General features: G+C 40.3%; 111 protein-coding genes, 3 pseudogenes and 1 riboswitch (1 of these 115 running past the window's edge). Of the genes and pseudogenes, 77 read left to right on the top strand and 37 right to left on the bottom strand.

What is annotated here, in order from left to right; all coding sequences use genetic code 11:
- On the bottom strand, positions 1 to 90 hold the 5' portion of the coding sequence (locus tag AB7942_RS03720) for a YitT family protein (RefSeq protein ID WP_369445840.1). 735 nt of this gene lie to the left of the window's left edge; the window shows 90 of its 825 coding nt (coding positions 1–90); its start codon is at positions 88 to 90; its stop codon lies beyond the left edge, outside the window.
- A 125-nt stretch (positions 91 to 215) separates the two neighbouring features.
- Complete coding sequence (gene trhA, locus AB7942_RS03715; protein ID WP_088085698.1) at positions 216 to 863, bottom strand: PAQR family membrane homeostasis protein TrhA; 648 nt, start codon at positions 861 to 863, stop codon at positions 216 to 218.
- Between the two features lie 130 nt (positions 864 to 993).
- Here trhA and AB7942_RS03710 point away from each other — a divergent pair, with 130 nt between their 5' ends.
- Complete coding sequence (locus tag AB7942_RS03710) at positions 994 to 1584, top strand: DUF1836 domain-containing protein (RefSeq protein WP_369445839.1); 591 nt, start codon at positions 994 to 996, stop codon at positions 1582 to 1584.
- Here AB7942_RS03710 and AB7942_RS03705 read toward each other — a convergent pair.
- Positions 1575 to 3143 carry a glycosyl hydrolase family 28-related protein gene (locus AB7942_RS03705; RefSeq protein ID WP_369445838.1) on the bottom strand — a complete coding sequence of 523 codons (1569 nt, stop codon included), beginning with the start codon at positions 3141 to 3143 and terminating at the stop codon, positions 1575 to 1577. The genes AB7942_RS03710 and AB7942_RS03705 overlap by 10 nt on opposite strands.
- Before the next feature lie 128 nt (positions 3144 to 3271).
- Here AB7942_RS03705 and AB7942_RS03700 point away from each other — a divergent pair, with 128 nt between their 5' ends.
- The 3 genes from AB7942_RS03700 (at position 3272) to AB7942_RS03690 (ending at position 4988) form a co-directional block, all read left to right on the top strand.
- Positions 3272 to 3919, top strand: a complete 648-nt coding sequence (locus AB7942_RS03700) for a glycosyltransferase (protein WP_483310838.1) — start codon at positions 3272 to 3274, stop codon at positions 3917 to 3919.
- 167 nt (positions 3920 to 4086) lie between these two features.
- Positions 4087 to 4401, top strand: coding sequence for a DUF3892 domain-containing protein (locus tag AB7942_RS03695; RefSeq protein ID WP_369445836.1), 315 nt, complete (start codon positions 4087 to 4089; stop codon positions 4399 to 4401).
- 11 nt (positions 4402 to 4412) lie between these two features.
- Positions 4413 to 4988, top strand: a complete 576-nt coding sequence (locus AB7942_RS03690; RefSeq protein WP_369445835.1) for a GNAT family N-acetyltransferase — start codon at positions 4413 to 4415, stop codon at positions 4986 to 4988.
- Between the two features lie 63 nt (positions 4989 to 5051).
- On the opposite strand, the gene leuD is transcribed toward AB7942_RS03690, so the two are convergent.
- The 17 genes from leuD to AB7942_RS03605 form a co-directional block, all read right to left on the bottom strand.
- The gene (gene leuD, locus AB7942_RS03685; protein WP_168242127.1) at positions 5052 to 5633 is read right to left on the bottom strand and encodes a 3-isopropylmalate dehydratase small subunit; all 582 of its coding nucleotides are present in this window, start codon (positions 5631 to 5633) and stop codon (positions 5052 to 5054) included.
- A 3-nt stretch (positions 5634 to 5636) separates the two neighbouring features.
- Positions 5637 to 7058: a 3-isopropylmalate dehydratase large subunit gene (gene leuC, locus AB7942_RS03680; protein WP_369445834.1), complete on the bottom strand. Its 1422-nt coding sequence runs from the start codon at positions 7056 to 7058 to the stop codon at positions 5637 to 5639.
- Positions 7059 to 7167: 109 nt separating this feature from the next.
- Positions 7168 to 8274: a 3-isopropylmalate dehydrogenase gene (leuB, locus tag AB7942_RS03675; protein WP_098930192.1), complete on the bottom strand. Its 1107-nt coding sequence runs from the start codon at positions 8272 to 8274 to the stop codon at positions 7168 to 7170.
- A gap of 32 nt (positions 8275 to 8306) precedes the next feature.
- The gene (locus AB7942_RS03670; RefSeq protein ID WP_369445833.1) at positions 8307 to 9851 is read right to left on the bottom strand and encodes a 2-isopropylmalate synthase; all 1545 of its coding nucleotides are present in this window, start codon (positions 9849 to 9851) and stop codon (positions 8307 to 8309) included.
- On the bottom strand, positions 9838 to 10872 hold the full coding sequence (ilvC, locus tag AB7942_RS03665; protein ID WP_088085708.1) for a ketol-acid reductoisomerase: 1035 nt from the start codon (positions 10870 to 10872) through the stop codon (positions 9838 to 9840). Before ilvC ends, AB7942_RS03670 begins: the two co-directional genes overlap by 14 nt.
- A gap of 27 nt (positions 10873 to 10899) precedes the next feature.
- The gene (gene ilvN, locus AB7942_RS03660) at positions 10900 to 11421 is read right to left on the bottom strand and encodes an acetolactate synthase small subunit (protein WP_369445832.1); all 522 of its coding nucleotides are present in this window, start codon (positions 11419 to 11421) and stop codon (positions 10900 to 10902) included.
- The gene (gene ilvB / locus AB7942_RS03655; RefSeq protein WP_369445831.1) at positions 11418 to 13145 is read right to left on the bottom strand and encodes a biosynthetic-type acetolactate synthase large subunit; all 1728 of its coding nucleotides are present in this window, start codon (positions 13143 to 13145) and stop codon (positions 11418 to 11420) included. The genes ilvN and ilvB overlap by 4 nt, the downstream gene beginning before the upstream one ends.
- 580 nt (positions 13146 to 13725) lie before the next feature.
- Positions 13726 to 15396 (bottom strand): dihydroxy-acid dehydratase, encoded by a 1671-nt coding sequence (gene ilvD, locus AB7942_RS03650; RefSeq protein WP_369445830.1) that lies wholly within the window; start codon positions 15394 to 15396, stop codon positions 13726 to 13728.
- Positions 15397 to 15409: 13 nt separating this feature from the next.
- Positions 15410 to 16318: a branched-chain-amino-acid transaminase gene (ilvE, locus tag AB7942_RS03645; RefSeq protein WP_369445829.1), complete on the bottom strand. Its 909-nt coding sequence runs from the start codon at positions 16316 to 16318 to the stop codon at positions 15410 to 15412.
- A 408-nt stretch (positions 16319 to 16726) separates the two neighbouring features.
- On the bottom strand, positions 16727 to 17458 hold the full coding sequence (locus tag AB7942_RS03640) for an exonuclease domain-containing protein (protein ID WP_369445828.1): 732 nt from the start codon (positions 17456 to 17458) through the stop codon (positions 16727 to 16729).
- A gap of 1 nt (position 17459) precedes the next feature.
- Entirely contained in the window at positions 17460 to 18416 is a 957-nt protein-coding gene (locus tag AB7942_RS03635) for a DUF294 nucleotidyltransferase-like domain-containing protein (protein WP_369445827.1), read from the bottom strand.
- 76 nt (positions 18417 to 18492) lie between these two features.
- Positions 18493 to 19752 (bottom strand): ammonium transporter, encoded by a 1260-nt coding sequence (locus tag AB7942_RS03630; RefSeq protein WP_369445826.1) that lies wholly within the window; start codon positions 19750 to 19752, stop codon positions 18493 to 18495.
- A 214-nt stretch (positions 19753 to 19966) separates the two neighbouring features.
- Positions 19967 to 20293: a MerR family transcriptional regulator gene (locus AB7942_RS03625; protein ID WP_098930184.1), complete on the bottom strand. Its 327-nt coding sequence runs from the start codon at positions 20291 to 20293 to the stop codon at positions 19967 to 19969.
- A gap of 145 nt (positions 20294 to 20438) precedes the next feature.
- A complete protein-coding gene (locus AB7942_RS03620; RefSeq protein WP_369446129.1) occupies positions 20439 to 20591 on the bottom strand; it encodes a Fur-regulated basic protein FbpA in 153 nt (50 codons plus the stop codon).
- Positions 20592 to 20628: 37 nt separating this feature from the next.
- Positions 20629 to 20766: a hypothetical protein gene (locus AB7942_RS03615; RefSeq protein ID WP_179195724.1), complete on the bottom strand. Its 138-nt coding sequence runs from the start codon at positions 20764 to 20766 to the stop codon at positions 20629 to 20631.
- Between the two features lie 185 nt (positions 20767 to 20951).
- Complete coding sequence (locus tag AB7942_RS03610) at positions 20952 to 21335, bottom strand: hypothetical protein (protein ID WP_369445825.1); 384 nt, start codon at positions 21333 to 21335, stop codon at positions 20952 to 20954.
- Positions 21336 to 21490: 155 nt separating this feature from the next.
- Positions 21491 to 22483: an NADPH:quinone oxidoreductase family protein gene (locus AB7942_RS03605; protein ID WP_369445824.1), complete on the bottom strand. Its 993-nt coding sequence runs from the start codon at positions 22481 to 22483 to the stop codon at positions 21491 to 21493.
- Between the two features lie 299 nt (positions 22484 to 22782).
- Here AB7942_RS03605 and AB7942_RS03600 point away from each other — a divergent pair, with 299 nt between their 5' ends.
- From AB7942_RS03600 to AB7942_RS03590, 3 genes are all read left to right on the top strand, one after another.
- Positions 22783 to 23604, top strand: coding sequence for a basic amino acid ABC transporter substrate-binding protein (locus tag AB7942_RS03600; RefSeq protein ID WP_369445823.1), 822 nt, complete (start codon positions 22783 to 22785; stop codon positions 23602 to 23604).
- Positions 23605 to 23704: 100 nt separating this feature from the next.
- Positions 23705 to 24361 (top strand): amino acid ABC transporter permease, encoded by a 657-nt coding sequence (locus AB7942_RS03595; RefSeq protein ID WP_369445822.1) that lies wholly within the window; start codon positions 23705 to 23707, stop codon positions 24359 to 24361.
- Complete coding sequence (locus AB7942_RS03590) at positions 24358 to 25080, top strand: amino acid ABC transporter ATP-binding protein (protein WP_369445821.1); 723 nt, start codon at positions 24358 to 24360, stop codon at positions 25078 to 25080. The genes AB7942_RS03595 and AB7942_RS03590 overlap by 4 nt, the downstream gene beginning before the upstream one ends.
- Before the next feature lie 223 nt (positions 25081 to 25303).
- On the opposite strand, the gene AB7942_RS03585 is transcribed toward AB7942_RS03590, so the two are convergent.
- Positions 25304 to 25570, bottom strand: a complete 267-nt coding sequence (locus AB7942_RS03585) for a zinc ribbon domain-containing protein (RefSeq protein ID WP_369445820.1) — start codon at positions 25568 to 25570, stop codon at positions 25304 to 25306.
- A gap of 17 nt (positions 25571 to 25587) precedes the next feature.
- Complete coding sequence (locus tag AB7942_RS03580) at positions 25588 to 26094, bottom strand: hypothetical protein (RefSeq protein WP_369445819.1); 507 nt, start codon at positions 26092 to 26094, stop codon at positions 25588 to 25590.
- A gap of 337 nt (positions 26095 to 26431) precedes the next feature.
- Between AB7942_RS03580 and AB7942_RS03575 the strand changes: the two genes are divergently transcribed.
- The 3 genes from AB7942_RS03575 to AB7942_RS03565 all read left to right on the top strand — a co-directional run bounded on the left by AB7942_RS03575 (position 26432) and on the right by AB7942_RS03565 (position 32564).
- Positions 26432 to 28111, top strand: coding sequence for an acyl-CoA dehydrogenase family protein (locus tag AB7942_RS03575; protein WP_369445818.1), 1680 nt, complete (start codon positions 26432 to 26434; stop codon positions 28109 to 28111).
- 360 nt (positions 28112 to 28471) lie between these two features.
- Complete coding sequence (locus tag AB7942_RS03570; RefSeq protein WP_369445817.1) at positions 28472 to 31225, top strand: dynamin family protein; 2754 nt, start codon at positions 28472 to 28474, stop codon at positions 31223 to 31225.
- 112 nt (positions 31226 to 31337) lie between these two features.
- Positions 31338 to 32564 (top strand): RtcB family protein, encoded by a 1227-nt coding sequence (locus AB7942_RS03565; protein WP_369445816.1) that lies wholly within the window; start codon positions 31338 to 31340, stop codon positions 32562 to 32564.
- A 268-nt stretch (positions 32565 to 32832) separates the two neighbouring features.
- Here the strand turns inward: AB7942_RS03565 and AB7942_RS03560 are convergent, their stop codons facing one another.
- Both AB7942_RS03560 and AB7942_RS03555 read right to left on the bottom strand, forming a co-directional pair.
- On the bottom strand, positions 32833 to 33243 hold the full coding sequence (locus AB7942_RS03560; protein ID WP_369445815.1) for a DUF1761 domain-containing protein: 411 nt from the start codon (positions 33241 to 33243) through the stop codon (positions 32833 to 32835).
- A gap of 124 nt (positions 33244 to 33367) precedes the next feature.
- Complete coding sequence (locus AB7942_RS03555; protein ID WP_369445814.1) at positions 33368 to 34324, bottom strand: D-2-hydroxyacid dehydrogenase; 957 nt, start codon at positions 34322 to 34324, stop codon at positions 33368 to 33370.
- A 250-nt stretch (positions 34325 to 34574) separates the two neighbouring features.
- Between AB7942_RS03555 and AB7942_RS03550 the strand changes: the two genes are divergently transcribed.
- From AB7942_RS03550 to AB7942_RS03510, 9 genes are all read left to right on the top strand, one after another.
- The gene (locus AB7942_RS03550) at positions 34575 to 35786 is read left to right on the top strand and encodes an MFS transporter (protein ID WP_369445813.1); all 1212 of its coding nucleotides are present in this window, start codon (positions 34575 to 34577) and stop codon (positions 35784 to 35786) included.
- A gap of 221 nt (positions 35787 to 36007) precedes the next feature.
- A complete protein-coding gene (locus AB7942_RS03545) occupies positions 36008 to 36775 on the top strand; it encodes a 3-hydroxyacyl-CoA dehydrogenase (RefSeq protein WP_369445812.1) in 768 nt (255 codons plus the stop codon).
- Between the two features lie 129 nt (positions 36776 to 36904).
- A complete protein-coding gene (locus AB7942_RS03540) occupies positions 36905 to 38650 on the top strand; it encodes a sigma 54-interacting transcriptional regulator (RefSeq protein WP_369445811.1) in 1746 nt (581 codons plus the stop codon).
- Positions 38651 to 38828: 178 nt separating this feature from the next.
- A complete protein-coding gene (locus tag AB7942_RS03535) occupies positions 38829 to 40364 on the top strand; it encodes a long-chain-fatty-acid--CoA ligase (RefSeq protein ID WP_369445810.1) in 1536 nt (511 codons plus the stop codon).
- A gap of 188 nt (positions 40365 to 40552) precedes the next feature.
- Positions 40553 to 41698 carry an acyl-CoA dehydrogenase family protein gene (locus AB7942_RS03530; RefSeq protein ID WP_369445809.1) on the top strand — a complete coding sequence of 382 codons (1146 nt, stop codon included), beginning with the start codon at positions 40553 to 40555 and terminating at the stop codon, positions 41696 to 41698.
- A 14-nt stretch (positions 41699 to 41712) separates the two neighbouring features.
- The gene (locus AB7942_RS03525) at positions 41713 to 42870 is read left to right on the top strand and encodes a thiolase family protein (protein WP_369445808.1); all 1158 of its coding nucleotides are present in this window, start codon (positions 41713 to 41715) and stop codon (positions 42868 to 42870) included.
- A gap of 17 nt (positions 42871 to 42887) precedes the next feature.
- Entirely contained in the window at positions 42888 to 44462 is a 1575-nt protein-coding gene (locus AB7942_RS03520; RefSeq protein WP_369445807.1) for a fatty acid--CoA ligase, read from the top strand.
- A gap of 15 nt (positions 44463 to 44477) precedes the next feature.
- A complete protein-coding gene (locus AB7942_RS03515) occupies positions 44478 to 45572 on the top strand; it encodes a CaiB/BaiF CoA transferase family protein (RefSeq protein ID WP_369445806.1) in 1095 nt (364 codons plus the stop codon).
- Positions 45573 to 45704: 132 nt separating this feature from the next.
- A complete protein-coding gene (locus tag AB7942_RS03510; RefSeq protein WP_257208669.1) occupies positions 45705 to 45902 on the top strand; it encodes a DUF4083 family protein in 198 nt (65 codons plus the stop codon).
- Positions 45903 to 45990: 88 nt separating this feature from the next.
- On the opposite strand, the gene AB7942_RS03505 is transcribed toward AB7942_RS03510, so the two are convergent.
- Positions 45991 to 46635, bottom strand: a complete 645-nt coding sequence (locus AB7942_RS03505) for an HAD family hydrolase (RefSeq protein WP_369445805.1) — start codon at positions 46633 to 46635, stop codon at positions 45991 to 45993.
- A 225-nt stretch (positions 46636 to 46860) separates the two neighbouring features.
- Between AB7942_RS03505 and recQ the strand changes: the two genes are divergently transcribed.
- Positions 46861 to 48993 (top strand): DNA helicase RecQ, encoded by a 2133-nt coding sequence (gene recQ / locus AB7942_RS03500; RefSeq protein ID WP_369445804.1) that lies wholly within the window; start codon positions 46861 to 46863, stop codon positions 48991 to 48993.
- A gap of 153 nt (positions 48994 to 49146) precedes the next feature.
- Here recQ and AB7942_RS03495 read toward each other — a convergent pair whose 3' ends face one another.
- Positions 49147 to 49947, bottom strand: a complete 801-nt coding sequence (locus AB7942_RS03495) for a formate/nitrite transporter family protein (protein ID WP_335401900.1) — start codon at positions 49945 to 49947, stop codon at positions 49147 to 49149.
- Between the two features lie 216 nt (positions 49948 to 50163).
- Here AB7942_RS03495 and yfkAB point away from each other — a divergent pair, with 216 nt between their 5' ends.
- Complete coding sequence (gene yfkAB, locus AB7942_RS03490) at positions 50164 to 51279, top strand: radical SAM/CxCxxxxC motif protein YfkAB (RefSeq protein WP_369445803.1); 1116 nt, start codon at positions 50164 to 50166, stop codon at positions 51277 to 51279.
- 367 nt (positions 51280 to 51646) lie between these two features.
- On the top strand, positions 51647 to 52291 hold the full coding sequence (locus tag AB7942_RS03485; RefSeq protein ID WP_369445802.1) for a GntR family transcriptional regulator: 645 nt from the start codon (positions 51647 to 51649) through the stop codon (positions 52289 to 52291).
- 114 nt (positions 52292 to 52405) lie between these two features.
- On the opposite strand, the gene AB7942_RS03480 is transcribed toward AB7942_RS03485, so the two are convergent.
- The 3 genes from AB7942_RS03480 to ttdA form a co-directional block, all read right to left on the bottom strand.
- Positions 52406 to 53203: a fumarylacetoacetate hydrolase family protein gene (locus tag AB7942_RS03480; protein WP_369446128.1), complete on the bottom strand. Its 798-nt coding sequence runs from the start codon at positions 53201 to 53203 to the stop codon at positions 52406 to 52408.
- A gap of 78 nt (positions 53204 to 53281) precedes the next feature.
- On the bottom strand, positions 53282 to 53893 hold the full coding sequence (ttdB, locus tag AB7942_RS03475) for a L(+)-tartrate dehydratase subunit beta (protein ID WP_369445801.1): 612 nt from the start codon (positions 53891 to 53893) through the stop codon (positions 53282 to 53284).
- Positions 53890 to 54801, bottom strand: coding sequence for a L(+)-tartrate dehydratase subunit alpha (ttdA, locus tag AB7942_RS03470; RefSeq protein WP_369445800.1), 912 nt, complete (start codon positions 54799 to 54801; stop codon positions 53890 to 53892). Before ttdA ends, ttdB begins: the two co-directional genes overlap by 4 nt.
- A gap of 441 nt (positions 54802 to 55242) precedes the next feature.
- Here ttdA and AB7942_RS03465 point away from each other — a divergent pair, with 441 nt between their 5' ends.
- The 11 genes from AB7942_RS03465 (at position 55243) to AB7942_RS03415 (ending at position 66646) form a co-directional block, all read left to right on the top strand.
- Positions 55243 to 56559: an MFS transporter gene (locus tag AB7942_RS03465; protein WP_369445799.1), complete on the top strand. Its 1317-nt coding sequence runs from the start codon at positions 55243 to 55245 to the stop codon at positions 56557 to 56559.
- 256 nt (positions 56560 to 56815) lie between these two features.
- A riboswitch (SAM riboswitch) is annotated at positions 56816 to 56923 on the top strand.
- Between the two features lie 129 nt (positions 56924 to 57052).
- On the top strand, positions 57053 to 58168 hold the full coding sequence (locus AB7942_RS03460; protein ID WP_369445798.1) for a sugar ABC transporter substrate-binding protein: 1116 nt from the start codon (positions 57053 to 57055) through the stop codon (positions 58166 to 58168).
- A 69-nt stretch (positions 58169 to 58237) separates the two neighbouring features.
- Complete coding sequence (locus AB7942_RS03455) at positions 58238 to 59740, top strand: sugar ABC transporter ATP-binding protein (RefSeq protein WP_483310833.1); 1503 nt, start codon at positions 58238 to 58240, stop codon at positions 59738 to 59740.
- Between the two features lies 1 nt (position 59741).
- Positions 59742 to 60746, top strand: coding sequence for an ABC transporter permease (locus AB7942_RS03450; protein ID WP_369445796.1), 1005 nt, complete (start codon positions 59742 to 59744; stop codon positions 60744 to 60746).
- Between the two features lie 205 nt (positions 60747 to 60951).
- Positions 60952 to 61182, top strand: a complete 231-nt coding sequence (locus AB7942_RS03445; protein ID WP_369445795.1) for a hypothetical protein — start codon at positions 60952 to 60954, stop codon at positions 61180 to 61182.
- Positions 61183 to 61245: 63 nt separating this feature from the next.
- Positions 61246 to 61419, top strand: coding sequence for a YrdB family protein (locus AB7942_RS03440; RefSeq protein WP_369445794.1), 174 nt, complete (start codon positions 61246 to 61248; stop codon positions 61417 to 61419).
- A gap of 203 nt (positions 61420 to 61622) precedes the next feature.
- The gene (locus tag AB7942_RS03435) at positions 61623 to 62612 is read left to right on the top strand and encodes an SIS domain-containing protein (RefSeq protein WP_369445793.1); all 990 of its coding nucleotides are present in this window, start codon (positions 61623 to 61625) and stop codon (positions 62610 to 62612) included.
- A 62-nt stretch (positions 62613 to 62674) separates the two neighbouring features.
- A complete protein-coding gene (locus tag AB7942_RS03430; RefSeq protein ID WP_369445792.1) occupies positions 62675 to 63967 on the top strand; it encodes an ABC transporter substrate-binding protein in 1293 nt (430 codons plus the stop codon).
- Positions 63968 to 64040: 73 nt separating this feature from the next.
- Positions 64041 to 64922: a carbohydrate ABC transporter permease gene (locus AB7942_RS03425; protein WP_098930128.1), complete on the top strand. Its 882-nt coding sequence runs from the start codon at positions 64041 to 64043 to the stop codon at positions 64920 to 64922.
- On the top strand, positions 64915 to 65808 hold the full coding sequence (locus tag AB7942_RS03420; protein WP_373408485.1) for a carbohydrate ABC transporter permease: 894 nt from the start codon (positions 64915 to 64917) through the stop codon (positions 65806 to 65808). The genes AB7942_RS03425 and AB7942_RS03420 overlap by 8 nt, the downstream gene beginning before the upstream one ends.
- A gap of 16 nt (positions 65809 to 65824) precedes the next feature.
- Positions 65825 to 66646 (top strand): PfkB family carbohydrate kinase, encoded by an 822-nt coding sequence (locus AB7942_RS03415; protein WP_369445791.1) that lies wholly within the window; start codon positions 65825 to 65827, stop codon positions 66644 to 66646.
- A gap of 43 nt (positions 66647 to 66689) precedes the next feature.
- On the opposite strand, the gene AB7942_RS03410 is transcribed toward AB7942_RS03415, so the two are convergent.
- Entirely contained in the window at positions 66690 to 67418 is a 729-nt protein-coding gene (locus AB7942_RS03410; protein WP_369445790.1) for a GntR family transcriptional regulator, read from the bottom strand.
- 221 nt (positions 67419 to 67639) lie between these two features.
- Between AB7942_RS03410 and AB7942_RS03405 the strand changes: the two genes are divergently transcribed.
- The 4 genes from AB7942_RS03405 to AB7942_RS03390 all read left to right on the top strand — a co-directional run bounded on the left by AB7942_RS03405 (position 67640) and on the right by AB7942_RS03390 (position 71384).
- Positions 67640 to 68401, top strand: a complete 762-nt coding sequence (locus AB7942_RS03405) for a threonine/serine exporter family protein (RefSeq protein WP_098930124.1) — start codon at positions 67640 to 67642, stop codon at positions 68399 to 68401.
- Positions 68402 to 68418: 17 nt separating this feature from the next.
- Entirely contained in the window at positions 68419 to 68865 is a 447-nt protein-coding gene (locus AB7942_RS03400; RefSeq protein ID WP_369445789.1) for a threonine/serine exporter family protein, read from the top strand.
- 181 nt (positions 68866 to 69046) lie between these two features.
- Positions 69047 to 69796 carry a C39 family peptidase gene (locus AB7942_RS03395; RefSeq protein ID WP_369445788.1) on the top strand — a complete coding sequence of 250 codons (750 nt, stop codon included), beginning with the start codon at positions 69047 to 69049 and terminating at the stop codon, positions 69794 to 69796.
- A 559-nt stretch (positions 69797 to 70355) separates the two neighbouring features.
- Positions 70356 to 71384 (top strand): potassium channel family protein, encoded by a 1029-nt coding sequence (locus AB7942_RS03390; protein WP_369445787.1) that lies wholly within the window; start codon positions 70356 to 70358, stop codon positions 71382 to 71384.
- A gap of 150 nt (positions 71385 to 71534) precedes the next feature.
- Here AB7942_RS03390 and AB7942_RS03385 read toward each other — a convergent pair whose 3' ends face one another.
- The 3 genes from AB7942_RS03385 to AB7942_RS03375 are packed head-to-tail and all read right to left on the bottom strand — an operon-like array spanning position 71535 to position 73467.
- A complete protein-coding gene (locus AB7942_RS03385; protein WP_335399531.1) occupies positions 71535 to 71921 on the bottom strand; it encodes a DUF350 domain-containing protein in 387 nt (128 codons plus the stop codon).
- A gap of 2 nt (positions 71922 to 71923) precedes the next feature.
- Complete coding sequence (locus AB7942_RS03380; RefSeq protein ID WP_369445786.1) at positions 71924 to 73153, bottom strand: glutathionylspermidine synthase family protein; 1230 nt, start codon at positions 73151 to 73153, stop codon at positions 71924 to 71926.
- Between the two features lie 2 nt (positions 73154 to 73155).
- Positions 73156 to 73467 carry a hypothetical protein gene (locus AB7942_RS03375; RefSeq protein WP_088085754.1) on the bottom strand — a complete coding sequence of 104 codons (312 nt, stop codon included), beginning with the start codon at positions 73465 to 73467 and terminating at the stop codon, positions 73156 to 73158.
- Between the two features lie 97 nt (positions 73468 to 73564).
- On the opposite strand from AB7942_RS03375, the gene AB7942_RS03370 reads away from it, so the two are divergent.
- The 21 genes and pseudogenes from AB7942_RS03370 (at position 73565) to AB7942_RS03270 (ending at position 94189) form a co-directional block, all read left to right on the top strand.
- Positions 73565 to 74017, top strand: a complete 453-nt coding sequence (locus tag AB7942_RS03370) for a hypothetical protein (RefSeq protein WP_369445785.1) — start codon at positions 73565 to 73567, stop codon at positions 74015 to 74017.
- Positions 74018 to 74170: 153 nt separating this feature from the next.
- Positions 74171 to 75442: an ATP-binding protein gene (locus AB7942_RS03365; RefSeq protein ID WP_369445784.1), complete on the top strand. Its 1272-nt coding sequence runs from the start codon at positions 74171 to 74173 to the stop codon at positions 75440 to 75442.
- 86 nt (positions 75443 to 75528) lie between these two features.
- The gene (locus AB7942_RS03360; protein WP_369445783.1) at positions 75529 to 77307 is read left to right on the top strand and encodes a LytS/YhcK type 5TM receptor domain-containing protein; all 1779 of its coding nucleotides are present in this window, start codon (positions 75529 to 75531) and stop codon (positions 77305 to 77307) included.
- A complete protein-coding gene (locus AB7942_RS03355) occupies positions 77282 to 78028 on the top strand; it encodes a LytR/AlgR family response regulator transcription factor (protein ID WP_369446127.1) in 747 nt (248 codons plus the stop codon). Before AB7942_RS03360 ends, AB7942_RS03355 begins: the two co-directional genes overlap by 26 nt.
- A gap of 141 nt (positions 78029 to 78169) precedes the next feature.
- Positions 78170 to 79963, top strand: a complete 1794-nt coding sequence (cstA, locus tag AB7942_RS03350) for a carbon starvation protein CstA (RefSeq protein WP_335437264.1) — start codon at positions 78170 to 78172, stop codon at positions 79961 to 79963.
- 322 nt (positions 79964 to 80285) lie between these two features.
- Positions 80286 to 81701, top strand: coding sequence for a branched-chain amino acid transporter BcaP (bcaP, locus tag AB7942_RS03345; RefSeq protein ID WP_369445782.1), 1416 nt, complete (start codon positions 80286 to 80288; stop codon positions 81699 to 81701).
- A 180-nt stretch (positions 81702 to 81881) separates the two neighbouring features.
- The gene (locus tag AB7942_RS03340; protein ID WP_369445781.1) at positions 81882 to 83129 is read left to right on the top strand and encodes an ATP-binding protein; all 1248 of its coding nucleotides are present in this window, start codon (positions 81882 to 81884) and stop codon (positions 83127 to 83129) included.
- A gap of 195 nt (positions 83130 to 83324) precedes the next feature.
- Complete coding sequence (locus AB7942_RS03335) at positions 83325 to 84488, top strand: HD-GYP domain-containing protein (RefSeq protein ID WP_335399515.1); 1164 nt, start codon at positions 83325 to 83327, stop codon at positions 84486 to 84488.
- Between the two features lie 332 nt (positions 84489 to 84820).
- Positions 84821 to 86002, top strand: coding sequence for a hypothetical protein (locus AB7942_RS03330; protein ID WP_369445780.1), 1182 nt, complete (start codon positions 84821 to 84823; stop codon positions 86000 to 86002).
- 101 nt (positions 86003 to 86103) lie between these two features.
- Positions 86104 to 86160 (top strand): annotated as a pseudogene (locus AB7942_RS03325) (hypothetical protein); the annotation flags it as partial.
- Positions 86161 to 86163: 3 nt separating this feature from the next.
- A complete protein-coding gene (locus AB7942_RS03320) occupies positions 86164 to 87246 on the top strand; it encodes a hypothetical protein (protein WP_335399510.1) in 1083 nt (360 codons plus the stop codon).
- On the top strand, positions 87233 to 89422 hold the full coding sequence (locus AB7942_RS03315) for a molybdopterin oxidoreductase family protein (protein ID WP_369445779.1): 2190 nt from the start codon (positions 87233 to 87235) through the stop codon (positions 89420 to 89422). The genes AB7942_RS03320 and AB7942_RS03315 overlap by 14 nt, the downstream gene beginning before the upstream one ends.
- Complete coding sequence (locus tag AB7942_RS03310; RefSeq protein ID WP_007086371.1) at positions 89423 to 89983, top strand: 4Fe-4S dicluster domain-containing protein; 561 nt, start codon at positions 89423 to 89425, stop codon at positions 89981 to 89983.
- A gap of 11 nt (positions 89984 to 89994) precedes the next feature.
- Positions 89995 to 90519 carry a QcrA and Rieske domain-containing protein gene (locus AB7942_RS03305; RefSeq protein WP_369445778.1) on the top strand — a complete coding sequence of 175 codons (525 nt, stop codon included), beginning with the start codon at positions 89995 to 89997 and terminating at the stop codon, positions 90517 to 90519.
- Complete coding sequence (locus tag AB7942_RS03300; protein WP_214715297.1) at positions 90509 to 90700, top strand: hypothetical protein; 192 nt, start codon at positions 90509 to 90511, stop codon at positions 90698 to 90700. Before AB7942_RS03305 ends, AB7942_RS03300 begins: the two co-directional genes overlap by 11 nt.
- Entirely contained in the window at positions 90693 to 91004 is a 312-nt protein-coding gene (locus AB7942_RS03295) for a hypothetical protein (RefSeq protein ID WP_369445777.1), read from the top strand. The genes AB7942_RS03300 and AB7942_RS03295 overlap by 8 nt, the downstream gene beginning before the upstream one ends.
- Positions 90991 to 91272: a hypothetical protein gene (locus AB7942_RS03290; protein WP_369445776.1), complete on the top strand. Its 282-nt coding sequence runs from the start codon at positions 90991 to 90993 to the stop codon at positions 91270 to 91272. Before AB7942_RS03295 ends, AB7942_RS03290 begins: the two co-directional genes overlap by 14 nt.
- A 38-nt stretch (positions 91273 to 91310) precedes the next feature.
- Positions 91311 to 91976 (top strand): sensor histidine kinase, encoded by a 666-nt coding sequence (locus tag AB7942_RS03285; protein ID WP_369445775.1) that lies wholly within the window; start codon positions 91311 to 91313, stop codon positions 91974 to 91976.
- A 13-nt stretch (positions 91977 to 91989) separates the two neighbouring features.
- Positions 91990 to 92643, top strand: coding sequence for a response regulator (locus tag AB7942_RS03280; RefSeq protein WP_369445774.1), 654 nt, complete (start codon positions 91990 to 91992; stop codon positions 92641 to 92643).
- A gap of 15 nt (positions 92644 to 92658) precedes the next feature.
- On the top strand, positions 92659 to 93108 hold the full coding sequence (locus AB7942_RS03275) for a GAF domain-containing protein (RefSeq protein ID WP_369445773.1): 450 nt from the start codon (positions 92659 to 92661) through the stop codon (positions 93106 to 93108).
- Between the two features lie 19 nt (positions 93109 to 93127).
- Entirely contained in the window at positions 93128 to 94189 is a 1062-nt protein-coding gene (locus AB7942_RS03270; RefSeq protein WP_369445772.1) for a PAS domain-containing sensor histidine kinase, read from the top strand.
- A 40-nt stretch (positions 94190 to 94229) separates the two neighbouring features.
- Here the strand turns inward: AB7942_RS03270 and AB7942_RS03265 are convergent, their stop codons facing one another.
- Complete coding sequence (locus AB7942_RS03265; RefSeq protein WP_369445771.1) at positions 94230 to 95885, bottom strand: glutamine--tRNA ligase/YqeY domain fusion protein; 1656 nt, start codon at positions 95883 to 95885, stop codon at positions 94230 to 94232.
- A 204-nt stretch (positions 95886 to 96089) separates the two neighbouring features.
- Between AB7942_RS03265 and AB7942_RS03260 the strand changes: the two genes are divergently transcribed.
- The 4 genes from AB7942_RS03260 to kynB all read left to right on the top strand — a co-directional run bounded on the left by AB7942_RS03260 (position 96090) and on the right by kynB (position 101070).
- Complete coding sequence (locus tag AB7942_RS03260) at positions 96090 to 97073, top strand: Gfo/Idh/MocA family protein (RefSeq protein WP_369446126.1); 984 nt, start codon at positions 96090 to 96092, stop codon at positions 97071 to 97073.
- Positions 97074 to 97268: 195 nt separating this feature from the next.
- Positions 97269 to 98282 (top strand): 4Fe-4S binding protein, encoded by a 1014-nt coding sequence (locus AB7942_RS03255; RefSeq protein WP_369445770.1) that lies wholly within the window; start codon positions 97269 to 97271, stop codon positions 98280 to 98282.
- A gap of 82 nt (positions 98283 to 98364) precedes the next feature.
- Positions 98365 to 100347 carry a WG repeat-containing protein gene (locus AB7942_RS03250; protein WP_369445769.1) on the top strand — a complete coding sequence of 661 codons (1983 nt, stop codon included), beginning with the start codon at positions 98365 to 98367 and terminating at the stop codon, positions 100345 to 100347.
- Between the two features lie 102 nt (positions 100348 to 100449).
- Positions 100450 to 101070, top strand: coding sequence for an arylformamidase (gene kynB / locus AB7942_RS03245; protein ID WP_369445768.1), 621 nt, complete (start codon positions 100450 to 100452; stop codon positions 101068 to 101070).
- A gap of 149 nt (positions 101071 to 101219) precedes the next feature.
- Here the strand turns inward: kynB and AB7942_RS03240 are convergent, their stop codons facing one another.
- Both AB7942_RS03240 and AB7942_RS03235 read right to left on the bottom strand, forming a co-directional pair.
- The gene (locus tag AB7942_RS03240; RefSeq protein WP_369445767.1) at positions 101220 to 101555 is read right to left on the bottom strand and encodes a hypothetical protein; all 336 of its coding nucleotides are present in this window, start codon (positions 101553 to 101555) and stop codon (positions 101220 to 101222) included.
- A gap of 110 nt (positions 101556 to 101665) precedes the next feature.
- Positions 101666 to 101887, bottom strand: a complete 222-nt coding sequence (locus AB7942_RS03235; protein ID WP_369446148.1) for a hypothetical protein — start codon at positions 101885 to 101887, stop codon at positions 101666 to 101668.
- A 294-nt stretch (positions 101888 to 102181) separates the two neighbouring features.
- On the opposite strand from AB7942_RS03235, the gene AB7942_RS03230 reads away from it, so the two are divergent.
- The 10 genes and pseudogenes from AB7942_RS03230 to AB7942_RS03185 all read left to right on the top strand — a co-directional run bounded on the left by AB7942_RS03230 (position 102182) and on the right by AB7942_RS03185 (position 112045).
- A complete protein-coding gene (locus tag AB7942_RS03230) occupies positions 102182 to 103021 on the top strand; it encodes an MBL fold metallo-hydrolase (protein WP_369445766.1) in 840 nt (279 codons plus the stop codon).
- A gap of 477 nt (positions 103022 to 103498) precedes the next feature.
- A complete protein-coding gene (locus AB7942_RS03225) occupies positions 103499 to 104215 on the top strand; it encodes a flavin reductase family protein (RefSeq protein WP_168244586.1) in 717 nt (238 codons plus the stop codon).
- A 455-nt stretch (positions 104216 to 104670) separates the two neighbouring features.
- Positions 104671 to 105453, top strand: coding sequence for an alpha/beta fold hydrolase (locus AB7942_RS03220; protein ID WP_168244585.1), 783 nt, complete (start codon positions 104671 to 104673; stop codon positions 105451 to 105453).
- Positions 105454 to 105458: 5 nt separating this feature from the next.
- The gene (locus tag AB7942_RS03215; protein ID WP_168244584.1) at positions 105459 to 105917 is read left to right on the top strand and encodes a nuclear transport factor 2-like protein; all 459 of its coding nucleotides are present in this window, start codon (positions 105459 to 105461) and stop codon (positions 105915 to 105917) included.
- Positions 105901 to 106320 carry a nuclear transport factor 2-like protein gene (locus tag AB7942_RS03210; protein ID WP_210427057.1) on the top strand — a complete coding sequence of 140 codons (420 nt, stop codon included), beginning with the start codon at positions 105901 to 105903 and terminating at the stop codon, positions 106318 to 106320. Before AB7942_RS03215 ends, AB7942_RS03210 begins: the two co-directional genes overlap by 17 nt.
- Positions 106321 to 106324: 4 nt before the next feature.
- Positions 106325 to 107113 carry an enoyl-CoA hydratase/isomerase family protein gene (locus AB7942_RS03205; RefSeq protein ID WP_168244583.1) on the top strand — a complete coding sequence of 263 codons (789 nt, stop codon included), beginning with the start codon at positions 106325 to 106327 and terminating at the stop codon, positions 107111 to 107113.
- Positions 107114 to 107325: 212 nt separating this feature from the next.
- Positions 107326 to 108240, top strand: a complete 915-nt coding sequence (locus AB7942_RS03200; protein ID WP_168244582.1) for an alpha/beta hydrolase — start codon at positions 107326 to 107328, stop codon at positions 108238 to 108240.
- Between the two features lie 86 nt (positions 108241 to 108326).
- Positions 108327 to 109505, top strand: a complete 1179-nt coding sequence (gene ystJ, locus AB7942_RS03195) for an NADP-dependent malic enzyme (RefSeq protein WP_168244581.1) — start codon at positions 108327 to 108329, stop codon at positions 109503 to 109505.
- Between the two features lie 473 nt (positions 109506 to 109978).
- Entirely contained in the window at positions 109979 to 110698 is a 720-nt protein-coding gene (locus AB7942_RS03190; RefSeq protein ID WP_168244580.1) for a hypothetical protein, read from the top strand.
- 306 nt (positions 110699 to 111004) lie between these two features.
- Positions 111005 to 112045 (top strand): annotated as a pseudogene (locus AB7942_RS03185) (GerAB/ArcD/ProY family transporter).
- Positions 112046 to 112143: 98 nt separating this feature from the next.
- Here the strand turns inward: AB7942_RS03185 and AB7942_RS03180 are convergent.
- Positions 112144 to 112329, bottom strand: a complete 186-nt coding sequence (locus tag AB7942_RS03180; RefSeq protein ID WP_168244577.1) for a spore germination protein — start codon at positions 112327 to 112329, stop codon at positions 112144 to 112146.
- Positions 112330 to 112729: 400 nt separating this feature from the next.
- On the opposite strand from AB7942_RS03180, the gene AB7942_RS03175 reads away from it, so the two are divergent.
- The 5 genes and pseudogenes from AB7942_RS03175 to AB7942_RS03155 form a co-directional block, all read left to right on the top strand.
- On the top strand, positions 112730 to 113164 hold the full coding sequence (locus AB7942_RS03175) for a MarR family winged helix-turn-helix transcriptional regulator (protein WP_369445765.1): 435 nt from the start codon (positions 112730 to 112732) through the stop codon (positions 113162 to 113164).
- A 264-nt stretch (positions 113165 to 113428) separates the two neighbouring features.
- The gene (locus AB7942_RS03170; protein WP_168244575.1) at positions 113429 to 113749 is read left to right on the top strand and encodes a transposase zinc-binding domain-containing protein; all 321 of its coding nucleotides are present in this window, start codon (positions 113429 to 113431) and stop codon (positions 113747 to 113749) included.
- Positions 113686 to 113844, top strand: a complete 159-nt coding sequence (locus AB7942_RS03165) for a hypothetical protein (protein WP_369446147.1) — start codon at positions 113686 to 113688, stop codon at positions 113842 to 113844. The genes AB7942_RS03170 and AB7942_RS03165 overlap by 64 nt, the downstream gene beginning before the upstream one ends.
- An 11-nt stretch (positions 113845 to 113855) precedes the next feature.
- Positions 113856 to 114773, top strand: coding sequence for an IS3 family transposase (locus AB7942_RS03160; protein WP_369446125.1), 918 nt, complete (start codon positions 113856 to 113858; stop codon positions 114771 to 114773).
- Positions 114774 to 114976: 203 nt separating this feature from the next.
- Positions 114977 to 115138: pseudogene (locus AB7942_RS03155) on the top strand (deoxyribose-phosphate aldolase); the annotation flags it as partial.
- Positions 115139 to 115343: the final 205 nt, after the last annotated feature.

Below are 115343 nucleotides of genomic sequence, written 5' to 3'. Positions count from 1 at the left end.
ATGTGGAATAAGAAACGTATTAAAGGCAAATCCAAATAACATCGAACAAAGCCCAATCACAATCAGTTGAGAAATCAATCGAAACAACATGAACACCTCTATCTTTTTGTGGTGCTTTATTAATAGTCCTAGTATTATTTTGCGCTATTTTTAAAAAGTTTATTGCAAAAAACAAAAAACGCCATCAAAAGAAGGCGTTTCAAATGCACCAAAAATTAAATGACATATAGGAACACGGTTAAAAAATGCGCCAGACTTCCTAGCAAAATGAAAATATGGAAAATCTCATGGAAGCCCATGTATTTTGACTGCAAGAACTTAGGTTTGGCACCGTAGATCACCCCGCCGATCGTATAAAAAATACCCCCGAGGATAAGCAAAAATAAACCAATCGGGTTTAAGCTTCCAGTTAGCGGCGAGAATACAAACACAATCATCCAACCCATCGCTAGATACAAGGAGGTAGAAATCCAGCGAGGGCAATTAAACCAGACCATTTTAAAAACAACCCCGCTAATTGCAATTCCTGCAATAATTGAAAATAGAATCGCACCTATTTTTCCGTTCAAACTGATAAAGCAAAAAGGAGTATACGTACCTGCGATTAAAATGAAGATCATTGAATGATCCAGCCGTCGTAAAAAGGCAATGACTTTATCGCGAGCAATTACCATATGATAGGTGGCCGATGCCGAGTAAAGCAGAATCATACTAACGCCGAAAATAATGACCGCGGTAATTGCAGACGGTGAACTTGTCGTCGCAGCCGCTTTGATAACCATCGCAAGGAGCCCGACGAAGGCTAAAACTGCTCCAGCTAAATGGGTTAGTCCGTTGATAGGTTCGCGAATGTAATTATTCATTTTATATGCCTCCCAGCACATCATGTAGTTTTGATAACTACTTATTATAATAACGATATATCAACATCTAGTCAATGCATATATCTTTAGGTATAATAAAAAAATAAAGACCATGATCGGAGATAAATGAATGGAAAATATCAATCAAATTATTGAGCAACTCGGCTTAGAAGCCAGCTTAGCTTTAGATGAGATACCACAGATCGATTTATATATGGACCAGGTGATTCAATTATTTGAAAATAAATTCACGGATACCAAACGGAATGATGAAGACAAAGTCCTCACCAAAACCATGATCAATAACTATGCAAAAGGAAAGCTCATTTTTCCAATCCATAATAAAAAATATTCAAAAGAACACCTGATCCTCATGAGCTTAATTTACCAGCTAAAAGGGGCCTTATCCATTAATGATATTAAAGTTACCCTTCAAGGGATCAATCAAAAAATTATCAAAGAGGAGATGGAGTTAGATTCTTTTTATACGAGTTATCTGAATTTAACACGCCAAAATGTTGAGGATTTCAAAGTAGACATTGAGAAAAGAGTAAAGGATGTTAGAGAAGAAATCACCGAGGATGAAAAAGGAAACTCGCCGTATCTTGAGCAGGTATTAATGATTTCTTCTCTCGTTCATATGAGTAATTTATATCGGAAAGTGGCCGAAAAACTAGTCGATGACATAACAGTAGAAAAAGAAGAAAAGCGTCACAAATAATTGTCGACGCTTTCTGCATTTTCAATGGTTATATCTTTGACCCCTGATCCGACCTCGATCGCTTTAGGCGCGGAATTTTGACTCATCACATCATCAATTTGAATAGAATCCGCTCGATTTTCGCCACCGAATACTTTAATATCGCTCCCCGCTTTTTTAAAATCTTTAACAGATATATATTTTAATATCACATTTCTTGCCCGATACTGAACGGCAATTACCGGGTGGCCTTTGTAGTCATAATCGGGGTCACCAACCAAAGTAAAATGGTTAATGACTACATTTTTATAAGCTGAGACAACCATTCCGCGCGGCGTTGAGCCTTTATATAACTCAGTAAAAATCGGCGCGATGGATACAAGATTAGTAGCTCTAATATTGTAGGCAGTTTGAGATTCAGTCTCCGTGCTTTTGTGATGTCCAATATGCCGGAAATTAAACGAGCGGTTATCGTGGACCGAAATATGTCCGATAATTTGTACGTTTGAAGCGGCTGAAGAATTTTCGTGCGCTTTTATTTCCACCCCGCCAAAGCATCGGGCAGAAGAATTATTTACAAGCAACACATTCCTCGAACCATCATCGATCTCAATCCCGTTAGAGTTAGAAAAGCCTTTCTTGTGGGCACGACCGCTTGGGTCACACAGATGGCAGCGGGAGATGAAGACATAATCACTGTGATGGGTGGTGATACCATCATCACCGAATCCATAGCCATTCAAGTTATCGAGCCAGACATACTTACTGCCATTGCGGGCACGAAAGCCGTCACCCGCATAATTGTACAGAGTTGATGTAACATCAAAGCAATGCAGTCCTGGGTTAATCCCTTCAACATCCCTTATCCAGCCATAAGTGACATTTGCATACGTTAAGCAACTTGAGTGATTGCCCCAAGTACTTGTTTTCGCCACGTTGCCAAGCCTTTCGACATTCCAGTCCAAACTTAGGGAGCCGACGTAAAGATGATGATTCCCTTTCCAGTGATTCTTGTTAGTAATGAGCCGAGTACCTTTATCGGCAACATCATGAAGTTTAATCGTCGTCACGCCTTTTCCTGCACCAACCAACATGGTCCATGAGGGCAGTTGGATTCCCTTTGTTATAAATACCCCAGCTGGTACAATCACTTTCACTTTGCCGTTGCCAATCGCTTTTTTAAATGCAAGGGTGTTATCCGTCTTCCCATCGCCAATTGCTCCAAAATCTTCAACATGGACCTCTTTCACCATATTCTTATGTAGATTCAAGTATTCTTCATCCAACATGCCATTCCATTCCGGAATCACATTTCCTTCAGGATCTAGTTTAACCTTTACTTGATCATCAGAAGTTGCGGTCGTCGATAAGAGGCGAAACAAAGCTGCTGTCATTTTTTGAGGAAGTGATCCGGTTAGATGTCGAATTTCCTTCTGACGAGGAGAGGCTTCATTCCCTCGAGTTCGATTGAAAAGCTGCTCGGTTTCTTGAATGGCCTTTTTTAGGTCCAATTGGTTTGTAAATTGGGCTAGAATTGCAGCATTCTTTCTTGGATCATGGTTTTTCTCTAAATAAAGCAATCGTTTCTCACTCCAAAGGACATTCTAATTAAAATTATTATGTCATTATTCGGCGATAAATAAAATTTTCATTTTTGAGGAAAAATCTTTTTTAATTAACATTACTAGAAGGAGATTATCATTTGAAAATATTAACTAAAAAATTTACCGTATTGCTATTGTCTATCGCCCTAATTCTACCCGCCATTAGCGTGAAGGCAACCCCGCCCCCACCACCAGTTAGCCAGAAGCAGACCATGAGCGAGTCTGCTCACCAACTAAAGTTTAACTTCAGAAGACTTTGGATCGAGCATGGTATTTGGACGAGCCGTTATATTGTTAGCGCAGAAGCAAACCTTAAAGACCAACAAATGGTTTTGGCTAGACTTTTGAAAAACCAAGATGAAATCGGAAATGCAATCAAACCTTTTTACGGTGAAGCAGCAGGCACCAAGCTTGCCCAATTGTTACGAGAACACATTCTGCTTGCCGGAAAGGTCCTCGAAGCTGCCAAAACCAAAAACCAAGCTGATTTGAAAAAATATAATACTGCATGGTACAAAAATGCGGATGATATTGCAGCATTCCTCAGCAGTGCAAATCCAAATTGGAAAAAGAATACATTGAAGCAGTTGTTACATGCGCACTTAAGGATGGTTACAAATAGTGTACTTGCAAGATTGAAAAAGGATTGGAACGGAGACATTCGTGCGTTTGATGAAGGGGAAATTCACCTAATAAAAATTGCTGACGTCTTATCAGATGGAATCATCAAACAGTTCCCACAGAAGTTTTAACAAAAGGAACGATTAGCTTGTGGACAGAATTTGACTTGTCTACAAGCTTTTTTTTGCTCGTTGTCATTTATCTCATGTTTTTAATTATGAAAAACGTAAATGAGGTGTCTGGCGGGGATAATTAACAAAAAAAGAAAAATACTAACAAATGTTCGGAGGTGGAATCCATGGAAAAAAAAGATTTTGAACAAATTTATGAAGAATACAAGCAGGAGAGTCAGCAGCAAGCCCAAATTGAAGCAGGTGATAGTAATCCAGATGGCAAAGAAGTATTCGTGTCCGTCAGGAAGAACGATGATGGAGATATTATCGCTTTTAAAACAAGCGCTGGACGCGAGTTGGATTATATCACGGCTTTGAATGAGGCGAAAGCTGGCAAGATCGCTCATGTGGATGTCTATCACAAATATGGTCGTGACATCATCCGCAGTGAGCCAGACGGAATTAAAGAAAATAATCTGGATCAATTACCTGGTTTTTAAGGAGTGTGTCCATGCATTGGTATGAAAAGTTGAATCAGTATTTTCCTGTTGAAGAAATGAAATCAAGAGCACATATGGAAACCTTACTGAAAGAGCGATCAAACATCTATCATAAGGATGAGGGACCGAATCATGTTTTAATGTATGCAGAACTAGATAAGTTTGTATTTATTGATTATTTATTTGTTTCAAAAAATGCCCGTGGTGAGGGACTAGGCCATAAACTATTGGAAAAGTTAAAACAAAAAAGAAAGCCAATTATCCTTGAAGTGGAGCCAGTGAATTATGAGGATAGCGATACTGAAAAACGTCTCCATTTTTATAAACGAGAAAAATTCGAGCACGCCGTGTCCATTGGATATGAGAGGAAATCATTGGCGACTAATGAGGTAAATAGGATGGAAATTCTCTATTGGGCACCAAATAATGAATCCGAAGAAATGATTTTTGAAGCAATTAAACAAACATATGATACAATTCACACCTATAAAGATCACCACTTTTATGGTAAATCCTACGAGCCGGTGGATGAGGCTTTAACCTTTAACGAAGAATCTGAGAATAAAAATATATTAAACGAGTTGTAACACCCATGCTTTTTCTAAATAAATAATAAAAAAATGAGCCTGGGTATCCAAGCTCATTTTTTATTATTTACTTAGTTCGTATTGTGAAATTTTATCCTCATATGTCAAGGTAACACCAATTTCATCCCAGCCATTCAGCAGCATGACTTTAGGATACGGGGCAATTTCGAATGTAACCTTAAAGCCTTCGTTATCATAAACCACTTGATTCTCAAGGTCTACGGTTAATTGGTATTCCTCGGATTCAGCTTTTTTAATAATGTACTGAACTTGTTCGTCACTAACCTGGATAGGGAGAATCCCATTTTTTACACAATTGTTTTTAAAAATATCTGCATAACTTGGGGCAATGACAATTTTAAAGCCAAAATCTTGAACAGCCCATGGAGCGTGCTCACGTGAGGAGCCGCAGCCAAAGTTTTCACCGGCAACCAAAATTGATGCACCATTATATTTTGGATCATTCAAAGAAAAATCAGGTCGAAGATTTCCATTGTCATCAAAACGCCAATGATAAAACAGGAATTGTCCAAAGCCGCTGCGTTCAATCCGCTTTAAAAACTGCTTAGGGATAATTTGGTCAGTATCAACGTTTGACCGGTTTAATGGATAAACAAGGCCTTGATGTATTTTTAACGGTTCCATATATTATCTAACCTCCTGTGCTGCAGAGAATTGTCGGACATCAACGAAGTGGCCTGCAACAGCGGCAGCGGCTGCCATTTCAGGACTGACAAGGTGGGTTCTGGCCCCGTTACCTTGACGCCCTTCAAAATTTCGGTTAGAAGTAGAGGCGCAGCGTTCCCCAGGTGGAACAATATCATCATTCATCGCCAAGCACATACTGCAGCCTGCTTCGCGCCATTCAAAGCCTGCATCTGTAAAGACTTTATCAAGTCCTTCTTTTTCTGCCGCAAGCTTAACACTAAATGAACCTGGAACGACGATGGCGGTAACAGATGGGCTGACCTTTAAGCCCCGTATAACCTCAGCTGCACTTCGTAAGTCGCTTATGCGCGAATTAGTGCAAGAACCGATGAAAACATGGTCAATTTTTACACTTGAAATAGGCTGACCTGCTTCAAGGCCCATGTATTCAAGCGCACGGTTAATCTCGTCCTTTTCGCTTGTCTTCTCAGTTTCATCAGGGTTTGGCACATTGGCAGTAATTGGAATACACATTCCCGGATTTGTTCCCCACGTTACCTGTGGTTCAACTTCGGCTGCTTCAATTTCAACAACCTGATCATAAGCAGCACCTTCATCCGTAGCAAGAGCCTTCCATTGTGCAACTGCTTCTTCAAACGCTTCCCCTTGAGGGACATGCCGTCTTCCTCTTAAGTATTCAAAAGTGGTTTCATCAGGAGTAATAAGCCCGGCTCTAGCACCCGCTTCAATGGACATATTACAAACGGTCATGCGCTCTTCCATGGAGAGAGAGCGGATAGCTTCCCCTGTGTATTCCATCACATAACCCGTTCCAAATTGGACACCGAATTTACCGATGATGGCAAGAATTAAGTCTTTAGCAGTTACGCCAGTACCCAGCTTACCGTTTACTTTTACATTTAACGTTTTAGGCGGTGCTTGCCAAAGTGTTTGTGTTGCAAGAACATGCTCGACCTCACTTGTACCAATTCCAAAAGCAAGTGCACCAAATGCACCATGTGTAGAGGTATGACTATCACCGCAAACGATCGTTTTACCAGGCTGTGTAAGACCAAGTTCAGGACCAATTACATGGACAATCCCATTATCCGGATGATGAATATCAGCGAGAGTTATCCCGAATTCCTGACAATTCTCTTGCAGTGTATCGATTTGTTTTTTTGAAATAGGGTCATTGATTACAAGACGTTGGCGAGTTGGAACATTATGATCCATCGTTGCGAAAGTAAGGTCCGGTCGTCGCACCTTGCGCCCGTTCATTCGCAAGCCCTCAAATGCCTGAGGAGAGGTTACTTCGTGAACAAGGTGTAAATCAATATATAATAAATCCGGCTTTCCTTCTTCTTGATGTACAACATGCTTTTCCCAAATTTTTTGGATTATATTTTTTGGTGTTTGCATAGCGTCCTTCCTCACATTAATGAATTTTATTGTGTGACTAACTAACAAATATTTTGGATAAATTTAGGGGTAAATCGCAACAAAGACGATTTACCCACCCAATCAATCATTAAAAATAACAGCTGGCGATACATTTCGAAGCGTTTTGCGATTTAATATAATCTGCAATAAGCTTTGTCATTTCCGCTGTCCCAACAAGGCGTCCATTGGCAACTTGAAGATCACCAGTGTGGAAGCCAGCATCTAAAACCGATTGGACAGCATCTTCAATCACTTTTGCTTCGTCATTCAATTGGAATGAATAGCGAAGCATCAGTGCAGCAGACAAAATCATTGCGACTGGATTGGCAATACCCTTACCAGCGATGTCTGGGGCAGAGCCATGAACAGGCTCATAAAGACCAACCCCATTTTCATTTAAACTAGCAGAAGGAAGCATACCAAGTGATCCTGTGATAACAGAGGCTTCATCGCTTAAAATGTCCCCAAATAGATTCTCCGTTACAATTACGTCGAACTGAGTTGGGTTAGTGATTAATTTCATAGCAGCAGCATCTACTAAAACATGTTCAACGGCTACATCTGGATACTGAGCTTTTTTCTCTTCGACAATTTCACGCCATAGCTTACTAGATTCAAGTACATTTGCTTTATCAACCGAAGTAAGATGACCGCTGCGCTGCTGAGCTGCTTGAAAGCCCTTATCGACAATTCTTTCAATCTCTTGACGAGAATAAACAAGCGTGTCTACAACTGAGTTTCCGTTGTCGCGGCGTTCACTTGGTGTTCCGAAATAAAGGCCGCCAGTTAATTCACGAACGATAAGGAGGTCGCTCCCAGAGACTACTTCTTCCTTTAAGGGTGATGCATGAAGAAGGTTTTTAAATCCTTTGATCGGCCTTAAATTCGCATATAAATCAAGTGCCTTTCGGATTCCAAGCAAGCCTCGTTCAGGACGTAAATGGGAGGGATTGGTATCCCATTTTGGCCCCCCAACAGCACCCAGCAAGACCGCATCAGCCTGTTTACAAGCATTAACGGTTGTTTCAGGAAGCGGTGTGCCGTAAAGGTCAATGGCTGCTCCTCCGATTTCATGGCTTTCAAAGCTAAAAGTATGATTGTATTCTTCAGCAATTGCATTTAACACGTCTTTTGCAGAGTTAATAACTTCCTTACCAATGCCATCACCGGGAAGTAAGACAATTCGTTTTTTCATTAGAAGCAACCTCCTCATTTTTTGTTTGTTTTTTATAGATTAGCGGTTTCTTTAACTGCGCTACTTTGGTTGAAAAATACACGATTAACTGCGTTCAAGAATGATTTTGCTGAAGCTTCCAGTACATCCTGTGCTGAACCGCGTCCGGTTACAGGTGATCCGTTCACCGTCATTTTGACATGAACCTCAGCAAGTGCATCCCGTCCTTGACCGATCGAGCTTAATCTAAAATCAGTAAGATGGATTTCTTCTTTAATCAGTGCTTCTAAAGTATTCATTAAAGCTTCGACACTGCCTGAGCCTGTGCGCGCCGTTTCCACGCGAATACCTTCGGGAGTGGTTAGAGCCACAGTTGCGGTTGGCAAGTTTGCCGAACCGTAATGGACTTGGAAGGCAACCAGTTCATATTTTTTAATATCAACAGCTGTTGTTTGGATATCGGTTAAAATTGCAAATAAATCTTCGTCTGTAACTTCTTTCTTACGATCGGTTAATAGTTTAAAAGCAGTAAACGCTTCGACTAGTTTTTCGTCCGAGAGTTCAAAGCCCATTTGCTCAATTTTATCTTTGAATGCATGGCGGCCGGAATGTTTGCCAAGAACTAAATCATTAGATTTAACCCCTACTAATTCAGGTGTAATAATCTCATAGGTTAGCGTATTTTTTAAGACGCCATCCTGGTGGATTCCTGATTCATGTGCAAAAGCATTTTTTCCAACAACTGCTTTATTCGGAGGAACAATCATCCCTGTAAAGCGGCTGACAAGGTCACTCGTCCGTTTTATTTCTTTTAACACGAGATTCGTAGTATAAGGATACTTATCTTTACGAATATTTAAGGCAACTCCAATTTCCTCAAGAGCTGCATTACCTGCACGTTCTCCAATTCCATTAATCGTACCCTCGACTTGCGTAACCCCGTTTTCGATGGCAGCTAGGGAATTGGCAACGGCCATCCCTAAGTCATCATGACAATGGCAAGATAATGCTGCTTTATGAATATTTGGAACGTTGTCGCGGATGTAGCGGAACATGCGTCCATATTCTTCTGGTGTGGTATATCCGACTGTATCCGGAAGATTGATGACTGTAGCTCCAGCATCGATGACCTTGGTAATAATTTGAACAAGAAAATCAAGGTCAGAGCGAGAAGCATCTTCAGCAGACCACTCAATATGCGGGAAGTTCCGTTTCGCATATGAAACCATGTCTACCGCTATTTGGGTAACTTCCTCTGGTGTTTTCATTAGTTTATATTGCATATGGATAGGGGAGGTGGCAAGGAAAACATGCAACCTTGGTTCTGCAGCATCTTTTAACGCATCCCACGCAATGTCAATGTCCGATTTCGTCGCTCTTGCCAGGCCTGTGACCGATACATTTTTAATATTCCGGGCGATTGCTCTTACTGCTTCAAAATCGCCTTGGGAGGAAGCCGGGAAGCCGGCCTCCATAATGTCAACACCAAACCGTTCAAGTTGTCTTGCGATTTCCAATTTTTCAAGCTGGTTTAAATTTACACCAGGGGACTGTTCGCCATCGCGTAATGTCGTATCGAAGATGTTAACGTGAACCATTTACCACCACTTCCTTCTTTGCATTTACTGGTTTGTTTTTAATAAACGGCATTAATGCACGAAGCTCACGGCCAACTTGTTCAATTTGATGATTGTTTTCAGCGCGATTAATTGCGTTGAATTGTGGACGGTTTGCTTGGTTTTCAAGGATCCAGCCCTTTGCAAACACTCCAGTTTGGATATCTGTTAATACGTCCTTCATCCGTGCTTTTGTATCTGCATTTACGACACGTGGTCCAGAAACGAAATCTCCCCATTGTGCAGTATCGGAGATTGAATAACGCATATTTTCAAAGCCACCTTCATATAAAAGGTCAACGATTAATTTTAATTCATGTAAGCACTCAAAGTAGGCAACTTCAGGCTGATAACCAGCTTCAACAAGAGTTTCAAATCCAGCTTTGATCAGGGCAGTAGTTCCGCCGCAAAGAACAGCTTGTTCTCCGAAAAGATCTGTTTCTGTTTCTTCTTGGAATGTAGTTTCTAAAACACCTGCACGGGCTGAGCCAATACCTTTTGCATAGGCAAGGGCAAGGTCACGTGCTTGACCAGTGTAGTCTTGATAAACTGCGTAAAGTGCTGGTACACCAGCGCCTTCAGTATAAGTACGACGTACTAAATGACCTGGGCCTTTTGGAGCTACTAAGAATACGTCTACATCTGCAGGAGGAACGATTTGGCTAAAGTGAACATTGAAACCATGGGCAAAAACAAGAGCTTTACCCGCTTCAAGGTGTGGTTCGATGCTTTCTTTGTAAACCTTTGGCTGCATTTCATCAGGAAGAAGAACCATAATAACGTCAGCTGCTGCAGCTGCCTCTGCAACTGAAGTAACTTCAACGCCATCTTCTACTGCTTTATCCCATGATTTTCCGCCTCTTAATCCAACTACTACATCAAAACCGCTCTCTTTTAAATTTAGTGCATGTGCATGACCTTGTGAACCATATCCAATTACTGCGATTTTCTTTCCTTGTAAAACCTCTTCTTGAATATCTCCGTTATATAGTACTTTTGCCATGATCTATCATCCTTTCAAGGTAAATTATTATTTTAGTAGAGTGTGGTGAGTTAGTTCGTTTACTTGCGGTTGATGCCCGCGTAATAGGGCGGTCAACCCTGTTCTGGCAATCTCTTTAATTCCATAAGGGCGAAGCAATTCTAGTAATGCATCGATTTTTTCAGGTTTGCCGGTGATTTGAATGGCTAAGCTATCCTTACTTACGTCAATAACAATCGCACGAAACGGATCAATAATTCCGTTAATCTCACTGCGGAGCTGGCTGCTGCTGGCTACTTTAATCAAGGCCAATTCGCGGACAACGACTGCTTTATCAGTAATATCAGAAACTTTTAAAACATCAATCTGTTTATTGAGTTGCTTTGTCACTTGTTCGAGACGCTGTTCATCTTCAATCTCGACAACCAGGGTCATTCTTGAAACACCTTCCGTTTCTGTTGGACCAACGGAAATACTTTCAATATTGAATTGCCGTCTTTGCAAAAGTCCAGTAACGCGGTTGAGTACACCGGCTCGATCCTGAACGGTTGCGGTAATGATTCGTTTCATGGTTTCACCCCAATCATTTCATGGATTCCTTTGCCAGGGGCAATCATTGGGAATACTTTCTCTTGTTGAAGTACACGGCAATCAACTAATACCGGACCATTATGAGCAAATACTTCCGGTAAAACAGTGATCAGTTCTTCTTGATTATTAACCCGATAACCCTTAATCGAATAGCTGTCTGCAAGTTTGACAAAATCAGGCTGTGTATGAAGGATCGATTCTGAAATACGGTTTCCGTGTAATAATTCCTGCCATTGGCGAACCATTCCAAGTGCGCCGTTGTTGACAATAATGATTTTTACAGGAAGGTTTCTTTCATAAATAATCGATAATTCCTGAAGTGTCATTTGAAAACCGCCATCTCCAACAATTGCAACAACGGTACTATCCGGTGCGGCAATTTGTGCGCCAATCGCAGCAGGGAAGCCAAAGCCCATTGTCCCAAGTCCGCCAGAGGTAATCCAGCGGTGCGGCTCTTTAAAGGTGTAATACTGTGCTGCCCACATTTGGTGCTGCCCTACATCGGTTGCGACGATGGCGTCACCGTTCGTTACTTTATGGACTGCTTCAATGACCCATTGAGGACACATTCCGTTTGGATCATGCTTATACCAAAGCGGATATTCCTGCTTGTTTTGGCTCAGTTTTTCCAGCCATTCAGCAGAATTTGGTGATTCAATCGCTTGATCAAGTAGTTCAGTAAGTGCCTCTTTCGTATCAGAAACGATTGGGAGATTTGTTGGAACATTTTTACCAATTTCGGCTGGATCGATGTCAATATGGGCAACCTTCGCAAAAGGTGCGAAGTGTTTAAGATTACCTGTTAGTCTGTCATCGAAGCGGGCTCCAAAATTGATAAGCAGATCACATTCGTAAATGGCCATGTTAGCTGCATATGTTCCGTGCATTCCACCCATTCCTAACGAGAGGGGATGATCTGCCGGAAAAGTACCAAGTCCAAGTAAAGTTGTGACCACCGGGATCTGGTGTTTTTCCGCCAAAGCCGTTAGTTCAGCAGCTGCTTTCCCATGGAGAACACCCGCGCCTGAAAGAATTACAGGCTTGATAGCCTTGGAAATCGAATCGGCAAGCTTTTTAATTTGTAATGGATTTGGCTTTGTTGTTGGCTGGTATCCAGGTAAATTAATGCTCGCTTCTTCAGGTTCATTCGTTAATACTCCGGCGGAAATATCTTTAGGGACGTCGACTAAGACTGGCCCAGGCCGTCCGGTAGAAGCAATATGAAAAGCTTCCTTGACGATGCGTGGTAAGTCCTCGATCGATTGAACCTGAAAGTTATGTTTGGTAATTGGTGTTGTAATCGCCATAACATCAGCCTCTTGGAAGGCGTCAGTTCCAATGACACTTCGTGCAACCTGGCCGGTGAAAATAACAAGTGGCAGGGAATCCATTATCGCATCGGTTATCCCAGTCACAAGATTGGTCGCCCCAGGTCCTGATGTGGCAAGAACGACTCCAGGTTTCCCTGTAACTCGGGCATACCCTTCAGCTGCATGGATCATTCCTTGTTCATGTCGGAAGAGAATATGCTTGATTGTACCCTGGGCGCGGTAAATGGCATCATAGATTGGAAGGACGGCACCCCCGGGATATCCAAACAGCGTTTCCACACCTTCTTTTTTCAGTAAGTCGATGAGAAGGTCTGCACCGGTTCTCGGTTCAGTGGTAGTTTGGACCTCAAGCTTCTTTGCTTCTACTTTCACGTCGTAATCCCTCCTTAAGGGTAAAAATCGAATGTAGATGTCGAAAAATAGTGATTTGTCATTTTTGTATTATAATATAGAAATTTGTAAATAAACAGAAAATTCTGTTGGGAAATCGTCGAAATTCGACAATAAATCTTTATGCATAGTCAAAAAGGCCCGTTCTCCACGAATTAACTGCAAAAACGAAAACATAAGCAGAATAATCGGGGAGAAAAGGCCTTTCATTTTCTCGGTACCACCCGGTTTTACAGTATCCTTACGAATACTGCCTTATGAAGCGACCCACTAAAACATAGAACGCTTCTTTTTGTAACAGGTGCTCAAAGATATGCACCCGATTGAGCCTACTAAAGTCAGGACCGTTCGGCTCAACACTCAGGGATGATGTCGGAATAAGTTGTATTACTGGGCTTCCAGCAACCCCAGCTCTCTGAAAATACTAAATCTTATTCCTTTATTCCCGTCATCGATTTATTCGCTATTTGATTTTGTCAAAGGATCATTATTTAACGCATTTAGTACCTTAACTTCCTTAGGAAGGGGAGGGGTACTACGAATTCCCATTGGTATAAACATTTTAGAACTTCATAATCCCACCTGTATTGGCAGATGTAACGAGTTTTGCATATTTTGCAAGGTAACCTGTTTTGATTTTTGGCTCTGGTTTTACCCATGCCTTACGTCTTTCTTCTAAAACTTCATCATCTACAAGAAGTTCAATCGATCGTGCTTCAAGATCGATTAAGATTTTGTCGCCATTTTCAACAAGGGCGATTGGTCCGCCTTCGGCTGCTTCAGGAGAGATATGACCGATGGAGATACCACGGCTGGCTCCTGAGAAGCGTCCATCTGTAATTAGGGCAACTTCTTTGCCTAATCCACGACCCATAATTGCGGAAGTAGGTGCAAGCATTTCAGGCATTCCTGGACCGCCTTTTGGACCTTCATAGCGGATAACCACCACGTGACCAGCTTGAACGGTACCATTATTAATATTTTCTTGTGCATCATCCTGGGATTCAAAAACGATTGCTTCACCCAAGAAGGTTTTTATCGAAGGATCAACTGCACCAACCTTGATTACACCACCATCTGGAGCAATGTTTCCATATAGGATGGATAGTCCACCAACAGGGCTATATGGATTGTCTTTTGTCCGGATGACGTTTTCATTCGTAATTGTTGCTTCTTTCACATTTTCTGAAAGAGTTTTTCCGGTAATAGTTAAACAATTATCATGTAAGGCGCCTTCAACTTTATAAAGTTCATTAATAATGGCACTAACACCGCCTGCATGATGAATGTCTTCCATTGAATAATCGGATGCTGGCATAATTTTAGCTAGATATGGAACTCTCTCAGCAATTTTGTTTATCTCACGTAAATCGTATTCAATCCCTGCTTCATGGGCAATTGCCAATGTATGAAGGACTGTATTTGTTGAACCACCCATGGCCATATCTAGGGCAAAGGCATTATCGATTGCCTCTCTAGTAATAATGTCACGTGGTCGAATATCATTTTTTACTAATTCGATTAGATGTCTTGCAGCTTGACGAATTAATTCATGCCTCTCATCAGAAGTTGCAATGATTGTTCCGTTCCCAGGAACCGTCATTCCTAATACTTCCATTAGACAGTTCATTGAGTTGGCTGTAAACATCCCTGAACATGACCCGCAAGTAGGGCAGGCATTGTTTTCGATGTCAAGTAGTTCCTGTTGGCTGATTGTACCGTTATGGTAAGCTCCAACACCTTCAAATACAGAAGTAAGAGAAAGGTTCTTTCCAGTCGAAGGTGAAACACCTGCTTCCATCGGTCCACCTGATACAAATACAGAAGGGACGTTTGTTCTTGCTGCTGCCATTAACATGCCAGGTGTAATCTTGTCACAGTTTGGAATGTAAAAAACACCATCGAACCAATGAGCATTAATTACTGTTTCGGCACTATCAGCGATAAGTTCGCGACTTGGAAGGGAGTATCGCATTCCAATATGTCCCATCGCAATGCCATCATCCACACCAATCGTATTGAATTCGAATGGAATACCGCCAGCCTCACGGATGGCTTCTTTTACAATCTCACCGAAATGATTAAGATGTTTGTGTCCTGGGATAATTTCAATAAACGAGTTACAGACGCCGATAAACGGCTTTTCGAGATCACTCGTTTTTACCCCTGTTGCATATAAAAGGCTCCGGTGGGGTGCCCGATCAATTCCCTTTTTAATCATATCGCTACGCATATTAATTTAGCTCCTAACTGACGATTGCATGGTTTGAACCTGTTGGGTAACAAGCCACTCCGTCTGTTGTTACAATTTTCCTGAATTCTTCTAAAAGAACTTTCGTAACTTCACCAGGTTTTCCATCACTAATTTTACGGCCATCCACATCAATTACTGCAATTACTTCTACAGCTGTGCCGGTTAAGAACACCTCATCAGCTACATAGACATCATGTCTAGTAAATGGTGATTCACGGACTTCAAAGCCCTTGGTTCTTGCAATATCTAGGATAGCGTTACGGGTAATTCCTTCTAATGCCCCTAAATAAACAGGCGGGGTATAGATGGCACCATTTTTTACAATAAAGATATTGTCAGCTGAGCCTTCAGTAACATAACCCTGATCATTAAGCATTAATGCTTCCTCAACGCCAGCTTGATTAGCCTCTAATTTTACTAGAATATTATTTAAATAGTTAAGTGATTTAATCTGTGGGCTTAGGACATCTGGGCGATTCCTTCGACTCGCAACAGATGCAATTTTAATTCCACGTTCGTAGTACTCTTTAGGATACATGCTAAGTTCTTCAGCAATAATAATGACGCTTGGTTTCGAGCAGGAAGAAGGGTCTAGGCCGAGATTCCCTTTTCCACGGGAAACAACGACACGAATATAGGCGCTTTCTAGCTGATTTTTTCTAATTGTCTCGACGATTAATTGAGTCATTTCCTCCTGTGTGTATGGAATATTCAGCATAATGGATTGTGCTGATTCATACAGTCTTTTCAGGTGAGCATCGAGTCTAAAGACGTTTCCGCTATAAACGCGTATGCCTTCAAACACACCATCACCATATAAAAAACCATGATCGAAAACTGAAACTACAGCATCTTCTTTCTTGACGAACTCGCCGCCAAGGAAAATCCATTGACTCCCCAACCTAACCACTCCTCTTTTGTGATAGAACGCTTTAAATGACTAAACAAATTTTTTAAAAGAATTGCCATACCCATCTCCAAATGGTGAGGAGCTATGACAGTTATTGAATAGATGATTATTTTCGATAATCATACAACCAATCGAAAACATGGTCAATATAAAAATCTGACAATTCAAATAAATCAAAAAAGTTGATAGCGTTTACATTATTGTTGTGATAAGGAAAACAGCGAAAAAAATTTTTTTGAAATTTTTTTATTTTTAGGTTATTTTGTCCTCGAAATGGATTGAAACGAGGGAATATTCAGAGGTAAGTAAGAGGGTGGTGTTGCAAAGTGGATTATATTTCAAACTTGAAATTTTTAATTCTAGACAAAAAAACACTAGTTTAAAATAGTGTTCATATGCTCAAAGCTTTGCAAGATGTTCATATACTTCTCGTAAATTACTATATCCGTTTTTTTGAGCTATTTTTAAATAGCTGGACCAAATTTGCGCTGTCATGATTGCATCGCCAAGTGCATGGTGGCGATCTTTTATAACAATCCCACATTTATGGCATACTTCTTCTAGTGGTAATGATTTCATAGATGAATCTGATAGTCGAATTAAGAAGGAGGTATCGATGATTCGATGTTCAAATCGAGTCTTTAACAGATCCCATGTCATTTTTTGCATAAAGGACTTTTCATGTTTAGAGTGATGTGCGACAAGGATATGACTTTGTGTATACTTGAAAAATTGAACTAAGACATCCCTGGCATCTGGTGCATCCCGCAATTGATCTTCATGAATATTTGTTAAAGTTGAAATTTCTGCGGAAAGAGGAAGGTCTGATTTTACAAGTGAATAAAAAGTATGATTATCCTCGATATGCGGACCGATCATTTTTACTGCTCCGATCGAGAGGACACGATCTCCCTTTTCTGGATAAAAACCAGTGGTCTCCAAATCAAAGACAACGACTTCTAATTCGTTAAGCGGGGTATCTAGGTTGTTTTTTACTTTCATTTCTTTCTGGAGCTGCCGGATGAACGAGAGCTGTTGAGGATTACTTTGTCCCTGAATCCCAGCATAAATATTAGAACTAAGCTTGCCGGATATTAGCCTAAAGTATTGTGCTAAATCATTCATTCTCATGTTACCCCTCCTTTTCTATTAATTTTCTTACAGTTTGATGAAGAGTTACCCCATTTTTAATGATGTCTTTCATTTCATTCTTTTGCTCTTTTGTTAGGTTGTCGACTGGTAAATAGTGACCAGAATCATAGTCTGTGTGACTGGCAAAAAGAAGACGATAGTTTAACAGTTTTAAAAACATATTTGTATATAAATCCTTGTCATGTATCTGAAGTTTGTCTAGCCTTAATAGGGTAGACGTCTCTTGTAGATTTTCTTTAACTGCCAATAGACGAGCTGCATTCACATATGGAAAGAGGGCAGTCTCCTTTATATTTAGAGATCCAGTATGTACCCCATGGGTCTCCACTAAAAGCTGACCTAATACACCAATGCCCTTTTTGAAATGTAGTGTATTGTTTGACATTCTTGACAGAAGATGTTCCGTTTGAACGGTTTGATAAACAAAGGTTTTTAGTTGTTCCAAGAGTTGATGCTTTCCATAAAAAGAACGTCCATCAATAAAAATGAGTAGATACCGTAACGATTCCCAAGATGCCTCTAGGGCCCAGTTCTTTATTTGTTTCTCCCATTCGGAATGGGACTTACACCAAAACGGATTGCCTGACATGACACCGCCATCGCAATAAGGATAGCCTACTTGATAAAGACCTTTTGAAATTTCCTTTCCTAATGACAAAAAATAAGCTTTTGCTTCTGTAGTTGGATCGAGATAAACAATGCCATGGTCCTGGTCACTCCATACAGATTGTTCGAAACGTCCAGCACTCCCCATCACAAAGAAAGAAAAGGGAGACGGCGGTGGGCCATATCGAGCAAGAACTTCTTTCAGTGAGATCTCCAATACTTGTTTAAACATGTTGTCATGAAGTTCGTTTAATTTAAAGTGATCCTGAGCAACGGGCTTCATGTGAAATCTTCTATATTCTGCAATGGCTGAGTAGGTATTATCATTCATGTTTATCACCTCCACTTAAAAAATCTAGAAAGTGTGCAAGCCCTAAATAGGAGTTGCACACTTAATGTATAAAAATTTAAAGAGCCTTGTTTTGTTCCTCTTTAAACAATTCGGGATATCCATAGCTTCCGTGCTCGCTCATATCTAAGCCCATAATCTCTTCTTCCTCAGTGACACGCAAGCCATTCATTGCTTTTTTAATAATGGCGAGCAAGATAAAGGATGCGACCAAGGCGAAGGCACCAGAGGCGATAACGCCTAATGCTTGAACCCCGAGCTGATGGAAGCCGCCGCCATAAAATAATCCAGGTTTTCCGACAGTGGCTAATTCTTTTGTTGCAAAGAAACCAGTCGATAACGTTCCCCAGACACCAGCAGTACCATGTACAGATAGTGCTGCGATTGGATCATCAATTCCTTTTTTCTCAAAGAAGCGAATACTATAAAATACAAGAATACCAGAGATAAAACCAATCAGGACAGCGGCCCAAGTATCAACAAATGCACAAGAAGCAGTAATCGCTACGAGGCCTGCTAATGCACCATTTAACATCATTGGAACATCTGCCTTACCCAATACGATCCAGGAGATAATCATTGCGGCAACAGTACCAGCAGCAGCACCAAGGTTTGTGTTTAATGCGACGAAGCCAAAGAAACCTTTGTCCACGGAAAGAGTACTGCCTGCGTTAAAACCGAACCATCCAACCCATAAGAGTAAAACACTTAGTGCTGTAAATACTTGGTTATGACCAGCTAGATTATTGGCGGAACCATCTTTATTAAATTTTCCGATACGTGGTTTTAATAGAATTGTAGCTGCCAGTGCAGCCATAGCACCAGTTAAGTGAACAACGGTGGAACCGGCGAAGTCTTGTTGACCAATCTCTGCTAACCAGCCGCCGCCCCATATCCAGTGAGCAATTGGTGGATAAACAATAACAGAAAATAATACTGCGAATACGAGATAGACGCCTAATTTTGCTCGTTCAGCAAACCCGCCAAATGCAATCGTTAAGGAAATACCTGCAAATGCTAATTGGAATAAAAAGAAAACAGAACCAGAAAGTGATAAACTATCGATATCATAGCCTGAATATAAGAAGTCAGAAAGGCCTATAAGTGCATTTCCTTTTCCGAAAATTAATCCAAATCCAACTGCCCAAAATACAATCGAGCTAATACTAAATGTGAGAATGGTTTTACCAGCAATATGTCCAGCATTTTTCATTCGGGTGGAACCTGTTTCTAACAGGATGAACCCTCCGATCATTAAAATGACAAGTATCGCTCCTAGCATTACCCAAAGACTGTTCATTAAGAATAAAGTATCCATTTATTCTCCCCCTTTTAAATGATGTTAATTTTCTTAACATTCGGTATGTTAGTATTTTTACATGATTCCGAATTAGTTTCTATAAATTTGGAAGATAATCTAACATGGTTTTTAACAATGGGGAATAACTCCCGGTTGTTGGCAGAACGGAGGGAGAAAAGTGCGATAAAAAATCCCATTCTCTATAGAAGGAATGGGATTGAAGGTTAGCTCCTTACTTTTTCCGTATACCAAATTGGGCGTTTAATTGCCCTTGAATCATCTTTCTGCGTACATCTTCTTGGTTGTGTTTCTTTTGTTCACGAAGCATTTCTTTCCTAATATCATGTGTTTGAATTCCGTCTTCAATTTTATTGGCAATATCCATCAATAGTTCAACATCTGAAAATGAAAATTTGCGGCTTCCACCAGCAGACCTTTCAGGAAAAATAAGCTTTCGTTCTTCATAATACCGTATTTGTCGTTCGGAGAGACCGGTGAGGTCCCGAACAATCCCGATTGTAATCACTTTTTTATCTTTATATGATATGTCTTTTCCCATTTTTGCCTCTCACCACACCCTATTGTTTGCATAATTAATCAATTTGTTAATTTAATATTATAATATGTTAGATTTTCTTACATTGGACTGGGTATTCAAACCATTTTACTTGTTTTTCAGAAGAAATTTCTATGGAGTGCATTCGTCATGATTTTGTTGGGGGAAATATTTTTTTGTATAGGCTTTCCAGTTCATTGAAGGTAAGAGAGTAAAGCTCGTGGTCAGAAGAATTAGACATGCCTGAGTCTAACAACTTCTTAATATAAAACTGCCTAAGGCGTTCGAGTCCTTTACGCAAATGAGTGGCCAACTTTCATCACCCCTTCAAACTGAATTTAATAATTTTGTAGTCTTCTTAAAAGCTCATTTGCTTGAGATCCCATTGCTTTCATAAGTTCTTCATATAACTCATCTCTTAACTTATCTAATTGAAGGATTCTTTCAGCTAGCTTAATATCATTTCTTCGATACATTTCAAATCCTCCTTTCTTTCCTTGTTTATAATGAAAAGTTAACTGAATTTTCACTCCTTGTCAGTGGTTTTGTTAGATAAGCTGACAGGAATTTTAAATCTTCATCCAAGATTGGGTAAAAGAATCTGACTATGTATGCTTGGGGAATAAAAAGAACCGGGCATGCCCGGTCCTTAAAGTTTCTCTTAGTATTCACCATCAAATGGTGTGAATGGGAAATTAAATCTTCTTTCAACTGCACGGAGGCGTTGATTCACGCGCTGGAGTCTTCGGTCGAGTTGGGCCACTTGACGTTGTAGTTGATTGATCTCCCTTTCTTGACGTTCATTCGCTCTCTCCAGTTGATTCAGTCTGCGCTCAACCTGCTGTGGCTGCCTTGCTGGGTCATATTGTTCAGGTTGAAGATAGGGATTAAATGGTTCTTCCTGAACATAGGGATTCATTTGCTCTTGTAGATCATAGGAAATAAATTGTTCTGGTTGACCATAGTAATTCACTTGTTCTGGTTGTACATAGGCATTATAATCAACCGGCATTTGTGGCATTTGATAATAACCATACGGATTCATTGGGCATCTCTCCTTATGTGGTAAATACCCTATAGATTATGTGGGTGTATGGGAGCTGTAACGGCTAATGCCCATAGACATTCTCTGACTTTGTGGATATTTCAACCTATGAAACTAAAAATGAGATGACCAAAGTCATCTCAGGGGAAAAGAATTTACAGCTTTACAATTGTTCTTCCGCGTGCCTCACCTTTGAGGATCGAGGATAAATCATTTGGTAATTCTTCGAGTGATACTTCTTTATTCATCACGTTTAATAAATTATCTGGTTTAAAGTCAGTAGCCATTCGCTTCCACAAGGCGATTCTGGTTTCCATTGGACAATAAACTGAATCAATCCCAAGCAAATTGACTCCTCTTAGTATGAAAGGGAATACCGTAGTAGGTACATCGCCGCCGCCAGTAAGACCGCTGACTGCTACAGAACCGTTGTAAGTAATTTTACTAAGGATAGAGGCAAGCGTTTTGCCGCCGACAGGATCCACAGCGGCCGCCCAAAGTTGTTTATCTAACGCTCTGATTTTTTCGCCTGTTACGTCCTCACGCGAAAGAATCTCACTCGCTCCAATTTCAATGAGGAAGTCATGTTCTGATTGTTTACCTGTACTGGCAACGACATGATAGCCTCGTTTAGCAAGAATGGCTACAGCGATACTGCCAACCCCGCCTGTAGCACCTGTAACTAGGACACTTCCCTTTTCAGGTGTTAAGCCGTTTTCCTCTAAGCGTTGGACAGATAATGCGGCCGTGAACCCCGCCGTGCCATATACCATTGCTTCTTTTAAGGACAAGCCTTCGGGCAATGGTACAACCCATTCGGCAGGAATCTGAGCATATTCACTATAGCCGCCATAATGAGCGACTCCAATCTCATAACTAGTAGCAATCACTTCATCGCCTGCTTTAAAGCGTGAATCATTAGAACTGACCACCACACCAGCTAAGTCGATTCCTGGAATAAAAGGGTAGGATCTTACAATTTTCCCATCAGGGGTACTTGCCAATCCATCCTTGTAGTTCACACTTGAATAGCTGACCTTGATTAGGACGTCACCTGCTTGAAGGTCTTGAATGGTTACTTTTTTTACGTTTACAGTAAAGTCATTTTCCGTCTTGTCGACAACTAATGCCTTAAATAGTTCGTTCATTTTTTAACCCCCTATGCATCTTAATTAGTTAAATATAAATAAACATTCCCAACTAATCAATGACAGGAAGGTGACAGGAAATCTCATAAGTAAAAACAGAATGTTAAAGAGTAGTGCAGAGGAAGGTTATAAGTCATTATTCTACGATGCTACACACTTCAGGTTATTATAGTATTAATATAGTAAAATATTAAAAATATTGAATATAAAGTCAAAACAGGTTATAATCATGTATATTCAAAATATTATCAATTCTCATAATAATTACTTTTATAAAAAAACATTGGAGGTCTGAACAAATGAAAAAATTTAAACTATTTTCAACTGTATTAATGGTAGCACTACTCTTAGTTCTTTCAGCTTGTGGAACGAGTAAGAGTACAAGCACAACAACTGGGGGAGACGGGGAAAAGAAGACATTGCGTGTGGTAACAGATGCCGCCTATGCACCTTTTGAATACCAGGATAAAGGGGAAGTCGTCGGTTTTGATATCGATTTTATCAATGCAGTAGCAAAAGAAGCTGGTTATAAAATTAAGGTGGAGCATGTTGGCTGGGATCCGATTTTCGTTGAATTAGATAAGAAAATCGCTGACATTGGACTTTCTGCCATCACCATCAACGATGAAAGAAAACAAACCTATGATTTTTCAGTACCTTACTTTTTATCAACCAATAAAATCTTAGTTCCAAAAGATAGTGATATTAAGAGTGCAGCAGATTTAAAGAATAATAAAACGGTAGCTGTTCAAAATGCAACAACTGGACAAGAAGCAGTTGAAGGTCTTTTGGGCAAAAATAGCGATAAAATCAAAAAGTTTGAAAATAATAACCTAGCAATCTTAGAACTAAAAAGCGGCGGAGCAGATGCTGTAGTTGCTGATAACACAGTTATCGAGCAATATGCAAAAAACAACCCGAAAGATAATTTTGTTGTCATTGAAGATTCAGCTGCTTTTGCTAAGGAATTTTACGGACTAATGTTTCCAAAGGGAAGCAAGATTAAAGCAGACTTTGATAAAGCTTTAAAAGCGGTTATTGATAACGGAACGTATGCAGATGTATACAAGAAGTGGTTTAAAGTAGAACCAGATACCCAGATCTTAAAGGATCAGCAGTAATATTGCTTATTAAATTGCGTAACTCTTAACTTAGCAGTTACGCAATTTTTGCTAGTTAGATTCGATAATTAGCTTGTTGTTTAATAGGGGGATTTAAAATATGGATTTTCGTTGGGATATTTTAGTTGAATATGCTCCTTTTTTTCTTAAAGGGACATTACTAACCATTGGGCTTTCAATCGCAAGTATTTTGATTGGTACCATTCTTGGCTTATTCATCGGATTAGGGAAAATAATGAAAAATAAGCTCCTCGCCTGGCCTTTTACCATTTACATTACCTTCTTTCGAGGTACACCATTACTCGTTCAAATATTATTAATCCATTTTGCCGTCGTACCTCTTTTTCTTGGAAAAACAAGTCCTATTTTAGCTGCAATTCTTACTCTATCATTAAACGCTGCGGCATATATCGCTGAAATCTTCCGCGCGGGTATTCAATCAATTGATCGGGGGCAGATGGAGGCAGCTCGTTCACTAGGGATGAATCATGTACAGGCTATGCAGGAAATCATCCTTCCGCAAGCCTTTAAACGAATGATTCCACCGCTTGGAAATGAATTTATCGTCTTAATAAAAGAGTCATCGCTTGCGGCTTTAATTGCAGCCCCTGAGCTTATGTATTGGGGACGAGCCATGCAAGGACAATATTTCCGAGTCTGGGAACCGTATCTTGCGGCCGCAGTTATTTATCTTGTGTTAACACTTTCCCTAAGCTTTCTGTTAAATCTTCTTGAAAGGAGGTTGGCAACCGAATGATTCAGGTGAAGAATTTAAAAAAATTCTTTGGCAAAAACGAAGTCCTCAAGGACATCAATGTTACAGTCAAGAATCAAGAAGTAGTCGTTGTAATTGGACCTTCGGGTTCCGGAAAATCAACATTTCTTCGCTGCATAAATATGCTAGAAACGATTACCGGTGGTCATGTCTTAATTGAAGGAATCGATTTGACGGACAAAAAAACAGATATCAATAAAGTACGTACAGAAGTGGGAATGGTTTTTCAGCAATTCAATCTTTTTCCGCATAAAAAAGTGATTGAAAATATAATGCTTGCACCAATGAAAGTAAGAAATATTCCAAAGGAAAAAGCGAGAGCTAAGGGTTTGGAACTTTTACGGAAAGTTGGATTAGAGGATAAGGCAGATGCCTATCCCGATTCTTTATCAGGCGGGCAAAAGCAGCGGGTTGCGATTGCAAGGGCGCTAGCAATGGAGCCGAAAATCATGCTTTTTGATGAGCCAACGTCTGCACTCGACCCTGAAATGGTTGGCGAGGTACTTGAGGTTATGAAGGACCTAGCTAAAGAAGGAATGACGATGGTGGTTGTGACACATGAAATGGGCTTTGCTAAAGAAGTGGGCGATCGGGTTATATTTATGGATGGTGGATTGATTGTCGAAGAAAATGTTCCGAACGAATTATTTGATCATCCGAAGGAAGAACGGACAAAGGCGTTTTTAAGTAAGGTTTTATAATAGAAAAGGAGGCTGCTGCCTCCTTTTTCTATGTCAAAGGAAGTAATACATTTGAACTTTGATAACTGTCTGGTTCCAAAAGAGTAAGCTTGCGTAAGCAATTCTGCGCACCAAAGAAAAGGTTTAACTTTTCTTTGGTGGGTCCAGAGAGCCCGTCGGGGTTAAAAAATGTAGAGCACGGTCACTGTGAAGACTCCAAAGAGCCTGGCTTTTTCCTATTTTTTTATTTACCCGAGTTCCATCTTTCCAATTTAGTAATATTTCTTGTAAACATCCCCGCAATAAACCTCGGCATCCCAAATTCAACAATCTTTTCTTTTACTCTTTCTTTCATTTCGTCAACTGTAATATGAGGTAAAGTGAATTCTCCGTTCATATAGCAGTGGCTGCAGTACTTGGTGCTTTTCGTTCCGTCCTTTTCTGTCCCGCCCCCAAGCTCATCTTTTGCTAACGGCATTCCACAGCTTTGACAGTTTTTATAGGTGGTCATTTCTATTACTCCATTCTTTATTCAAAGTCAAAAACATCAACAATCCGGTCTGCTTTTAGCCGGTTTTGACACAGTTTAAATAATTGTCCCAAAAATACTTCAACCTCAAGTAATGTAGAAGGCAGTTTGATTTGAACGGTTGTTGAACCAAACATTTGTTTAAAATAGGCTTTTCTTTGGTCATTTTTTCCATCCCGTTTAAAAGGTTTGTATCCCCAAACAATATGAGGGACCCCATCAATTTCTTGGATTTGTCGTATCTCTGCGCAAGTTGTGGACCGATCATGTGCATAAATGACTAAATAATAGTTGTCATTACGATGCCAATCAATGAATAAAAAGTAATAGCCCGTATCGCTATCTGGCCTGGTTACCTCATATGCTGCTAACGTTGGTTTCCCATTTGTCCATTGATGAAATTTTTGGAGGCTGCCACCCGTTATTTCAAGTTTTTTAATCTCATAGATCGATGAATTAGAGGATTCGATACAGGTAGCTAAAAATATGGCTTGTTCCTTTTCCAACTTAGATTTCCCCTTTATGTATTTGAACCAAGATCAGAAAGTATAAGTATTTGAACTTAGATAACTGTCTAGCGCAAGCGGCTAGTGTACTTCGCCCTTTTCCCTACGATAAGTCAAGCACGAATGCGCTAGCGCTCTCTGAGTTTCCTTTATCTCAGTCAAAGGGCTCCAGTCCATACGCCGCTAAACGGGCGCTTCCGCTTTTCTTACAATTATACTTTGAAAGTGGATTAAAAGGAAAGAATGTCCAAAATTAACCTAAATTTATTTTTAACAGGATAGGAAAGTGATATACTTAATATATTGATTATTCTGAAAAAAGAGGAGGTTTTCCAATTTGAATTTTTACAAAGATGATTTGCAGTTTCAATCCTTGCTTAAAGAGTTACTCGATCAACCCTTTTTTGAATATGCAGACAAGGAGCTAACTGTCTTTGGGGAGAAATGTGCATCTGATATCGATGATCGGGCAAGGTTTACGGACCGGGAAGGACAGCCGCGCTTAAACAAATATGATGCCTATGGTGAAGATATTTCTGAAGTATGGGTGAACGCAGGCTACAGAAGAACCGTTGAAGAAACTTACAATACCGGAATAGTTGGTTATGTTCATAAAGAAATTCCAGCGCTCGGGGAAAAAGGAAATTACATTTATTCTTATGCACAAGGGTATTTGCTCTCGCAAACAGAGCCTGGATTTTACTGTCCAGTCACATTGTCGATGGCTACAGCTTATTTACTAAACCAATATGCTTCTAAAGAAATGAAGGAGCGATTTTTGCCGCATGTCCTCTCAACAGGTGAAGTTCCACACTATGAGGGTGCGACATTTTTAACAGAGCGTCAAGGAGGCTCCGATGTCGGTGCGAATGAGACGAAGGCTGTTGAAGAAGGGGATCATTTCAAACTCTATGGAGAAAAGTACTTTGCCTCCAATGCCGGTATGTGCGGGGTCGCTATGGTTTTAGCGCGGAAAGAAGGTGCACCATCAGGAACGAAGGGACTGACTCTATTTGCAGTGCCATGGCGAAACCAGGACGAAACATTTAATGGTATTCGTATTCGCCGTTTAAAAGATAAACTCGGTGTCAGGGCAGTCCCTTCTGCTGAGGTGGAATTTGATGGCGCAGATGCATTTGTTGTGGGCGATCCAGCGAAAGGTTTTTACTATATGATGGAAGCTCTAAATCTATCAAGAGTCTGCAATGCCGTTGCCTCATTAGGAATTATGAGAAGAGCCTATCATGAAGCAAAGGAATATGCTTTAAAAAGGGATGCGTTCGGAAGTAAGCTCGCAAACTATCCCATGGTCAAGGACACGCTGACACGGCTTGCGGTTAAGCTGGAAATTGAAACCCGCACCGTTTTTACTTATATTCCTTTATTTGAGCGGGTCATGAATAATCAAGCAAGTCAAAAGGAGGCCATTCTCAATCGTCTCTACATCGCCCTCTTGAAAAAAGAAACGGCAGAACAAGCGATTCATTATGCACATGAAGCGATAGAAATGCACGGTGGAAATGGTTATATCGAAGACTTCGTCACCCCTAGACTGTTACGGGATGCCCAGGTACTGACTGTTTGGGAAGGAACGGCCAATATTCTCGGATTAGAGGTTCTGCGTTTAATCGAGAAATATAAGGCAGAAGAGCTGTTTTTAGAAGAGATGAGTCAACGCTTACGGGGAGTTGCCCATTTGCCATCCGAATGGACTTATTTGGTTGAAAATAAATTAATTCAATTGCAGAACCTATCGAAATCATTACGTACGGCATCTGCAGACCATAAAACCTTTCACTCGAAAAAGGCGGCTGAACTTATGGTAAAAATTTTTGAGAGTATTGTCGCGCTTGAACAGGCAGCAAGCGGTGACCGCCGTGCCATCATGGTAATGGAGGTATTTTTAGAGGAAACATGGAAGTCTTCTTACTTGTTCAATGAAGAAATGAGGACAGTCGAATACTTTTCGGAAATTGTTTTGAATTCGAAGAGTGAAAAACCTTTATCAGTCAGATAAGTGAACTCTATGAAGCTTGCCATTTCATGGTGGGCTTATTTTTATAGTTTGATTTGATCAATATATATCCATTAATATCCAGCAAATGTCGTGAGTTTCGTAAAACATGTAATAAGAGTCTGAAAATATGAAGTAAGTTTCGTAAAATATGTAATAAGTACTGTAAAATATGTAGTAAGTGTCATTAATTATGTTCCTTTGTCTCCAAAATGAAATACAAATGACATCCTTTTAAAAAATTGCTCTGGTAGAATCGTATAATTAGGACTTATAATCAGAAAATCCGTCGAATAGTATATAGAATAATTAGGCCTCTTTTCCATATGAATGACAGAGAGTGGTGTAATTGGAGGGAAAGATATGACATTAGAGACGCAATTAAAACAGAAAACGTATTATGAAATGTTCATTAATGAACATGAAAATATTCATCCGATCCAGGTGCTTGGTGAACTGTTTCAGGAGGAAGCGCTAAAGGACCTGCCTGATTTATCATCTATTCGCTTTGCACAGGGGGAAGTGTACTTCCATCATAAAGATTATGAGGCTGCCATTTTTAAATGGGAGAATATTATCAATGAACTTGAACCCTGGGCAAAGAAAAATACTGCGGATGCATATTATGAGTTAGGTTTATTATCGACTGCTGAAGACCTTTATTGTGCAATTCAAACCAATAATCTCACCCTAAATACGGAAGTGGCCTTACAGTTATTTTCGTTGTATATAGAGCGAGGAAAGCTCGACTTGGCCTTGTCGGTGATTAAAAAAACAATTGCTGCAAACCCGGATTATCCAAACGTAACGGAAATCGCCCGTTCTTTTTTTGAAGAGCAGCAGGATTGGAATCATGCGATTGAACTAGCAGTAAACGAGGCAAAACGGACGGAATCATTAGACTGGTACGATATGATCATTACCTATGTGGAAAATGGTGTGGCTAGAAGTCATGCGCCGAGTTATTTTTCACAAGCTTTACTTGAAGTGTTTAGCCTGAATAAACAAAAATTCGAGAAGCTTATTTCCGCTCTTTGGAACAGCTATAAGAATGTGGAATCGTATTTTACTTGGATCAGAGAAATGAACCATTTGTTATTAAACCTTGATATCAGTCGGGATAAAAACTTATCTGTACTTTCAAGCCTCCATAAGGAAGCGTTTTTCAACTTAATTGATGGAAGGTATTTCATTAAAAGTCTGCAGGATTTTATTCCAGACTTACTGACAAATTGGTTACGACTTGCCGATCGTAAAGATACCGTGCTTGCAGCAGCTGCCGTGCTCTCATGGAATGAGCTTTTTCCAGCAAGCATAAGTATGTCTATCGTTAGTGAGGCTGAAAAACTGATCAGCATTACGGAAACTGATATGGACGAATTAGAGGAGTGCCTGACACTATTTGATGCTATTACGAATTGGGCACAATCAAATGAGATGGGCGAGAATAATCGAGTAAAATGGATTGTCGAGCAATTAGTCGATTTTGACTCACAGCATCTTCTAATTACCGGGTTGAGCGGAAGTGGTAAATCAACCTTTGTTAATTTGGTTCTAGGAGAAGATTTACAGGACAGCCCAACCTCTTCGGTGGTCATGTTTAAGGATTCCAAGGAAGAAGAAATCATAGAAATTACTGATCGAGAGATGACTCGTTTATCTGGTTTTTCTGATTTTCAAGAACGAATGGACCGACGCCGTAATGCGTTAGAATCTATGATTGAATTTAGGCGTCCGAACGCCTTTTTACAGGAAAATAAGGTCGCTTTAATTGATACCCCTGGCCTAAAAGGAAACTATAATGATTCCTATGAAGTATTGAAGAATCTGCAATTAGCAGATACCGTCCTCTTTGTGCTCGATGCAAATGCACCGTTTACGGATAAAGAAAGAGCAGTGCTTGCAAAGATTCAAGAGTTAGCTCCTGATATTCCAGTTCATTTTCTATTGAGTAAGACCGATACGCTTGTAAATGAGCAGGAAGCGATAAGAGTTTTCGATGAAACTAGGGCGAGGATTCAATCCTATTTACCGGATGCTTTCGTGTTTGCTTTTTCATCGCAATATGAAAGCAGTCAGCAGCTTAAGGACTTAAAAGAGTTTATCCAATCCATTAAAAACATGAGAAACATTGAAGATAAGCGGTTGGCAAAGCTGTTGTTCTATATTCGGACCACGATTGCCAGCCTTATGCAAAAACGGATCGATGTTGAAAATCAATTAGTAGAATCCGTACGTTGGAATGAAGAAATGCTGCAGAAGTTAACTGGGGCCGTAAATCAACTGAAGGATACGGAGACTCAAAAAACAAAAGCAGTGGTGCAGTCCTACCGTGCCATCAAAGATTCTATTGAAAAGGATATATCAGAGTCTGTTCCAAAGATGCTTCAAGAGTGTTCCTCTTTCATTAAAGAAGACAGTAATTTTAGCAAGATTCACTTAGAACTTAATGATGAGATGAACAAGAGACTGGAAGAGTACCTAGATCAGACGGTCATGCCAAAATATTACCGCTTGCTCCAGGAATGGATCGAGGGAAGCAAAGAGGAGTTCGTGCAAGGTCAGGAATTCTTGAATGAAATAGGTGAAGGCTTTAATCACATGTATGGGGAAGAACGCCTCAGCCTTGATTGCGATTTTAAAGTGCTCGATGATTGGCACCGTGATACTGATCGGATGACAAGTCGCTTTCAGCTGGAAACTGTCAATATTCTGCTGCGCAGAACCCCGTCTCAATTTTTATTAAAAAGCGCTGGTAAGCTGTTTGGTGCCATGACACAAAATAAAGCACTGCTTTTTAACAAATACAAATCATTTGTAGAAAATGAGGAGTATATCGAAGCGATTTCTGCCGTCAAGCAACAGTTTTTTCAGCAATTTGAGCTGTTTGAAAAATCACTGGAGCGAGATGTTACCCTATTTTTCAAGAGTCCATTGAATCTGTTAAATCGTTCAGTGGAGGAAGCAAGATTAGGAATTCAGTCAAACCAAGAAATGCTTACGAATATGAATACCAATCCAGAAATGTTCCGCGATCCGTTAACATTGTTTGAAGTTAGATTGCGTCAGTTTGAGTGGATGACGGTGGCAGGAAAAGGTATGCAAACCGTCTATTAATATTTGAAAAAGGAAGGTGTCCGAGGCATCTTCCTTTTTTATGAATTTGCGTTGCCCAAATGTCAAAAAAATGGTAGCCTATGGGTAATCTGTTTTGAAGGAGGGAAAACGAGTGATTAAAGTAACGGGTGCACAAACAGAGGCTTGTGTTTTTTCGAACTATCCTCAGGAAACAGCCCTAGAGCAAATCCAAGAGCTATGCAATCAAGCTTTTTTAAAGGATACAAAGATTAGTATTATGCCAGACTATCACGCCGGTAAAGGTTGTGTGATTGGAACAACCATTCAGCTAAAGGATAAGGTCGTCCCCAATCTAGTGGGTGTAGATGTCGGCTGCGGCGTGTTAACCGTCAAACTTCAGGATCAAAAAATTGATTTTAATAAACTTGATCAAGTGATCCGTACGTATGTCCCGAGTGGGCAGGAGCTTCATACAGAGGAGACAGTCGGGTTTATTACTACGAGTTTTCCCACCATTCAAGAATTTAAAGCAGAACACATATTGAGTGAAAATAGAAGCCTTTATAGCTTAGGTACATTAGGCGGAGGGAACCATTTTATTGAGGTCTCTGTGGATACCGATGGCTATCACTATTTAACCATACACACTGGCAGCCGCTATGTTGGGGCGAAGATTGCCACCTACTATCAAAAGGTAGCAATCTCAAAACTTCGTCAGCAGGATTTAACTGATATCATTGACCAATTAAAGGCAGAAGGACGTCAAAAAGAAATCGAAGCAATGATTAAAAGCTATAAAGAAAAGAATCCCGTTATTCCGAATGATTTAGCATATTTGGAAGGCGAGGATTTTCATAACTATATGCATGATATGAAGTTGGCTCAAGCATTTGCAAAAGCTAACCGCGAAGAAATTGCAAGAGCGATCACGGAAAATATAGGACTAGAGGAGCAGGACCGCTTCGATACGGTACACAATTATATCGACACGGAGAACCTGATTTTACGAAAAGGGGCCGTGTCCGCGCAAAACGGCGAACGTCTTATTATTCCGATTAATATGAGAGACGGGTCGATTCTAGCAGTCGGTAAAGGGAACGATGAATGGAATTATTCTGCTCCGCATGGTGCGGGTCGCGTATTGAGCCGGACGAAAGCAATGAAAACTCTCAATATGAACGATTTTCATAAAACAATGGAGGGCGTGTGGACGACGTCTGTTTCGGAAGAAACCTTAGATGAAGCGCCAATGGCCTATAAGTCAATGAATGAAATTTTAGAAAAGGTAGAAGAAACTGTTGAGATTGCAGGTTTCATTAAACCGGTTTATAACTTTAAAGCTAGTGAAAAGTACACACCTGGAAGGTTTAAAAAGTGATAGATTGGCAGAGGGAGACTGTAAAGGTCTCTCTTTTTTATGTGAATCTTGGAGGAATGGTCTTTTTTATAGGAAGATTGCGGGGCTTTTCTTGGGAAATATGGAAAATAATCATAATGAATTGAACGGGTGGGGATTGAAAAAATGGACGGACAAATCCTCCTTACCAGCAAGCCATACGAAAAAACAATTTTTACAGTTAAACTAACAAGAAATACCTTTTAAATAAAAAAGGGTGCCTCAAAACTTGAGGCACCCTATACAAATTCTAAGAGGCAAACGCTGCAATAATGATGCCCATGATCGTAAGGGAGAAGATGTGATATCCCGCACTTATGAAAAACAATGTGTACTTTCTTGATTCAAAAAAAGTCGGCGATAACTCGCGAAAGGCTGCAACTAGACCAACAAGAAACCCAATGAATGCACCCTCAAGAATCGTGACATTATCTAATAAATGTATAAATAAAGAGAGAATTATAGCTGTGATGATGCCACCAAGAGTAGTTAATGCATACCCGACGTTGGCCCCTTTTGGATCGATATCCTCCATTTTCTTCCCAAGAGCCTTCACCCATATGTTTGAAAAAAGAAGCGGTGAGTACCAAAGTGCTCCGATTACCATGTTTGCCACAACTGCTAAAATAGTAGCTATGATACTTATATCTGTAAAATTCATCCCATATGCCCCTTTTATTTTCTATGTGTTTGGTGAATTATACCATATCAGACCAAGCTATAAAAAGGACAACTCCATTTTGGGGTATTTCTATTGTGATATGCTGCTTGAAAGTACTCCTTTATTAATATCCTTTTGAAAAATTAACAAGATTAATCGATGGGATATGACCAGAAAGATATTCTTTTAAGTTAGGGATCAAGATGTTTTCAATGACCCGCTGATTATAGTGATCGGTTGACCCAGATGTGTGTGGGGTGACGATTACATTTTCCATCTCCCATAACGGACTTTCCGGACTCAACGGTTCTGTTTCAAACACATCGAGTCCTGCTCCAGCGATTGTTCCTTCCTTTAATGCCTGGATAAGGTCAGCTTCCACGACAATCTCCCCTCGACCGATATTCATAAAGAATGCGGATGTCTTCATTTGCTTAAATTGTTCTGCGCCAAACATTTGATTCGTTTCCTTGGTGAGCGGTAATGTAACCACAACATAATCACATTGTGGGAGCAGCTGATCTAATTGGTCTGGAGTATACATTTCATCCACATAGTCCTCTGGCTTTCCAGAGTGCCTGACACCAAGGACGTGCATGCCAAATGCTTTAGCGATTTTCGCTGTTTCTTTCCCAATGGTACCGACGCCGATAATGCCAATGGTTTTTTCATGTATTTCTAGTCCCATATGGGCATGATGCCAAGTTTTCTTCTGTTGGTTTTTAACATAGGTATGGATTTTCCGTGTTAAGCCAAGCATTAATGCAAAAATTGTCTCAGAAATTGGATAGGCATGGACGCCATTAGCACTAGTCAAGTAAATGTTTCTAGAATTCATCTCTTCAAGCGGCAGGTAATCAACACCGGCACTCCATGATTGGAGCCACTTCAGCTTGGAATGTGGAGCGAGGCAGTATTCTTCTATCCCATTATGCCAGCCAGCGATGATTTCAGCGTCCTTTAGATGCTCTTGCCAAATATTTTTATCCTTGCCTACAATCAATTCCCAATCAGGAATCATCGCATTGATTTGTGTTATGTAATCTTGATCAATATTACGGGTGATAACCATTTTTTTCATAAGTAGGGATTCCTCCAATTTAACAATGTTTACTATATTTAATGATAACGGAAATCAAAAAAATTGATAAGGTTTTTGTTTACTAGTCGGACACTAATCCGAAGAAACCAGCCAATTTTATAAAACTATCTGGTATCCAAATATTCTTTTTCCATCTTCTGTGCTATTATTTAGAAATACGAAGTAAATATAAGTAAGCGGATCTTCAGTGTGAAGATTCTTTTTTATTGGAGTGAAGGGAGCGGATTGTTTGAAAGAGCGTTTGTGGACGAAGTCGTTTATTATGCTCATGGTGGGAAATCTGTTTGTGTTTATGTCTTTTCAAATGCTTATTCCCACACTACCGCCATATATAAAATCCATTGGGGCTTCGGGGCTGGAGATTGGCCTAGTGACGGCATTGTTTTCGATTGGCGCTGTCATTAGCCGGCCGTTTATCGGCTTTATGCTTGAGTATAGGCCTAGAAAGGCACTAGTTTTAATAGGAGCAATTATGCTTTTACTGGTCACGATTCTTTATCCAGTTTCACAGGTTGTGGTGATTTTTCTATTATTCCGTTTTGTCCATGGTCTTGCCTGGGGCTGGTCAACAACTGTAAATGGCACAGCGGCGGTTGATGTGATTCCAAATTCACGGCTCGGTGAAGGGATGGGCTATTTCGGACTTTCGATGACAATTGCATACATTATTGCCCCTAGTGTAGGAATATTTGTTTACAATATTACTTCTTTCACGAATCTAATTTATTTTTCAGCGATATTAGGGGTTATCTCGATCATTTTACTTACTGCTGTAAAGTATCAAACTCCTAAAGCAGTGATAAATACTAGAAAAGAAGAATTGAAATTTTCCTATCTAGGTTCACTGGTTGAAAAATCAAGTTGGTTTCCAGCATTTATCACGATTATCATCAATTTAGGTTACGGATCGGTGGTCACATTTATTGTCATTTTTGGTGAAGATCGTGGCATTGAGCAGATCTTTTTATTTTATATTTTTAATGCGGTGATGGCCACATTGGGCAGACCATTTGCAGGGAGATGGTTTGATGAAAAGGGCCCAATAGGACTTGTATTGTTCTGTACATTCGCTACATTTGTTGGCATATGGGTACTCTCTTTTGCACATTCCAGCTTATTTATTGCCATTTCAGGTGCATTATTCGGTATCGGATTCGGTTGCTTGATACCAACGCTGCAATCTTGGGCCTTACTCATGACACCTGCACATCGACGAGGTGTGGCCAACGGGATGATCTTTTCGTCGATTGATTTGGGGATTGGGCTAAGCGGTCTTATTTTTGGGTTGCTCGCCCAGTTTGTTGGGACGGCATCCATCTTTCGAATCGCTAGTCTTTTTCTCATAGCAGCTATTGTTTTAGTTGTAATAATGGAAAGAAGAAGACGAGCGTCATTACAAGAAGACGTGGTAGCAAAGGAAAAGGTCAGGACATCATATTAATGAGGTCCTGACCTTTTTATGTCTTAATCCAGCCTAGGAGCCATTTCATCTACAACTTTATATAACTGTTCAGTAATTGATCACTTTTCGGGCATAGATGTCCATACCTAAAACACATTCATTAAAGGTAAACAGTAAATGACCATTATTCTAGAGTTTTTCTCTTTGGCATAATACTTGCAAAAGAGAATCATAGGAAATCCTAATAGGAGGTATAAACAATGCAAATTCAAACTTGTCGTGCGATTGTTACCGGCGGTGCCTCAGGGCTTGGAGAGGCAACCATCCGTACCATTGTTCAAAACGGAGGAAAAGCGGTTATTTTTGACCAATCGGAAGAAAATGGTTTACGTCTCCAAAACGAACTTGGTGAAGCCGTTTTATTTTTAAAAGCAGATGTCACTATAGATGAAGACATTCAGGAAGCAGTTAGTAAAGCTGCTGCGTTTATGGGTGGAGTGAATACCGTAGTGAACTGTGCAGGGATTGGGATTGCAGAGAAAGTGCTCGGCAGGAATGGCGTGCATAATCTTTCACTTTTTTCAAAAGTCATTCAGGTGAATTTAATCGGTACTTTCAATGTAATTCGGATTGCTGCTGAGAAGATGACTAGTAATAAAGTGAATGAACAGGGTGAAAGAGGTGTGATTATTAATACTGCTTCTGTTGCGGCCTATGATGGACAAATTGGCCAGGCTGCCTATAGTGCCTCAAAAGGTGGAATTGTCGGAATGACCCTGCCGATTGCAAGAGAGCTTGCTCGCTACGGAATTCGTGTGATGACCATTGCTCCTGGACTTTTCCATACACCGATGTTTGATACCCTTCCACAAGAGGCGAAAGATTCGCTAGGAAATATGGTCCCGTTCCCTTCAAGGCTGGGATTCCCAAGTGAATACGCACAACTCGTTCAAAGTATCATCGAAAATCCAATGTTAAATGGAGAAACAATTAGGCTTGATGGGGCAATAAGAATGCAGCCGAAATAAAGGTTAAGTTGGGGAAGGCACAAGCCTTCTCTTTTTGTTCGTATGGAATGATCAGAAGTATTGTTAAAATATTCAAAAATATCCCTCTTTTTTGTTACAATAAAGATATGAATAAAAGGGGGTAACGAAATGCTCCAAATTAAAGAGCGTATTACGCCAGTCGATTGTATAGTTACTGAAAATACGACACTAGTTGAAGCCATCGATCTGATGAACAAAAAGAAGTGGAACCTGCTTCCTGTATCGGATGTTGGTAGAAAACTAGTTGGCGTTTTTACCCGAAGCAGTTTGTTTCAAATGGTTTTGGATGAGAATCCCCTAACCACTCCTATCAAAAAATACATAAAAGCTCAGGTTGAAACACTGCCCATTAACACCCCATATGAAAAAATTGAATTGATTGTCAAAAACAGTCAGGTTGGCACCGGTGTGGTCATTGATGACCAGGAACATGTCGTTGGAATCCTTACGAAAACGGATATGGTCATGTCACTGCTGCAAACCTCACAAGAGTTAAAAACAGTAAAAACCTTAAAAAGGACATTAGAAACAGCTTTAGACCATGCCTATGACGGGATTGTCATGACGGATGAAAAGAAAAACATCCAGATGGTCAGTCCTCCTCTACTCGAATTATTTAATCTTCAACTGGAAGCAGTTCTATATCATCCCGTTGCGAAAGTATTACCGGAACTACAATTAGACAATGTTTATCAATCAGAAACGGCTGAGGTTAGCGAATTTCTAGAAATCAATGGTATTAAATATATCGTCCACCGAATTCCTATTCAAGAGAATGGAAGAATCATTGGAGCCATTGGCAAGGTCGTGTTCAGACAATTAAATGAGGTCAGCGAGTTATTCAAAAAGTTACAGAAAGCGGAAAATAAAGCGAGTTTTTATCATCAGCAATTTCAGAAGTCAGAGTCAGCCAGGTTTACCTGGGATCACCTATTAACAGTTGATCCATATATGGATAAGTTGAAAAAAAGTGCGGCCAAAGCAGCAAAAGGAAGGTCAACTATTCTTATCCGTGGTGAAAGTGGTACAGGTAAAGAATTGTTTGCTCAAGCGATTCATAATAGCAGTGCAAGAAATATAGGGAAGTTTATTGTGGTGAATTGTGCAGCGATACCAGAGGATTTGCTAGAATCAGAGTTTTTTGGCTATGACGAAGGGGCCTTTACGGGGGCCAGGCAAAAAGGCAAACTTGGAAAGTTTGATTTAGCTAATGGCGGAACGCTCTTCCTTGATGAGGTAGGGGACATGTCACTCTCATTGCAAGCCAAGCTGCTGCGCGTGCTTCAGGAAAGAGAGTTCTACCGGGTTGGCGGTACGGTAAGAATACAAGTTGATGTCAGAATCATTGCTGCCACCAATCGAAATCTTGAAGAAATGGTCCAAGAGGGTCTTTTTAGAGAGGATTTATATTATCGTCTCAATGTTATTTCATTAAATGTCCCGCCACTCCGCAATCGACTTTATGAGACAGATCATTTGATTGGGCGGTTCATGATTGAATTGAATCAAATTTTAGGCACTAGCATTACTGGTATCGAAGATAGGGCAAGAGGAGCGATGTTAGATTACGACTGGCCTGGAAATGTCCGTGAACTGCGAAATGTCATGGAACGGGCCATGACATTTGCGGAAAATGGGAAAATTAGATTGGAGGATCTTCCCGATTATTTAGTGAAGCAGGTTTCCGTTGTAGAGCCTTCTTTAAATGTATCACTTGTCGAAAACGCAGAACTTGTAGCGATTAAAAAGGCATTAGTTCAAGTGCAAGGGAATAAAGTAAAAGCGGCTAGATTACTAGGAATCAGCCGATCCGGTTTATATGAAAAAATCAAAAAATACAAACTGCCGACCTAGGGTGAAGAGTGTCCAAAAAATGGACACCTTTTTGTGTTTTGTGTTTGCTTGAAAAACATATCGTCATTTAAGGCTGCTGCTTTTCGGGCTGATAGCCTATGTATTGTTTTTTTTTTTGAATACTGGCACAAAAATTGCATGAATATTGAGGGAAGTCTTTTTGAAGGAGGATCCTTATATGAATATCGGAAGCCTTTTAGCGCAAAATTCCCGCAAGTTTCCCGAATTATTAGCCATCGAATGTGAAGGCAGGAGCTATACGTATCGCCAATTTAATGAAGAAGTAAATAGGCTTGCAAACGGCTTATTGGTCCAGGGGGTAAATAAGGGTGACAAGCTGGCATTGATGATGAAGAATTCCGATCACTTTGTCTTTACGTTTTTTGCCGCTGCCAAAATTGGGGCGGTTGCCGTACCTGTTAACTTTCGTCTAACTGCATCAGAGGTTCACTACATTTTAGACCAGTCCGATACGTCTTTAGTTGTGTGTGACAAGGAGTTTGAACAAATAATCGCAACGGCCAAACAAGGCACGGAAACTCGGTTGGTCATTACCGTTGGTGACCCAGAAACAACTGGATACCATTCGTATGAAAGGATTTTATCCAATAATCTAAATGAGCCGGATGTTGAGGTTTCCGAGCAGGATAATTTAGAAATTCTCTACACATCGGGTACAACCGGCCGACCGAAGGGAGCTCTGTTTGATCATAGTCAAATTTTTAAAGTAGGGATTGCTGTTGTTATTAATATGGGGATTAGACAGCATGAACGAATTCTTCACCTCGCACCACTGTTCCACTCAGCCCAATTAAACTTATTCCTTATTTCTGGGGTGGCACTTGGTGCTACTCATATTATTCATCGTGACTTTCATCCAGTTAAAACACTCCAAGCGATTCAAGAACATAAAATTACCCATCTTTTTGCGGTTCCAGCTATGTATAACTTTCTACTCCAAGTTCCCAATGCAGCAGATTATGATTTATCTTCTATTAAAAGAGTCGGATACGGGGCAGCCCCAATGGCACCGGAACATGTCAAAAAAACCATTCAACTCTTTAAAACCGATCAGGTTTACAATCTTTGCGGTCTGACTGAAGCAGGGCCTGGAGGAATTCTCCTCGATCCAGAAGGACATAAACACCACCTTGGCAAGGGGGGGAAACCTATTTTCTTGACGGAAACAAGGGTTGTCAATGAAGAAGGTAATGATGTATTACCTGGAGTGATCGGTGAATTTATTGTTCGCAGTGACATGGTGATGAAGGAATATTATAAAAAGCCGGAAGAAACGAAGAGCACCTTGAAAAATGGCTGGCTCTATACCGGAGACTTAGCGACGATTGATGAAGATGGTTATACCACGTTAGTTGATCGTAAAAAAGACATGATTATATCAGGCGGAGAAAATGTTTACTCCGTTGAGGTTGAAGGTATTCTTTTTGAACATCCGGACGTCCTCGATGCGGCTATTATTGGTTTGCCCGATGAGGTTTGGGGAGAGGCAGTCTGTGCGATTATTGTGCCAAAGGAAGGTGCAGTGATAGATGAGATGGAATTGAAGAACTTCTGTCGTCAAAAACTAGCAGGCTATAAAGTTCCAAGGCGAATTTTTATAGAAGAGCAGCTGCCGAGGAACGCTTCTGGAAAAGTATTGAAGTACCAGCTTCGTCAGAAAATGAGAGAGGTGGTAAGCGGTAAATTGGACTAAGAAAATCAAAATTGGTAATCGATTTCCAGTAAATGTCGTAAAAATCGTGAAATAGGTAGTAAGTGCCCAATAATATGTAGTGAGTATCCGAAAATATGTCATAAGAGCCCAATAATATGTAGTAAGAAGAAGAATTATAAAAAAAACCAAATAGAAAGCGCTTCCACTTGAAAGTGAGGTAATTTAACATGAAACATCCATACTTAAATGAGGATCATGAAATTTTTCGCAAGTCATTGAGAAAGTTTTTGGACAAAGAAGCATATCCCTTTTATGAGCAGTGGGAGGAGGACCGGATGATTCCGCGTTCCTTCTGGAAGAAGATGGGGGAGCAGGGGTTTCTTTGCCCTGATATAGATGAAAAATATGGCGGCAGTGAGGTCGATTGGGGATTCGCGGTTGTCATAAATGAAGAGTTGGAACGAGTGGGCTCAGGCTTAATTGGGATTGGCCTCCACAATGACATTGTCGTCCCTTACATCACTGCTTATGGGACAGAAGAGCAAAAGCAGCACTGGCTTCCGAAATGTGTTACCGGTGAAATTATTACAGCGATTGCCATGACAGAACCGGGCACAGGATCTGACCTGGCAAACATCAAAACAACGGCAAAATTGGATGGAGACCACTATATTGTTAATGGACAAAAGACATTCATTACCAATGGGATTCAATCCGACCTCATCGTTGTTGCTGTTAAAACGGACCTAAATGCGGTACCAAAGCATAAAGGTGTTAGCCTCCTCGTCATCGAGAGAGATGCCCCTGGTTTTTCACGTGGAAGAAAGTTAAACAAAGTCGGGCTCCATTGCCAGGATACAGCGGAATTAATCTTTGAAGATTGCCGTGTACCGAAAGAAAACCTGCTGGGGGAGGAAGGTAATGGTTTCCTTTATTTGATGGAAAAACTCCAACAAGAACGGCTTCTTGTCGCAATTGGGGCGCAAACTGCCTCGGAAGTCATGCTCAAAATGACGATTGACTATGTAAAAAGCAGAGAAGCGTTCGGAAAACCAGTCAGCCAGTTTCAAAACACCCAGTTTAAAATTGTGGAAATGGCAACCGATATTGAAATGGGCAGAGCTTTTTTGGATCAGTTAATTGCCGAGCATATTGAAGGGAAAAACGTAGTAACGAAGGTCTCAATGGCGAAATTTAAGCTAACCGATATCGCCAAGAAGATTGCTGGAGAGTGTATGCAGCTCCATGGCGGCTATGGATATATGGAAGAATACGAGATTGCGAGACGATTCCGTGATATTCCTGTTTCCAGCATTTACGCTGGAACCAACGAAATTATGAAAACGATTATTGCGAAAAATCTAGGATTATAGAGAGGAAGATGACTATGCGTGAAGTAGTAATTGTTGAAGGAGTACGTACACCAGTAGGAAGAAGAAATGGCGTGTTAAAGGATATCCGTCCGGATGATTTGTCGGCCCTAACATTAAAGGAACTAGTCACTCGAGCAGGGATCGACCCAGCGCTTGTGGAGGACGTTATTTGGGGATGTGTTACCCAAGCGGGTGAGCAAGCAGGTGATATAGCAAGAGTTGCTGCATTAATTGCCGGATTCCCAATCGAAGTCCCGGGGACAACAATTGACCGCCAATGCGGCTCAAGTCAACAAGCTGTGCATTTCGCTGCTCAAGCGATCCTTGCTGGTGATATGGACGTGGTGATTGCCGGCGGCGTTGAAAGCATGTCTCGTGTTCCGATGGGCTCCAACTACAAAGGTGCTGAGGAACCTTTTAGTCCAAATTTAAGGTCAAAGTACGAAATGATTCATCAAGGATTGTCGGCCGAGCGGATTGCGGAAAACTATGGCTTTACCCGTGAAGTGCTGGATCAATTTTCACTTGAAAGTCATCAAAAAGCACTCAAGGCACAGGAGGAAGGTTATTTTTCAAGAGAAATTTACCCAATCGAGGTAAAGCTTCCTGACGGTACAACAACTGTCATCAAGGATGATTCTGGTCCGAGAAAAGGAACATCTATAGAAGCATTGGCAGGTCTCCGCACTTCCTTTAAAGAAGATGGAGTGATTCATGCCGGAAACTCCAGCCAAATAAGCGACGGGGCAGCTGCTTTATTACTAATGTCGCGCGAAAAAGCAGAAGAACTTGGTCTAAAACCGCGCTTCCGTGTTCACACACGCGTGGTGGTTGGTTCGGATCCAACTTTGATGCTGACAGGACCAATTCCGGCTACACAAAAGGCACTAGAAAAGTCTGGCTTATCCATCGATGATATTGATGTGTTTGAAGTCAATGAAGCCTTTGCCTCTGTTCCGCTAGCTTGGCTGAAGGAGACGGGAGCAGACCCAGCGAAACTAAACCCAAATGGCGGAGCGATTGCCCTTGGTCATCCGCTTGGCGGCAGCGGGGCGCGTTTAATGGTGACAATGATGCACGAACTTGAGCGGACAGGTAGGCGCTACGGATTGCAAACCATGTGCGAAGGCCACGGAATGGCAAATGCGACGATTATTGAGCGTTTAAACTAAGAGTTGGAGGCGATTCAATGAGCACAACAATCGGGAAAATCTTTGACTTAACGGTGAAAAAGTATCCGAACAAACAAGCGATTTACGATGTCAGAAAAAATGTCCGGTTTACTTATAAGGAATGGAGTGAACAAGTGAACCGGCTCGCCAATTCCCTATTAAAAGAAGGCGTTCAAAAAGGCGATCGTGTTTCCACCTTCATGTTTAATACCGAAGAATTAGGGACAGCTTTTTTCGCCTGTGCGAAAATCGGTGCGATTTTCAATCCGATTAATTTTCGCTTGATGCAAGAAGAAGTTGCCTATATTCTTTCTGATGCCACCCCAAAGGTTGTTCTTTTTGAAAAAGCATTGGAACCTGTTATATCAGCGATCGCCAATCGCTTCGACAAGACCTCCTTCTGGTTTATTGATGACGAGGCCCCCGCGTATGCTGCTAGTTATCAGGAAAAACTGGCCGCTTCATCAACCGAGGGCGTTCAGGTGGACGTAAAGGAAACCGATCTATATGCGTTTATCTATACCAGCGGGACAACGGGAAGGCCGAAAGGAGTCATGCACACCCACCGCAATATGGTAGACCAAAGTGTATTCTGTATTGCCTCATGCAAACTTAGAGCGGAAGACGTTGGTCTCGTAACTGCACCAATGTTTCATTGCGCTGAACTCCATTGTGCGTTCCTGCCAAGGATTCATGCAGGAGCAAGTAATGTCATTTTGCATCAATTCAATCCAAAGGCGATCCTCCCATTGATCGAACAAGAAAAAATCACGAAATTCTTTGCAGCGCCAACCATGTGGAACATGCTCCTACAAGAGGACCAAAGCAAATATGATCTATCCAGTCTGGAGCTTGGTTTATATGGTGCGGCGCCAATGGCCCCATCACTCGTTCATGCACTCCATGACAGCCTAGGAATCTCATTAATTCAAGCCTATGGAATGACCGAAATGGGCCCAGCCATTACTTTTCTATCAGAAACGGACCAACTGAGGAAAGCAGGTTCGGCAGGGCAAGCAGCCTTGAGTCATGATATTAGGGTTGTTCGCACTAGAGAAGACGGCCCCTCGGAACCTGATGATGTCGTTCCAGTCGGTGAAACCGGAGAGATAATTGTTCAAGGACCATGTATGATGGCCGGCTATTTTAACCGCGAAGAAGCGACAGAAAAAGCATTGTATAAAGGTTGGTACCATTCCGGAGACATTGGTTACCTCGATAATGAGGGGTACCTTTATGTCAATGACCGTGTCGATGACATGATTATCAGTGGCGGCGAAAATATCTATCCAAGGGAAGTCGAAGACCTCTTACATGCCCACCCAGGTGTCCTTGACGTGGCAGTAGTTGGCCAGCCAAATGACCGGTGGGGTGAGACTGTAACTGCCTTCGTGGTAAAAAAGGATCCGAAAGTAACTGACGAAGAACTGGATATACACTGCAAAAACAGCAATCAGCTTGCCAATTACAAACGCCCGAGAAAATACATTTTCTGTGAAGCGCTGCCTCGAAATGCCAGTGGGAAAATCATGAAATTTGTCTTGAGAAAACAACTTGGGGAGTTATTTACCCCAGGTACTACAAATTCATAAAAGAGGGTCCTTACTATGTTAAAAGGTATAAAAGTCATTGATTTCACGAACTACTTGCCAGGTCCTTTCGCAACCCTACGATTGGCCGAATTGGGTGCGGAGATTATTAAGGTGGAGCCTCCTGAAGGAGATCCTGCCAGGCATACGGGGATTTCAAAGCAGGGAAACGGGCTTGTTTTTTTAGCTAACAACCGTCAGAAAAAAAGCATCACTCTTAACTTGAAGGAGCAAGAAGGAATTGACACTGCCCGGAAATTAATTGCAAACGCGGATGTGGTTCTCGAAAGTTTTAGACCAGGTGTCATGGAGAAGCTTGGGTTAGGATATGAGGCGGTTCAACAGGTAAAATCTGATATCGTCTACTGCTCTATATCAGGATATGGACAAAAGGGGTCGCTATGTAAACTGGGTAACCATGACCTCAATTATATGGCTTTAAGTGGGGTTTTAGCCCAATTCAAGGATAAGGCCGGCAAACCTGTCCATCCGTCGATTACGCTTGCCGATTATATAGGCGGTTTTGCGGCTAATGAACGGATATTGGCCGGACTCGTTTCGAGAGCCTTAACGGGAAAAGGGAGCTATCATTCTATTTCGATTACTGACCAACTGGTGTCATTATTGGGGAACCATGTCATGGTTGAGAAAGAAACCGGGGCGGGAACTGGCATTAATGTTCTTAATGGAAGCATTGTTTCATACGCCTTATATGAAACGATGGATGGACGTTACATGAGCATTGGCGCTCTCGAACCAAAGTTTTGGGATAATTTTTGCAGGGCTCATGGTCGTGAAGAATGGATTCAGTCGCACTTTTCCCAATCGGTGGAGTCCAATCCAATTTTTCAAGAAATCTCAGCACTTTTTAAGAGCAAAACCTTCTTTGAGTGGATTGAATTCGCCCAAAAGGTAGACTGCTGTATGGCTCCTGTCCTCGAGATAGGGGAATTAAACGAGAACCCTTACTTTCAAGAGAATGAGCTCATCTTTGCCTCTTCTTGGGGAGACTATCAAGTTAAAATGCACAGTGACTTAGAGCAGGAATCCATTGTCCCTCCACCTCATAAAAATGAGCATAAAGACGAGATATTGAATAATATTTTGATATAAAAGGAGAAGATAGACTGCCCGAGGATCATTTGGCAGTCTATTCTTTGTATAGATTGTAATAGCACCATACAATATGAAAACATTAATGTATAATAATGGTATAATTACATATTTAAGGGGAGGTTTTGGGTGATGGGCAGAACTGATATATTTGGTCTCGTTGCCATGATTCCAATTTTATTGTATTTAGTCATTCTTGTGTTTAGTATATATTTCATAGTAAGAACAATAAGGTTCATGAATGAAAAAACCAAATTAGACCAACAAAGAAATGAGAAGTTGGATGAACTGATTCAAACGATTAAAGTAAATAATAGGACAGAAGAGTAAATGAAATCATTTGAAAAAACTGTACCCCTTATTGTTAGATTAGTGTCCAACAATTCGGGTGCAGCTCAAAGACCTAAGCGTTTTCTTGTTAAATGATTTGTTTTAAGCTAAAGTCAACAAAGGACTCTGAACGAATGGTTTTTTCGTGAAAGGTTAAAAATGATGTAACCTGATTTGGGATCACGATACATCTCATCCCTGCTTCAATTGCTGCTAAGGCTCCATTAAGTGAATCTTCAATTGCTAGTGCCTCTTGCGGCTCTACCTGCAACTCCTCTAAGGCCTTTAGATAAAGGGCAGGATCAGGTTTAACTTTTACTACATCTTCTCTTGTTTTAATTACCGAGAAATACTCCCAAAGCTGAAACTGTCTAAGGAACCCCTCGACCCATTCTCTCGATGAACTAGAGGCAAGCCCAATCATAAGCCTGAGCTCCCTAGCTTCCTCTAATTTTTCCGCAACTCCCTCACGCACTTCTAAAATTCCCTTTTTTTCTAAGAAGCGCTCATGTGCTAATTTATTTATTTTTTTCGAATCAACCTTCATTCCCGTTTGGGCCTCTAAGTATTGAAAAAATCCCTCATCTGTAGTTCCAATACATTTAGCAAATTCCTCTAGTGGCAATTCAATATTAAACTTCTCTTTTAACAATTCCTCAAATACTTGATACCAAATCGTCTCTGTATCAATAATCGTTCCATCAAAATCAAAAATAACAGCTTTAATTGTCATGGTCTCCTCCCATTCTAGTGCACCAATTTACTTCTAGGTAGTTTCATTATAAATTGAATCCCTGCGACTGTCGCAAATTTAACTAAAAGAATAGAAACAATTTACCAAAGGTTTACTTACTATTATTGATAAATGCTTTTTGAAAATCCAATTACAAGCAGTATAATAGAGTAAGAATATCATTAACTTAATAGGATCATCTATGTATTGAAAGGAGGAAAAATATTGTTTGAAAAAGCATTGCCATTACTAGAATCCCACTTCGGTTATAGCTCCTTCAGGACGGGCCAGGAGCAGGCAATCCGTTCTGTTTTATCTGGTGAAAACACAATTACTGTTATGCCAACGGGTGGCGGGAAATCCATCTGTTATCAAATTCCTGCACTTGTCCTTCCCGGTACCACGATTGTCATTTCCCCACTGATTTCTTTAATGAAGGACCAGGTTGATGCCCTCATTCAAGTCGGTATTCCGGCAACATTTATCAATAGTTCGTTAAGTTTTGGCGAGGCAAATAGGCGAATGATAGAAGCGGGCGAAGGAAAATATAAGCTTCTGTACATAGCGCCTGAGCGTTTGGAATCACGTGAATTTCTTGAAGATCTTTACAGCATGGACATTCCATTAGTAGCCGTGGATGAGGCCCACTGTATTTCGCAATGGGGACATGATTTTCGGCCAAGCTATCGCCATATTCAACAACTAATTAATAGCTTGCCGCAAAGGCCAATTGTATTAGCCCTTACTGCTACAGCTACACCAAAAGTACGTGAGGATATTTGCGATTTATTAAACATTGATGAAGAGAATACGATTATTACCGGATTCGAGCGGGAAAATCTGTCCTTTACGGTTATCAAGGGCCAGGATCGGGACAAGTTTATTAAAGACTATTTGAAAAAGAATGATAAAGAAGCAGGCATTATCTATGCAGCAACAAGAAAGAATGTCGACCAAATTTATGAGAAATTACTGAAAGCGAATATTAAGGCGGCCCGCTATCATGCGGGGATGGGCGATGTGGAGCGAAATCGTGAGCAGGAACGATTCTTAGAAGATAAAGCGACTGTGATGGTCGCCACCTCTGCTTTCGGAATGGGAATAGATAAATCTAATATTCGTTATGTGGTACATTATCAGCAGCCCAAAAATATGGAGAGTTATTATCAGGAAGCGGGCCGTGCGGGCAGGGATGGTTTGAAGAGTGAATGTATCATGCTTCATTCCTCACAGGATGTGCAAATTCAGCGTTTTTTAATTGATCAATCCAGTGATCGGAGCCGCATCACACAAGAATTAGCTAAACTCCAGCAAATGGTCGATTATTGCCATACCGAAAACTGTCTGCAAGAATTTATCTTAAAATATTTTGGTGAAACCGAAACAGAGCCTTGCGGCAGATGCGGCAACTGCTTGGATACGAGGACAAGCATCGATGTAACGAAGGAAGCCCAAATGGTGATGTCCTGCGTCATTCGGATGGGGCAGCGCTTTGGTAAAACGATCACAGCCCAAGTGTTAACAGGATCGAAAAATAAAAAAGTAACAGAAATGGGTTTTGACAGACTTCCAACCTATGGAATCATGAAGGATAGGAGTTCGAAGGATGTCAGCGACTTTATTGAATTCTTGATATCACAAGAATTGATCGCGATCGAGCAAGGGCAATTTCCAACCCTATTCGTTTCACCAAAAGGAAAAGATATTCTGTTAGGTAAAGAACAGGTCCATCGCCGTGAAACTGTACAGGTGAAACAAGTGGCCAAGGATGATCCATTGTTTGAAGTGTTAAGAGAAGTGCGGAAGCAGATTGCCGAATCAGAAAAAGTACCGCCATTTGTCATTTTTTCTGATGCTGCCTTAAAGGATATGTGTGCAAAGCTGCCGAAGTCTACGGAAGAATTTTTACAAGTTAGTGGAGTGGGAGAACTGAAACTTAAAAAATATGGCCTAGAATTTATTCGAGCCATCCGTACCTTCTGTGAAACTAATGTAGACTATCAAAGTGAGTTGGTACCTTTAGAGAAAGCTCCAAAGAAGCCCGCTAAAAAAGCTGGGGTAACCGATTCTCATTTGGAGACATTAAAATTACATCAGGGGAATATTTCGATTGCGGAAATTGCCGAGCAGCGGAATTTAGCAGTTAGCACGGTGGAAACCCACTTACTTCAATGTGCGCAACAAGGGTTAGAAGTTGATTTTTCAAAACATATTCCGGATGAATACATGCCGCTTCTAGAAAAAGCCTTGGCAGAAGCTGGACGGGAGCGCCTCAAACCAATCAAGGAATTGCTTCCCGAGGAAGTAAGCTATTTTATGATCAAAGCCTATGTTTATTTTATTAGCAAAAAGAAATAGATTGGCAAAAAGAAGGCATACATCAAAGAAATAATACAATTATCAATATTTTTAGAATATTCTTAATTGTTGTCGATATCCCTGTTATCTTGTTGATATTTCCCCGGGAATTTGTCGATATCACCTAATAAAAGAACAGGGCAGCATGTAAACTTAGCTGCCCTGTTCTTTATCATATTCATCTAAAAATGGCTTATTAGCATAATAGTACATCATCGCCATGAAAACAGCGCCGCCAATCAGGTTGCCAATCGTTACAGGTACTAGATTGTGAATCACTCCACCCCATGAAATCGTACCTGGATGGTTTAAAACTAAGGCAATGGCAAACGTACACATGTTAGCGATACTATGTTCATATCCGGAAATAAAGAAACAAAAAACAAACAGCATCATCGCAAACATCTTCGGTCCATCGCCTTTTAGACCCATCGGAAGAAAAAAGGCCATACAGACGAGCCAATTACATAGAATCGCTCGGAAAAATAGCTCGGTTGTTGGAACCTGCATTTTGATCTCGACAACATGGAGTAAAAAGCCGTTAACCTCTGAACTTTCATAAAGCCCAGTTGTAAAAATAATAAAGGCAAAGACCGCCGCCCCGAGAATATTTCCAGCATAACTGCAAACCCATAACTTCAAAACCTCTGTCCAGGTCATTTTCTTACGCAGCGCTGCATAAGTGTAATAAAACGTATTTCCGGTAAATAAATCGCCACCGCCATAAGCGATTAAAATGATAGCAGATCCGAAGGTAAGTGCCGCCATCGGATAGGCAAACGGGTTATCTTTAACATAAAAGAAATTCCCCGTTTTAAACGCTACAATGACGCCAAAGCCGATAAACATACTAGCAAGCGCCGCCCGTAAAATATAACGGAGGATGCTTTGCCGGAAAATTTTCATCTTTTTTAGGGCGAGTTTCTCGGCTTCACCTAAAGGCTGCATTTCCATGTTTGTCATAACCACCATTCACGAATAGATATTATCCGTTTATTTTTAATCGAAAAGGGCTTAGTTATGTATTATTGGGTAAATTTTTCATTATACAAGCTTAGTATAATAACATTTTATAAAACATAAACTTTTGTAATAGTTAAAAATAGCAATAACATCCGTAATTCAGTTATAATAGAGGAGTTTTTTGAAGACTGATTTTAAGGAGTCATTATGTCGACATTGAAAAAAATAACCCCATCGTATGATCCATGGGAAGCCTATTTAGATATCGAGCAATATGGAAAGCCTCAGTTAACCAATATCGAGTTCACCACAACAACACTTTGTAATATGCGCTGTGAGCATTGTGCGGTAGGCTATACACTCCAAACAAAGGATCCGCAGGCGATTCCTCTTGATTTGCTATTAAAAAGATTAGAGGAAATTCCAACATTACGTTCGATAAGCATTACCGGAGGAGAACCGATGTTATCCTTATCCTCGGTAAAAAATTATGTTGTACCGATTTTAAAATATGCCCATGAGCGCGGTGTACGGACGCAGATTAATTCCAATTTAACCCTAGATCTAGATCGTTATGGATTAATCGTGCCTTACTTAGATGTTTTACATATTTCGCATAACTGGGGGACCGTCGATGATTTTGTCGAGGGTGGCTTTGCCAGAATGGAACGGAAGCCTGAATATGAACAACGGGAAAAATATTTTAATAGAATGATAGAAAATAGTCGTGGACTGGTAAGAGCAGGGGTGATGGTATCGGCGGAAACGATGCTAAACAAGCGGACACTACCGTATTTAGAAAAAATTCACCGCCAAATTGTTGATGAAATGCTATGCCAGCGCCATGAAATACATCCAATGTACCCAAGTGATTTTGCTAGCAATCTCGAAAGATTATCACTTAATGAAATAAGAGAAGCAATCCATCACTTACTTGATGTCAGAGATGAAAATGTGTGGATGCTGTTTGGCACGCTCCCATTTTATGCATGCAGCGATAATCAAGAGGATTTAGCTCTTTTACAACGTTTATATAAAAGTAAAAATGTCACCGTCAGAAATGACCCTGATGGACGTTCGCGATTGAATGTAAATATTTTTAACGGAGATATTATTGTTACTGATTTCGGTGATACACCGCCACTAGGAAATATCCAGACTACAAATCTGTTACATGCATATGATACCTGGCAGTCGTCTGCCTTAGCAAAGGAATTAAGCTGTCATTGCCCGGCGGTTAAATGCCTTGGACCCAATATATTAGTTAAGAACAGTTATTATCAGGAAATGGACTTTATCAAGCGAGAAAACAGAATTAAGTAATAAAGCCAAAGTACTTTAAATGACATACATTTAAAGTGCTTTTCTTATTGGACCATTCTAATTCTAAATTGTCGTGTTAATGCGGAGAATACTAAATAAGGTTATTGTCTTTATCACTCTATAATTGAGTTTGATCTTGTATTTCTGTTATTATTTTTAAATGGAAGCTTTTATCTTTAATTTTAGCTAAAACAGCATTCTTTTTAAAATGTAATTATAACAAATTTTGGGGAAGTGTGTTTATACAATGAATACTCCGGATGAACCTAAATTGGAAGATGTTAATTCGAAAGAATTAGATCAATCTTCTCTTTCTCAAAGCATTCAATCATTTTTATCCAGTTTAGATAAAAATGGAGAATCACGGTTGCCACAACGTGCTTATCTAGCGACTCGACATGCCATACGAGATCTTCAACTTCCTCCCGGACAAACCGTATTAGAAAGGGAAATGGCTGATATCTTGGGTATGAGCAGAACGCCTGTCCGTGAAGCGCTCGTGCGTTTAGAGATGGAGGGATGGGTACGTCTCATACCTCGTCGTGGTTTTGTTGTGGCACCAATTGTAGCAGATGATTTACAACAAATTTATGAAGTTGTCGAAGGGCTCGACGGCATTGCATGTAGCCTTGCTACTAAGCGTGCCACATCTGCAGAATTAGACCAACTTGATTATTTGGTGGAGGAACAAGAAAAAGCATTAGAATTAGGCGATCTACTGTTATGGACGGACCTTGATGAGCAATTTCACCAAACAATTGTTGATTTAGCTCAAAATCCTCGTCTAAGAGGGATTATGGATAGTCAAACTGATCAACTATATCGTGCCCGATTATATACGATTAAGCTTCGACCTAAACCAACACCCTCCATAATGGATCACAAAGCCATCGTCACTGTTATGCGAACAGGTGAACCGGAAGCAGCTCGTATGATGCTACAATCCCATCGATATAGATCTCGTAATGAAATATTAGAGGCTATACGCACTATGCCAATATCATCTATTTAGGTAGTCACAAGATAGGTAATCTCTCCCTAGTTAAAAATACAATTTTAAAAAATAAAAAAGGCTGAAGAGATTTCAAGAAATCCTCTACAGCCTTTTTCATAAAATGTATTTTTTCTATTTAACATAATTGACTAGCTTACCGATATTCTCTACTTCAACAGATACGACGTCTCCTGATTTCATTGGACAACTACCAGCAGGTGAACCAGTAGCTAAAACATCACCTGGCTCCAGAGTCATAACCTTTGAAATCCAACTGATTAGGAAAGGAATCGATAGTGACATCTGATTAGTGTTACCATCTTGTACTACTTTGCCGTTCAAAGAAGTAACTATTCTTAAATTAGTTGGGTCTATACCAGTCACGATGCACGGACCCAATGGTCCAAAAGTGTCAAAACCTTTTCCGCGTGTAAACTGGGGATCGGCTTTTGTTAGATCTCTCGCAGTCACATCATTAAATACAGTGCAGCCAAAAACATAATCCAATGCCTCTTCTTCTTTTATATTTTTGCCGCGTTTACCAATAACAAGTGCCACTTCCCCTTCCATTTCTACTTGCTTGGTTAAATCACTGGAAGGAAGAATGATTTCCCCTTGATTTGGAATCAGGGAAGAAGCAGGTTTTAAAAACAAAAATGGTTCTTTGAGATTTGCCTTTCCCCCAGTTTCTTTGGCATGTGCAGCGTATGTCCAGCCAAAATTGATCACTTTTGAGGGGGAAACGGGTTCTAAAATGTTCACATCATTATATTTAACTTTTACACCATCAAATTTTAGTTCATTGTTTTGAATTTCAGTAAAATTACTGGTTAATTGTAAAATTTCATCATTTTCAACAATTCCGTAATATATTTTATCGTTATTATTTTGATAACGAACAATTGTTTGAGATCTTTGAAGTACCTGCATTACCACACCAGACCAGCTCCATTTATAGGTTAAAAGCCTTTGTTTGTCATATCCACAAGGGTACCTGTTATAGACTATTTACTTGATGAATCGTACTTGCTTACTAATTAATTCATATTGTTCGTCCTTCTTTTTATTGAACTCCACTTTATTTTCTTCAAAGATGTTATTTCCGTCTGCGTCAATAGAAACAATGAGAGGACCAAATTCATTTACTTCGCATACCCAAAGAGATTCAGGCATTCCAAGGTCTTTCCAGTGGACTTCCTTAATCTGCTCCACCTTTGTTGCGGCATAAACCGCATTTCCAGCTGGAAAGACAAGATGCAGCGCTTTATGAGTTTTGCATCCTTCTTCAGTGTTTTTTCCCATCCCGCCTTTTCCAACAATGAGTTTAACACCTGTTTCTTCGATAAATTCCTTTTCAAACTTTTCCATTCTCATACTGGTTGTAGGACCTATAGAGATAATCTCGTACTCTTCATTTCCATGGTCTCTAACAATGGGACCCGCGTGGAAAATGGCTTTACCATTTAAATCAACAGGTAATGGAATTTTTTCCTCAATGAGTCTTCTGTGCGCAACATCCCTGCAAGTAACCAATGTACCAGTTAGGTAGATAATATCTCCTATTCTTATATCCTTAAGATCTTCATCTTTTATAGGTGTGGTTAATACTTTCTTACTCATAGTGTTGCCCCCTCGTGAGTATTAATTTCATAGTCTAAATTACTGTCAAAGGTGATCTTCCCTCTTCTATGGGACCAGCATCCTGTATTAACCGCCACTCCAATAGTAGAAGGATGCCTTGCTGTATTCACCACATTTACACCCATGACTGAACTAGATCCCTTAAGTCCCTGAGGTCCGAGGCCAATAGCATTGATACCATCTTCAAGAAGCTTTTCCATTTTTGCAGCGTTTTCATTTTCATTTTGACTTCCAACAGGTCTCATAAGGGCTAATTTTGAATTTAAAGCGGCTGTTTCTACAGAAGTACCGACTCCAACACCTACTAATAGAGGAGGACATGCGTTGAGTCCATAACTTGTCATGCGGTCAAGGACAAACTTTACAACGCCTTCATAGCCCTCACCAGGCATAAGAACAGTTGCAACTCCAGGAAGGGTACATCCGCCTCCTGCCATATAAGTATAAATTTCCACTTTGTCACTGTCTTCTTCAATTTCCCAGAAGATACTAGGAGTACCATTTCCGATATTCTTTCCTGTATTGTATTCATCGAATGTCTCTACCGAATTGTGACGTAAAGGGGTTTCTTTGGTTGATTTAAATACACTTTCTCTTAGAATTCTATCTAATTGCCCAATTAATGGGAAGTTCTGTCCACACTTTACAAAAAATTGAAGAACACCTGTGTCCTGACATGAAGGTCTCTTTAACTCAAAAGCTAGTTTTTGGTTATCAAACATAGTTTTGTAAATGATTTTTGCTAGAGGATTATCTTCCCCTTCACTAAGTTCTTTCAGTTTATTTTCCACATCATCAGGAAGTTTATAGCTGACAAGGGATACAAACTTTGCCATTAGATCAGTCATCTTTGTTATTTGTTGCGTTTTATCCATAACAATACTCATAATAACTCTCCTTTTTATTCTTTTTTCACCAACTGTATAGTTAAGTGATTGTGGGAAGATCTTCTATATTTATTATTTATCAACGTATACATTAATGTCAATCAAAATTTAATGAAAATAAAATAGTTACCACTACACAAGATAATAAAGGAAGGTAAACCCTTTAAATTTGTTAAATTTATGACGAAATACAATTTTTTATATAAAAATAACTAATAATCTGAAAATAGGATATTGACATTAATGTATACGTTAATTAATAATTGGTGTAAGGGTTTTCAACTGAAAATCACACACATTATCAGTAATGGAAGGAGGTTAATGAAAGCTTTATCATGTATTTCTTATAGCAATCATCTAATTGGATTATACTTGCAACAAGATGCGACTAAGATATTGAACAACAATACGTTGGACATCTTTTAAATAGGGGGGAACTTTATGAGTGTTAACATGAAAGAATTAAAGGCATTTACGAAAAAAACCAATACACGTTATGTGATATTGACTATTTTATTCATTACGACCGCAATCAATTATATTGACCGTTCAGCACTAAGTGTAGCTGCACCTGTGATGTCCAAAGAGCTACAACTGGATGCGGTTTCATTGGGGATAGCTTTCTCAGCATTCAACTGGGCCTATGCCTTTTTGCAAATCCCGGGCGGCTGGATGCTCGATCGATTTGGAGCACGTGTTGTTTATGGGGTTGGGTTGTTCGTATGGTCACTGTTTACTTTTTTTCAAGGATGGACTAGTGGTTTTCTAATGTTATTCATCTTAAGATTTATCGTCGGGATAGCAGAAGCTCCTTCGTTTCCCGGGAATAGCAGGTTAACGGCCATGTGGTTTCCTCAAAATGAACGTGGCAGGGCCGTCTCGGTCTATAATTCTGCCCAATATTTTGGACTTGCTTTGTTTACCCCTATACTCGCATTTCTTTTACAGAAATTTGGATGGCATATGATTTTTTATGTTGCTGGATTGGCCGGAATTGTAGCGTCATTCTTTTGGTTTAAACATATTCACGAACCGAAAAAACACCCAAAAGCAAATCAAGCTGAAATTGACTATATTCTGGAAGGCGGCGGCTTGGCGAATGCAGGGGATAAACCGATAAAAATCAGGTGGGCTCATGCAAAACTACTTTTGACCAACCGACAAATGATAGGAATCTATATTGCACAGTTTTGCCTCAATACCATTGTTTGGTTCTTCTTGACTTGGTTCCCTACCTACCTTGTGCAAGAAAAACATATGTCCATGCTCAAGGTTGGCTTTATGGCTTCACTCCCATATGCAGGTGCCTTTTTAGGTGGAATCGTCGGTGGATATATATCCGACTGGCTGTTAAAGCGTGGAAAGTCACTTGGTGTAGCACGTAAAACACCAATAATAATTGGGTTCTTGTTTTCAAGTATTATTGTTCTCGCTAACTATACTTCATCAGCAGCACTTATCATGCTTATCATGTCGGTAGCCTTTTTCGCCAAAGGGATGGCAGGTGCAACTTGGACGCTTGTTGGCGATATGTCTCCAAAAGAAATCATTGGATTGAGCGGTGGAATATTTAATACATCAGGTAACTTGGCTGGTATCGTAATCCCTATTGTAGTTGGATATATTTTAAGCACTACGCATTCCTTCAGTGCTGCATTATTCTTTATTGGAGCAGTCTTGATCATTGGAGCATTATCTTATATCTTTATCGTGAATAAAGTAGAGCGGATCGAATTACCAGCAGAATTAATGGAGTAAAAACCAGCTCTAAAAAATGTACAAGCTTCATGGAAATTAAATTTGAAAAAGAAGGCTAGCCTATATCTTAAATGGTTAGCCTTTCTTCATTTTAGGATTTATTACTATACCTGTAACGCTTCTTATTTTTCAGCACTTATATTCAAAGGCTTGAGGCGTAGGAATAATAACTATATTAGAAATATTCAAAACACTATTGACAACTTGTTAATGGGAGACTAAAATCTAGTTTATTACTTTAAATGAATAATACGTTCTCTTATCAAGAGTGGCAGAGGGACTGGCCCGATGACGCCCAGCAACCGTTCCGTTTGGAATTGGTGCTAAATCCTGCAAAACAATTTATTGTTTTGAAAGATAAGAGAGGAGTAGTCCCTTAATTTGTGATGAAACCTCTCTTTTCTGGAGAGGTTTTTTATTTTTATATAAAAACAAACCTTTCCAATCGGAGTAATGGAGTATTGATAAGAATCTAAAAGGGGGAGCTTTAATCATGAAAAGAAATATCTTTAAAAGTACACTCGTATCAGCATTAGCAGCAACACTCTTACTCACAGGCTGTGCTTCTGAGGGAGAAACAAAACAAGCAAGCGCTCATAAAAAGGTTTCACTTGAAGGTGTATCTGAAAAGTTTACAAGTGGTGATCCGTTAAAAATCAAGGTTATTCGAAAAATTGGCGGTGACGATCATACTGCCCAGTTCTTAGCAGGTGCAAAAGAAGAGGGAGAAGCCTTAGGTTTTCAAGTGGACGTGTTTACCGCAAATGGTGACACAGCTAAGTTCCATGATGCTATTAATCAGTCATTAGACCAGGATTATGATGGATTTATCATTTCTCATGGTGACGATGATGCGACTGTTAATGATGTAAAAAAGATAGTTGAAAAAGGAAAAAGTGTAGTTACATTTGACTCGAATCCAAATATTGCGAAGGTTGATGGAGTAACGCTTACTTCACAGGATGATGAAGCCTTAGCAACTTTGGCCCTTGATCAACTCGTAAAGAATACAAACGGAAAAGCAAATATTGCCTACCTATGGGTCGACGGTTTCCCTGCAATGGTTAGACGTAATAAGGTTTATCAAGATGTCCTTTCAAAAAATCCTGAAATTAAAGAAGTGGAACGCTTTGGTGTGGCAGCGGCAGATACAAGTGTACAAACACAAAACGCAGTTGCAGCCATGTTAAATAAATATCCAAAGGGCAAACTGGATGCCATATTTGCTACTTGGGATGCTTTTGCAATCGGTGCAGCACGAGCTTTGAAAGAAGCGGGACGTGAAGAAGTGAAGATTTATGGAATCGATGTTTCCAATGCGGATCTGCAAGAAATTCAAAGAAAAGGCAGTGCTTGGAAATACACAGCAGCTGTCGATCCGAAACTTATCGGTGCTGTTGATATGAGAATACTTGCGAAAAAGCTTGCAGGTGAAGAAACACCACAGACCTTTGATTTAGATGCTTCACTTGTTTCACAAGAAAATCTTCTCAAAGCAAAAGAGCCTGTGAACATGGTTAATCTGGCAAAAATTATTCCAGGCTGGGGTCAATCGACTGCATTTGAGGAAGAGTGGATAAAAACGTTAAAGAAGCATTATAAAGAATAGTCGGTATACAACTAGACACTCTCTTTTTCAATAGATGAAGAGAGTCTTTGCTTACGGGGGATGATTTTGATGAGATCAACATTGGAGATGAAAAACATCTCAATAGAGTTTCCTGGTGTGAAGGCATTGAATCAGGTTGACTTTTCGATGGAAACGGGAGAAATCCAAGCTTTGATTGGGGCAAATGGGGCAGGGAAATCAACGTTAATGAAGGTTCTCGCGGGTGCTTATGACCACTATACCGGTGAAATAAGGTTAGATGGAAAAAAACTAAAGATTCGTTCTCCGAAAAATGCCCAGGACACAGGAATACAAATCGTTTATCAAGAAGTAGATACGGCTCTCATTCCATATTTAACTGTCGCAGAAAATATTATGCTCCTTGATACAGTCCATAACATGGGGAAAAAGCAATGGATGAAATGGAAGGACCTTCATCAAAAGGCGGGTCAAATATTAGCGGGTATGAACATTAAGCTTCCGACGAAGAAGCTGGTAAGTGAGTTAACGTTAGCGGAAAAACAAATGATCTTAATCGCTAGGGCTGTTTCAAATCAGTGTAAGTTTCTTATTTTAGACGAGCCGACTGCACCATTGAGTCATACTGAAACGACGGAATTATTCCGGATCGTCCGTGATTTAAAAAAGCAAAATGTAGGAGTTATCTTTATTTCCCATCGCTTGCCAGAAATTTTTGAAGTCTGCGATGAAGTGACCGTAATGAGAAACGGTGAATTTGTTGCAAAAGAGCGAGTTACTGATACGGCCATCAACAAAGTGGTGGAGCATATGCTTGGTCAAAAATTAGAAGAACAGTTCCCAGTGAAGAATACGTCCATTGGAAACACGGTCCTTGAGGTAAAAGGACTTTCAGAAAGAGAGAAAATTAAAGATTTACATATTCATGTTAAATCAGGGGAAATCATTGGAATTGCTGGACTTGTGGGTGCTGGAAAAACAGAATTGTGTAAGGCGTTATTTGGCTCTGAGAAATTAACTGGGGGAGACATCTTTCTTCATGGCAATAAATTAAAATTAAAGAGCCCCTATCATGCGGTTAAGAAGGGAATTGTTCTAGTTCCAGAGGAACGGAGAAAGGAAGGAATTCTGGTTCTTGAATCGGTAGAAACCAATTTAACAGCTGCAAACTTAGGGGAATTTTCAAAGGTGTTTAGCTTTTTAGATCGAAAAAAAGAAAAAGAAACGGCAAAGCAGTTGATCCGTCGCCTCGGAATTAAAACCCCTTCCGAAGAAACCAAGGTACAGAATCTTTCCGGAGGGAATCAGCAAAAGGTCGCAATCGGAAAGTGGCTCGTAGCTGAAGCGGATGTATATATTTTTGACGAACCAACCAAAGGCGTCGATGTTGGCGCAAAGAAGGATATCTTTGAGTTAATCGCTGAACTAGCAAACCGGGGTAAAGCAATTATTTATGCTTCTTCAGAGCTTTCGGAGATTATTGGGATTACTGATCGGGTCTATGTTTTATATGACGGTAGGTCCGTAAAGGAAATTGAAACGAGAGAAACGAACGAAGAAGAACTATTATTTTATTCAACAGGGGGCAGGTAAAATGGAGGCAAATATTGCAGCAAAGAATCAGGAAGCCCCGGCAAAAAAAGTATTTGAGTTATTTCGCTTTTTATATAAATATGGGACGATTATTACGATTCTTGCACTTATTATTATATTTTCAGTTGCTAATCCTACTTTTATTCAGGGCAGTAATATCATCAATATCTTACGTTCGATCTCCATTGTTACGATTATCGCTATCGGTATTACGATTTCATTGTCTGTCGATGGTTTTGATTTATCGGTGGGATCGGTCGCTTCCTTATCAAACGCCATTGTCATTTCGATGTTTGTTTGGTTTTCACAAAACACATTGGTGGCGGTCATTTCTGCGATTTGTGCTTCCTTAGTAGTAGGAGCAATAAACTCATTCATGATTGTGAAATTAAGAATTCCAGATATGCTAATGACACTAGCTACGATGTTTATTATTCAAGGGACAGCATTGACGTATACAAAAGGGGCCACGGTTTCACAAAACATGGTTATGTCTGATGGCTCGATGGCATCGGGTCTGATCAGTCCATTTTTTGCAAAAATCGGAGAAGTGCCGTGGATTATTATCATCATGGCTGTGACCGTGATCCTCGTGCATATCTTTTTGAACTATACAAAGCATGGCCGTTATATGTATGTGATCGGTGGAAACAAAGAAGCGGCAAGACTATCAGGTATCCCTGTTAATAGATATAAAGTAGCAGCGTATTTACTTTCGTCTCTATTTGCCTCCATTGGCGGGATTGTGCTCGCTTCAAGGGTTTTGACATCAGAAATTAACTCTGGTGCTCCCTATTTAATGGATTCAGTTGCCGCCGCTTATATTGGATTTTCAGTACTTGGGGCTGGAAAGGCCAACGCGTTTGGAACATTTGTTGGAGCCGTCCTGATCGGGATTCTCCAAAACGGACTCGTGATGATGTCCGTCCCATATTATGCGATGGATATTGTTAAAGGCACCGTCTTGGCCTTTGCATTAGCAATTACGTATTATAAACAAAAATAATTGAACAAATTTGAGACCTATTCACATTGTGGATAGGTTTATTTTTTAAAAATGAGCAGGATATCAACAAGGAATGAGAGTTTATCATCAGCAAATATAAAGGTTTTAACTACAAATATTAGGATATATCTACAAATTTTAATGTTTTATCTACAAATATTAGTAAGTTTTGAGGAACAATATATAGGAACCGGAGGGAATTTTAATGGAACACTATGAAGCATTTTTGCGAAGCAAGAATTGGTTTGATATCGACTTGGATTCAAGGTACATAAATGTTAATCATCCCTATGCTATCTTAATTTCTGAGGAAGAAGGGCAAATTACCTTAAGAGGATACACTGGATTTGATAATGGTCAGAATGGCGAGGAGATTTTTACTTTTACGTCTTTAAAAGAGCTGCAGGAGTGGTTTGAAAACAATATTGGGGAGTAATGATCTCAAAAGCCAGGGCATATCCCTGGCTTTTTAGTTTTTGGTGGTGTGATTAAACAAGGGGTGAGCGTAAAAAAGGGGAGTGGCCGATCAAATGAAAAGGCGGCCGATAAGTTGTCGCAGGGAACAATATTAAAAATTATCGCAGGTATCGGCCTGCCATTACTAATAGCTGTAATATGGGGGATGTTCGGAGCTCCAACTAAAACTAGATTAATAATGGTTATCAACGAATAAATGGAGGCCAGCGAAACACCTTTGATTGCTGAGGTTTTTTTTGTCGTTAACTGTCGTTTCATTTTTCTGAAAATTTGATTGACTAGAGTTTGAAAGTATAGTAATTTATATATAACAACATATAACGTTATATAAAGTTGTATATTGTTTAAAGAGTTTACTAGTGTTCATTCACTAAAATATTTTATCAGGGAGGCAACAAAATGACGACTGAATTAGTAATTGACGTGAAAAATCAAGTGCAACAAGCATTAGCAGAGGTGGAAAAAAGAAATATTTCCAGTGTTTTCTTTGTAGCATGTGGAGGCTCATCCGCCATTATGTATCCAAGCAAGTATGTAATTGACCGTGAAGCAAAGGTTCTTGATGCCCACCTGTTTAGTGCAAATGAATTTATCCATCGCAATCATGCAAAACTTGGAAGCAATTCCCTGGTTATTCTGTGCTCGCACTCAGGAACCACACCTGAAACAGTAGAAGCAGCAAAATTTGCTAGAGCAAAAGGGGCTTTGGCTGTTTCTTTAACTAATGTGGAAGCGTCACCGTTGGCGCTAGCTTCAGATGTCGTGCTGAAGTATCAATGGGGTGAAGGAGCAAGCGCTTTCACGACGAACTATTCGGTTTTATATCAACTAGTATTTGGTGTACTAAAAGTTGTTGAAAATAACGAAAAAGCTAGTATAGTAGAAGAAAGTCTTGAGAATTTACAGAATGTTTACGAAAAAGCAGCTGCACTTTATCAATCGAAAGCAGAAGCATTTGGACAAGATTATAAAGACGAGAAGATCATTTATACAATGGCAAGCGGAGTAAACTATGGTGTTGCCTACTCCTATGCAATTTGTATCCTTATGGAAATGCAGTGGGTTCATTCCCATGCCATTCACGCGGGAGAATACTTCCACGGACCATTTGAAATTATTGATGAAGAAACACCATTCATTATCTTGCTTGGTTTAGATGAAACAAGACCATTAGAAGAAAGATCACTAGAATTCTCTAAGCGTTATGGCAAGAAACTGGTTGTCCTTGATGCAAAGGACTTTGATTTCACTGGGGTAGCAGAGGAAGTACAGGGATACATCGCTCCATTAGTGTTAAATTATGTTTTAAGAAAATACGCGGATCAGTTAGCAGAAGCACGAAATCATCCGCTATCAAAAAGAAGATATATGTGGACAGTTGAATACTAAACCTAGCTAATATACAATGCATTAATCATAGAAACGGATTCCTTTCTGGAGGGGAAAGCTTAATGAAGAAGTTGTTGATTTTAAGTATTATTTCTATCCTTTTTCTATCCTTTTTTGCTGGCTGTTCTAAGAGTTCTAGTTCAACGAATGGAAAAGATGTAGTTGAACTAAAATTCTTCCACCGCTGGCCGAATCAACCTAAAAAGCAATATTTTGAAAAGGCAGTCAAAGAGTTTGAGAAGGCCCATCCCAATATTAAAATTAAAACGGAAGCCGTTTTAAACGACTCTTATAAAGAAAAGATTCGCGTTGTCTTAGGATCAAGCACCCCTCCAGATGTATTCTTTTCTTGGAGCGGAGAATTCGCTTATAACTTCGCACGTCAGGGACAATCACTTGATTTAACTAATTTTGTTAATGAAGATAAAGCGTGGTCGGATCAAATCATTGCCTCCCAGTTCAATGCCTTCACTTTAGACAGTAAAATTTACGGAATTCCTTGGTCGACTGACGGAAAGGCCTTCTTTTACAATAAGAAAATTTTCAAGGATTTAAATCTTGAGATTCCAACCACTTGGTCCGAACTAATTGATGTCTCTAAAAAGGTAAAGGCCGCAGGACTTACGCCAATTACATTCGGAAGCAAAGCACCGTGGACGATTTCCCATTATATTGGAACATTGAATCAATTGATGGTGCCACAGGATGTTCTTGATAAAGATTATGATCCCAAAAATCCTGAAGGTGATTACTCACATCCAGGTTATGTTAAAGCATTAGAGAAATTCATGGAACTGAAGCCGTACTTTAATAAGGGAGTTAATTCTGTAGACCATGAATATTCACGGGAGTTATTTAACAGTGGAAAAGCAGCGATCGGCTTCTTCCAGCTTGCAGAAATCGGGCTTATTGAACCATCTTTAAAAGAGGATTTAGGTGTGTTTAATGTACCAGGTGTGGAAGGTGGAGAAGGAAATGCCAACTCCATCACAGCAGCACCAGAAGGAATCATGATTTCTTCGAAAACAAAACATCCAAAAGAAGCAATGGAATTTGTCAAATTCTTAACTTCGAAGGAAAAAGGTACAGAGCAGTTAAAAGAGGTAAGTGAATACAGTGCGGTTAAAGGAACAACAACCGATGAAAATGCATCCAAGCTTCAACAGGATGCCATCAATTTAATTGTTAATGCTGAACAAACATACTTATGGTTTGATACAGCTGTTGATATTAAAATAGTCGATGCTTATTTAAATGGAACACAGCTAATGTTGGACGGCAAGAAAAGTCCAAAAGATGTAATGAAGGATGTCAGAGCAGCAGCAAAAGAAGTTAAGGCGTCTGCAAAAAAATAGGAAGCCAGAAAAGGTGGTTGCAAGTTGACCACCTTTTTTCCAAAGATACGCCTGTTAAAAAAGGGGAGTTATTATGCAAAATACAAACAAGTGGTTACCATACTTATATATTGCACCTTGCTTAATCTTTATGGCCCTTTTTGTTTACTATCCAATTGTTGAAAACTTTTTTTATAGTTTCTATGATTTCTCTGCTTTTTCCGTAGAAAAAACATTTGTTGGCTTTGAAAATTTCCTTAATCTTTTTAAAGATGAAGTTTTTTATATAGCATTAAAAAATAATCTCTGGTATGCAGTCATCTCAATTATCTTTCAGGTATTTGGCGGACTTATTTTAGCGGCTATACTTGAAGATCCGCTTACAAGAATCATAAGTGGATTGTTCCGTACCGTATTTTTCCTGCCAGTTGTCATTTCGATGACTGTCATTGCTTTACTGTTTACGTTTGTTTATAACCCGGATATCGGAATTTTAAATGGGCTATTAAATTGGTTAGGGCTTGAAAATTTAACTAGGGCTTGGCTGGGAGAATCTGAAACAGCTATTTTCGCTGTTATTGCTGTGTCACAGTGGCAAAGTATTGGTTATATTATGATGTTATTTATTGTCTCGATTCAAAATATCCCCCAAGAATTGTATGAGGCTGCAGAGATCGATGGGGCAGGGAAAATTCGTAAATTCTTTTCAATCACTGTTCCACAAGTAAAAGAGATGTTCTTCGTTACAACACTTATTACCTTAACCGGTGCATTTACCGTCTTTAATGAACCGTATATTTTGACAGGCGGCGGACCGGGTAATTCTAGTGAAGTATTAGGAACATTACTCTACCATTCAGCTTTCGGTAAAGACCAAATGGGTTATGCTTCGGCTGTGGCCACTGTGATTTTAATCATCACCTTAATTGTTTCCTTGGTTCAGTTGAAACTATTTAAAACAGGAAAGGATGTTTAGAGTGGAGACAAGCAAAGTAATGGACTACCATCATTCGATCCCAATCACAAAAAAAAATAGGAAGCAAAAGAATGTTGTTAAAAGTCTGCCAATTTTTACAATCCTAATCTTGTATTTTGTAGTGATTGCTTATCCGCTTTTTTGGATGGTAATTAACTCATTTAAGTCCACTCCAGAGATTTTCTCCAGCAGCTGGGCTTTACCAAAAGAATGGCTGTTTTCAAATTATACAGAGGCATGGAACACAGGGATTTCTGGATATTTTGTTAATAGTTTAATTGTTACAGCAACTACCTGCTTCCTAACAGTATTAATAAGTGCACTCGGAGCCTACAGTTTATCTAGGTTTGAATTTAAAGGGAAGAACATCCTATTAGTTTTCTGTATGGGAGGAATGATGCTCTCCCCTCAAGTTAGTTTAGTCCCACTATACAAGCTCATTCAATTATTAGGAATTCATGATACGTATTTTGCAATGATCTTTCCCTATGTTGCTTACCGAATTCCAATCACCATCCTACTGATCAGAGCTGCTTTTCTAGAGGTACCGAAAGAATTAGAGGAGTCTGCCTTTTTGGACGGATGTAATACATGGACCATTTTTACAAAAATCTTTGTTCCTTTAAATAAACCGATTTTACTAACAGGGGTAGTGTTAACTGCATATTTTACTTGGAACGAGTTTATGTTTGCGTTAATCTTTGTTGATTCTGATGCGCTAAAAACCATCCCTGCTGGATTGATGCAATTTCGGGATGCCCTTCAAACGAATTGGGGAGTTCTGATGGCTGGCTTAATGATTTCAGCCCTGCCGATCATTCTCTTATTTATGTTTATGCAGAAGTATTTTATTAGAGGTTTATCATCAGGCAGTGTTAAAGGATAAGGAGGAGTGGGGAAATATGCAAATTATTGGAATAGGCGATAATGTTGTTGATATTTACCAGGATCGTAATGAAATGTTTCCAGGTGGAAATGCTTTAAATGTTGCTGTTTTAGCTAAACAAAATGGAGCGGAGTCCGCGGCATTTATAGGTATTGTTGGAACGGATGTGGAAGGGGATCATATCTTAGATTCTTTAAACAAGAACTTAATAGAAACTAGTCATGTTAGAAGAGCGGTTGGGGAAAGTGGAAAAGCATATGTTGATCTAAATGTGGAAGGGGACCGAATCTTTATTAAATCAAATAAAGGCGGTGTTCAGGCTAAACTCAAGCTTAATCTATCCGTAGATGACTATGAATACATCAAAGCGTTTGATGTGGTACATACCAGTATATATAGTCATTTAGAGGAAGAATTGCCATTGCTTAAACAACATTTACCCGTTTCCTATGATTTCTCTAATCATTTTACAACAGAACAATTAGAAAAGGTTTGCCCTCATATCCAGTTTGCGTTTATTTCAGGAAGTGATTTTACAGAAGTTGAACTAGAAGAGCTCTTCCGTAAAATACATGGACTTGGAACGCCGTTTATCATTATCACAAGAGGTTCTAAGGGCGTAATTATGTCTCATCATAACAAACGATACAAACAGGGAATTGAAGAAGCGAATGTGATTGATACTTTAGGTGCAGGGGATTCTTTCATTGCTGGTTTTTTAACCAACCACTTTAATGGGTTTACCATTGAGGAATCTTTGAAAGCAGCGGCACAGATTGCTGCAAGAACTTGTGAAGTGAACGGTGCATTTGGGTTTGGTAGACAATTAACTTTCTAAAAACAAAAGGAATGAAATGGATACCCATTCATTCCTTTTTTTCTTAAGTTGTTATGGTAAGGGCAATTAATTGGGTTTGTGTTTTGAAATTTGAAATATGAATCGGAACGCCTGTTTCATCGTAAACGGTTTTATCAATATTAAAAAGTGTTTCACCAATTTCGCAGTCCAAATGTTCCGCTTCAAATTTTGAAGCAGGAGTAACTGTAATTATTTTTTTGCTTTTTCCAGAATTGATATTGATGTGGTAAATGTTTTTCAAAACTTCATAGGTTGATGCATGTTCTGTGAATCGTGCAGTCAAATCGGGAAAGCGTTCTAACGAGTAATGGGCGATATCTAGAGTAAAAGGCTGTTGATCGATTGACATGATCCGGACCAACTTTAAGACAGGTGAATCAATGGCGATTTGAAGTGCTTCGGCAATTTCCGGAGTAGCTTTCATTTCTTCACAGGCAAGAATTCGCTTGGAAGGATTTTTGCCAATTTGTTTACTAAAATCTGAGAATCCATCAATAGAAACCAATTCTCGGGCAATTTTGGTTCGCGTTACAAAAGTTCCCTTCCCTTGCTTTCGTTCTAAAAAACCCTCTTCTGCTAAATCCTGAATCGCTCTTCTTACTGTTATTCGGCTAACGCCATATAACTCACATAATTCCGTTTCATTCGGAAGTCTTTCCCCTGATTTATAAACTCCTTGATCAATGGCCTCCTTCAGTATTTGTTTTAATTGGTCATATAAAGGTGTTGAAATTGAATTGTTTAATTTCATCGATAAAATTCCTTTCGATTCAATAGGTCATTATATAATATTATATAACAAGTTTGCATATGTTGTATAGAAATAATTGATAACATTTATCATATTTATAAAATATTGGATTTTTTCCTATTCCGTTTACAGGAAATCTTGCAAACTGCAAGTCAACTTTGATTAAACGTTTGTTTTAATTTAAACTAAGTAAAAATGTAGAATTGTGTGTGGTGAGATAAATGGAAAAACCAGTAGAACAAACATATGAAGTTATGGAGGTCTGCTTATTAGCGGGGAAAATCATGCTTCAAAGCGGCGGGGAGACCTATCGGGTAGAAGATACGATGATGCGCATTGCTGCAGCCTTTGGTATAGAAAGTACTCATAGCTACGTAACTCCAACCGGAATTATTTTTTCAGCAGAAGGAACAGAGCCCACGAAGACCAAGCTTATTAGAATATCGGAGCGGTCAACAGACTTGAAAAAAGTCTCTATGGTGAATAGCATTTCAAGGAAAATTACAGGTGGAGAAGTCAATCTAAAAGAAGCTATGGAAAATCTAAAGGAAATTGACTCCCTTAATTTAACGTTTCCCTTTAGGTTCCAAGTGGCCGCTGCGTCACTCGCCAGCGGTTGTTTTATGATTATGTTTGAGGGAGGCTGGAATGATTTTATTCCAGCGATGATTTCAGGCGGAATGGGTTATCTAAGCTTTGTATATTTTCATCGCTTTGTCCCAATCAAGTTTTTCTCGGAGTTTTTAGCATCGTTTGTAATTGGATTGCTTTCATTTTTATTTGTGAAAATTGGAGTCGGTCAGCAATTAGATAAAATTATTATTGGCTCGGTGATGACATTAGTTCCTGGGCTTTTAGTGACCAATGCGATTAGAGATTTAATGGCGGGTCACTTAGTATCGGGGTTATCAAAGGGGGCGGAAGCTTTTCTAACCGCATTTGCGATTGGGGCAGGGATTGCGGTTGTATTATCTTTTATGTGAAGTGAGGTGTATTTATTGTGGCTGTTCTTGCTCAGGCATTAACAAGCTTAATTGCAACAGGTGCCTTTGGAATTCTATTTAATGCACCGAAAGAATCCTTAGTGAAGTGCGGACTGATAGGAATGGGTGGCTGGTTAATTTATTTCCAGCTAGAAGACTACTCAAATAACGCCATTTTAGCAACATTAGCTGCGACCATTTTTATTGCTGTCATCAGTCAACAATTAGCAAAGTTCTATAAAACGCCAGTGATTATTTTTAGTGTAGCTGGAATTATTCCGCTTGTGCCTGGAGGCCTGGCCTATGATGCGATGCGGAATTTTGTTGAGAACGATTATAATTCAGCGATAGCATTGGCGGCAAAAGTCCTCATGCTGGCAGGATCCATCGCCTTTGGATTAGTTTTTTCAGAAGTAATCAATCAAGTAATTCGAAAAATTAACCATAATAAGGTACGAATTTAACCTATTCCCTTTAGTGCAAACTACTAAAGGGACTTTTTTTAAGGAAAACTTAAGCTTTAAAGATTATCATTAATTGGAAAATTCTTTCCTTTATTGTTTTTTAGTAAGGTAATATAGTAGTATATTACTATTACCAATTGTCAGTCAACAAAGTCTATTACAAGGAATGGTACATTCATATATGAAAAAAATACTAATTGCAATTCTAGTTGTCTTACTATTATTTATTAGTGCTAAAACGATTTTAGCTGTAAAGTTTGATCGTCAAGAAGCGATACAAGTCACCGAAGCCGCTCCATTAAAAACCCGGATAGTGGCACTTCTCGCAAAAGAGGCACCGAGTATTCCAGATAGTATCATCCTAGATGTACCATTAATAAATCAAATGGACCAACCTATACTTTACAACGGCTGTGAGGTAACAAGCCTTGCGATGATTCTTAATTATCACGGTGTAAAAGTGACTAAAAATGAGTTAGCAGAAAAAATTAAAACAGTTCCGTTAAACTATAGTAACGGTAAAAAGGGTAATCCGAATGCCGGATTTGTCGGCGATATGGCACATGGACCAGGACTAGGAGTTTATAACGGTCCCGTATTCGAACTCGCCCAAAAATATGTCGATGATAAAGCAGTTAATTTAACAAATCATTCGTTTGATGATGTATTAGAAAAAGTAGGTCAAGGACTTCCTGTTTGGGTCATTACCACGTCCAACTTTGCTCCAGTTTCTGTTTTTCAAACGTGGAACACCCCGGAAGGACAAATCAAAATTACCTTTAGTGAACATAGTGTAGCGATTACAGGTTACGATGAAAATTATATTTATATTAACAATCCTTACGGTGAAAAGAATCAGAAATTAAATCGCGCCAGTTTTATTAAAGCTTGGGAGCAGATGGGTAAACAAGCGATTGTTATCGAAAAATAAAATGAAAAGGGCCTGATAACGATTCAGGCCTTTTGTTTTGGACTTTTTGGAAGTAAAGTTAGTAAATATGTTCTAAAATGGGCGAAGGCAGAGGGATGAAATATCCCTCTGCCTTCTTAGTTTTATTCATTTAATGAATACGTATCGTAACTTGTGATTGGTTGTACTTCTTGTTAGCAATCGCAAGGTAAAAACTTATATAATAATCATTGTTTATAAAAACAAGTTTGCCGCGGTTATTTTTCCACCTGAAGGTTTTATACCTAAACGACGTAAGCCCTACCTCTCTTACATCCTAACGGCTCCGAAGCCGATCCAGTGTGAATAAGTTTTAATTTTAAAACATAAGCAGAATGCCAGAAAAATTCTTACTTTGCGTTATCTTATCTTTTACAAGTTACAATTAAATGTGAAGCACAAATACTAATATTACAGGACTGGTGCCTATTTGTCAACAATAATAATAAAACTATTTTCTTTAGAGGAATAACCAAAGATATAGCAGAAATATAAATTCTATAAACTCTTATAACGGGAGTGAGAGAATGGAGGTTTATCCATGATACTTTTTCGAAGGTTGTTTCTTACGGCAGCTAAGTATCGGTATCGTACGGTGCTGTTATTTACGACATTTTATATTTTTATAAACGCTGAGGTTATGAGAATACTAGAGCCTAAAACATTTGAAAATACTTTCCATGCTATTTGGTGGATTCTTACCACGATGACCACGGTTGGCTACGGGGACGTGTATCCGACGACACTGTTGGGGAGAGTTTGGGCGATGGTCATTGTCTATACTGCAGGTATCGGGCTTTTTGGTACGGTTATAGGGATGATCGTCGATGCCGTGTCACGCTACAAACGGATGAAGGAGGAAGGAAGAATGTCTTTTAAAGGAGAAAATCATTACGTTATTATCGGCTGGACTGTCAAAAGCAAAAACACGATAAAAGAGCTGTTTATTGGAGATGAAAAAACAGAAATCGTACTAATTGATGAATTAGAGAAGACACCATATGAACATGAGCGGTTTTTATATATCCAGGGGAGCCCCACAGATGAAGAAACATTGAAAAGAGCAAAAATTGAAAGATCAAAAGCAGTTTTGCTCTTTGCCCCAGATGGGATCGACAACCCAGATTTAGCGGATGGTAAAACGCTTTTAACCGCTTCCTCCATCGAGCGCTATGATGAAGGTACGGAAAAAAATATTTATACGATTGCAGAAATTCTAAATGAAAAGCATGTCGGCAATTTTAAACATGTCAAAATTGATGAATTTATCCTTTCTCATGAATCGGTGTCCAACCTGATGGCAAAATCGGCGCAGGCAAAAGGGGCAAGTCATCTTTTTACTCAGTTATTAAGCCGAAAGGATGGAGACGGGGGCAGTGATTTATGGGAAGTTGAAGTTAAGTCCGACTGGAAAACATACGGAGATGCGTACGAGCACCTAAAGCAAAAAGGGGCCCAGCTCATTGCGGACCGGAGTGATCTAAATATATTGAAAAAGTGGAATGAACCTCTATCGAAAGAGGCTCAATTGTTCGTGATATGCGATAAGAATACATATAAATCACTATAAAAAAACGCATCTCGAGATGCGTTTTTTTCAATCTAGCTCCAGCGCCTAGGGGCTCGGGGTCATAAGCCAATCCGTCCTGAAGGTAAAAAGCAACCTTCACGCCGGCTCCTCTTATGCCTGTCGCCCCTGTGCAAGGCGCTTGCGCTTTTTTTAATAAGTTAAGCACCCAGCAATGACGATGCCGATGGAAACCGAAAGCAGCATTAGAAAAAGGCCGACTGCCTGGTTATCTTCCTCTATGCTTTGACTGACGTTAAAACGAGGTGTAAGCCATTCGGCCAGGTAAAAAACCACAATTTGAGCCACAATTCCGATTGCACCCCATATGGCCATATCCGTTAGAGAAATAGAATTGGCAGCAGTAGAATACAAAACAATGGCAAGACCTAGAAGCCTTCCCCCAAGGACGTAGCTTGCTGCCTTATTTCCTTTTGCCATTAAAGAGAACTCTTTGACCTTTGTTGTTACTTCCATAAGAATCAGTCCTAAGAATAAAAGACCAAGTGAAACTGCTAAATATAATAAGAAATTCGTCATTTTCATTCCCCCTTGTTTTTTAAACCTACTGGTAAGAAATAAGATTCGTTGCCAGTGATTTTTCCACCTGCCCGAATGCCGATACCTCCGGCCTTTCCGGCAATGAGAAAAGATCCGAACACTAATGAAAGTACCTCGATTCCCTTTTCTGTTTCCAATGAAACAGTAGGGAGAGGGACGTACTGTTGAAAGACCGAAACTTCCTCTTTATAGGTTTGAAAGGAATTTTGAGCGGTAATATTGGAGTGTTGATCCCAAATTGTCACCGTATCTCCTTCTCTGCCGAAGGATGGTTTTTGAACATAGTCAAGCTGTCCCTTAAATGCATCTGCTTCAAGATAGGTAGGCAGCATATATTTCATAATCCATCCTTGCTCTTCTTTTGTATAAAATGCTCCCTGTTCTGCTAATCCCCAAATTAAACATTGAATGGATTTCGGCTGCAACAAAAAGGCTGAGACAGGATTTATAATAGAGAGTTGGCCTTCTTTGACTAGTTGCAATAATTCGATTCCAACCGGGTCACCTGTTATAGGATCCCGATCGTCAACCAAATGTTCAAGAGGATAGGTTTGGCGGTACAACACATCAATAGGTATACCCTCATCGTCGACAAGAGTACCGTCTATAATCCGGAGAGTGGACAATGGAACGATCCGATTTTTAACCTGACATAACTTGCTTAAATATTTAATGGTATTCCAGTCTTCGATATGATCAGAGTGGGCTGTGAACACAATGTTAGCCTTCCTTTTTCCTTTTGATGCTTCGATTACTGCGCGTGTAATACCGGAAGAAAGCAGGCGTTCCCCTCCTTCATTTGGATCCAAATAACCAAACTCTGAACAAACCATTCCGTTCATATGAAAACATTCCACAATAAAAGTCGGTGTATCACTATTGAATTCAATTAATTTGAATCCATCCTTGGTTAACACAAAATCGAACCGAGCGATAATGGTTTCAGGGGAGAAGTTTTTCAACCTTAAAAATGGAAGACTTACAGGTGGATACCCAAGTTCAAGGAGTTGTTCATCAGTAAGACTCCGTAACAGGCGGGCGGTTTTGAAAAAAATGTGACCCATGCGTTCTGTTGCTTCTTTTAAAAGGCAGGATGTATGTTCCGTTATCGAATAAACTTGGTAAAGACTATATTCGCTCTCGTATAAATCTGACCAAAAGGTTGGGAATTGCGAATAAAACACCTTTCGATTCGTAGAATAATTCGACATTTCTAACCTCCAAATCCACCCTTTGAACCACTGCCGAATCCTCCTTTAAAGCTTGAAGAGGATTTGTATGACTTGTAAGAGGAGGATTTCAAAAGTGATGATTTATTTCGATAATAGCTTCCCCCGTAAAAAAAATGACCATAATGAGACGAGTGGGTATCATCACATTGCCATACCCCTTGGTCATCATCCCAGTCCCAGTCTCGGCACCTGCTGTCATCGGGCTTTGGGGGGCGGTCGTCTGAACAGGCAGAAAGTGTTCCGGCTATGAGGGAAGTGATAACACCAGTCACTAACCATTGGGTTTTCTTCACCGTTTCACGCTCCTTATTGAATTTATATTTTAATTATAAAAGTAAACCTAAGGAAAACAATGGTAAAATAAAAGAAAAAATGAAAGAGGGATGAAATTTGAGGTTGGAATATCGATTGGATGATGAATATCAAAAGTTTCCTGCCCTTTGGAGCTATTTAGATTTAACAGTTAGTGAGGCAGTAGCAAGAATGACATGTGAATACTTCGTCAAAGAATCCGAAACGTATGTGGTAACGGCCACAGCCATAGATCCAGACGGGACGGCTGTCCTTTACCTGAAAAAAGAAAAGTCATCCTATGACGACATAATTGAAGAACAGTATTCCCATATTGGTTTTGAAGTTAGAGAGCTTCAGAGAAACAGGTCCGACCTGATCGAGAAAAAAGATGTTTGGAATCATGAAGAAGTTTTGGTTGTCCTTCACTCCGATATTATTTACATTCAGAGAGACGGAAGGTTCCTAGAATTCGCCCTTGATTCAAGGGAAATTGACGAAGACCGAAAATGTTATGTTTATTATGGGAGTTTCACGGGGAAAACTCGATAGATGTGAATAGCGCACAATAACGTGTGCTATTTTACTTATAGGATACGGAAGGAAAGTACACTAAAAAAGAAAAAAACTGTGATTTTTTAAAGGAAAAAGACGATTTTTGTCGTATTTTTAGGGATATAGATGTATTGTCCTGGAGGAATAACGATGCTTGCAGAAAAACTTCTTTTGAATGTATTAATTTCATTAGCACCTGTCCTACTTTTTAGCATATTAATTGAAAATAAGCGCAAAATTAATTATCCAATCTTATGTGGTTTGCTTCAAAGCATTGCTGCACTTACTTGTATGATTTTTTCGTATTCGAACTATGGATTTAATTGGGACCTCCGCTATGTTCCTCTTATACTAGCCTTTCTTTACGCAGGTCCAGTTGCGGGAGGGATGGTTGTAACGACCCTGCTTGGCGCACGCATCTTAATGGGGGGCGAAACAGTTGTTTTTGGCCTAGTAAATACTCTTTTAACGGCTCTTGTCCCGTTCCTCTTAAACAAAAGGTTTTTTAGTTATACCCCAAATAAAAGGTTAGTTCTCACAACTTTATTATGTGGATGGTCCCTGCTCCTTTGTTATATTTCGCTTACCACGTTTCGCTATTTTGAGGGGAATTTCTTAAAACTAGATTTTAATATTCCTGACCTCTTCCTTGTTGCCCTCATTCAAACAGGGGCAATTGCCCTGGAGGCAAAGCTTGTTGAGGGGATTATCGAACGAAGTCGAATGCAGAAAGAGATTCAGCGGGCTGAAAAGCTAAATACACTAGGGGAAATTGCGGCATCCATTGCTCATGAGGTTCGAAATCCATTAACTGTGGTGAAGGGATTCCTTCAATTGATGCAGCAGGATGAAAAGGGGAAAAATTATCAATATCTTTCACTTGTTTTGAGCGAATTAGGTAGGGCAGAGTCGATTATTAATGACTATTTAAATTTTGCAAAGCCGAAATTTGAAAAAATAGAAGAGTTTCCGTTAAAAGAAGTGTTAGCAGAAGTTGTCATGCTTTTGGAGCCACTAGCTGCCAAACAAGGAGTGCGGCTTGAAAGCGAACTTGACTCAACCGGGTTCACACTCGTCACTGATCGAAACCAATTAAAACAGGCGCTGGTTAACCTAATTAAAAATGCAATTGAAGCAACCCCTGATGGTGGGAAAGTAACAATACATAACAATTCCGATAATAATAAAGCGTCTATATTAATTATGGATACTGGTAAGGGAATGACACCAGAGCAATTAGCACGGATTGGAACCTTGTTTTATACAACAAAAGATATGGGAACAGGGCTAGGTACATCCGTTTCCTTAAGAATTATTGAAACAATGAACGGAAAAGTCTTTTACAAGAGCAAGCCGGGAGTTGGGACGGAGGTAAGGATGGTCCTTCCTGGCAGTCAAAAAACAGCATTGGTAAATTTTTAATAATCAAGGCTAACCGATTGCTAGGATGGTTGGCTTATTTTTTTGATATAGTAGTAGGGAAAAGTAAAGACGAAAGGTGAGATACCATGCTCGAATTATTGCCTCTCATGCTTGAACGTGTCGGTATTCTTATCATTGTAGCGTTTCTTCTCTCGAGGATGAAATCATTCCGTCAAATCATTCATAACGAACATGGTATTACCGCAAAAATATTTATGATCGTTATTTTCGGAACTTTTGGAGTTATTAGTAATTATACAGGAGTAAAGATTGAACATGGGACGATTACTTCCCAGGACTGGTTGACAAATATGGACAGTGAAAGTGCCATTGCAAATACTAGAATTATGGGTGTAACGATAGGCGGCTTACTTGGCGGACCCATTGTTGGAATTGGGGTCGGTTTAATTGCCGGTATACACCGGTTGACCCTAGGTGGTTTTACAGCTGCTGCTTGTGCCCTGTCAACGATTATGGCTGGAGTTGTCACAGGAATTTTAAGTAAGCGTTTTAAGATTCAAGAGGGGAATTCGCCTTGGAAGGCTGTTGTCATGGGGATATTAATGGAATGTGCCCAGATGGGGATTATTCTTTTACAAGCAAGACCATTTAATGAGGCTCTGCATCTTGTAGAGGTAATTGCTTTCCCGATGATTGCGATTAATGGGTTTGGGACACTTCTTTTTGTATTGATAATCCAGGAAATTCTGCAAGAACAAGAGCGGATGAAAGCACTTCAAACACATAAAGCCTTATACATCGCCAACCAGACTCTCCCTTTTTTTCGCCAAGGTTTAAATGTGGATTCTTGTACAAAGGCAGCGGAGATTATTCTCCATTGGACCAATGCGGATGCCATTTCGATTACAGATCAGTCCCATGTTCTTGCCCATGTCGGTACAGGCTCAGACCATCATATTCCATCAGGAAACATGGCGACCGAATTAACGAAGAAGGTGCTGGAACAAGGGAAAATCACAATTGCGAAATCGGTTCATGAAATTCAATGTTTTAACCCAAACTGCCCTTTGAAAGCAGCCATTGTATTACCTTTACAGGTCCATGCAAAAACAGTCGGGACACTGAAGCTGTATTTCACTGATTCTAGTAAACTAGACCGGGTTGAACAAGAGTTGGCAGAGGGTTTAGGTAACCTATTTTCAGTCCAATTAGAAATGGCGGAGCTGGAAATGCAAAGAAGATTATTAAAAGATGCGGAGATTAAGGCTTTGCAAGCACAAGTCCATCCACATTTCTTATTCAATGCTATTAATACGATTTCAAGTCTTATTCGAACAGATGCCGATAAAGCTAGGAGTCTATTAATCAAATTAAGTACCTTCTTCCGAAGTAATCTACAGGGAGCAAGGCAAATGTTAATACCGCTTGAAAAAGAACTCGAACATATTGAGGCTTACCTAACCATTGAGCAAGCACGCTTTCCAAACCGTTATCATGTTGAATTGGATATTTCACCACCGCTAGAAAGGGTACTAGTTCCACCTTTTACATTGCAGCCGCTTGTTGAAAATGCAGTTCGTTATGCTTTTCCAAAGGCGAAACATGGAACCGTAAAAGTCCGTGCCTTCCAGGAAGGGGAGAAAATGGTCCTTTTAACTGAAGATGATGGAAAGGGTATCTCAGCAGAGCTGCTTGGAACACTGGGAAACCAAACAGTGGATTCATCTGGAGGGACAGGAACAGCGCTCTGGAATATCAAAAAAAGGATTGAAGAAATTTATGGTCAAAATGCTTCTTTTCAAATTGAAAGTATCCTTAATAAAGGAACGAAAGTATCGATTACACTACCGTTAACACAACAAAAGTGGGGTGAGGATGTTGTTAAAGGCTTTTATTGTGGATGATGAGCCGTTAGCTAGAGATGAGCTGACCTATCTTCTTAAACGAAGCAAACAGATTGAAATAGTGGGGGAATCTGATAGTGTAGAAAGCTCATTTGAAAAAATAAGCAATCTAGAACTTGATGTTATTTTTTTAGATATCCAGCTCGCTGATGAAAGTGGAATCGAAATTGCAGCTCTTGTTAATAAACTTGATCACCCTCCATTAATTGTATTTGCGACAGCGTTTGATGAATATGCCCTTAAGGCTTTTGAATTAAATGCTGTTGATTACATCTTAAAGCCTTTTGATGAAAAAAGAGTCTTACAAACAATTGAGAAGCTTTATAAACTTATCGAATATAAAAAACAAGCTATTCCTTTTTCAATTCAGAAAAATAATTTTGTTAACGAAAGGTCTGAAAGGCTTGCGATAACAATTGATGAAAAAATTGTTATCGTAAACATAAGTGACATACTCTATATCGGTACAAATGAAGGGAAAACAGTCATTGCGACAGGGAACTCAAAGTACTCTGTCAGTGATGCGCTAATCACTTTCGAAAGGAAGCTGCAGCATTCGTCGATCATTCGTGTCCACCGCGCTTATTTAGTTAATGTCGATGCCATTATTGAGATAGAGCCTTGGTTTAATTCTACCTACAACTTAATTATGAAGGATGGAGAAAAGGTTCCAGTAAGCAGAACCTATACAAAAGAGCTAAAACAGCTTCTTGGTTTTTAAGAAGCTGTTTTTTGTATTTCATTCTATTATTCTTGTTTTTCATCGTCTAATCCTTGCATTTTAGCTTGAAAACCCTATGTTGGCGTTTTCTTTCGCTAAGATAGAGACAAGTGAAGTATGAATATAGGAGGTTAGAATAATATGAATGCGGTTTCAATTGTAATTGGTTCGATCTGTATTTTAATGATTGCTTATCGTTTATACGGAACATTCATGGCAGCAAAGGTTTTAAAATTAGATGATTCAAAGCAGACACCGGCACATGAATTAAACGATGGTAAGGACTATGTTCCAACCAATAAATGGGTAACATTTGGTCACCACTTTGCAGCAATCGCTGCGGCAGGCCCGCTTGTAGGTCCAATCCTTGCAGCGCAATTTGGTTACTTGCCTGGTCTACTCTGGCTGTTAATTGGGGCTGTTATTGGTGGGGCAGTTCATGATGCGGTGGTACTATTTGCATCGATGAGAAAAAAAGGAAAGTCCTTATCAGAAGTAGCGAAGGATGAACTTGGACCTGTTGCAGGTTTTTGTACGGGTCTTGCCATGTTGTTCATTATTACCATCACAATGGCAGGTCTTTCAATGGTTGTTCTTCATGCACTTGAACACAATCCATGGGGAACCTTCTCAGTGGGAATCACGATTCCAATCGCGATGTTTGTTGGGATCGCTTATAAAAAAACCGGCAACTTGAAATTAACATCGACTATAGGTTTTATTCTCCTTATGGTCGGAGTGTTTGTTGGTCCGTCCATTCAAAATACGGTATTAGGTGATTGGCTGACATTAGATACAAAAACATTAGCTATTATACTACCAATTTACGCTTTCTTTGCAGCAGCGTTGCCAGTATGGCTTTTACTTGCACCACGTGATTACTTGAGCAGTTTTATGAAAATTGGCGTATTTATTGCACTTATCATAGGAGTATTCATTATCAATCCCGCAATTGAGATGCCTGCTTTCACAAAATTCACATCAGGCGGAGGTCCGGTATTAGGTGGTCCTGTATGGCCATTTATCTCAATTACGATTGCCTGTGGAGCGATCTCCGGTTTCCATGCTTTCGTAGGTTCAGGTACGACTCCTAAAATGCTTGATCGTTGGTCTGATATAAAAGTGGTAGGTTTTGGCGCCATGCTTGTAGAATGTGTGGTTGGAATCATGGCATTGATTGCGGCAACAGCCCTTCAGCCTGGAGACTATTTTGCGATTAACTCAACACCTGAAGTCTTTAAAACACTTGGCATGCAAGTGCAGGAGCTGCCGAAACTTGCCAATGAAATTGGCATTAATCTTGAAGGTAGAACCGGAGGTGCGGTGACATTAGCAGTAGGTATGACCTATGTCTTCACAGCCATTCCATGGTTTGCAAAATTATCATCTTACTTCTTCCAGTTTGTTATTATGTTCGAAGCTGTATTTATCTTAACAGCCATTGACTCTGGAACACGCGTTGCTCGCTATTTAATCCAAGACTTTTTCGGTGAATTCTATAAGCCATTGAAGAAAACAGATTGGCTTCCGGGTTCAATTTTTGCCAGCGCATTAGCATGTTTTATGTGGGGTTACCTACTCTTCTCGGGTGATATTGGCTCCGTCTGGGCGCTGTTTGGTGTTTCTAATCAACTAATGGCATCCATCGGTCTAATTATCGGTGCAACAGTAATACTGAGCATTGCTGATAAACGTCGATATATGCTTACATGCTTGGTACCGCTCGCTTATCTCTTTGTAACTGTAAACTATGCGGGCTACTGGATGGTGAAAAATGTTTATCTAAATTCTGCAGCAGCAGGCTATAGTGTCTTAAATGGGGTTTTATCTATTATTATGTTAGCACTTGGTATGATTATTATGGTGACTGCTATTAGAAAATGGATCACTATGTGGAATTCACCGCGGATTAAGCTTGAAAGAAATGTAGCTTAAAAAAACGAAACAGATTACTTCGGAGGGCAATTTCTTCGAGGAATCTGTTTTTTTGTTATTTAGGAAATGAATATTCATTAATAATGGGAATTATATTAATTATATCAAGATAGTAGAAACCTTTGAGAAAAGGTTTCTACTAATTAATAAAAGATTGAGGTGGAGTATTTCCATCACTTGAATTTCCATGGAATAATCTTCAAATAGTTTTATTTTTCAAAAAATATTGCTTTTTCACTAAAATAATTATATTATTTCGATATACATTTTTAGCGAACTGTTTTTTCAGAACATTCCGCCATCATTTCGTGGAGGTAAACCAATGAATTTATTTAGAAAAAAATCAATAAAGGATCTTATACAAGAAGCTGGGCAAAAAGATATAATTTTAAAGAAAGATTTAGGTGCCTTTGATTTATCCATGCTTGGAATTGGAGCTATTATAGGTACTGGAATATTTGTATTAACTGGTGTGGCAGCTGCTGAACATGCAGGACCTGCACTTATTTTATCTTTTGTTTTATCTGGATTAGCGTGCGTATTTGCTGCCCTATGTTATGCGGAATTTGCATCCACTGTACCGGTTTCAGGGAGTGCGTATACGTATAGCTACGCTACCTTCGGTGAAATAATTGCTTGGATATTGGGCTGGGATTTAATCCTTGAATACGGGTTCGCATCATCTGCTGTTGCTAGTGGTTGGTCAGGGTATTTACAAGGGCTTCTAGCTGGCTTTGGTATTCATTTTCCTAAAGCAATCACAAGTGCATATGATCCTGCAAACGGCACATTTATCGATGTTCCGGCAATTCTTATTATAGTAATCATCACGTTGCTATTAACACAAGGTGTTAAGAAATCTGCTCGCTTTAACACGATTATGGTAATTATAAAGTTAGTCGTTGTTTTGTTATTTATAGGTGTGGGCGCTTGGTATGTAAAGCCTTCAAACTGGACGCCATTTATGCCGTTTGGATTTTCAGGTATTACAGCTGGAGCTGCAACGGTGTTCTTTGCTTATATTGGCTTTGATGCCGTATCAACTGCAGCTGAAGAAGTGAAAAATCCTCAAAAGAATATGCCAATTGGTATTATCGCATCTTTACTAGTATGTACGGTGTTATATATTATTGTCTCTGCCATTCTTACTGGAATCGTTCCTTACCAAGAGTTAGGCGTGAAAAACCCGGTTGCATTTGCTCTTAATTATATCCATCAGGATTGGGTGGCTGGTTTTATTTCGCTTGGTGCGATTGCAGGTATTACAACAGTATTATTGGTTTTACTTTATGGACAATCTCGTTTATTTTATGCGATTAGCCGTGATGGCCTATTGCCAAAAGTATTTTCAAAAGTAGATAAGAACAAGCAGACACCAATGGTGAATTCATGGATTATTTGTTTGCTAGTATCGATTTTTGCAGGTTTAGTTCCATTAAACAAACTTGCAGAACTAACAAATATCGGAACACTCTTTGCCTTTATGACGGTTGCAGTGGGGATTTTATATCTTCGAAAAAATAAACAAGCACCTAAAACAGGCTTCCGGGTTCCATTTGTACCTTATATTCCAATTCTTGCTTTTGTGTTCTGTGGGTATTTAATTATTCAGTTACCAAAAACGACTTGGATTAGCTTCGGAGTTTGGCTTGTGATCGGACTATTCGTTTATTTCGGGTATGGACGTAAACATTCAACCTTAAATAAAACAGTGGATCAGTTGAAAAAAGTTAGCTAATTGAATAAAAAAGAGAAGGGGCTTACCTATAGTAAGCCCTTTTTTGTTGTCTGCTATCGAAAAATGTCGAAATTCATCGATTGAACGTAAATAATGTCATTTAAACTCAAGAAAGATGATAAAATAGGGGCAGGTTTTAATTACAAATTTTTCGGATTATCAGATTGAGGAGAAACTAACATGAAAGAAGGCATCAACAATCCTAAGCTTATATTTGAAGAAAGAAAGGCAATCATTCTATTTTTATGGTTGTTTAATTTATTATATTATTCATTTGAAATTTTCTATTTTTATATTAGGCCTAAATTAAATAAGAAAGTAAATCCTTTTGATACAAATGAGGTTGGTCTGGGAGTATGGTTATATATTCTAATCTTTTGTTTGCTGCCGATTGCTATTTATTTTTTTAAAAAGGGGAATCCTTACGTAGTAAAATATATCTACATCATAGGTTACATTGGTATTGATATTATTGATAACTTGATGAAATATCTGGGAACAACAGATTCATTTGGTTCAGGTAATATTGTTGAGGTTTTATTTATCCTGTTTTGTCCCATTTTTGTGAATAACAAATATTTCTGGGTTGTTTCACTAGGGATGATAGGGAAGGAATTATTATTAGGATTAATTTTACAAGATTTAAACGTATTAATTCCAACAGTTATCTATGTCATCTTATCAGTGATAGCCTATATTTTAGTGATACGCTTTAATTCCTATATTCAAACCTTGACAACCGTTTACGAAGAACTACGACAAAAAGAAAAGCTGGCTGTTATTGGTCAAATGGCTGCGGCAATCGGCCATGAAATACGTAATCCCCTTTCATCATTAAAGGGCTTTACACAACTGCAGCAGGAACGGTACCCAAACACAAACGATTATTACCCCATTATGATACAGGAAATCGACCGGATTAATTCCATTGTTAATGATCTGATGTACATTGGAAAACCAAGAGTAATCAAATTTGAAAAGGCAAGTATTGAAGAAATAATTGCTTATACATTATCTATTACGCAACAACAGGCCGAAAGACAAGGAGTAATTGTTGAAACAATAATGGCTGGCCCATTACCACCTCTTGATTGTGATGATAAACAATTAAAACAAGTATTTATTAATTTGATAAAAAATGCGATCGAAGCAATGCCTGAGGGCGGTAGGATAGAAATACGTGTTAAAGTATTAGAAAAACGCACACTGTCCGTTTCAATTCAAGATGAGGGGTGTGGAATTGCTGATGAGAATATCCTAAATCTTGGAGAACCATTTTTTACTACAAAAACGGATGGAACAGGCTTAGGCTTAATGGTTACAGATCAAATAATTAAGGACCACAGGGGTGCGATGAAAATTAAAAGTATTATTGATAAAGGAACACGAGTAATTGTAACTTTACCGATACTACAAATAGATAAATAGTTCTACAATTATACAAAATGTATCAAAATAAAGTGTTTCAAGGGTATTATCAATGATATATAATGTAGAGGAATACTGAACATTAATAGATTTTGTAATTTCTTGTATAGATTGAAAAAAGTAAAAATATTTTATATTAGCATTTCTATGAGGCTTTTATGGAAAGTACAATGGGATAGATACATGGAGGAGTTTATGTTACCTAATGAAGAAATAAGAACTGTTAAATGGTTTCTTTTATTTTTTTATATAATTCTTGTAGGTTATGATTTTTTTTATTACTATCTTTTCCCAGCCTTCATAGAACATGAAGAAGTGGGCCCGCCTAGTAAATTTTTTTATTTAACTTATGTCCTTTTAATAATATTAATTCCAATAGCATATTATTTAAATAAGCGGAATAAGCAAGCTTCAATAAAATACGTATTTTTTACAAGCTATCTATTGGTTACTTTTATTGTGGATATCTTATCCTTCTATGGAAGGGGAGCGTCTTACAAAAGTGGGAATTTAATAGAAGTGTTTTTACTTTTATCACTACCTCTTTTCCTTAATAGAAAATATTTTTGGCTAGTAAGTTTAGGTGTTACGGCAAGATATTTATTCGTTGGTATTATATTAAAGACATCTTATGTAATAATCCCAATTATTTTAATAGCTGTACTGTCTATCATGGCATTTTTTTTATTAGTTCGTTTTCAGGGATACGTAAAAGCTATAAGTACTTCATACGACAAACAATTAGAAGGAATTGTAAAAGGTGTTATTGCTACTCTGGAGTTAAAGGATCCGTATACTAAGGGACATAGTGAAAGAGTAGCCAGTTATGCTTTGTTGTTAGCAAAGGAAATAGGTAAGCTTTCCAAAGATGAGCAAAAATCATTTTATTATGCATGTTTATTACATGATATAGGAAAAGTTCATATCCCTGACCGTATTCTAATGAAACCAGGGAAGCTGACAAACGATGAATTTGAAATAATAAAATCACATCCAGTTGTTGGTGCTGAAGCAGTTGATAATGTCGAGGGGATTAAAGGTAGTCTTTCTGTCATTCGTTCGCATCATGAACGTTGGGATGGTAAAGGGTATCCTGATCAATTAAAAGGAGAAGAAATCCCCTTCCTTGCTAGAGTGGCTGCAGTTGCAGATGCTTTTGATGCAATGACATCTTCTCGATCTTATCGAGCAGCAATGCCAGTTGAAGTAGCCTATCAACGCATCATTGACGGAAAAGGTTCCCAATTTGATCCCATGTTAGTGGAAGAATTCAAAAAGGTATATCCAGCATGGATTAAATTTCATGAAAAATATCCCTGGTTAAAAGAATGGGAATTTCCTAAGGAGGTGGATTTATGAAAATCCGAAAGCTGAAAAAGGTAAAAACAACTTGCTGGTGGTGTCAATTTGTTCCTGGTTGGAAAGGTTAAAAAAAAGGATGCTAGCGAAAAGCTAAGCATCCTTTCTTAATGATAGGCTGTGTTAAAGGTCATTGTTGATTTTACAGCCAAGTTGATTGGAGCGGAAGGCGCGAAGACTCCTGCGGGAGGACGGGGCAGGGGAGACCCCGCAGGCGCTTTGCGCCGAGGAGGCTCCCCGGACCGCCAGCGGAAAGCGAAGCGCCTGGAGCGGAAATCAACAGCCAAGTTTAACACAGCCTAATGATAAAATATGAGATAAAGGGTGTTAATATGAACCTAACACTTCATTCACATCTTTTGTTGGTCCCAGTCAATATTCGCAAGGATAAAAAACATTATATCGTTGAAGATATTGCATTAGGCGAGTTTTATGAGATGCCGAGGGTTTGTATTGATGCAATCCATTTAATTAACAATGGTGGGTCGATAGAGGAAATTGAACAGGTGCTTAAAGATAAATATCCTATTGATGAAGTAGATATGCTCGATTTTGCCGAACAATTACTAATTATGGGCTTGATAGGTGAAGTTGATGGTGTAAAAGTTGAATTGAAGGAAAAGAAAAAGAAAGACTTAGGCCTTTTATGGATTTCACCAAAGATCGGGGAGTTTTTCTTTAATAAGGCTGCATACCTTGTTTATTTCACTTTATTGCTAGTTAATGTGTTTATCCTTCTATCCCATCCAAGCTTATTTCCGCACTATAAGGATTTGTTTGTTTTTGATTTAATGATTTTGAATATCCCGACTTGGTTGGGAATAACGATTATCCTTGTCTTTATTCATGAGTTTGGCCACATTTTAGCGATGAGGGCTCAAAATCTTCCGACTAAGCTGGAGGTCGGGCATCGATTAATACTTGTTGTCCTTGAGACTGATATGTCATCGGTTTGGAAACTTCCTTCTAATAAGCGGAATGTTTTATTTCTGGCGGGCCTTTGCTTTGATACACTTATTCTTTCATGCGCATTAATTAGCCATCTAATTTTTGCAAATGGGTCAGAGATTTTCCTGGGTGTTATGAATGTAGTGGTCTTGGATACATTTATTCGAATGGTTTACCAAGGCTTCATTTATATGAAAACCGATTTATATTACGTGATTGAAAATGTATCGGGCTGCTATAACTTAATGGAAAATGCCCAGCAAGCGATAAGGAAGAGGCTTTCATTTCTCAACTCACCATCAATACAAGAGGTTGTTTTTGAGGGAGAAAAAAAGATAGTTTTTTTATATTCAACCTTTTATTTTGTCGGAGTCATACTGACAGTTAGCATATATACATTTTTTTATGTCCCCCAATTATTATTTGCATGGAAAAGAATTCTTCCTGGTTTTTCTCAAGGACCGTCCTCGCTTCCATTCTGGGATGCAATACTTTTTACCTTGCAAATACTAATTGGTTTATTGCTTCTTCTATATTCCTGGCGAAAAAAGTACACTCAAAGATAGATCTTAATACTAGATGTGACAAACATTTGTCTAAAATAATATTTCTAAGGGTTTTTCCCTTCCATGATAGGGGAACTCCCTGATATTTATAACACCACCGTTTTTCTTACAATAAGAGTAAGAAAAACGGTGGTGTTATTTTTTTTAGGAGGGACTAGAGGATGCAATCAAATATTGCTACAAATAAAAAAACAGGAAGCTCGGTCAATGATGCCTTTGCTTCACATTTTGCTAAATCAATGTTTTTAACTATTGCCGGACTCGCTATTTTAACTTTTATTGGCACAAGAATGTTTACGCACGTTGACTTGAATCTTTATGGGTATATGGTCGGAACAATCGTCTTTATCGGCGGATTTTTCTACCGCTTTATTGCTTGGGGCGAGAGACCACCGACCAAGATTTTTATTAAAAAAGGCTTAAAGCTTTTATTTCGAAAGAGTACTCCGAAAACGGCTGTTAATCATTTAGCCATTTACGATTTTATCCGAAATCGCGGGATTTACCGATGGGTACAGCATATTTTAATCGGTTGGGGCTGTGTCCTTGCGTGCTTGGTGACCTTTCCGCTCGTATTCAGCTGGATGTATTTTACGATGGAAGACAATGGATACTATACGATCGTGTTATTTGGAATGAACGTCATGCAGGTTAAAGCCGAAGGAATTATTGCATGGTTCTCCTATAATGCACTGAATATCGCAGCTATCATGGTGACTGCGGGTGTGTGCATGGCGCTATACCGTCGCTTAGGAAACATGCAGGCGAGAGCCGAACAAAAATTCATGTATGATTTTTTACCACTTTATCTATTGTTATTTATATCTGTAACCGGGCTTTTACTAACCTTTCAAAACATTGTCATGCATGGCTGGATGCAGCCGCAAATGTCACTGATTCATCAATTTTCCGTAATCGTCACGTTAATTTATCTACCGTTTGGAAAGCTAGCGCATATTCCATTCCGTCCAATGAGTGTATTCGCAAGAAATTACCGTGAACATTATGCTGAGCAGCAAATGAAGAAATGTAAGGTGTGCGGCGATCATTTTGTATCAGTGGAACAATCTAGTGATGTTATTCAAGTATTAGGCGCTAACGAGATCGACTTCAATATGCAAGATGGCTTTAATCTAGCTGAACTATGCCTGCCATGTCGCAGAAAATATAGAATTTCAAGATTCTCAGGCTTCGCAACTCATCAAGTAAAGGTCAAGGAGGCAAACCAGAATGCAAAAGGATAATTTTCGGAACCCAAGAGATAAATTTTTCAAAGAAGTCGAAAATGTTCGGCATCCGAATGAAACGCTTGTAAAAACTCATTGCAGTTATTGCGGGATGCAATGCGGGATGAATTTACGGGTAAATACAAAAACAAATAAAATAATTGGGGTGGAGCCTCGATATGACTGGCCGGTAACGGTCGGCAAAATGTGTCCCAAAGGGGTTACTGCTTACCAGCAAACCAACCATGATGATCGTATTTTAAAACCACTAATTCGTGATGATGCATCACTAAAGGGAACAAAAGATGGCTTTCGTGAGGCAACCTGGGATGAAGCTTATGATTTAATCGTGAAAAAATTTCAAGAGCTTCAAAAAAATTATGGTAAGGATTCACTTAGTGTCTATAGCGGTGTATCGATGACAAACGAAAAATGTTATTTATCAGGAAAGTTTGCCCGTGTCGGCTTACAGACTCGTTACATTGATTACAACGGCCGATTCTGTATGGCAAGTGCCGCAGGTGGCTTTCTGAGATCCCTTGGAGTCGACCGAGGATCAACCCTGCCTTGGACAGATCTTCATGAAACGGATTGCTTGTTTATTGCAGGAAGCAATACAGCAGAATGTCACCCAACTTCGATGTTCCGTGTGTGGGCAGTCCAGGAAAGAGGAGGCTACTTAATTGTAGCAGACCCGCGTGAAACACCAATTGCCAGGAGAGCAGATGTTCACTTAGATTTAAGACCAGGAACAGACTTAGCCCTTGCCAATGGAATTCTAAACTTACTTATTCAAAATGGCTATGCGGATGAAGAATTCGTAAATAACCATACAAATGGCTTTGAAGAAACAAAAGAATTGGTAAAAGAATTTACACCTGAATATACGAGTGAGCTTACTGGGGTTGCACCAGAAAAAATCATACGTGCAGCAGAAATCTACGGTAAAGCACCAAATGCCATTGTCATGTTTGCCCGAGGAATTGAGCAACAGCATAAAGGTGTTGATAACGTATCAGCATACACAAACATGGCCTTAGTCACAGGGAAAATTGGCCGCCCGAAAGCAGGAGTTGCTACATTTACTGGTCAAGGGAACGGTCAAGGCGGCCGGGAGCACGGTCAAAAAGCAGATGCCCTTCCTGGTTATCGTAAAATCACAAATCCAGAGCACGTGAAGGCAGTTGCCAAAGTATGGGGAATTGAACCCGAAGAAATGCCGGAACCGGGTGTTTCTGCTTATGAAATGTTCGAATTAATGGAGCAAAAAACAATTAGAGGTTTGTACCTGCTTTGCTCCAATCCAGCCGTATCGGCTCCAAATCTAAATTATGTACGTGAACAAATGAAAAATCTCGACTTTATGGTGTGTGCAGACTTTTACTTATCTGAATCAGCTGAGTTTGCGGATGTCATTCTTCCAACCACAACTTGGTCTGAAGACGAAGGAACAGTAACCAACCTTGAAGGACGTTGTATTAAAATTAACAAGGCACAAGAACCGCTGGGAGAATCGAAACCAGATTGGCAAATCCAAGTGGAATTATGTGAGCGTCTAGGCAGAGGAAAATACTTCTCACATTTAAAAACAGCAAGCGATGTTGGGGATGAATTCCGTTTAGCTTCTAAAGGCGGCTATGCCGACTACTATGGTATCACATGGGATAAAATCGAAAAGCAAGATGGTGTCTTTTGGCCATGTAAAGACGAAAATGATCCAGGAACACCCCACATGTTCTTAGATAAAAAGTTCTATCATCCAGATGGAAAGGCAAAAATCTGTGCCCTGCCATATCGTCCACCGGCTGAAGAGCCTGATGAAGTATATCCATTACGCTTAACCACAGGACGTGTCGTCTACCATTATCTATCTGGAAACCAAACCCGCCGGATCCAATTCTTGCGCGATATGTGCCCAGAGCCGTATGTAGAAGTACATCCAGAAACTGCTGATAAATATAACATTGAACACGAAGAATTTGTTCGCCTCTTTACTCGTAGAGGTGAAGCGAAATATAAAGTGAAAATCACTGAAGCCATTCGAAAAGATACCGTATTTGTTCCCTACCATTTTGGTCACGATAAATCTATTAATCTATTAACGATTGCAGCGCTTGATCCTATGTCACGGATGCCGGAATTCAAAGCGTGTGCCGCTCAGATTGAAAAACTAGAAATGAAGAAGGTGCAGTAAATGAAAAAGAGGCTATATCTCGAACTTGAAAACTGTATAGGGTGCCGCTCGTGTTTGGCGGCTTGTACGCAGTGCGGAGGGCATGAGGAACGTAACCGTAACTATGTTTACGATGTGAATCCGCTTGTTAACCGTCAAACGATGCCTCTGATGTGCCTTCACTGTGTGAATCCAGCTTGTGCAAGAAGCTGTCCAGCCCAGGCGATCCAAATCCATGAAACAGGAGCCGTTCTTTCGGCTCTAGTAGAAAAGTGCATTGGCTGCCAAAACTGTACAATTGCTTGCCCGTATGGAATACCAAAGTTTGATACAGAGCAAAATTTAATGTACAAGTGCGATCTTTGTATCGACCGTACAAAGGATGGCATCCCGCCAATGTGTGCAAGTGTTTGCCCGTCAAATACATTACAATGGCTGACAGATGAAGAAATTGAAGCGAAACAAAAGCAATTTAACTTAGATAATGGTAAATGGGTAACAAGTATGCCTTATTTAGAAGGCGAAACAAATGTAAAAGTGAATCTTCCTGGTATTCTGCAGGGCGTCACTAAATTGTTTTAGGAGGGATTCGCATGACAGATAAAAATAATAAAATCCCGTTCAAAGAAGATAATTACACACATAATATAAACCGCAATAATGAAAGAAAGCTCGACCGACGTGGATTTATGAAAACACTAGTTGGTGCGGCAGGTGTTTTCGCTGTTTCTTCACTTCCTTGGGGAGTCTTGGCTGCAAAAGAATTAACAGGATTGGGCGATAAAAAATATCCAAAGCAAAAAATTACCGATGTTAAATCTCTGCCTATCGGAGATGCAGTCGACTTTGCTTTTCCTGGTGAACATGATAGTGCTATTTTAATTAGACTCTCCGAAAATAAATATGTAGCCTACCAAAATGCGTGCACCCACTTAAGATGCCCTGTGTTTTGGAAAAAGGATGAAGGAGAAATGCTTTGCCCTTGTCATCACGGAAAATTCGATGTGGAAACAGGTGCGCCGATTGCTGGTCCACCGAGACGTCCACTTCCTGAAATTTATGTAAAAGTAGAAAACGGAGTGGTTTATGCCGTGGGGGTGAAGCGTTATGAAGCGTAGTTATTTGCCAGTTGCCCTACTACTTGCGGTGTTGATGTTGAACATTATCTTTACACAATATATGGTTCATCAATACTTTTATGAAAACTATACTAATACAATTATTGCTGCAGTCATTAACGTTATATTATTTCCGGTCGCATTCCTTATTTATAAAAAAGGTGTGAATATCAATGACTAGTGAAACCTATATTGATTTTTGTTTTGTCCGGCCAGAAGCAGGCAGCTTTAGCCATGAAATTGATGAGTTATTGAAGACCACTTTTTCGAAAAAACGCCTAAATTGGTTTCTTGAAGAAAAAACACTCGATGGGGCAGAGATGGTTATTGCTGAAATAAAAGGAATGAGTGACTGGGGTTCTGAAGAAGAAACGATTCAATTCATCGAGGAAAATGCCGCTGAGAAGTTTTGGGAGTATTTGCAGGGCTTCAAGATGTTCATCTATCCTGTGAAGAGAGGATGTAACAGCTGTGGAACTCATTAAATTAGATGATTTGAACATATTTGTGGGTGTGCCGGTAGCAATTGCGATTCAAGATGCGGATGGTGGAGATAAGGCACCAGCTGTGAAGAAAACCATAAAGAAGGTGCAGTTCTGTCCTGATAGAACCCATATCCGCTTTTATTTTGATGATTTTTATTTTCTTGCGGTACCGATTTCTTGTCGAGTAAGTCAGATGGATGGACAATGGTCGGCTTTTGATTCGGAGAGCGGCTTAACGTATACTGTAAAAAAGGTACAGGTCTTTTAAAAAAGAACCTGCCTTTTTTTTATAACCGGAGGTGCGGGATGGATGTATTAAATTCAAAACAGCAGATTAGTTCTTATATTATTCATTCCCAAGAGGAAGAAATAAAACGGATTGCCTTAGAGCTGCACGAAGGTGTTGGACAAAATCTATATAGTATTTTAACAGGCTTGCAGTTTATTGAATCTGGTGCAAAAGAGCCGCATATGAAAAGTTATGTCCGCGAAATGTCGCAGTTGATTGAAAAGACCATTCAAGAAATTAGGCTTCTTTCGGTTGAATTGCATCCGCCTACCCTAACTACTCTTGGTTTACTACCAGCCATGAAAAGCTATATTAAGTTATATACATCCACGTTTGGGATCCTAGTGGATTTAGATTCAACGGGTGAAGAAAAGTGGATATCTGAAAAAAATAGGATCACGGTATTTCGTGTATGCCAGGAGGCACTTGCCAATATTGCCAAGTATGCAGATACATCCAATGTAAAAATGAATTTTATTTGGTCAGAGCAAGAGCTGAAAATTTCCATTTATGATTTCGGCAGAGGGTTTCAACAGGACGAAAACAATTTCATTAATCCTTCATCAGGTATTGCGGCCATGAGAGAACGAATGCTTCTGACTGGCGGACAGTGTACCATTTCTTCTAAAATAGGAGAAGGAACATCCATAGTGCTAGCCCTTCCGTTAGTAAATAGGGATTAAAGGGGAGTTAAGAGTGATAAAGATTCTGTTGGTTGATGATCATGCCGTAGTTAGAATGGGTTTAAAAATGCTTTTGAACACAAATCCTGAAATGGAAGTAATTGGTGAAGCATCAGAAGGCAATGAAGGAATCAAAAAAGCCTTGGAGTTAAAACCGGATGTCGTAGTCATGGATTTAAGTATGCCACATGGAAAAGACGGCTTGTCGGCAACGACCGAATTAAAAAAGCTAAAGCCGGAAATAAATATTTTGATTCTCACGATGCATGATGATGAAGAATACCTTTTTCGAGCAATTCAAGGGGGAGCTTCAGGCTGTATTTTAAAAAGCGCCCCACATGATGAACTAATGTCAGCAATCGAATCAGTTGCAGTCGGGGATGCCTATTTACATCCATCTGCACAGAAGCGATTGATGGAAGAATATTTGAGCAGCGTAAAACAAGATGGGAATGATACGTATAATCTTTTATCAGAGCGGGAGAAAGAAGTTCTAACACTTATTGCTAAAGGGTATTCCAATAAGGAAATTGCTGAACAGCTGGTAATCAGTGTAAAAACGGTCGAAACCCATAAAGGTAACTTGATGGAGAAACTTCAGATGAAAACCAGACCTGAGTTAGTGGAATACGCAGTTAGGAAAGGTTTATTAGGTTATGGTATTTAAGGAGAGTTACTTGGGATGAAAGAGATTATGGAACTGCAAGAGGTTATCAAGGTTTGCGACAGTCTTATGGCTGTGGTAGGCTGCGAATTTGTAGCCTTGGCGTTGCAAAATGAAGTGGGCCCGGATGTTAGGTGGCATTATGCATCCGCCAATTTAAATGATAAATACAAAAGAATAACCGTCCGTTTCGGTAAAGGGATCGCGGGAAAAATAATCTCAAGTGGCAGTCCGATGATGATAACAGATTTTCCGAATGGAGTTATCGGAAAAGTAACAGATTATCCAATTATGCTTGCTGAAAAACTTGTTTCCTCCTATGCCGTCCCTTTATTTTTTAATGCTGTACCAAAAGGGGTTTTGCTCATTGGTAATAGAAGAACCACAACGTTTAATGAACAAGATCAGCAGTATGTAAGAGAATCCGCTCAAGCCTTGGAACAGATATTAAAGGAGCAGATACTATGAAAGATGCAGGGGGATGCTAATGGACAAGAAAATGGACCAGCCTGCAAATAATTTCGCAGACCTTGAGATAGAATTAAAAAAATCGATGCAAGAATTGGTAGATATAAAGTTTGCGCTCGATGAATCTTCTATTGTTGCCATCACAGATTCTCGGGGGATAATTACATATGTAAATGATCAATTTTGTCATATCTCGAAATATTCCAGAGAAGAACTCCTGGGTCAAGATCATCGAATTGTGAATTCCAGGTACCATTCAAAAGAATTTTTTAAAAAAATGTGGAGAACAATTGGTTCCGGCGAAGTCTGGAAAGGTGAAATTTGTAACAGAGCAAAAGATGGTACATATTATTGGATGGATACCACGATTGTCCCTTTTTTAAATGAAAAAGGAAAGCCTTATCAATACTTAGCGATTCGTTATGAGATCACCGAGCGAAAGCGAGTCGAAAGAGAACTCCAAAACATGATGACAACCATCATCAATGTTCAAGAAGAAGAACGTAAGCGCTTGTCGCGTAATTTACACGATGGTATCGGTCAAAACCTTTATAGTCATTTAATAACAATCAATCGACTTCTTGCCGAAATGGATCATCCGCTTCTTTTGCAGATGCAAAAAGAAGCAACCCAGTTAATCGAAGAAATCCGCGAAATTTCATGGGAGCTGCGACCGTCGGTCTTAGATGACCTAGGCTTAGTACCAGCCATTCGCTCATTTCTATCACGTTACTCTGACCACTATCATATTGATGTTTATTTTGAATGCGTGTTAAATCGCCGCTTGAACATCAGCATTGAACTTACGATTTACCGAATTATTCAGGAGGCGCTAACAAATATCCGAAAATATGCGGAAGTTACCGAAGCAACGGTGACTGTTAGAGAGCTGGATGATATCGTCCGGGTGATGGTTGAGGATAAAGGAAAGGGTTTTGAGATTAAAAATCAATCCGTGGGTGTAGGTTTGTTTAGTATGGATGAGCGTGCTCGCTCTGTCGGAGGAGAACTATTTATTAGTTCTTCCCCTGGGATGGGAACCAAACTTATCTTAGAAGTACCCATCTCTATTATAGAATAGAAAAAGAACCAGGCAATGTTTTGCGCCTGGTTCTTTGCTGTTATATTTTAAAAGAACTTTTTAAGGAAACAATCCTGTTAAATACTAACTTATCGACTGTCGTTTCTTTGGGATCGACGTTGAAGTAACCGTGTCTAAAGAATTGGAATTTTTCCTGCGGTCTGCTTTCCTTCATGTTTGGTTCTACAAAACCTTGTAACACCTCAAGTGAATGTGGATTAACGTTATCAAGGAAGGATTTTTCAGCCCCGTTAGCTTCATCGGCTATATCCAAAATAAGCGGCTCATAAAGTCGGAATTCAGCAGGAACTGCATGTGCTGCTTCTACCCAATGAATGGTTCCTTTTACTTTTCTGCCTGTAAAACCTGTACCACTTTTTGTTTCAGGGTCATAAGTACAGCGCAGTTCGACGACCTTACCATTTGGATCTTTGACAACCTCTTCACATTTAATGAAATAAGCGTTTTTAAGGCGGACCTCATTGCCTGGGAATAGTCGGAAATACTTCTTAGGTGGTTCCTCCATGAAGTCGTCTTGTTCAATATAGATTTCACGAGAGAATGGAATTTTCCTTGATCCCATCTCAGGATTTTCAGAATTGACTTCGGCATCAAGCAATTCAATTTGTCCTTCTGGATAATTCGTGATGACTACCTTTAATGGGTTGATTACGCCCATGGTACGAGGTGCTTTTAATTTCAAATCTTCACGGACAAAATGTTCAAGCATTTGTGAATCAACTGCACCTGAACCCTTATGAACGCCAGTTTCACTGACAAAAGCACGAATCGATTCAGGGGTAAATCCTTTTCTTCTCATCCCGGAAATCGTCGGCATACGCGGATCATCCCAGCCATCAACAAATCCCTCGTCAACCAATTGCTTCAGCTTTCGTTTACTCATCACAGTATTGGTTACATTTAAACGGCCAAATTCAATTTGTTGTGGGATGCTTTCCATTTCACAGTTTTCAACAATCCAATTATAAAGGGGGCGTTGATCCTCAAATTCAATCGTACAGATCGAATGAGTTACCCCTTCAATCGCATCTTCGAGTGGATGAGCAAATGCGTACATCGGATAAATGCACCATTTATCGCCCGTGTTATGATGTGTCGCATGAGCAATACGGTAAATAACAGGATCACGTAAATTAATATTTGCTGATGACATATCAATCTTTGCCCGCAGGACCTTTTGACCGTTGTCGTACATACCATTTCGCATATTTTCAAATAATTCAAGGTTTTCTTCTATGGAGCGATCGCGATAGGGGCTATTTTTGCCGGGCGCGGTAAGTGTTCCACGGTATTCACGAATTTCATCCGCTGACAGGTCATCAACATAGGCTAATCCTTTTTTAATTAATAGAACCGCTCTCCTAAACATTTCTTCAAAATAATTCGATGCAAATAATAAGTTATCCCATTCAAAGCCTAACCATTTTACATCTTCTTTGATCGAATTTACATATTCGATATCTTCCTTTAACGGATTCGTATCGTCAAATCGTAAATTGGTAAGCCCGTTAAATTCATCTGCCAAGCCGAAGTTGATTACAATCGATTTTGCATGTCCGATATGTAAATAACCGTTTGGCTCTGGCGGGAACCGAGTGACGATTTTGTTGTGCTTTCCGGACTCCAAATCTTTTATCATAATATCTTTAATAAAGTTTGATGTATGATTTTCCACCCTTTTCAACCTCTTTCATTCTTAACTACTACTTTATAAATAACATAAATACTGATATTTTTCCATTGTTCCCTACAATTCATGTGAAAAACACACATAAAATGAAATGTTTACTCATTTTTTTGACATTTGGAATTGGCAAGTGCGGTTGAAAAAGACTACAATGGTTTCTTGAAGATATATAAAGGAAGGGGAAGTACAATGATTAACTTTGGTACAGTCGGGACAGGGTGGATTACTGAATCCTTTATCCAAGCAGCACAACTTAGCGGTCAATGGCAATTAACTAGTGTCTATTCAAGAACAGAGGATAAAGCGAAACAATTTGCAGATACATATAATGTTCCTAATTTTTATACAGATCTAGAGGAGATGGCGACAAGTTCTGAAATAGAAGCTGTATACATAGCATCGCCAAATTCAGTCCATTTTGACCAGACACTAATGTTTTTGAAAAATAAGAAACACGTGATCTGCGAAAAACCAATATTTTCAAATAGTGCAGAGTTGGCGGAGGCATACCAGACAGCGGAGGAAAATGGGGTTTATTTATTTGAAGCAATTCGAAATGTGCATACCCCTAATTTCAAAATATTAAAGGACAAGCTCCCTATGGTCGGGGAGTTGCGAAGTACCATGTTACCATACATGAAATATTCCTCCCGCTATGATTTATTTTTACAAGGGGAGGAACCAAATATTTTTTCTGCCACCTATTCTGGCGGCGCACTTGTTGATTTAGGTGTATATCCACTCTATTTAGCCGTCGGGTTGTTTGGTGAGCCCAAGCAGGTAACCTATCACCCGGTCCTCCTCCGCAGCGGTGTGGATGGAAGTGGAACACTTGTGTTAACGTATGACGATTTTGTTTGTACAATCCTTTGTTCGAAAATATCTCATTCGGAATTACCGTGTGAAATACATGGAGAAAAGGGAACCTTTGTCCTCGAGGATGCGGCCCCGATTTCAAAAATAACCTTCGTTGACAACCGTGGAATAGAGAGCGAAATCTTGAGTGTCGAACTAGAAGAACAAAACATGGTTTATGAATGTAAAAATATTGCCAGGATTATTGAAACCGAAAATGATCAAGAATATCAGCAATTAAAAAGTTGGAGCGAAATTGTCCTTCGAATCACAGAAGAGGCAAGGAAACAAAATAATATTTTATTTGCTTCAGAAAAATAGAAACAAAAACAGGCCAGGGGATACATCCTCTGGCCTTTTCTTATGAGGTTTTCTTCAATGGTAATGAACTTAGTTGACATTTTTAAGAATGGTTATGTGAACTCTTTATGAATTCAATATTCTCAATGACTTTTATTACATTCTATGAATTGTATGTTCTTTATAGTTGATGTAACAGGATTGGAGGAAAACCTTATGAAATCAAAAGCATGGTATAAGAAACAGTTGAAACGTAAGCCTGTGCAAATGACAAGATATACTGTTCAAGGCTTGTTCCTGCTGTTTTTACTATATATTGGTCTGCAGTTTTATCAATTTTATCTGCATTTTGAAACCCTCGGAAAAACTCCTTTCGTTGAACGGCCATCTGCGGTCGAAGGTTTTTTACCAATCAGCGGCTTGGTCGCCTTAAAGGTATGGCTGACGAGTGGAGAGTTTGATGTGATTCATCCTGCGGGTCTGGTTTTACTAGCATTTTTTGTGGGTGCAGGAATTATATTTCGTAAGTCGTTCTGCAGCTGGATATGTCCTGTTGGAACATTTAGTGAAATGATTGGCTGGTTTGGCAGAAAAATGTTTAAAAGGAATTTTGAAATTCCACGATGGGTAACTTGGCTTTTAACACCTATTAAATACTTATTGATGCTCTTTTTTGTCCTAATGGTTGTTCAAATGCCTACTTTTACTGCTAAAAGCTTTCTCGAGGAGCCGTATAATAAGGTCTCTGATGTGAAAATGCTTCTTTTATTCACAAGTCTTGGAGGCTTTGCCTTGAAGTTTATTATTGTGATCTTCATCTTGTCATTATTCTTTAGAAACTTTTGGTGCCGCTTCCTCTGTCCGTACGGTGCATTAATTGGTCTTGGAAGTATCTTTAGGATTACAAAAATTGAGCGGAATGAAGATACTTGTACAAACTGCGAAATGTGTACAAAGGTTTGTCCGCAACGATTAAAGGTACACAAGGTGGAGACTGTAAATTCTTTTAATTGTTCAGCATGTATGTCCTGTGTAGAGGCATGCCCCGTAAAAGACACACTCAACATGACGGTTGCGCGTAAAAAGGTGAATAAATGGTTTGTACCAGTTACCTTCTTCGTGCTATTTTTCGTTATTATTACTTTTGCAAAAATAACAGGTCACTGGGATTCAATCATCTCCTATGAAGAATGGAAACAACTCATCCCTGAAGCAAAAAACATAAAATAATTAGCGGTGTTTTCCCGTATCCGTGTTAAACACATAGCCCACATTTCATCATATAAATATAGAAAACTAAAATGGGTGAGTTATGATGTTTGGATCTACCAGAGAATTAATAACTTGGATAGTGCCATACCTCCCAGCTGGAGCAGAATTGGAATATCGAGATTCACAAGCGATGCTCCAATATATGGATATAGATGGGGATGGCCTATATGAAATATTTGGGGTGTATCGTCTTAACCGAAAGCCCTATTTATTTGTTCTGAAAAATTACTTTGGTCATTTTATATATTATTACCCCATGCCTCCTGAGGTGGAGAAAAAGGCAGTCCGAGCGCTTTCAATTTTTCGAGAGACAAGAGCTGTCTACCTTTTCCCAGTGGTGATGAAGGAAATTGGCGGAAAGAAGTGGGGCTATATCGATGCGAAAGGGAAACAGATTCTTCTTAACAGCTATGAACATGCCGCGGATTTTCAGGAGAATGATTTAGCTATTGTTGGTTTAATGGACAAATCAGGAATTATTAATGCCCATGGGTATTTTATTGTGCAGCCCAAATACGATACAATTAATCCTTTTTCAGAAGGCCGGGCCGTTGTCAACGACCTTCAAGGATTCAAGGTGATTGATGAAAGTGGCAAAGAAATCACGGATCGGGCTTATTCGATTATTGTCGGAGAGTATAAAGAGGGGCGCGTACGTGCTGTAGAAAAAGATGAGCATGGGCGGTATTTATACGGTTATTTGAATAAACGAGGGAAAGTGGTTATTCCGATAACCTTAGAAGCCGCTAGTGATTTTCATCAGGGGAAAGCAATTGTAAAAACAAAAGATGGCAGTTTTCAATTAATCGACCTTACCGGAAAGATATTACAATCGTACCCTTATGCTTATGTCAGTAATTATGGCCAAGGTTTGCTTGCATTTAAGGAAAACAACGATGGGAAGATTGGATATATCGATGAAAACGGAAAAATCGTCATAGAGCCTAAATTTTCATCTGCAGAGTCATTTATAGACGGACGTGCCATTGTTAGTGTTTCAGATAATAATAGGGAACAGTATGGCGTTATTGATCGAACTGGCCATTATGTGATTAAGCCAAACTATAACCAAATCTTATATCTAGATGAGGAACGCTTTGCTATCGGGAAAGAGATGGATCCGAAACTACCCTGTATGAGGTCTATTTACGCCTTAGCAGATTCGGGTGGTCATATCCTCACAGGGTTTATCTTTAATGGAATCACGAAATTTCAGGACGGCCTTGCCTCTGTCTCCGATGCTCAGCATACTTACTTTATTGACAAACTTGGAAAGAGAATCGAACAGCTGCCAATGGTCAGGGGCAGCGGCTCGCTTAGTTTTGAGAAAACGTTAATCAAAGGTGATGTTGACGAGCGCCTGCACTATTTTAATCGAAATGGTGAGTTACTCTGGAAGCAAGCCACGATTGTCCCGCTAAATAATAACTATTCAGTTGTCGAGCAAAAATATAAGCCGAATAAGGATTATTTAGTCTATTTCCCGCAGATTGAAGGTATGAAAATTCATCAGGAAAAAGTAAATCATGCTTTAAAGGAGCTGGCGGGGGTAAAACCCATGCCGGCACATACACAGTTGGAATCGAATTATACGGGGGATTTTGAGGTAACCCTTTACGAGAAAAATTTACTGGTCATTAAGATAACAGGGTACGACTACCCGTTTTGTGCCGCTCACGGAATGCCAGTGGAAAAATATGCTCATATTAACCTTAAAACAGGCTCGATCTATCAATTAAAAGACCTCTTTAAGTCTGGCAGCCCGTATGTGAAAGTTATCAGTGATTTGATTGGTGATCAAATAAAAAGTAATGAAGAATATTCATCTTACTTATTTCCTGATGAGTACCATGGAATCCAAGCTGATCAGTCATTTTTTATTAGTGAGGCGGGCTTGAATATCTACTTTAATCCATATGAAATCGCCGCTTTTGCCGCTGGTTTTCCTACCTTTACCATCCCTTTTGAGGACCTAAAGAATATCATTAATGGTAACAGCGAATTTTGGAAATCGTTTCATTAACAAAGGCAGGAATCAAACCTGTCTTTTTTTCATGGATTCTAATGAAAAAGAATGAAATAATGGTGATACAGTCAAAAATAGTGTCTAGGGGAGTGGATTGGAATGAAGATTTTTGATGTTTCTAGAAAGCTAATAAACGGGATGCCAGTCTGGCCAGGTGATACCACCTTTAAATACGAGGTCTCATGGCCAATGGAGGAAAGCGGCTCTGTTAATGTTGGCAGACTCGAATTAAGTACCCACACAGGAACACATGTGGATGCTCCGTTTCATTTTGATAACGCAGGAAAAAAAATCATTGAGTTGGACCTTAATCTATACATCGGTCCAGCGAAGGTTATTGATATGATTGGAAAGGAAAGCATTGGTGCAGCTGATTTAAGAGAGATTGATCTTGATGGGTGCAAACGAGTGTTGTTCAGAACCCTTGCGTGGGAAAATCCCAATCAATTTCCTGAAAAAATCCCAAATATTGAACCAAACTTAGCTCCTTTCTTAGGAAGGAAAGGGATTCAGCTTATCGGCTTGGATATTCCATCTGTTGATCCAATCGACAGTAAAGAGCTGCCTGCCCATCATAGCTTGAATGAACATGGCATTCACATCTTAGAGTCACTAATGCTCGATGAAATTGAACCAGGAGAATACGAACTCATTGCCCTGCCGCTCCCATTAGTCGAAGGAGATGGGAGTCCAGTTCGAGCAGTCCTGCGTCAGAAATGAAATGGTGTCAGGCACCATTTTGGATGAAAAAAGAAGCGTGAATCTCAACTGGATTCACGCTTCTTCTGTTAAAAGCCACAATCAGATTTGTTTGGTTTAAGAAATAGCACATCAATCTATAAGGAAAAAACCTCCAGAGTCTCTTAGTTCTACGTATGTTTTCTACGAAATACTAGCCAGTAACTCCCCAGTCCGAAGATAAAAAATAAACCGACCAAAACAGGAATAACATAATTATTAACGGTAGGCTCATCATCCTTCTCTTGTTTAGGAGTCGATGAGGCATGCTCCATTTGTGTCATGGTCTTTTTATTTGCTGAAACTATTTTATGATTAACAGTGGTCAGGGGGATAACCTGAACTGTTTGGCTTAATACTCGATTAATTTGAGGAGAAGAGACTTCTAATCTAGAATCGGCAAAGACATTCGTTCCCAATAGAAAAAACAACATTGATGTGATAAGAGAAATCTTATTAAACATCATTTTCAACTCCACTATATTGAAAATCTTCTTGTAGTTCATTCTATCACCGATTCTTGAAGGTGATATCAAATTGAAGGCATTGTTCACAAAGCTTTCGAATTTAAAACTCATTAATCTAACCAAATGTCTGCCAAACCATTGGAATACACAGTGTATTGAGCCATATTTATCTTAATTATTCCAAACTCAAACTTGATATAAATCACGTGTCCGTGGGAAGCATAGCCAAGCTTCATCGCAATTTGGACGACTTGCTTAAACAGGCCCGGCAGTAATTCCAGATGATCTTTACGGAAGTCACTGATCGTACGAAAATCCGGCTTGTGACCCAAGTTTTTCTCCTACTTGAAATTAGTGGCATATGAGACTATAATAAAATTGCATACGCTTTCAGTTTATTAGTCGATGCCCCGTATGCTGCAAAGGAAGAATCACACTAACTAATAAGGGAGGTTTAGATACTATCAAATTAAAGTTAGAAATGCACTAAAAAGAAAGTCATCATATTCTATATGAGATTACTCCTTTTTTCCTTCACTGACTGCTACTATTTATTGGGAGCGGATGGGTGTTCAGACTTTCATGGGGTTGTCGTATAGTAAAAATAAAATTTAAGGATGGTTAGAATGTCAAACTTACAATTCGCTGAATTATGCATAAAACGTGCAGGTGTCACAAGAAACCTACCAAAAGGAAAAGAAGAACTTCAATGGGTTTCCAATACAGCCACTCTCATTTATGGAGAAAAAGACGCGGTGCTGGTGGATACTTTTACCACTACTGAACAAAACCAAAAATTGATTGATTGGATAAAGTCTTATGATCGTAACCTTAAATACATTTATATCACGCACGGACACGGGGATCATTTCTTTGGAATCAAGCAATTAAAAGAGGAATTTCCACATGTTAAAGCAATAGCAACGAAAGGATCTGTTGAGAAAAGTTATGAACAAGGATCTCCACAATATATTGAAAGTTTTTGGAATAAACTTTTCCCTAATCAAATTTCTCAACCCCAAGCATTGCCCGATGTGATCGATTCAAATTTATTTGAACTTGAAGGACATAGATTTGAAATCATTGAAGCTGGATTTACGGATACGGCAAATACAACATCATTATGGATTTCGGATATTGAATTACTAGTGGCTGGTGATGCTGCTTACAATGGAATCCATCAATATCTAACTGAAACAACAGAGAGTTCTCGACTTGAATGGATCCAAGCGATCGATCGCTTGAAAGAACTAAATCCCAAATTTGTTATTGCGGGTCACAAAGTCCCCGAAAATGATAATAACCCCAAAATATTGGATGAAACGAAACAATATCTGTTAGACTTTATTCGTTTGGATAAAGAAACAGACACCGTATTAGATTTATACGATGCAATGCTTGATCTTTATCCAAATCGAGCAAACCCTGGTTCGCTTTGGGGAGCAGCAAATGCTGCCAAAGCATAATTAAAAGGGATCTTCGTTTGCACAATGGCGGTCATAAAAAGATGAAACTTAGGATGCTTTAGCTTTAGGCAAAGCGGCTTTATACTGGTGTATGTACAGTGCAGGCGCGTCGCGCCGAAGGAAATTGGTTCCTCCCACTTGAAAATAGGGGCATATAAGACTATAATGGTCTTATGCAAGACACCTTGAAATTCAAGGCTTGGGATATTGGAGCTTTGAGGGATCAAACTTGGAAGTGATTTAACGTGAATAGAGGGCGCCGGAGCTATCGCATTTTAGTCGTCCGAAAGCACGGTGTTACCAAGAACACGCGGCGATAACGGTGCGATACGGCGACATGCTATTCACCATTGAGCGAATAAGGGTGTCATTGTTTTTTTCGAAGTTTTGCAAACGCTTTCGAAATGCGGTCGATGCATTGCATTTCTGTGCGGCTGAGGATCAGCCCACACCCAAACTTAAATTGGAGGTAGTCTTATGATTCTAAATGCAGACGAGCTTGACGCAGCCCGCAATTACAAACTCTTGGTCGCGACGGTTGTCCCGAGGCCGATTGGCTGGATCAGCACGCTTTCCGCGGACGGCATCGCCAATATTGCACCGATCTCCTTCTTCACGGTCGTCGGTCGAAAGCCCCCGATGCTGTCGATTACCATTCAACACCGTTCGGACGGCACGCTGAAGGATACATACGTGAACATCCGCGATACGGGGGAATTCGTCTTCAATCTTGTCACGATGCCCCTCGCTGACAAGATGCACAAATCGGCGTTTGAGCAAGCGTCGGAGGTCGACGAGTTCGAAGCCGTTGGGCTTGAAAAAGCACCCAGCGTCGTCGTGAAACCACCGCGAGTCGCGCTCACGCCCGTATCCATGGAATGCAAGGTCGAACGAGTGTTTACGGTTGGCGAATTCGAGGATCATGTCATTTGGGGCCGTGTTGTCCGCTATCATATCCGTGATGACGTTTACAACCATGAGAAAGGCCATGTGGATACGGCAGCTCTTGCGCCAGTAGGTCGCCTCGCTGCTGAATACACCCTCGTCGAAAATGTGTTCACGACGCCATTGGATCCTGAAGTTCTAAAGAGTCGCGAGGGCTCGCGTATGCATCGCCTCGACGGCCGGCCCACCGATTGGGCGGCTGTCAATCAGAAGAACTGGTCACCTTCCGGCAGCGTTATGGAGGAGTAGTTCCAGCGTTCTGCATAACCTGTATATGCTCCAAATTGCCCGGCGATAAACCTTGTCGATAAGCAGTAGAAGCTTCTTGTTTGTTCCGTCTGCCTGGATAGCTTTAAGCCCGAAAATCGGCGTACACAACTGATTGCACTCATGACGAGCCTCTCATTCGGGAACATCCGTGCACCAAAGAGCCGAACGAATGAAAAGCAAACGTTGAAGGACAAAAGGGGCACAAAACAAAGAAACGCAGCGTTCCGATTCAAGAACTGTTAAAAGGCGAAAGCGGCCGGAATTTCCTGCAGGTTTTCGTGCTGATGACGGGAATCTGGACCGCAAAAACGGGCATATAAGACTATAAGATGACTATGTTTATTCCTTCGCAGTCAGATGGCTATGAACATGAGTCACGTGACAGACATGCATCCGTTTTGTGATTATTATGCTCACACAGGAGGAAAGAAAACATGAACCGATTGAATGATCTGAAAGCAACCATTCCTTTTACGACGTCCGGCAACGGTTCTCGCGCCATTATTTTTGTGCATGGCTTTATGGACGCCAGCGCGGTTTGGAACGATGTCGTCGCCTTAATTGCGGAAAAAGATTTGCAAAAAGTCTACCTCGATTTACCTGGGATGGGGGCGCTAACGGCTGTAGATGGAGAAATATCGCTTGATCGCTATGCCGCAGATGTTGCTTCCGTCATCGAAGAGATCGGCAAACCCTTTGTCATTGTGGGGCAAAGCATGGGAGCGCAAATCGCAGAGCTCGTCACTCGATTGCATCCGGAACTTGCTCGAGGATTGGCGCTGCTTACGCCTGTCCCGCTCGGAGGGGTCAAGGCGCCGGCTGAAGTGGTGGCTCCTTTAAAGCAGCTCGGCGAGCACCCCGAGATCGAGATGGCGGTGCGCAGGCAATTTTCTCCCGGGCTTACGGACGACAAATTGGACCTGCTTTGCGGGTTAAGCGTACATGTCAGACCGGACGTTGTCGCCGCTCTCGTCGATGCGTGGAACGAAGGTCATCCCGACGGCCATTCACCAAGTCAATTTACGCGTCCGGCTCTGATTATGCGGGGGATGGATGACCCGTTCGTCACCCAAGAGATGGTTGCAGGCATCGTGTCGCGGTTTAGCCGCGTTACCGAGAAAGATATCGCCGGTGGTGGCCACTGGTCTCATGTGGAACATGCGGAAGCCGTTGCGCAACATTTAAACCAATATCTTCAAAAACTTGATTGGGAGTGATAGCTATGAACAAATCGATTAAGAACGACTGGGAAAACGCATTTGCCCAAAAGTCTGAAGCCGCATTCGGCGAAGCCTTCGCAGAAGATGTTGTGCTCGAGGCCGCAGTCTTGAACGCCCCGATCACCGGTCGGGAAAACGTTCGGAAGATCATGGGAGCAGCCAGCAAAATTTACGAAAGCTTGACGTTTACGAGGAGCGCGACTTCAGGTCTGCAGGAGTATAAAGAATGGGAAGCGCAAACATTTGGCGGCGTTCTGCTCAAGGGGATCACCGTGCTTACCCGCAGCGAAAATCAAGCTATCGCTCATATTGCGATTCATCATCGCCCACTGGGAGGCGCATTGAAGTTTTCTGCCGTGCTAAGAGATAGCCTTCACGGTGAGATCGATCCGTCGTACTTTTATTCCGAGAATATCTTCAAAAACTTGATTGGGAGTGATAGCTATGAACAAATCGATTAAGAACGACTGGGAAAACGCATTTGCCCAAAAGTCTGAAGCCGCATTCGGCGAAGCCTTCGCAGAAGATGTTGTGCTCGAGGCCGCAGTCTTGAACGCCCCAATCACCGGTCGGGAAAACGTTCGGAAGGTCATGGGAGCAGCCAGCAAAATTTACGAAAGCTTGACGTTTACGAAGAGCGCGACTTCAGGTCTGCAGGAGTATAAAGAATGGGAAGCGCAAGCATTTGGCGGCGTTCTGCTCAAGGGGATCACCGTGCTTACCCGCAGCGAAAATCAAGCTATCGCTCATATCGCGATTCATCATCGCCCACTGGGAGGCGCATTGAAGTTTTCTGCCGTGCTAGGAGATAGCCTTCACGGTGAGATCGATCCGTCGTACTTTTATTCCGAGAAAGGAGAATAACGGGATGGCACACCTTACTTATAAGATAGAGAATCAGATCGCTGTCATTACGCTGAACAATCCGCCGCAGAACCGTCTTTCACCTCGAATGATAGAGGAATTCGACGAAGCGCTCGATACCATAGGAAACAGCGATGCGCGCGCCTTGCTTATACGTGCGGAAGGTCCGGATTTCAGCTTCGGAGGAGACATTGTACCTTGGCCGGACATGACGGCGCACGAGCTGCGCACCTTGCTGGAGCGGTATTTGGTGACCTTCAACCGGTTTGAGTCGCTGTCGATCCCGACCGTCGCTGCGGTACAAGGGCTATGTTTCGGCGGCGGACTCGAGCTCGCCGTTCGGGCGGATGTCATCTTTGCGGGAGAAACCGCACGCTTCGGCCACCCCGAGCAAACTCTTGGTATTATTACGGTACTTGGAGGTGTTTACCGTGTCGCGGAACGCGCGGGGAGACAGAAGGCTATCGAATGGGCGTTTACTTCCGAGCAGGTTCCTGCGAAGGTTATGGAGAATCACGGCGTGATAAACCGGGTTGTGACGGACGACAAATTGTTCGATGAGGCGATGAACTTTGTCGAGAAATTGGCCATAGGCCCGACAAGCGCCCACGGGGTACACAAAGCCTTATTGCGAATCTGGGCGACAGGCGGCCTTTCCGCCGCGGATCAGGCAGTGCTGGAATTAGGGCTCCCATTGTTTGAAAGTGAGGATGTAAAACTTGCTTTACCAGTCTCGGTCGAAGCGTTTAAAGAAGGCAAACCGCGACCTGCATTTCCGTTTAAAGGCAAGTAAGAAGGAACGAAGTGCCAATTTCTCGATCAACCAATCCCACTAGAGCAAAAATCGCTTCGTCTTATTTTTAACCAAATTCATTTTTTTATCTGTTTTTATAAGAGATTGCTGCGGGCAATATCCAGGGGACTTGCGAAAGCAAAAAATGCGATGCAGCAAGTTTGCTATTTGCCCGCGCCTCCTGATCAAACGTAAAAAGGAGCGGAAGTGCTATGAATAAACAATCGGCTTTTACAAGAGAAGATGTGGAAATTAATGCGGAAGGAACCGTCCTTAGAGGTTGGCTGTATTTGCCGCAAGCCGGCGAGAATAAGCAAAAACCGGCCATTGTGATGGCGCATGGATATGCGGGACTGAAGGAGATGTATTTGGAGCCGTACGCTGAGAAATTTGCCGCGAACGGATTTGCAGTCGTGCTGTTCGATCATCGGAATTTTGGAGACAGCGATGGAACCCCAAGGCACGAAATCGATCCTTGGCAGCAAGTGGAGGACTACCGGCATGTCATAACATACGCCGGCTCACTACCGGAAGTCGACAGCAATGCAATCGGAGTATGGGGCACAAGCTACAGCGGGGGCCATGTTTTGGTTGTCGGCGCGACCGATAAACGAGTAAAGTGCGTCGTGTCCCAAGTACCGACGATCAGCGGCTCGAAAATTGCTCTAAGAAGAGTGAACGGAGAGGCGCTCACAGAGCTGTTGTCCTCGTTTGCCGAAGACAGACTTAACCGGCAACGCGGCGAAAGTCCCGTTTATTATTCGGTCGTTACGGGCGGAGAATTTGAAAATAGCGTCTATAAGTCTAAGGATGCGATTGAATTCTATACGAAAGGCTCGGATAAATTCATCAACAAAGTCACGCTGCGTTCGATCGAATTATCAAGAGGCTACGAGCCGGGAGCTTTTATCGCCAACATCAGTCCCACACCGCTCTTAATGTTGGTTGCAAAAAACGATTTTATTACGCCTACCGATTTGTCGCTTGCTGCATATGAACAAGCACTGGAGCCTAAAAAACTGGTGCTGATACCGGGAGGACATTTTGACCCGTACACGCAATATTTCGATCTATCAAGCAGCGCAGCCCTGGAATGGTTCCAGACGCATTTGCTCAATCGGCAGTAAGGCTGCCGATTCCTCGCCTTTGACGTAAGGAAGCTCGAGGGTAAATTGACAAGATAAACATATTTGGATGAGGGTGGGAGGACAGTATGTCTTTACGAGAGGAAGCGTTGGAGCTGCATCGCCACTTCAAGGGCAAGCTTGGTGTTGTCTCCAAAGTCCCGGTTTTAAACGCCAAGGATTTAAGCCTCGCTTATTCCCCCGGCGTAGCCGAGCCGTGCAGAGAGATTTATAAAATGGAAGATAAGGTATACGAATATACCAATAAAGGTAATACGGTGGCGGTTGTTACCGACGGTACGGCAGTCCTGGGACTCGGATCCATCGGTCCGCACGCTTCACTGCCGGTTATGGAAGGAAAAGCGGTTTTGTTCAAGCAGTTTGCCGGGGTCGATGCATTTCCCATATGCTTAAATACTTCGGATGTCGACAAGATTGTGGAAACGGTCAAGTTGCTAGAGCCGTCCTTCGGCGGCATCAACCTCGAGGATATTGCGGCACCCTCCTGCTTTTTAATTGAAGAACGGCTTAAAAAGGAACTGAATATCCCTGTTTTTCACGACGACCAGCATGGTACTGCAATCGTCACACTAGCCGGCTTGATCAATGCAGCCAAAGTCGTAAATAAGAAACTGGAGGGGCTGCGGATAGTGATAAACGGCTCCGGTGCTGCTGGAATAGCCATTGCCAAGCTTCTTCTTCATGTAGGTGTGGATCAACTGATTGTTTGCGATACGAAAGGAACCATCTACGAGGGGCGGACGGAAGGCATGAACGCCATCAAAAGCGAGATCGCCTCCATGACGAACCGGGAATTGATGAGAGGCCCACTGGAGCAAGTTATAGCAGGTGCGGACGTGTTCATCGGCGTTTCTGTGGCGGGGGCGTTAACCGCGGACATGATACGCTCGATGGCAACGGATCCGATCATTTTTGCCATGGCCAATCCCGAACCGGAAATTTTACCGGAGACGGCGTACGAAGCGGGAGCCAAAGTCGTGGGTACCGGCCGCTCCGATTATCCGAATCAAATTAATAATGTGCTTGCTTTCCCCGGCATATTCCGCGGTGCATTGGACGCCAAAGCATCCGAGATCAACGAGGCGATGAAGATTGCCGCAGCGAGGGTGATTGCTGAATTAGTCGACCCCGTTGAATTGAACGCAAACTATGTGATTCCGGTTCCGTTCGACCAGCGGGTCGCAGCCTGCGTGGCGGCGGCAGTTGCTGAAGCTGCCCAGAACACAGGCGCTGCTCGTGTGCCATAAACCGAGAACACTTATACCTTCTATAACCTCAATAATTGTAATAAAATAGACGTCCCTCGTTGGTCTTAACACTTTTAGAGTAGATAACCGAACATGTCATTGGATTAAAAATAAATAATACCTTGAAGTTAGAAGAATCTGAAAATAAAGAATGCGAGTCCGGCGTCGATATTAGGGGGATTACGATTTTAACGCGCAATAAAGACAATGCTAATGTTCAAATCGCAATTCATAAACGGCCGCTGGGAGCTGCGTTGCACTTTTCCAGTCTCCTTAAAGTAAGGCTTCAAGGCAAGATCGATTCGTCCTATTTTTATCCAAACTCGGATTATTAAAAGGAGCTAATTGAATCGAAACAATACAAAGCTACTCCCGCGGGCATGAATATGCCCGCATCTCCTTCTCATAATAGGGAACGATACAACCTTATTTCTACCTGTGTTGATAGATTACGACCACTTAAGGAGGGGCATATGAACAACCTATTAGCAAAAGTCATAGACGCGAACGGCGGAATTGACCGTTGGAAAAAATTTAGTTCACTGACTGCCACGATCGTCACCGGTGGCGGATTATGGGCAATGAAAGGACTCGTACAAGATCCCAATCCTCGTGAGATGACAGTCGCGCTCCATTCGGTATTCGCTTCTGTTACTCCTTATGGTCAACCGGATTGGCGTACTGCCTTTACGCCAGATCGTATTGCGATTGAGTCCCTCTCTGGGGAAACCGTACGTGAGCGAGACGATCCCAGGACATCGTTTGCTAACCACACGATGAACACACCATGGGACCCGCTTCATCGAGCATATTTCAACGGGTACGCATTGTGGATGTACCTGACAACACCTTTTTTCATGGTCATGCCAGGATTCGAGGTCAGCGAAATCCCGCCCTTGCAAGAGGGCAACGAGCTCTGGCACGGTTTGCGTGTGCGCTTTCCAGAATACGTCGCTAGTCATAGCAAGGAGGAAGACTTCTACTTTGGCGATGACTTGCTGCTGCGCAGGCACGATTACCATGTCGATGTCTCAGGTGGCTTTCCAGCGGCTCACTATGTCTACGACTTCGTTGAGATCGAAGGGCTTCGTTTCCCGACAAAACGCCGCGCATATTTGCGTGGACCCAATCTCGAGCCAGTCAAGGATCTGCTGCTAGTCTCGATTGATTTCAGCAACTTCAGGTTCAGTTGAACTCCGAATTCAGGGTTCGATCCCCCTTGGTTCCACCAAATAACCTCAAATAAAGACAGGTTGCTTTTTGGTGAGCCGACTAAGGGGGCAAACCCCGGGGAATGAAACACGCCGGATTGTCGGCTGCAATCCTTCATATACAAAAATAAAGGGGTCTAACCGATAACAGCGGCTAGGCCTTTTGATATTTCCAAGAGCCGAAAGAACAGCCTAATGAACCAATCGGTTTAAAAGGGCGCGAATTTGAATGAAAGGATACGATTAGAGAAAAATAGAATACCTTTATGAATATGACTAGAGGTAAATATGCGGATTACAGGAACCCAGCTTGGCTTATTACTTTTTTCTTTTGTGGGTGCCACCATTATCCTTATCGTTCCCGGAGTAATGGTGGCGTTCGCCAAGCAAGATGCTTGGATGTCGGTGTTTCCAGCTGCTTTAACCGGATTATTAAGCATTTGGGTGATGACGGTACTTGCACAACGTTATCCGGGTTTGACGATTACCCAATACAGTTCAAAAATTGTCGACAAATGGCTCGGAAAATGTTTGGGTTTTTATTACTTCTACTTTTTGTTTGTAATGATTTGCCAAATAGTAAGTACGCATATCGGATTTATTAGTTTGGTTTTATTACCGGAAAGCCCATCGATCGTCGTGAGCCTGTCGTTGTTGATCCTTTGCGGTCTGGCCGTATATGCGGGAATTGAGGTCATCGGAAGATGCAATGAGTTCCTTATGCCGCTATTAATTGTTCTTTTGATTCCTCTCATTATTTTGGCGATTAAGGAATCAGATCCGGGACAATTTAAGCCTTTCTTAGGGGAAGGAAAGCTGCAGATATTGCAATGAGCCTATGTCCCATCCGCTTGGATGAGTCAATTCTTTTTTGGGGGCTGGCTCCTGCCGTTTTTAAATCAACCGGAGAAGGCGCGCAGGATTTCTCTGGTCACGCTGCTCAGTATCGTTATTCTTATTCTTATCATTGATTTGCTGACGATTATGGTTTTCGGTCCGTTAACGGATAAACTGCAGTTTTCATTATTAAGCGTCATTCAATATATCGGTATCAAGGGATCCTTCGAACGCTTGGAGGCACTTGCTGTCTCGATGTGGATGATGGGAATATTTATCAAAGTGTCGGTGCTGTTATTTATTCTTTGTCTGCATATAAGCCAGCTTTTCGAAATTCGGGAATATCGGGGAGTCGTTACACCGGTTACACTCTTATGTATTCTAGGTTCGGCTTGGGGTTATACGAATTCTGCAGAACTTCTCAATAAGCTTACTTATGTTTTTCCAATGATAGGTCTTACCACAATCTTCTTCCGCTATCACTCCTCGTGATTGACATTTAGTTTCGAACCTTTGGCTATCAGCGGTTTAAGTACATGGTCATCAAGCAGCTTCTCGTCAACTAAGCTTTCCAGGTAAACTACAAGCCATTAAATGTTTCCGGCCCGAGCAATTTTACGGTATACAATATCCGAACAGTTTTGGAATATGTTTTTTAATAATGCTTCATTATGTTCTAAGTCGGAGGATAGGTTGCCGTACCCGTTATCATCAAACTCATGTGCCGGATCTAGAATTACCGATTTCTTGAACAGCCATTTCTTTAACCATTTCACAGTTAGGCCCTCCTGACAAAACTTACTCTACATGTATTTTACCAATTTTCGTAAAAGGTATTCGTTTTGCACACACTGCGCAGCACATACTGGTTCTATTTGGAAAGTTACCTTAAAGCCCATTTGAAAATCCCGGGGAAACCAGCTACAATCGTATTAATGATCATTAATGCAATTTTGATCATTACATGTATACTTGGCGGCACGATCAGCCAGAAAACTGGCAGGGACCTTCTCTCATTGACATGGGAATAATCACAGCCGTTTTTGGAACAGGCCTCTATTTTTATTTGATCAGTGTGTTTAATAGTAATGAGAAAATAAATGATGCAGCGTAAAGCTTACGGGCAAAAATAAGTGTCCGGTAACCATCTGGCAGCGTTAGGGAGGATTAGATGTAATGGCCACAATCGATGATATCCCAGGACTTTGTAACTGTACGAAGTTAAGGCGCGCGTCGCGCCATATCACGCGCTTCTACGACGCCTGCTTGTCTGAGTCGGGGTTGCGCGTTACGCAGTACTCCATCTTGGGCCATCTCAACCACCGGGGTCCGAAGACGATGATGGAGCTCGCCGAACTTATGACCATGGACCGTGCCACAATCGGGCACAATCTTCGGCCGCTGGAGCGTGACGGCCTGATCACGATTCAAGTGAGTGAAGCCGATCGGCGAGCCAGAATCGTGTCGATCACCGACGAAGGGCTCAAGCGTATCGAGCTGGGAAGAGCGGGATGGGATCGCGCCCAGGTTGAATTCGAACTCCAATTCGGCACGGAGTATGCAGCTTCCATGCGGCAAATGATGGATGAGGTGGCGAGCCTTCAGCTATGACCTCGAATGAACCGCCGATGGGTGTCAGGGAATCCTGATGGTAGTATGGGAAATGTAGAGAAGTTAAGGGCGCTTGATAACTTATCAACTAGTAAGTTCAATGTGAAATTGGAAAACAGAAAAAAAACACAAATTCTTGTCTGGATTTATTTTTCCGATTGTTGGCGTCGGCGTACTCACGCAATTTTTTAATTGTATAGGAAATTATGCGCGATGACGAACTGTGGATAAGCGGTGTAAAATGGAAAATGGAGGGAGAGCGGTATGGGAAGCCAGAAATCGTTTAAAAAGAAAGGGACAATTAAACAAATACTAAAGGATCACTTTCACGGTTTCTGGGAGATGCATGCCGAAGCCTTACCTGAATCAGTTCGGAAGAGCATTGAAGAAACAGTGCTGAAAGCAATAAAGTGCGGAAGCCGGGATCTGGGTTATGCACTATATGAATGCAAGGGATGTGCGGAGGGTGATCCAGAGCCTGTGTATGTCTGTTTCACCTGCAAGAGCAGATTTTGTCACGGATGTGGAAAGAAGTATACGGAAAGGCGGCTAGTGGACGACCATCCTCAAAGGAATTATCTGTAGAAGAAAAGCTTAAAAAGGCTGAAGCCAGAATCAAATTATTAGAGGCTGAGAATGACTTCTTAAAAAAGCTAGAGGAACTAGAGAGGCAGGCGTAGAAGAAAAAACGATTTTAACACCATCAGAGAAATTTCAACTTATTGAACACACCATTCGTCAACACCAATTAAAGAACCAAGTGAGTTTTCTATGTGAACTAGCTGGAGTAAGTAGAAGTGGATACTATGCTTGGTTAAAGTCAGCTCCTATTCGCCAGCGTAAAGATATAGAAGATGAAATCAACAACGAACTAATTCAGTTTATCTTTCAACAGAAGAAGGAGAAAGTCGGCGCTCTACAAATCAAAATAATCTTAGAAAATGATTGTTTTGTGGAATTGAATCATAAGAAAATTCGAAGGTTAATGCGCAAATATCAACTGATTGCCAAGGTGAGAAAGGCAAAACCTTATAAAAAAATGGCTAAAGCTACTCAAGAACATCGTACTTGCCCTAATCTTTTAAATCGTGAATTTAATCAGGAAGCGCCTGGGAAAGTGTTATTAACTGATATTACATATCTATATTATTCAAATGGTCAAAAAGCCTATTTATCCAGTGTTAAAGATGGAAGTACGAAAGAAATATTAGCTCATTATTTGTCCTCCTCATTAGAAATGGATATTGTTTATAACACATTAAGTAGACTTGAGGAAGCTTTGAAACAAGGTTTTCATCCAGAGGCTATCCTTCATTCAGATCAAGGGTTTCATTATACACATCCCCTCTTTCAAGCAAAAATAAAGAAATTGGGGATTACTCAATCAATGTCCCGTAAGGGAAATTGTTGGGATAACGCACCAATGGAATCGTTCTTTGGTCATTTTAAAGATGAGGTGGATTATAAAGATTGTAATAGTTTAAATGAACTAAAACAGTTAGTGGATTCATATATCGAGGAGTACAATAATCATCGCTATCAGTGGGGATTAAATAAAATGACCCCGGTTCAATACGAGGGCACTGAAAAACTTACGTTTTTTAATTAATTTTGTCACTTCATAAAAAATAGGCACTTTCTTGTTGGATTTCCCTCCTAAGAAAGTGCCTATTTTCATTTACTATTACTATTATTTTTCTTTTAAAAGCGTAATGATCCGCTTCAAATTGACGGCAAATATTGTTGTTGCACCTTGTATTTCCATACCAAATAGACCCGCAGATGATGCCGTATCATACCCGTGCCCATGTTTTAAAAGCGGGAGCTGATTTTGTCAAAACATCAACTGGTTTTTCTTTGTACGGGGCAACAGTCGAGGATGTTGCAATAATGAGAAAAGCAGTAGGCCCAGACATCGGAGTAAAAGCCTCCGGCGGGTACGTATTTATTGAAACTTTATGGAATGAGCTATAATGATTTGAGTGGAATATATGGACCATTTGGTTACATGGGTGCATATCAATGCTTGACACTTATCTACTAGTAAGTTAAAATACAATGGTGGAAATCGAAAAACACAAATTTTTATACCTGGCATTAAAATTTATTCGGAAAAAAGGTATGTTGGCATTTGTTATGATGATTTGTTCAAACAACAGGTCATTTTGAAAAAAAGAGG

The organism is Neobacillus sp. BF23-41, from assembly GCF_041106275.1.
The sequence above is the reverse complement of the archived record's forward strand: the minus strand, read 5'-3'. Positions and strand labels throughout refer to the sequence as shown.

Coding starts and splice junctions, on each gene's coding strand:
- AB7942_RS03585 (WP_369445820.1), bottom strand. CDS start 25,570: ATGACCACCTATAAAAACTGTCAAAGCTGTGGAATGCCGTTAGCAAAA.
- AB7942_RS03695 (WP_369445836.1), top strand. CDS start 4,087: ATGGAAAAAAAAGATTTTGAACAAATTTATGAAGAATACAAGCAGGAG.
- bcaP (WP_369445782.1), top strand. CDS start 80,286: ATGAATTTATTTAGAAAAAAATCAATAAAGGATCTTATACAAGAAGCT.
- AB7942_RS03670 (WP_369445833.1), bottom strand. CDS start 9,851: ATGGTTCACGTTAACATCTTCGATACGACATTACGCGATGGCGAACAG.
- AB7942_RS03445 (WP_369445795.1), top strand. CDS start 60,952: ATGGAACACTATGAAGCATTTTTGCGAAGCAAGAATTGGTTTGATATC.
- AB7942_RS03505 (WP_369445805.1), bottom strand. CDS start 46,635: ATGACAATTAAAGCTGTTATTTTTGATTTTGATGGAACGATTATTGAT.
- AB7942_RS03255 (WP_369445770.1), top strand. CDS start 97,269: ATGAAATCAAAAGCATGGTATAAGAAACAGTTGAAACGTAAGCCTGTG.
- AB7942_RS03525 (WP_369445808.1), top strand. CDS start 41,713: ATGCGTGAAGTAGTAATTGTTGAAGGAGTACGTACACCAGTAGGAAGA.
- AB7942_RS03545 (WP_369445812.1), top strand. CDS start 36,008: ATGCAAATTCAAACTTGTCGTGCGATTGTTACCGGCGGTGCCTCAGGG.
- AB7942_RS03595 (WP_369445822.1), top strand. CDS start 23,705: ATGGATTTTCGTTGGGATATTTTAGTTGAATATGCTCCTTTTTTTCTT.
- AB7942_RS03455 (WP_483310833.1), top strand. CDS start 58,238: ATGAGATCAACATTGGAGATGAAAAACATCTCAATAGAGTTTCCTGGT.
- AB7942_RS03450 (WP_369445796.1), top strand. CDS start 59,742: ATGGAGGCAAATATTGCAGCAAAGAATCAGGAAGCCCCGGCAAAAAAA.
- AB7942_RS03240 (WP_369445767.1), bottom strand. CDS start 101,555: ATGATGTTTAATAAGATTTCTCTTATCACATCAATGTTGTTTTTTCTA.
- AB7942_RS03435 (WP_369445793.1), top strand. CDS start 61,623: ATGACGACTGAATTAGTAATTGACGTGAAAAATCAAGTGCAACAAGCA.
- ystJ (WP_168244581.1), top strand. CDS start 108,327: ATGTCTTTACGAGAGGAAGCGTTGGAGCTGCATCGCCACTTCAAGGGC.
- AB7942_RS03465 (WP_369445799.1), top strand. CDS start 55,243: ATGAGTGTTAACATGAAAGAATTAAAGGCATTTACGAAAAAAACCAAT.
- AB7942_RS03570 (WP_369445817.1), top strand. CDS start 28,472: ATGACATTAGAGACGCAATTAAAACAGAAAACGTATTATGAAATGTTC.
- AB7942_RS03170 (WP_168244575.1), top strand. CDS start 113,429: ATGGGAAGCCAGAAATCGTTTAAAAAGAAAGGGACAATTAAACAAATA.
- AB7942_RS03425 (WP_098930128.1), top strand. CDS start 64,041: ATGCAAAATACAAACAAGTGGTTACCATACTTATATATTGCACCTTGC.
- AB7942_RS03190 (WP_168244580.1), top strand. CDS start 109,979: ATGAACAACCTATTAGCAAAAGTCATAGACGCGAACGGCGGAATTGAC.
- ilvC (WP_088085708.1), bottom strand. CDS start 10,872: ATGGCAAAAGTACTATATAACGGAGATATTCAAGAAGAGGTTTTACAA.
- kynB (WP_369445768.1), top strand. CDS start 100,450: ATGAAGATTTTTGATGTTTCTAGAAAGCTAATAAACGGGATGCCAGTC.
- AB7942_RS03495 (WP_335401900.1), bottom strand. CDS start 49,947: ATGGAAATGCAGCCTTTAGGTGAAGCCGAGAAACTCGCCCTAAAAAAG.
- AB7942_RS03510 (WP_257208669.1), top strand. CDS start 45,705: ATGGGCAGAACTGATATATTTGGTCTCGTTGCCATGATTCCAATTTTA.
- AB7942_RS03710 (WP_369445839.1), top strand. CDS start 994: ATGGAAAATATCAATCAAATTATTGAGCAACTCGGCTTAGAAGCCAGC.
- trhA (WP_088085698.1), bottom strand. CDS start 863: ATGAATAATTACATTCGCGAACCTATCAACGGACTAACCCATTTAGCT.
- AB7942_RS03210 (WP_210427057.1), top strand. CDS start 105,901: ATGAACAAATCGATTAAGAACGACTGGGAAAACGCATTTGCCCAAAAG.
- AB7942_RS03530 (WP_369445809.1), top strand. CDS start 40,553: ATGAAACATCCATACTTAAATGAGGATCATGAAATTTTTCGCAAGTCA.
- AB7942_RS03420 (WP_373408485.1), top strand. CDS start 64,915: ATGTTTAGAGTGGAGACAAGCAAAGTAATGGACTACCATCATTCGATC.
- AB7942_RS03360 (WP_369445783.1), top strand. CDS start 75,529: ATGCTCGAATTATTGCCTCTCATGCTTGAACGTGTCGGTATTCTTATC.
- AB7942_RS03175 (WP_369445765.1), top strand. CDS start 112,730: ATGGCCACAATCGATGATATCCCAGGACTTTGTAACTGTACGAAGTTA.
- AB7942_RS03690 (WP_369445835.1), top strand. CDS start 4,413: ATGCATTGGTATGAAAAGTTGAATCAGTATTTTCCTGTTGAAGAAATG.
- AB7942_RS03520 (WP_369445807.1), top strand. CDS start 42,888: ATGAGCACAACAATCGGGAAAATCTTTGACTTAACGGTGAAAAAGTAT.
- AB7942_RS03480 (WP_369446128.1), bottom strand. CDS start 53,203: ATGCAGGTACTTCAAAGATCTCAAACAATTGTTCGTTATCAAAATAAT.
- AB7942_RS03625 (WP_098930184.1), bottom strand. CDS start 20,293: ATGGGAAAAGACATATCATATAAAGATAAAAAAGTGATTACAATCGGG.
- AB7942_RS03415 (WP_369445791.1), top strand. CDS start 65,825: ATGCAAATTATTGGAATAGGCGATAATGTTGTTGATATTTACCAGGAT.
- AB7942_RS03225 (WP_168244586.1), top strand. CDS start 103,499: ATGATTCTAAATGCAGACGAGCTTGACGCAGCCCGCAATTACAAACTC.
- AB7942_RS03275 (WP_369445773.1), top strand. CDS start 92,659: ATGAAAGAGATTATGGAACTGCAAGAGGTTATCAAGGTTTGCGACAGT.
- AB7942_RS03535 (WP_369445810.1), top strand. CDS start 38,829: ATGAATATCGGAAGCCTTTTAGCGCAAAATTCCCGCAAGTTTCCCGAA.
- AB7942_RS03330 (WP_369445780.1), top strand. CDS start 84,821: ATGAACCTAACACTTCATTCACATCTTTTGTTGGTCCCAGTCAATATT.
- AB7942_RS03515 (WP_369445806.1), top strand. CDS start 44,478: ATGTTAAAAGGTATAAAAGTCATTGATTTCACGAACTACTTGCCAGGT.
- AB7942_RS03610 (WP_369445825.1), bottom strand. CDS start 21,335: ATGAATCCGTATGGTTATTATCAAATGCCACAAATGCCGGTTGATTAT.
- AB7942_RS03205 (WP_168244583.1), top strand. CDS start 106,325: ATGGCACACCTTACTTATAAGATAGAGAATCAGATCGCTGTCATTACG.
- AB7942_RS03165 (WP_369446147.1), top strand. CDS start 113,686: ATGTGGAAAGAAGTATACGGAAAGGCGGCTAGTGGACGACCATCCTCA.
- AB7942_RS03410 (WP_369445790.1), bottom strand. CDS start 67,418: ATGAAATTAAACAATTCAATTTCAACACCTTTATATGACCAATTAAAA.
- AB7942_RS03630 (WP_369445826.1), bottom strand. CDS start 19,752: ATGGATACTTTATTCTTAATGAACAGTCTTTGGGTAATGCTAGGAGCG.
- AB7942_RS03560 (WP_369445815.1), bottom strand. CDS start 33,243: ATGAATTTTACAGATATAAGTATCATAGCTACTATTTTAGCAGTTGTG.
- AB7942_RS03640 (WP_369445828.1), bottom strand. CDS start 17,458: ATGAGAATGAATGATTTAGCACAATACTTTAGGCTAATATCCGGCAAG.
- AB7942_RS03310 (WP_007086371.1), top strand. CDS start 89,423: ATGAAAAAGAGGCTATATCTCGAACTTGAAAACTGTATAGGGTGCCGC.
- ilvD (WP_369445830.1), bottom strand. CDS start 15,396: ATGCGTAGCGATATGATTAAAAAGGGAATTGATCGGGCACCCCACCGG.
- ttdB (WP_369445801.1), bottom strand. CDS start 53,893: ATGAGTAAGAAAGTATTAACCACACCTATAAAAGATGAAGATCTTAAG.
- AB7942_RS03270 (WP_369445772.1), top strand. CDS start 93,128: ATGGACAAGAAAATGGACCAGCCTGCAAATAATTTCGCAGACCTTGAG.
- AB7942_RS03315 (WP_369445779.1), top strand. CDS start 87,233: ATGCAAAAGGATAATTTTCGGAACCCAAGAGATAAATTTTTCAAAGAA.
- AB7942_RS03385 (WP_335399531.1), bottom strand. CDS start 71,921: ATGACGAATTTCTTATTATATTTAGCAGTTTCACTTGGTCTTTTATTC.
- AB7942_RS03250 (WP_369445769.1), top strand. CDS start 98,365: ATGATGTTTGGATCTACCAGAGAATTAATAACTTGGATAGTGCCATAC.
- AB7942_RS03430 (WP_369445792.1), top strand. CDS start 62,675: ATGAAGAAGTTGTTGATTTTAAGTATTATTTCTATCCTTTTTCTATCC.
- AB7942_RS03600 (WP_369445823.1), top strand. CDS start 22,783: ATGAAAAAATTTAAACTATTTTCAACTGTATTAATGGTAGCACTACTC.
- AB7942_RS03300 (WP_214715297.1), top strand. CDS start 90,509: ATGAAGCGTAGTTATTTGCCAGTTGCCCTACTACTTGCGGTGTTGATG.
- AB7942_RS03220 (WP_168244585.1), top strand. CDS start 104,671: ATGAACCGATTGAATGATCTGAAAGCAACCATTCCTTTTACGACGTCC.
- AB7942_RS03605 (WP_369445824.1), bottom strand. CDS start 22,483: ATGAACGAACTATTTAAGGCATTAGTTGTCGACAAGACGGAAAATGAC.
- AB7942_RS03540 (WP_369445811.1), top strand. CDS start 36,905: ATGCTCCAAATTAAAGAGCGTATTACGCCAGTCGATTGTATAGTTACT.
- AB7942_RS03305 (WP_369445778.1), top strand. CDS start 89,995: ATGACAGATAAAAATAATAAAATCCCGTTCAAAGAAGATAATTACACA.
- AB7942_RS03320 (WP_335399510.1), top strand. CDS start 86,164: ATGCAATCAAATATTGCTACAAATAAAAAAACAGGAAGCTCGGTCAAT.
- yfkAB (WP_369445803.1), top strand. CDS start 50,164: ATGTCGACATTGAAAAAAATAACCCCATCGTATGATCCATGGGAAGCC.
- AB7942_RS03230 (WP_369445766.1), top strand. CDS start 102,182: ATGTCAAACTTACAATTCGCTGAATTATGCATAAAACGTGCAGGTGTC.
- AB7942_RS03590 (WP_369445821.1), top strand. CDS start 24,358: ATGATTCAGGTGAAGAATTTAAAAAAATTCTTTGGCAAAAACGAAGTC.
- leuB (WP_098930192.1), bottom strand. CDS start 8,274: ATGAAAAAACGAATTGTCTTACTTCCCGGTGATGGCATTGGTAAGGAA.
- leuC (WP_369445834.1), bottom strand. CDS start 7,058: ATGCAAACACCAAAAAATATAATCCAAAAAATTTGGGAAAAGCATGTT.
- AB7942_RS03335 (WP_335399515.1), top strand. CDS start 83,325: ATGTTACCTAATGAAGAAATAAGAACTGTTAAATGGTTTCTTTTATTT.
- cstA (WP_335437264.1), top strand. CDS start 78,170: ATGAATGCGGTTTCAATTGTAATTGGTTCGATCTGTATTTTAATGATT.
- ilvN (WP_369445832.1), bottom strand. CDS start 11,421: ATGAAACGAATCATTACCGCAACCGTTCAGGATCGAGCCGGTGTACTC.
- AB7942_RS03285 (WP_369445775.1), top strand. CDS start 91,311: ATGGATGTATTAAATTCAAAACAGCAGATTAGTTCTTATATTATTCAT.
- AB7942_RS03635 (WP_369445827.1), bottom strand. CDS start 18,416: ATGAATGATAATACCTACTCAGCCATTGCAGAATATAGAAGATTTCAC.
- leuD (WP_168242127.1), bottom strand. CDS start 5,633: ATGGAACCGTTAAAAATACATCAAGGCCTTGTTTATCCATTAAACCGG.
- AB7942_RS03395 (WP_369445788.1), top strand. CDS start 69,047: ATGAAAAAAATACTAATTGCAATTCTAGTTGTCTTACTATTATTTATT.
- AB7942_RS03215 (WP_168244584.1), top strand. CDS start 105,459: ATGAACAAATCGATTAAGAACGACTGGGAAAACGCATTTGCCCAAAAG.
- ttdA (WP_369445800.1), bottom strand. CDS start 54,801: ATGAGTATTGTTATGGATAAAACGCAACAAATAACAAAGATGACTGAT.
- AB7942_RS03365 (WP_369445784.1), top strand. CDS start 74,171: ATGCTTGCAGAAAAACTTCTTTTGAATGTATTAATTTCATTAGCACCT.
- AB7942_RS03295 (WP_369445777.1), top strand. CDS start 90,693: ATGACTAGTGAAACCTATATTGATTTTTGTTTTGTCCGGCCAGAAGCA.
- AB7942_RS03555 (WP_369445814.1), bottom strand. CDS start 34,324: ATGAAAAAAATGGTTATCACCCGTAATATTGATCAAGATTACATAACA.
- AB7942_RS03200 (WP_168244582.1), top strand. CDS start 107,326: ATGAATAAACAATCGGCTTTTACAAGAGAAGATGTGGAAATTAATGCG.
- AB7942_RS03340 (WP_369445781.1), top strand. CDS start 81,882: ATGAAAGAAGGCATCAACAATCCTAAGCTTATATTTGAAGAAAGAAAG.
- AB7942_RS03380 (WP_369445786.1), bottom strand. CDS start 73,153: ATGTCGAATTATTCTACGAATCGAAAGGTGTTTTATTCGCAATTCCCA.
- AB7942_RS03390 (WP_369445787.1), top strand. CDS start 70,356: ATGATACTTTTTCGAAGGTTGTTTCTTACGGCAGCTAAGTATCGGTAT.
- AB7942_RS03460 (WP_369445798.1), top strand. CDS start 57,053: ATGAAAAGAAATATCTTTAAAAGTACACTCGTATCAGCATTAGCAGCA.
- AB7942_RS03405 (WP_098930124.1), top strand. CDS start 67,640: ATGGAAAAACCAGTAGAACAAACATATGAAGTTATGGAGGTCTGCTTA.
- AB7942_RS03615 (WP_179195724.1), bottom strand. CDS start 20,766: ATGTATCGAAGAAATGATATTAAGCTAGCTGAAAGAATCCTTCAATTA.